The sequence below is a fragment of the Pseudomonas duriflava genome (assembly GCF_007830155.1).
GTDB lineage: Bacteria > Pseudomonadota > Gammaproteobacteria > Pseudomonadales > Pseudomonadaceae > Chryseomonas > Chryseomonas duriflava.
The window spans coordinates 57,672-173,014 of sequence record NZ_VLKY01000010.1; the positions used below are offsets into that span (position 1 = coordinate 57,672).

The window sequence follows — 115,343 nt, forward strand, 5'->3', positions numbered from 1 at the left end:
TGATCCGTCGCTGGCCCACCCGAGCAATGTCCCATCCCAGGTACGGGAAAGAAGCGAACAAACCTATCAGCCTTCCCATGATTGGCTTTTTGCAGCTCTTCATACCAGGCGGCTGTGTCCTCGACAGAAAAGATGGCATCACTGACGCCATGGTAGACCATGACCTTTGCACCACGCTCCTTTAACTCGGAGAGATCGGTGGGGGCAGGCGGTGTCATGAATGACATAGCGGATTGCGTATAAACGCTGTCGGTGCGATTGACCCGTCGCAAAAGATTGTCAATCGACGCATTCAGGGTAAAGGCCGTGCCGTCGAACGTAGCAGGATTCTCGGGCGGTACGCCAAATACGATTCCGACAGCTGCCGAATCCCGCGTCAGCGGCGACTCGAACTCCCAGGAGGCAACGCCTGTTGTACCCAGCCCGCTGTCATAGGGAAAAGGCGCATATACCGGTTTTCCGTTACTGGTAACAGGACCTTTAAAAATCGGCTCTATTGCCTGCTTTTGCGCAAGACTTAGGCAACTGCCATCCCGCGTATCGGTACACGTAGGCACATCTCGTTTAATGCTGAAGGTACGTTGGCAGCGAGGAAAATCCCCAATGATGTCATCTTCGAGTCCATCAAGCTTGTCGCAGCGGTCCAAGACCTTTTGAGATACCAGTGCTCTTTCGGCTGCTGTAAAAGCGGTAGATAGGTCTCCTGGGTCAGTTGCGACTTTGGCGTACTGCTGTGCACCGTAAATGCTGGCAATGGCGGCTAGCGGAAGCCTGTACCCAGGGGCACCTGCCAGGAAGCCGTCATATTCATTAGCCAGGCGATTCATGGCTACAAACGTATGACGTCCTCCGTTCGAGCAGCCTCCAAAGTAGGAATGTGCCGGACGTACACCATAAGCAATCTTCAAAGCACTTTTAGCCATAGATGTGAGGGTAGCGGCCGCTTGATAGCCGTAATCGAGCCGCGCTTGTGGATCGATACCAAACGAGGGATTTTGCGCGCCCGTATGTCCGGCATCCGAGCTGAGCACAGCAAAACCTTGATCCAACGCATTGGTTACTGGCCCTCCACCTAATCCACCAGTGGCTGTCAGTACATTGCCATCCAAACCGCCATTGGCCTGATAATAAAAGCGACCATTCCATTCTTGAGGTAGACGCATCTCAAAACCAATCGCGTAGGTTTCTCCATCAACTCCGGTGCGACGGTTCATACGGCCTGTCACTAAACAGTGCGCTGCAATATCACGCCCTCCAACAGTCAACCCACCCGCCTTGATGTATGTCGCTTGATCAATAAGAGTGTTTGGAAGCGCAGACAACTTGACCTGCAACATATCGCAGCTGCCATGAAGCGAGGTGGCATGTGCAGATGAAGCCGCCATAATGGAAAATCCTAAACAACAGAAACGCCGGGTTAGGATAGATAAGGAGATAATATTCACGTGTGCTTCTCTTTGTTGTGGTTATTGTTGGATCGCTAGGCCTGTATAGCATCGATAAAGAAACTGCCAACCTATACTGGTGCAGATAATTAATAACATTAACTACTTTATGCAAGAGTTGCAGTCATTAATTCCGCACGTGATTACAAAAAACTGAAAAAGCAGTCTTCGATGGACTCAGTAGGCATGAACTCTTTTCGGACACATAAGCTCCAACGCAGGCATGACTATCAATCGGAGAAGACCATGCAAAACTCCCTGGCTTATGTCGTGTTACTAGCGGGCGTACTTGGTTTGGCAGCCTGTGAAAAGACAACCGAGAACAACGAACAAGGCGATAAACCCACCAACGAGCAGGCCCAGGGTGCCGTGACAGCGTCACCGGACCAAAAGGGTGAACAGGAACTAGCCCCTGCTGCGAGAGCTTCGGATCAGAACAAGCCCCAGCAATAACAGACGGTTTATACAGGAGCAGACAGTATGGTCTGCTCCTACACAACCATGCCTGCCTTGTCTGGCTCTCACTTTGCTAATGGGCAAGTGTGATGCGAACTGCCTTGCTCAATCTGTAATGTACTGTGATAAATGGCAAAATCATGTTTGAGGGTTCGCATGGTCTCGTCCATGAAGTGATCCCCTGGGTAGCCTTGAGGTATGACAAGATGTACCGTCAGGGCATTTTCCGTGGTGCTCATTCCCCAGACATGCAAATCATGGAGATCGTCCACGCCGGGCCGATTGCGTAGGTAGGCCTCGATAGCGGTCAGATCAATCTGCTGTGGCACAGCGTTGAGCGACAGCTGAACAGAATCTCGTAGTAATGACCATGTGCTGATCAGAATCACGGCGACGATCACCAAGCTCAGCAGCGGATCGATCCACTGCCAGCCTGTAACCATAATGATCAGGCCCGCCGCCACTACTCCTAACGACACAGCCGCATCGGCGGCCATATGTAGAAACGCACCGCGAATATTAAGATCGCCTTTGCTGCCTCGAATGAACAGAACAGCAGAGACAGTATTGATAACGACCCCTATTGCCGCTACCACCATGACGGGAGCATTGCAATCATAAATGCCTTGCTCTAGGGGTTCACTGCGTCATGAGCGTGATGATCATGAGCGTGCCCTGTCGAATGTGTCATTGCCTGCCCCAACTATTCACCTGCCTATTAGAGTTTGGATTCGTGTGGTAGCTATGGGTTCATAACAGTTCGTTAAAGCACTAGGCCGCCCTTCTAGCGGCAAAGCGATAATGGGATCGATTTTCACCGGGCAACTGTGCATGATTTGCACCTTTTGCAGTCCCGAGCATGCCGTTATGAATTTGCGTTTGTGCCTGATCGTGATGACGGCCTTGGCCGTTATCACCGATAACATGCTGATTCCTTTTTACCCACAATATTTCGCTAACCGGTTTGGAAACCCGAAGCCGGAGCAGGTTGGCGCCTACCTGGCGGCTATTTGTGTGATCGTAATGTTTGCCTTTCCCCTGTGGGCACGTTTGGCCAAACGGATACATCCGATTCGTATTTTGATCTGGACGCAGCTCGCGGCCGGTCTGCTCTGCGTGGCCTGCTATACGATCGACTCGCTTCCCGTATTCTGGGTTGTGTCTCTGATCATGGTGGTTTTCAAGGGTAGCTACTTGCTCATGTATCCCTATGTCATGAGCCTGGAACACAAGGAAAGCCATACCCAGACGATTGGTACGCTTTCCGTTGTGGTCCACTTCGGTGCCATTCTGGGCGCCGCCGTGGGCGGATTGGTTTTGCAAGCGCTTGAGATTGGTGAAGTTTTTCTAATCATGGCGTTAGGCGACTTTGTGCAGATGGCAATCTGTATGCACCTGATGCGCAGCCGTCCACCAGCCTCCGGGGAGGCTGGCTCTGACGAGTCGGCAGCAGGCACTGAAACGGTAACAGCATCACCAGCCCGTACAGCCAATAATCTGATCATATTCAAACTATGCCTGCTCATGCTGCTGTTCTATTTCAGCGCTTATGTCATACGGCCTTTCTTCTCAGTCTTCTGGCAGCAGGTTTCAGCCTTGGAAAGCGAGCTGATTACCGGCTTTGTGTATTCCTTGCCGGGTGCCGTTGCCTTGGTCGCCTTATGGTGGAGCAAACGGGCAGGAAAGCAAGGGAGTGGCCGCCAGAGCATCATGGCAGCCCTACTGCTTGGTGCCTGTGGCATTTTCATGCAGGCGTTCTCCCATGAGGCGCTTATTCTCCTTGGCCGGGTCCTGTTTGGCTGGTCGCTCTACCAGGTTACAGTTCGACTGGACGCCCTAATGTTTGAAATGAGCAGTCCCGAGGCCTACGCCATAGACTTCAGTAAGATCAATTTCTTCCAAAGTCTGGGCGTCATGTGTTCGTCTTACGGAGCCGGTCTGCTGGTCAGCCACTACGACCTTACCGCACCCTTCTGGGTCGGAGCTGCGGGACTGCTGGTAACAGCCATCCTGTTTCCCTGGCTGGTTAGAATGCCCGCCAGGGTTGCTACATCAGTACCCTGAACACTAACTACAACGTTTAGATTCCTAAAATCTCTTTGGAGTGGCGCAACAGCGCTACTCCAGGCATCAAGCTTCGACGTCATTACACCCTGTCATTAGCCGGGTTATCGAAATGATAATTTGATGCATTTGTATTTCGGTGATTAAATTAGACGCAGCTGAGCCTAGCCTCCGAGCCGCCTGCCAGGCAGTTCGTATCTCAGGTTAATTCTTCTCTTCTGGGTCTGACCATGACGATTCAGGTAAAAACCGACCTCATACGCTTGCTGGATCTGACAGCTCTTTCCCTTCCAGGACTTAATGGGCGGATCGGCCATGCAGGACCCAATGACTTAACCTGCGGCGCGGCGGAGAATGAAGCGCGTCTTCAAGCACTACTTGAGCATTGGCAGACCGCCTACCCTGAAGCCGGACCGCACTATTGGTCGGCACGCTGCTGGACATTGACGATCTGGCAGCCTATTTACCTGAGTATTCTTGGTGTTCACCTCGGAGGTTGTGCTCCTTCCCTGGCTAACATGGGCCAATGTGTTACCAATGGGTTCGTCGCCGGCTTCTGTCTACCGGATCATTGTCCTCGCGTGGCCAAACAGGACGACCTGATTTGCTTTGCCGGGGAACAATTACGGGATCTGTGTGAGCGTCAGCTAGAAGAAGTCAGCACCGTACTCAAGATCAGCCCGAAAATGGCCCGGAGGCTACAGGCCGACTATGTTCTGGCTGCCTTGCTGTTCATTCAGAAAAACCAACGGGACCGGGTATCCAACGAGCGTTTGCGTGAACTGGAAGGCCTATGGCTGCATGTGCTGGGGCTGGAAGGCCACAGCGAATTGATCAGCATCACGCTGGACGATGGCTGCGAGCGTCTTGCCTTGGGCCGCAAGGTTTGCTGCCAGCACTTTCGGCGTGCCGATGGTGAGCTGTGCAGCACATGCCCCAAGCTCAAACAGGAAGAACGAATTGCCCGCCTACGCCAGGAGCTGACGCTTGATGCTGCAACTGAATGATATCCGCGTGCATCGCGGCGGCCGACTCATCCTGACGCTGGATAATCTACGCCTGGCCGGCAATGAATTAACCGTTATTCTTGGCCACAACGGCTCGGGCAAATCGACCCTGATGAACCTGCTGGCCAGACAGGCCCAGCCGGACAGCGGCCGTATCGAGCTGGATGGCCAGCCTATCGGCACCTTTAGTCAGCGCGACTTTGCACGGCGTATCGCCTTTCTTCCTCAACGCCTGCCTGAAGTAGCCGGACTGACCGTACGGGAGCTGGTTCGCCTGGGACGCTTTCCCTGGCGTGGCCTGCTGGGCCGTTGGCAGCACGACGATCAGACGCTGATCGAACACGCTATGCAGCAGACCGATGTAGCCCATTATGCCGATCACTTGACCGACACGCTTTCAGGTGGCGAACGCCAGCGGGCCTGGATTGCCATGCTACTGGCTCAGCAATCACCGTTGATCCTGTTAGACGAACCGACGTCGGCTCTGGATCTGTCCCATCAGTACGAGTTGATGGGCCTCCTTCACGAACTCAACAAAAAAACAGGACGCGGTATTGTGGTCATCCTGCACGACATCAACCTGGCCACCCGCTTTGCCGACCGTATCGTCGCGCTCAAGCGAGGCCGGTTATTCTTCGACGGTACGCCGGAAGCCTTGCTCTCCAGCCATGTGCTATCGGAGCTTTACGATATCGACATTCAGTTGCTCGACCAGCCGGACGCCCAGCGCAAGATTGCGGTCGTTGCCTAACCATGCACAACAGCCGTACCCAGGCGGGGTTGCCGTCTATGTCCACCCTCGCCATACCCCGTCGATCGCTACGCTATCCGATTACCTTCCTGCTGCTCGTGCTCCTGGCTATGGGACATGTGCAACTGGGATCCACACTTTCCCTGAGCCAGCAGTGGGCAGCGCTCGTAGGGCCTGCCAGCGATGACTTTTCCATACTGCAGTTTCAGGATGCTGCCCTGCCACGCGTCGTCATGGCCCTGTTGGTGGGTGCCGGCCTAGGCCTGTCCGGAAGCATTCTGCAACAGCTGACTCAGAACAGGCTGGTTTCCCCCATGACCATCGGCTCGGCCTCAGGCGCCTGGCTTGGACTGGTGTGCGCTACTCTGCTGGCACCAACCTTTGCCGCTCACCATGGTGAATGGGCAGCCCTGTTGGGTGCCATGGGGGCTGTGGGGCTTGTTCTGCTGATCGCCGGGCGAGCCGGCATTGCCGGCTTACCCATCGTACTGGCCGGCATGGCCATGAATCTCCTATTGGGAGCGCTGGCGTCGGGGCTGGTAATGCTTAACGACCAGTACGCTCGCAATCTCTTTTTATGGGGAGCAGGTGATCTGGCACAGATGGACTGGCATTGGGTAACGTGGTTACTGCCCAAGCTTGCCATAGGCCTTGCTGTACTCGCCTTCGCCTCCCGCCCACTTACACTGCTACGCCTGGGCAGTGAAGGTGCACAAGCACGCGGCATGAGCCTGTGGCCCGTTATGCTTGGGCTCTTTGTTGCATCCCTGTGGCTGACCTCCATCTCGATCACGGCGGTCGGCCTGATTGGCTTTATCGGCCTGTTAACCCCTAACCTTGCGCGCCTTCTTGGTGCCCGCTCGGCCTTCGATGAGCTGCTCTACAGCACCCTGCTGGGCGCCTTGCTGCTGCTGGGCACTGACGCTCTGGCAGTTCTGGCCAGTCGGTGGACGATCAACCTTGTTCCCAGCGGGGCTGCGGCTGCACTGATCGGCGCACCGGCGTTGCTGTGGCTGTCACGTCGGCAGTTGTCTGGCGAGGATCAACGAGGTCTGGTGCTACCCGGCCATGCGGATCGGCGGATCACCCGCTGGGGATGGGCGCTCATTATTAGCTGTGTTGTTTGCATTACCTGGCTGACGTTGTGTCTGGCGCCTGGGGCGAGCGGTTGGAAACTTGAATGGCCCTCAGCGTTGATATGGTCATTTCGCTGGCCGCGTACCCTAACGGCTGCCTCAGCTGGAATAGGACTGGCCATAGCGGGTGTAATCCTGCAACGGCTATTACGTAACCCACTGGCCAGCCCTGATATCCTGGGCCTGTCTGCCGGCGCTACGCTCGCCTTATTGATCGGCGCATTTCTGACCGGCGGAGCCATTCAGTCCGCCAGTGCTCCCCTGGCAGCCTTCATGGGCAGCATGCTCGTTCTGGTCATCCTGCTGCTGTTCGGGCGTCGTCATCAGTACGCACCGGGCATGCTCGCGCTGGTCGGTATTTCGCTCATGGCACTGCTCGATGCTGCGCTCCAGTTTGCTCTGGCCAAGGGTACGGCCGACTCGTTCGCCATCATGGGCTGGCTGGCTGGCTCGACCTATCGGGTATCCGCCCAGCAAGCCGTCTGGTTGTGCCTGGGCGTGCTTATACTGGGGAGTATCAGCCTGTTCTTCCATCGTGGCCTGACACTCGCATCGATCGGTGACGGCATTGCCCTGGGCCGCGGCCTTCCACTGACCCGTTTGCGTATCGTGCTTCTGTTACTGGTCTCGCTGCTGTGTGCTCTGGTCACGAGCGTTATGGGGCCGGTGGCCTTCCTGGGATTGCTGGCTCCTCACATTGCGGCCATCCTGGGCGCACGCAAGGTACTGCCACAGCTGCTACTGGCGGCAACCCTGGGCAGCGTACTCATGCTGACAGCCGACTGGATCGGGCGAGTCATCATTTATCCGCTGCAAATGCCCGTTGGCGTCGTCGCCTCGATACTGTGCGGTACTTACTTCATCATTTTGCTGGTAAGACAGCGATGCGCCTGATTTTTACGCTGCTCCTCACGGCATGGGCTCTGCTTATTAACGCAGCCCATGCCGACACCCTGCCAAAGCGGATCGTTTCCCTGACGTGGGAATCCACTGAAGATCTTCTAGAGCTGGGCATCACACCCTTGGCCGTGGCAGATGCCGACGATTACAAGACCTGGGTGGTACGCCCTACCTTGCCGGATAGCGTGCGGAGTGCCGGTAGCCGGGTGGAACCCAACCTGGAATTACTGGCTGAGCTGAAGCCCGACCTCATCCTGATCAACCCGTCACTGGAAGGCCTGCGCAGCAAGCTTGAGCGAATCGCCTCTGTGCAATCATTCGATAACTTCCGCCAGGATTACAACAATTACGAAACCGCCCGACGTAACTATCTACAGTTGGCCGAGCAGTTTGATCGTAAAGCCCAGGCTGAGCAGCGTCTGGCGGCCATGGATAAGCGCATCCTGGAATTGCGTCAGCAACTGGACTTGCACTTTCGGGGTCACCCTCCGAAAGTAACGGTGATTCGCTTTGCCTCACCGGCAGTAGCTTACGTTTATGGCGATAACTCCATGCCGCAATATGCCATGGAGTTGTTGCAACTGCCCCCAGCCTATCCTCTACCTGCAACAGCGTGGGGGATTACTCAGAAACCAATCAGTGAACTGGGCCAGATCAATGAGGGTGTCGTCCTGCATATCGAGCCTTTTGCTCAAGGCGAGAAATTGTTTTCGACAAGGCTCTGGCAGGTTATGCCCTTTGTACAAAACCGGCACTTTGCTGCTGTCCGCTCTACCTGGACGTATGGGGGCGTTTTTTCGGTTCAATATCTGGCTGAAGCACTGACCGAGGCGTTGTTGACAATCGAGCCGTAGGCTCGCATTGCTGATCCAGTTAGTTGCTAACCCATTCGCCAGTACAAGCAGCAGCCTGCTCTGTCTTGCTGACTACCCTTGTTGTTAGCGCTGAGGTTGTGTGTGTTATTATCTCCAATATAGGGCTGGTATTATATTGATGACTGCCGTTTGGCTTAACCTTGGTAAGGTTCCGTAGGGAAACCAGGCGGCCAAGCCCTGTTTCTCTACGGAACCTGCTGAGGATCTTGCCAGGCGAAATCAACGCAACGGACAGCTGGTAGCCCCTCTCTTAGAGGCGAGCCTCATCAGAACAACTCGATCTTCATACCCTCCGCTTGCACCTCATGGCCTCGCCCCGTTTCCTCAAGGTGCCCCTTGTGCTGAGAGTGAGTCACATAACTGTTCAGATGAACCTGCATATGGGCCTCCAGATCCGGTAGATCCTTGGGCTGACAGGCGTCCGGCTTGGCCAGACCCGTGCCGTAGGCCTGCATCACATCACCCAGAGTACTGAGCATGTGGCCGCTCTGCTCCAGCCGCTGGCGGAGCGGATCCTGGAATTGAAGAGAGGCCAGCACATCCTGTACGTCCTGGTTGACCTCGGCGCTGAGCCCTTTGACATTGATGACTACGTTCGTCAGGCAGTCCGACGCGGCTACCAGATAACCTGCCATGGAGCGAAGCTCTTCCCCGACCTGATCCAGCCCGCTACGGGACAAGAAATCTTCCTGGCGGTATTGGGCAGCGCGCGACTCGTCCTCGAAACGTGAAGCCAGTGTTTGCACTGTACTGGAGATGGAATTTGCCGCCTCAGCCGTACGGGCGGACAAGTTACGCACCTCGGTCGCTACAACCGCAAAACCACGCCCCGACTCCCCTGCCCTGGCGGCCTCGATAGCGGCATTGAGCGCCAGCAGGTTGGTCTGTTTGGCAATATCACCAATCAGCTCAATCAGGGGCTTTGTGGCTTTTACATCCTCATACAGGCGGTGCATCCGCTCGATGTCGCTGCTGAGACTTTCCTTGCGCTCTTTTTCGAAAGCCGCCAGCGTCGCCAAGGTCGTTTCGTTGCGAGCCTGATGACTACTGGCCTGACTGGACAGGTTCTTGGCAAAGTCACAGCCTTCATGAACCGTCTCGACCAGCTTTTGCCCGGTCGAATGAATATTGTTCAACCGTCCGATGGCTGCCAGAACATGACGCTCTGTCTCAAGGCTTACTTCATTAAGATTGCGCTGCACGATACGGCTTAGGTTGGGTACAGCCTGTGTAGCAGAGGCGGCCTTCTGCAACAGTTCAGCCTGTCTGGCACCCTGCTGCTCCATAAGCTGCGCCTCACTGGGTGAAGTCTGGCCCTGGGTCAGCTTCCAGACCATAAGCAAGAGGGGAATAGAGAAAAACACGGCCAGCCCCATACAGGCCAGTGTTGGCAGCTGCGCCAGCCAAGCCGACCATAAAGGCGAACTGAGGCCCAGTGCAACGATAGCCAGCGGTAATCCGGCCTTCAGGTAGGCTTGGTTGTTCATTTCGATTCCTTAAGCGCCTGGAAGGACTTGCTTGATGACTTTCAGCAGATCAGTTGAGCCGATGGGCTTAACCAGCCAACCGGTAGCGCCATTTTTCTTGGCTTCATCGCGCTTGCTCTGCTGGCTTTCAGTGGTCAGCGCCAGAATTGGCACGAAACGCATGCCTGGTAGTGCGCGGGCTTTGCCAATCAGCTCCAAGCCGCCCATGTTCGGCATGTTGATGTCAGTAATGATCAGATCCGGCTTGTAACCGCCCTGCAGCTTGCTCATTGCCTGCACACCATCATTGGCTGCCTCAACTTTGAAGCCGGACATTTCCAGGCTGCTGCGCAGACTCATCAACATAGTCGCGGAGTCGTCGACAATCATGATGTTCTTGCTCATTTCACGTTCTCCTACGGGTTCATTGCGGCTTCTAGCCACAATTTTGTATCGGTATTTTTCGGCCAAACTGAAACCGTCGGCTTTAACGCCATGAGCACTTGCAGATTAGCGGTATGCAGATGATCAAGATCGCTCAGGTTTACTTTTCCGGAAGGGTTCTTGAGCAGCCACTCCAGCAAGGTTTCAGCCTCTTCAACCGTGACCTGATCGGTCAATACGGCCACGCTTTTCTTGAAGGTAATACTCATTCGAACAGCTCCGTAGGATTGAGGATCATCAGGATGGAACCGTCCCCCATGACAGCCGTACCGGAGTAACCGGACAGCTCGCCAAGAATGCCCACCATGGGTTTTAGGATGATGTCGATCGAGCCGTGGAAGTCGTCAATAATCAGGCCGACCAGTTCGCCACGGCTGCGCAGCACCATCAGGGCGTACTCGTCGTCTTCGTTTAGAATCTGCTCCTGCGATACCGCCAGCATCTGGTTCAGGCTTTTGAGCGGGATCGTACGACCACGCAGTTGTGCCGTAGGCTGATGCTTGATGGTATGGATAGATGCCTTGGGCAGGCGTACGGTTTCCATGACCTGATCCATCGGAATACCAAAGCGCTGGCCACCCGATTCGATCACCATAACCTGAGTAACCGCCATGCTCAGCGGCAGCGTTAAACTGAGCTGAGTTCCCTTGCCAACCTGACTGGAGAGGCGCATCTGCCCTCCCACCTTTTCGATACCCGAGCGCACGACGTCCATGCCGACACCGCGGCCAGACAGATCGGAAATCTGCTCGGCGGTAGAAAAGCCTGGCAGGAACACCAGATTAATAAGCTCCTGATCGTTCATCGCCTCCAGAGCCGCATGCTCAACCAAGCCCTTGCTGGCCACCTTGCCCTTGATCCTTTGCGGATCGATACCACGGCCATCATCTTCAATCGTGATGACGACGTGATCTGCGTTCTGGTTGGCGCGAATGCGCAACGTGCCGGTTTCCGGCTTGCCCGCCTTGACGCGTTCCTCGGGCAGCTCCAGCCCATGGTCCATGGAGTTACGGACAATATGCACAAGCGGATCGGCCAGGGCCTCGATCATGGACTTGTCGGCTTCCGTATCCTCTCCTTCCAGGACAAGGTTGACCTTTTTTCCCAGCTTGCGCGCGATATCACGTACCAAGCGGGGGAAGCGTTGCAACACAAAGGACACCGGCATCATGCGCACCTGCATGATGGCATCCTGCAAGTCCTCTGCGATGCGATTGACTACGGCGTATTGCGCCTTGATCTCACGGGCAAGGTCACGTTGACCGTACTGGTTCTCGGCACGCTCGGCCAAGTATGGCAGCCCGTTCTTGGCTACGACGATTTCGCCGATCAGGTTCATCAAACGATCAATCTTTTCCTGCTCGATCTTGAGTACCTTGGGCGTAACATGGCCTGTATCGTCCTGACGACGGGCCGAAGCGCTTTCCGCTGCAACAGGGACAGCCTCGGATACGCCTTGCATGGCGGCTACAGAGGGTTCGAGCTGAGCCGATGGCCACTCCCCTGCGATATCACGGGCAAGGCTGCACTCTTCATGAACCTCACCTGCCTCTGATGCACTGGCCTCTAACTCCGCCTGGAGCCACGCCATGAGCGGTGTGGAACTCGCCTGGCGGTTGGCTTCATCCAAGGATTGCTGGAAGTATTGAAGAAGCATGTCATGACCAGACAGTGCATTACCCAAGGTCCGAACAATGGCCGCCTGCTGGCCGCTAAGCCAGGGCTGTGCCAGACAGGCTGACAAGGCCACTTGTTGGGTGCGCACAATATCCATGACCAACGGATCGACTGCGCTCAACGCACTCGTTACTACCGGTGAGGACTGTGGCTCCTGAACGATAGCTGCCAGGCTGACGGCCTCCCAGGTCACCTGATCGCTGACGTAGCGAAAATGCTCAGCCAGTTCCTCTTCACGGGTACTCAAGACCAGTTCGATACGCAGGTTGCACTGATAGGCATCCAGCTCGGCAGTAGGCGCCCACGGCTGCAACGGGCTAATACGGCGCCAGAGGATAGCCGGCAACTGCCGGACCAGATGCAACGGATCGGTGCCTTGAAAGAAACAATCGCTTGCAGGCTGGTACTCTACCCGGAAAACACTCAGCCCCTCGCGAAGCATGCCTGCCACGGCCTGACGCACTTCCTCCGGCAAGTCTTCCGTCCAGGCGGGCACTGGGAGAGCCGCAACGCTCGTGCTTATGGCTGGTGGTGTTTCAGTGGTGCGTTCGCCACTTTCCAGCCAGGCGCGCAAGGCTGTAACCAGCTCACGAGGCGGTGTTTGAAAGGCTTCGCCGGGCTCACCGTTCTGCTCGACCTCATCAAGAAATACGCTGACATAGTCGGCCATGTTCAACAGCTGGTCGGCCAGCGTCTGACTAAAGCTCAGCTCGCCATTACGTACGGCATCCATGACGTCTTCGCCGGCATGCAATACCCGGGTTAGCGCTGGAAAGCCGAACAGACCCGAATTGCCTTTGAGCGTATGTACCAGGCGAAACAGCTCGCCCATGGCGGCGGTATCGCCCGGTGCGCGCTCCATCTCCAGCAGGGTACTGCTGATGGCTTCCAGGCCCTCTCGGCTCTCCTGGATGAATTGCTGAAGTAATGCGTTCACTAGGCACCCTTCCCGGTCAGAACATGTACCAGCCGCAGCAGCGCTTCCGGCTTGATCGGTTTGGTTAAGTAATAATTGGCCCCGGACTCCCAGGCCTGCTGACGATCATGTTCTCCCGCCTCGGTCGTGATCATGACCGCCGGCGCCTGAGGAATGGCCTGAGCGCGCAGCTCACGCAAGAAGCTGAAGCCATCCTGCATGGGCATGTTCACATCAACCAGATACAGGTCGTAAGGATTCAACAGGCTCTTTTCCAAGGCCTCGATACCATTGACGGCTTCATCAACGTGATAACCGGCCTTTTCCAAGATTTGCCGGTTGAAGAGCCGGATGGTCGCCGCGTCATCGACGATCAGAATGCGTTTCATCGGGCCTCCAACGGCTTCTGGTAAACAATCGCTTCGGGAAACTTGCGTACGTTGAACAAGGACGAAATCCGGCTCATGGATTCCGAGTGCCCCAGGCAGATCATTCCACCGGGGTTGAGCGCATCGAAAAATGTGTCGGCTGCTTGCCGGCGCGAGAGATCGTCAAAGTAGATCAGCAGGTTGCGGCAAAAAATGATGTCGAACCCTTTGTAGGCTTTTACATCGCTGGCGCTCATCAGGTTTACCCGGCTGAATTCAACGCTCTGGCGTATATCATCGATCAGCTGGTAATCCCCGTTTTTCTGGCGCGTGAAATACTTCTCCAGCAGCGCAAGCGGCAGGTTATGCACCGAGCGCGGGCTATAAAGCCCCCGTTTGGCCCGCTCCAGAATGTTGGTATCGATATCCGATGCGAACAGCTCGACATCCCATTCTTCGATGCCCTTCCAGTACTCCAAGAGATACATGGCAATGGAATAAGGCTCTTCGCCGGAAGAAGACGGCATGGACCAGATCCGAATGGGCTCAGAGTCGGTTTTGCGCCTGGTCACTTCTTCAAGCATGTGCGTAACCAGGCACTTGAGCTGGTACTCCTCGCGAAAGAAGTAGGTTTCGTTCACGGTCATGGCATTGACCAGTGATTGAAGCTCATCACCCGAGGTTTGAAAGCGCAGGTTTACAAAATAGTTGCGAAAGTTACCGGCAGCAGTCATTTCGATACGCTCAACCAGGCGCTTGTCCACGAAATAACGCTTCGAATCATCAAAGTGGATGCCGGTCTTGCGGTAGAAAAATTCGCGAAACTTAACGAAGTCTTCTTGGGTAATAGCAGGTGTCTGGCTCACAGAGACGATTCTCCGCGTAGCCGCTTGATCGCCAGGTCGACGACGAAGCGCAGGTAGTCCTCGTTGGGGAAACGCTCCAGACACAGCTCAAGCGCTGGCACGGCCCGCTCAGTGCCCAATTCACACAGGAGATCTACAGCGCAGGCGCATACGTTGAGGTGAGAATCGTGCTCAAGCAGGTCGATCAGCCACAGCTCCACATCGGGATGCTTGAGTGACTCCAGAATACCGACGGCCAGGATGCGTACATCCGCATCGTAATCCTGCAAGGCGTCCTGGATGAGAGCGGGATGTTGGGAACCCGCTGTTTTCAGGGCCTCGATGGCATCGTTGCGCAGGGCGGCGTCTTCACTGCGCAGGCAATCGATCAGGGCTGTTACCGCCGTGACATCGGCAATCGCTGCCAGGCTGGTAATAAGTGCCTCGCGCACAGAGGATTCGGACTCTTCTTCCAAGCGCTCAACCAGCGCCGTACTCCCCCCGGGCGCGTCTACTAAGCCCCGGGCAGCAAGACGGCGCGCAGCCGCTTCCGGGTTATGTAAGGCATCGAACAGCGCTTGGAATCCGGCTGGCTGATCATCGCCCTGGTGTTCGAGGAGAGTGTTACGAATGAGCGGCATGACGGGGTACTCGTGAAGAAGTAATGGATTTGCCGCTGCCCCATCGAATGAGTGTTGCAGCCATTTCAGTACAAGCCATGATTTCGGTAGCACCGCCTCGGCGGATCAGCTCAGCCGGCATACCAAACACCACAGACGACTCCTTTGACTCAGCCAGGGTGCGACCGCCGCGGCGCTTGAGTTCGGCCATTTCATCCGCACCGTCGTAGCCCATGCCGGTCAGCATTACGCCGATCAACTGACTGGGCAGGAAATGTTGCATGGCGGTTTCCACCATCAGGCTGACAGAGGGATGCCAGAGATAGGCCTTGTTTTCCGGTTTAGGGATCGCATACGGCCTGCCCGCACGGCGGCTGATGCAGATATCGCTACCCCCCATGCCTACATAAGCCCTTCCCGGTTCGAGGGGCATGGGCTTACTGACCTCTACCACGGTAAGCGCGCAGGTGTTGTTCATTCGCTCGGCAAAGGCACGGGTGAAATTGGCTGGCATGTGCTGAGCGATTACGAGTGGCCAGGGATAGCTGGCCGGCAGCTTGGGCAGGATCTCTTCCAGAGTACGAGGGCCGCCGGTAGACGAGCCAATCAGCACCAACCCTTCGCCCTGGTCCGTAGGCATCTCTACAAGTTTTTCCACCGGCTCTGGTTCGCCCCGAGACGGGGTCGGCGCTGCTGGCGTAGCCCGTAGCTTGCCTGCTTTTTTAAGCTGAGCACTGGCCGCTGCACGTACTTTTGCGACCAGACTGTCACGCACCTGATCAATATTGAGCGAGATTGTGCCGCCCGGCTTAGGAAAAAAGTCCACTGCGCCCAGCGCCAACGCTTCAAGCGAAGCGATAGCGCCCTGCTCGGTCAATGATGAAAACATCACGACCGAACGGGGCTGCTCTGCCATGAGCATGGAAAGCGCAGTCAGCCCATCCATTTCCGGCATGTTGATATCCAGGGTGATGACGTCCGGATCGAACTGGCGGGCCAGCTCGATTGCTTCCAGGCCATTGCGGGCCATTTCAAGTTCGAAGTCGCCTTCGGCCTCGAATATCTTCTGCAGATGGCGACGCATCAAAGCGGAGTCATCGACGATAAGCAGACGAATCATGACGGCAGCACCCTTCCCTTACGCGACGCTCGACAGCGCGTCGAGCTCCTGCTCGCCTAGCAGCTGACGCGGCTCAACGAGCTGGATCATGCGCTTCTGCTTGGGCAGATTTGCCACGCGGCCGAACAGGCGCTGCTGCTCGACTGACAGAGCGGGCGCCGGTTCGATCAACGTACGGGCGATCTTCAACACCTCAGCTACCGAGTCCACGATAAAGCCGGTGCGCAAGTCATTGATGACAAACACCATAATGCGCTGGCGATCGTTGTTCTCGATGCTCGGCAGACCGAAGCGGCGACGCTGGTCAATCACCGGCAGTACAACACCGCGCAGGTTCATCACCCCCTCGACAAAGGACGGCGCCTTTGGAACGTGGGTCAAGTTTTCCGGAACGCGAACGATCTCCTGAACGCTATCGATAGGCACGCCGAACTCTTCGTTACCCAAGCGAAACACCACCAGCTGTTCTTCGTCATCGTCATTATCGTTATCGATTTGATCCAGCACTTCATCGTTCACGCTGGTCTCCTTTTCGGTCGTAGTCAAAACGGTTTGTACCGCCTGATGCTGGAACAGGCGCTCGGCGGAAATCACCGACACCAGGCGCTTGCCGTTCTGCAATCGGCACAAACCGGTGAGCTCGCCCATGTTCTGATCACGCGCCAGCATTGGCGGTATGGGTTCGACTTGGCTGGTCGGCACACGCAGCACTTCGTTGACGCTGTCGAGAATAATCCCAACCGAGACGCCAGCCAGGCTTACCACCAGAATCCGGCTGCGCTCGTCGGTTTCCTGGCTTGGCAGATAAAACATCTCCCGCAATGACACCAGCGGCAGCAAACGCTGGCGCAGGGTCATCACACCACGCACATGCGAAGCTGACTTGGGTACGGATACGATGTGCTCAGGAACCTGGACGATTTCCTGTACATCCTCGATGGCCATACCGTACTCCTGGCCGTCTACGGTAAAGCTGACCAGCTGCAGCTCGTCGCTGTCCTCTTCGTCCGTCTCGTCAGGCAGGGCACTCAGGCCGCTGGCTACCGCTGCACGCTGAAGCAGGCTGCTCTCGCTAAAGCTGTCACGGATCAGCGCAGCGAAATCCAGGATCATCACAAGCTCGTGACCACCCACCTGCTTGAGCAAACCAGTCAAAAGCGTGGTGTTGATCGTGGCTTGCACATTACTGACCGGCTCGACCTGCTCTTCTTCCACCATGATCACGCTGGCTACGCGATCGACCACAAACCCCAGGGGTTGCCCCAGGTTGAGCACGATCGCCCGTGTCGAGTCATCCGCCTCACGGGTGTCCATATTGAACAAAGTCCGCAGGCAGATAATGGGCAGTACATTGCCGCGCAGGTTCGCCAGCCCATTAAGGGCGGGCGGCGTCAGCGGTACGCGGATCACCTCGGGTACACGAATGATCTCCTGTACCGGAAGCATCTCAACCGCAAACACTTCCTGCCCTACGGTAAACGTCACGAACTGACGGCCCTGGGCCAGGTCCTCATCGTCGCCCTCGCTGTAAACAGCGGGACTGTTATTTATAGTTGCTTGAGTCATCACAATCCCCTCACTTCAGGGACTTAGGCGCTTTGCAGCTCGTCAGCCAGGGAGGCAATCTCTTCGATGGCAGCCGATAGTTCTTCGGCCCCCTGAGACTGTTGCTTGGCTGCGGCAGCGGCTTCCTGAGCGGCATGCTCGGCTTCCTGGGCAGCTGCGGAAATCTGCTCGATACCGGCCTTTACCTGAGCGATGCTGGCACCGATCTCTTCGGCGGATTTGAGGATATCGGAGGAGCCGACTTCGACACTGGCAATATCACCAGCCATGCTGTCCAGGTTGCGCGTAATAGCGGTGGCCTTCTGGGTCTCGGCCAAGGCAGCGCTGATAATTTCCTCCAGGTCGCGGCCTACTACACCGATCTGATCCTGAACCGCCTTTACCAAGTCCTTAATACGATCAGCGTTTTCAGCTGAGTCATGGGCCAGGTTGCGGATATCAGTAGCAACGACCACAAACCCCTTGCCGAACTCGCCGGCACGAGCCGCTTCAATCGAGCCGTTCACAGCCAGCATGTTGGTCTGTACGGAAACGGTAGTAATTGCGTCGACGATCTTGTCGATTCGACGAGAGATCAGCTCCAGGTCTTTTATCTGGCTCAAGCTGGCACGGGTCGCTTCAACCGAGGACGTCACGCCATTGACCATGGCTTCGATGCTGGTTGAGTTGGCACTCATCAATGTCTTGATGACAGTAGCTTTTTCCAGACTGGCCGTCGCACGGCCTTGGGCCAGCTCCAACCCTTTTTCAATTTGAGTGACCGCTGCGGCAGACTCTTCGGTCGCAGCGGCCTGAGTTTGTGCACCCTGGCGAATCTGGTCGATCACCTGAGAAATCTGGCTAGAGGCACGGTTGATTTCCTGTACGGCAGATGACAGCTCTTCCGCAGCAGAGGCTACTTCCTCAGCGCTCTTGCTGACATCCGTAGAAGTTTTCAGCTCTTCCGCCAATTCAGAGAGGCTTTGAGACGCCTGTTCGCACTCCGCCAGCGCCTGGGCCTGTTCGTCTACGGTTTTGGCAGACTCTTCAGCCGCTGCGGACTGTTGTTCGGCAGCCGAGGCGATAGAATCCGCGCCACGCAAGGCCTGTTGAGCGGCAGCGCCGCTCTGCACAGCACCTGCGGCGATATCTTGGGCACCCTTTACAATCTCAACGCAGTCCAGGCGGATTTGCTCGAGTTGCTGGGTGATGGTGCCGCCCTTTTCAACTTCGCTCTGGATAGTTTCGGCGGAGCGGTTTATACCCTGAGCAATGCTTTCTACGTCGTGCTGGATCTTGCCAACCATGTCGGAGATCTGCTTTGCGCTTTTCTCAGAGGTTTCAGCCAGGGTACGCACTTCATCGGCCACTACGGCAAAGCCCTTGCCATGCTTGCCGGCACGGGCGGCTTCGATGGCGGCGTTTAGCGCCAGCAGGTTGGTCTGATCAGCAATACGGCCAACGGCCTTGACGATCTCACCAATATTGGCGGCTTGCTGCTTGAGCTCGCCTACGCGCTCAACCGATCCGGCCTGGCGCTCGGCAGCAATACCAACATTAGCGATTAACGCCGTCACATCATCGTTAACCGTAGCGGCCAAACGCTGCATGGCCTCTGACTTCTCCTGGGCGAGTGCCGCGCTCTGCTGCTGCAGTTCGATGGAGCGGCCTACGATTTCAAATGCCTTAAGCGATTGCTGAGCGGCACCGGAGGCTTCTTCCGCCCCACTGGCGATCTGGTCGGCTGCCCGCTTGAGCTCTTCCGCTGCAGAAGCAGCTTCGTTCACACCGGTGGACAGCTGATTGGTTGCGGCGGCAATACGTTCGGCGGCCTGCTGCTGCTTGGCCATGGTACGGGCACGCTTGCGCTGTGCTTCGGCATCGCGGGCAACAGTGCGGGAAACGACTTTTTCAGCCGCGGTAGAAGGCGTGGTGGGTTTCTTGACCAGAGCCATGAAGGACTTCCTCAACTACGAACGATGGTTTCAAAATGGATGCGTAACGCAGCTGAGTGGCGTTTGACTCCTCCAAAGCATGCGGCCTGACTGATGCAGGCCGAAACACTCCGGTCGCCTGACATCCACGGCAGGAATATTTAAGCGTCGTTACACAAGAGAAACTATCGGGCGGAGCCTGAGGGAAAACGAGCAGTCTTCTTAGGGAAAAACCTGAGCCACCTAAGGTGAAAAATCGCTAAAGTTTTATCGAGGCATGCAGAGCGCCAGGTTATGCGCTCAAAAGGATAAAAACAGGCCGCTTGGCTATGCGCGGCCTGTTTTTTTGTGTAGCAGAGGTATCTAAGCCTGTTGCTTGAGGTTTATATGCTTGCTAGCAAATACCGCAGCCGATACCGGGGTACTGATCAGGTAGCCCTGAATCTGATCGCATTTAAGCCCCTCCAGCAGACGCTGTTGTTCGACTGTCTCAACGCCTTCGGCCACTACCGTCATGTGCAATGCATGCGCCATGTCGATTACGCTGCGGACGATAGCCTGGTCGGCTTCGTTGGTAATCATCTCGTTCAGAAAGCTTCTATCGATCTTCAATGTATCGGGAACAAACGAGCGCAGACTGCCCAATGTGGCATATCCCGTTCCGAAATCATCCACAGCAATACGAACCCCCAATGCCTTGAGAGCATTGATGATAATGCCCGACTCGCCTTCAGCGTCGTGCATGATCGACTCGGTCAGTTCAAGCTCAAGACATGCGGGCGCAACTTTGTGGTACGCCAGCCGCTTGCGTATTTCCTCGACCAATCCCGGCTGCAGTTGCCTGATAGAGAGATTAACAGCGATGACAAAATGCCCAAGGCCTTGCTTTTGCCACTGCGCTACTTGCGCCAGCGCCTGATCGATACACCAAAGCCCTACGGGCACGATCAACCCGGTTTCCTCCAGCAAAGGAATGAACCGCAGCGGGCTAACCAGACCATAAACCGGGTGCTGCCAGCGAATCAGTGCTTCCGCACTGCAAATCGACTGGCTACCCAGGCAGAGCTTGGGTTGGTAGTAAAGCACGAACTCTTTTTGCTCAATGGCGCGGGTAAGGTCAGCTTCGAGCTTTAGCGCATCAAGATTGTTTTCGAGCAATCCTTTATCAAAAAACTGATAACCGCTGCGCCCTGACTTCTGAACGGCATACACAGCGGCACTGGCACTTCTGATCAGTTGCTCGGCCGTATCGCCATCGGCTGGAAAACGGGCAATACCAATAGCCGCCGTCAGTTTGACCGCCGCCTCACTGGTCTTGAACTGACTATCCAGGGACTTAAGCAAGGCATCGACAACATGCTGGCAGTGATTCGATTCGCTTTCCCGGCTGAGTAGAACGGCAAACTCATCGCCGCCCAGACTCGCCAGATAGCCCTGACCATTCAGCGCGTTCTGGAAGCGTTCAGCCACTTTACCAATTACCTCGTCATAAGCACTCTGCCCCAGGCACTGCTGGATCCACTTATGGCGATCGAGGGTAATCAGCAGAACATGAAAATCCCGTTCGCCTGCCTCTGCGTGAACACACTGCTCTTCCAACCGTTTTTGAAGCATCAATCGGTTGGGCAGCCCGCAGAGATGATCGTAGTGAGCCGCCGCATAGAGCTGGTCCTTATACCGATGCGCCTCGGTCACGTTTTCGGCAATTCCAATGATGCGATAGACCTGCCCTGCCGCATTACGCAGCGGGAACGTACGATTACGAATCCACAACGGGTCTCCGTGCCGGTTGAACGAGCGATACTCGGCCTCGGCCTGCTGATGCAGCTGGGTTACCTCATACTGGAAACGCTGTACGATTGCTCGATCATCCTCATGCACCAACTCCATCCAGACGCTCATGTCCTCGTACAGGCTATCGGCATCTATACCCCAGGTTTTCTCTAGCGCAGGGCTCACATAACTGAGCGTCGCCTGGGCGGTGTCGTATACCCAGAATACATGCGGCAGGAATTCCACCATTTCACGAAACCGTGCCTCACTGGCCTGGAACTGCTCAAGCAAATCCCGCTGCAGGCTGATATCCATCAGCGAGCCGGCAAACCGGGTGAGCGTATCCTCATCCCATTCGGCCTTGCCGCGTAAGCGGAACCAGTGCCAGCCATGCGCAGTATCAAGGCGCAACTCGATATCGAATGGCGCTTTGTGTTGCAGATGATCCTGCAAGGCGGAAGACAATATCTGTCGCTCATCCGGATGGACATGATCGTCCAGCCAGACGGTAAAGTCGTGGTACGTCTCCAGTGTATCGCCGGTCAATGCCGTGAACCGCTCGGAAACATAAAGTGCCTCATTTTCGGGCCTCCATTCCCACAGCCCGTCGTTAGATCCCTCATGAGCCAGCCTGAGACGCTGAGCCTGGACTTCTACAGCTGCCTGCAGTTGTGCCCGTTCTGTAATGTCTTCGTGCACGACCAATAACTGCTTAGGCTCGGTATCCATCAACAGCGCAAACACGTTGAACCAGCGCAGCTCGCCATTGAGTTCGACGTGATATTCAAGATTGAAGGGATCACCAGTACCATTCAGGAGTGCCTGGAGGTTATCGTGAAGCGTCCACGCCTGGATAACCCCCCCCTTGGCAGCCGCCCGGCAGAAATTGAAATAGCTTTCTCCCTCTTCTGGCCAGGCAACAATACTGCCATGCACGCGGATAAACGTGGACCAGGCTTTGTTCATGGTCAGGACGTGCCCTTTCTCATCAAGCACACACAGACGCTGAGGCAAGGCGTCGAGAATGCTGCGCGTGAATACCTCAGCTTCGATCAGGCGACGTTCGCGATCTTTTTGATCCGAAATGTCCTGCATGCACCCCACCAGCAACCCTGCCGGATGGGCCTGCGGACGTAGCAGGACGCCGGCAAACTGGAAGTCGCGCCATTGCCCAGCCTGCTCCGTATCCTGCACCCGCGCCACAACGTTAAGTGTGGCCTTGCCCTCGGTTAGGTCCAGCAGAGCCGCTACAAAGGCCAGGCGATCATCAGGATGCAACTGACGCAAGAAAACATCCTGATGAAGCCTTCCTTTTTCTTCGGACAGACCAAGCAACTGCATCGCCTGGCTCGACACCAGCAATTCGCGATTGGATAACATGAACTGCCAATCGGCGAAGCGTCCGATTCCTTGTGTCAGTCGCAGGCGCGCCTCATCTGTCTGGCGCTTCTGAACAGAGGCGACATCTGAAGTAATGTCGCTGAAAAAGACCGTAATACCGTTTGGCCTCGGGTACGCGCTGATTCGATACCACCGGAAAAAGCAGGCCGAATAAAACTCAAAATGCCGCGGTATGCCCGAGTGCATGACGTCGCCAAAGGCCGTGCCATATTCTTCGGCCATATCTTCAGGAAAGAGTGTTCGAATATCCTGACCCAACAGCTTGTCACGGCGAAGCGCCAATAACTCTTCAGCCTTTTCGTTGACCTGAATGAAACGCCAGTCCTGATCCAGCCGGTAGAACCCATCGTTCAGGTTGCCCAGTAGCGCGTCAAACTCCTGATGTGCCCGCTTCAGGGCAGCTGTACTCTCCTGGGCTTCGGTAACATCCCAGGAGAAGCCCAGAATGGATTCCACTTGCCCTTGACGATTAACTATCGGAACCAGCAGCACATCCCACCATTTAGGTACACCACTGGCCGTGGGGCAGTACCCCATAAAGCGGCCCGGGTGTCCTCGGAGGGCTTGCGCGAACGCCTCATGTGCAGGGGAAGCCCATTCACCTTTCCAGAAGGCCAGCCAGTCGGCGTCACGTACCTGCTCGAAACTACAGATCTCCATCAGCGCCTGCCCGAACCTGTTTATAGCTACGAGGCGGCCTTCGAGACTGATTTCCTTGAGACATATCTCCTTAGAGCCGGTCAGGACATCACTGAACTGCCTGAGCACATGAATATGACCGCTTCTCTGGGCCAGCGCTCGCTTGAGCTGTAACCTCTGCCCGAACAGATAACTGGCCAAGCCTATTAAGGCGTTTATGGCTAGGTGATCCCCTTTAATCTGGAGAGGCGCAGGGTCGATACCATGCCAGAGCAGATAACCTGCTAGCGACAGGGCTGCGCAGAGAATGACAGGCCGCCAGGCCATAAGTCCTGCCGCCGCCGGGAAGAGCATGGCACTCCAGCCAAGCAGGGCCAGCTCTAGTTGTCCGCCACCAAGACACAACAGACTTACTACCGCAGTAGCCAGATTCAGCCGCCAAGCCAATGAAGCGGAAAGCGCATACTGAGACTCGCCTGCCAAACCATGGCGAGCCAGATAATGATCCAGAAACTGATCGGCTTGGGAGGAAGGCAGCGACATAGAAAAGACTTCTGTAGGTCAGTGCCTCAGTGTGGATCATTGATCAAGCCGGAGGTATCGGGTAATCCCCTAGTACAAACCAACCTTTTAGCTCCTTAATCCTCAGGACTGATCAGGCCCTTACGTACGGCATACAGAACCAAGGATGGCACGTCATGAAGATTCAGGCGGTCCATGATCTGGGAGCGATGCGTATCGATAGTCTTGACGCTCAGTCCAAGTCCCTGGGCGATATCGCGGGTCGAGCAGCCCCGCGCAATGAGCCGAAGGATTTCCGTCTGGCGCGGGGTCAGTGTGGGCTCGCTGCTATTCTCTCGAGGTCGGCCCTCAACGATGGCAGACTGAATGACCGTCTGGGCGATACCAGGGCTTAGATACGACTCGTTCCGGGCCAGCGCCTGAAGCGCCAGGTCCAGTTCCTGTGCTGCAGCATCTTTAAGAAGATAGCCACGCGCTCCTAGCCTGAGTGCTGCCAATACATAATCAGGCGTGGCATGCATGGACAGGATCAGAATCTGTACATCGGGATACTGGGCTCGCCATTGTCTCAGCGCATCAAGCCCACTCATTTGCTTCATGCTGATGTCCAGCAGCAAAATATCAGGCTTGGCCTGGCTTAGAATGGACTCGACATCTGTACCGTCACCGCCTTCGGCCACGACCTCATAACCAGGCTGATCTTGAACAAGCGCCCGGAGCCCCGCTCGGATCAAAGCGTGGTCATCGACCAGCGCAACGCGTTTAACCACAGCTCATTCCTCATTTCAAAGGAGCCTGAACGGCCGGTAACCTCACGGAAATCCGTGTTCCCACTCCTTTCAGACTGGATATCTTCACTTCGCCGCCCAACGAGGCCACTCGCTCATGCATGCTGGTCAATCCCAGGCTTTTGGCTCCCTGGATAGCTTCATTTACGTCAAAGCCTCGACCATCATCGAGAATTTCGAGCTTCAATCCTTCCGCGTCTCGTTTCAGCGAAATCCGAACAGTATCGGCCTGCGCATGGCGGGCCACATTGGCAATGGCCTCCTGAACGATCCTGAAGGCGGCAACGGCCTTTTCCGGCGACGTTTCGCTGACCGGCCCGGCAACCTGTAACTCCCATTTCGTCTGGGTAGCCTCCAGGAAATGCGCCAGATGCCAGCGTACCGCTGCCTCAAGGCCAAGATTCTCCAACTGCAATGGATGCAACGAGAGCGATAAACTGCGTACCTTGCTCAAGGCCTCATCAACACTATGCGCTATGGTTTGGGCCATTTCCTTCAAGGAGGGTTCAGGGTCGAGCTTCTTGATCAGACGTTGCAGGTGCAGTTTAAGCCCGGTTAGCTGTTGGCCTACATCATCATGCAGATCACGAGCCAGTTGGCGACGCTCGACTTCCTGCACTTCGATGAGCCGCTGGGAAAGTTGTTGCAAACGGCTATTTGCGTCCTCTAAAGCACGACGCATTTGCTGAGCCTGGCTGACATCACGAACAATCAGCTGAATATCTCGCTGGCCTTTGTCTTCCAGCACAATTTCGGCAACCTCTGCCTCGAACTCGCTGCCATCCAGCCGTAACAGCTTCAAATAGCGAAAGGGTTGCTCATTGATCAGGCCTTTTTTCAAGGCACTGAGGCGGTCGATCTCACGGGCCCGAAATTCCGGATGGATGCACTGGGAAAAATCCGCCTCTTCCAATGATAGCTTTATTGAGCCACCAAACATGTCAAAGGCCGCCGCATTGGCATAATGTATGGCGCCTTTGCGAACGATCAAAACGCCTTCCGGCAAACGGCTGACCATATATTCGTAGCGCTTCTGCTGCTCGGCCAGACGGTGCTCGACCGCCTTCAGCTCGGTGATATCGATGTATGTACCCAGCAAGATTCGAGCGCCACCGCTGGGCTCGCGCGTAATGGTCGCCCGCTCGTAAATGTAGCGAATCTCTCCTTGAGGCCTGACTACTCGATACTCCAAGGTCATATGGCCTGTCCGGGCAATATCCTGATGCGCCATGTTGACCCGCTTTCGGTCATCCGGATGAACCGCTGAAAGAAAACAAGCCATGTCCAGCTGAAGCATCGCTCCATCGATTCCAAGAATCGAATAGATTTCCTGGGACCATGTCATGCGCAACGTTACAGGATCCTGCTCCCAATAACCCATCATGGCTATTTGCTGAGCCAGTTCGATGACACCTAAGCTGTGCGCCAGCTTTCGTTCCATCTCGAAATGCGCACTGACGTCGTGGGCCATGAGCAGTCCGTATGGCTGCCCCTTGAAAAGCCCCTCATTACCCAATACGTCCATGGTCATGACCCGCTGGTCATGACTGACATGCTTACGGATACCGGACAGCGCACTGGAGTTAATTTCTTGAACAGAAGCACCTTGCAGGATGTTTTCCCGCTCAGCCGGCGTGTAAAGGTCCAGAATCGACAAGTTCGCAAAGTCTTTCGAGGTATAGCCATAGGTAGCCACAGCCGCCTCGTTGGCTTTAAGAATCATCAAACTTCTCTTGTCGTAAAGCCACATGGGTGCCGGGTGCACCTCGAAAAGCGCTCGGTAACCACCTTCGGCCTCACTGATAAGACTCTGGGTTCGGATAGCTCCTTCTGCAAGCCGCCGCGTGAAAATCCACATACAAACGACTGTGAACCCGCCGGTAAAAAAGCCACGTGCAGAGTAAGTCCAGCTAGGCAACTCCCAGGTATGAATAACTGCATCCGTACTTAGTATCCATATCACCACGAAGCAGGAATAAGCCAAGGCAAACTTCCAGGGAGCCACCTGCAGCATTCGACGCGAAGCCGTAAGGCTTGAAGCAATATCAGAGGCACGCGGGATCATCAGGGTCCTTCAATCAGCAGGCAAAACGTAATGCTGGTTATAGCGAAGCGCCTATTTATTCTTTTAGCACTATTTTGGAGGGCGACTTGGTGAGTAAAGTTTTCTTAACCTGAAACACTTGAGGCATTAGTACGCTAGAGGCCTATCGCCAAGTTAACGGCCAACCTGCTCCTTGCTTGAGAGAACCCGGGTAAAAATGCCTTCTACACCTATGCTCTGACTTGTCTACTTTATTAAATGTCGGTTCAAGGGGATAAATATGCTTTCTTTCAATAGGGCTGGTATTACTTAATTGCTTGATAGCATTTCACCACTATACCGCCTGCCGCCTCGCCTATCCGATGCACCCTGTTCGAGGAACCTTGCTTGAGTCTTTCAGTCCGTAACTAAGCACGTTGCAATTTTGATGTTGTCCGTGATCCCTATAGCCTAAAGGTGCGATGCCATGATGATTATCGATGTCACCCGGAGCTATGCACGCCGCGTATCGGCTCTGACCGAACTCCAGAAGATAAAAGCCGCTAACGATGCTGATGCCGGTGAGCCCATGACACCGGAAGATCCCAAGCGCTCCTGAGGTCGGGTGCGTATGACAAAAGCCGCCAAAGCGGCTTTTTCATTGAAAGAGGATTACGTTCCTAAGGATTTGGCATGCCCTCCATAGACCGCCTTATTGAGTCACCCTGGTTGGCGACTCTCCTGGCCGCCTGTGTCTCCGTTCTTATCAGCTTGCTGGCCGTCACGGTCATTACCAAAGTACTCAAACGCCTTTCCCGTTCGCTGATTTTCACCAGCACTCTGGTGCGTTATGCCGAACGTCCGGCAAGCCTGCTGATTCCGATGATAGCTCTACAAGGCGTACTGGGATCGGCTCCCGATACACTGCTGCTTATCGATGGCATTCGCCACATTACGGCCTTGATCACCCTGGCCGCTTTCACCTGGTTAGGCTTACGCTGTGTAAAAGCCATTGGCGCGACCATTACCCTACGCCACCCCGTCGATGTTGAAGACAATCTGCGAGCACGCCGTATCCTGACGCAGACACGCGTCATGGTAAGAAGCCTCAGCTTTGTTGTTTTCCTGATCGGGTTGGCGTCCATGCTCATGACATTCCCGTCGGTGCGCCAGATCGGAGCCAGTCTGCTTGCCTCGGCCGGGGTTGCCGGTATCGTGGCGGGTATTGCAGCCCGCCCTGTGCTAGGCAACCTTATCGCCGGTCTGCAAATCGCCGTTACTCAGCCCATTCGCATTGACGATGTCGTGATTGTCGAAAATGAATGGGGCCGCGTAGAAGAGATTACCGGGACCTATGTTGTGGTCAGGATTTGGGATGACCGCCGCCTCGTAGTGCCGTTGCAATACTTCATTGAGAAGCCCTTTCAGAATTGGACACGTACGGCTTCAAGCTTGATCGGTTCGGTATTCGTCTGGGTGGACTATTCCGTCCCTATGGAGCCTTTACGCGCTGAAGTGGAGCATTTGTGCAAGGAAGTGCCCCATTTGTGGGATGGACGCGTATGTGTGCTTCAAGTCACGGATACCTCTGAAAAAGCCATGCAACTACGGGTACTGGCCAGCTCATCAGACTCGTCGAAAAATTGGGACCTGCGTTGCCATATACGTGAGCGGCTCATCGCATTCATCAACCGTGAGTATCCAGAGTGCCTGCCACAACTGCGTGCGGAGATTGGCACTCAAGTTGAGAGGCCTTCCGCACCATCCGACGAAATGCATACTGCCCCAGCCAGACAGCCTGAGATCTGATTTTGCGCTTATAAAGCAGGAACTTGTCGCGTAATTGTCATCATCATCGGCAAAGCTGAACAAGCCAATCCAAGCCGCAACCTATTTTTCGGCACGGATCTAGCACATTTTCATTTTGAGTTCACTTACAGGTGAAACTTCAGCTTGCAGGTACAGGTCATCTTTATACGACTGGACATCTTGGCGTCTCCTAACCGCCTCTTGTCCAGTCCCTTACAGGGGGACGTTGCCAGGGGGCTGTAAGAGCAGCATGGCTGTGAACGTTTTTGATCCTGATCAGGAAGTCATCTTTAAAAGATGCGTTCATGGGGTAGACCTCAGTCATTACTGCTTATTAGGGAGCGCATCATGGCGAATGCCATAGTGGGAAAACTAGAATCGCTAGAACCGGCGAATGTTGAGGTTCAAACTGTTAACCGTTTGCGTACCGTTGCTGATGAGCCTCAACTCAAACTGAGCTCAGTGGTAGAAACCCGCAAGCGCGTGTTGTTCGTTACTCCGGAAATTACCGATTTTGTCAAAGCGGGTGGCCTGGGTGAAGTGTCTGCTGCCCTGCCCCGCGCATTGTCATCCCTGCATGATGTACGTGTCCTGATTCCAGGTTATCGCCAGGTCATGGATGCCATTGTCGACGACATGCAGATTGTTGGTCGCGTGCCTGCACATGCCGCTATGCCAGCTTGTGATATTGCCCGTGTCGACCAAGAAGACGGCCTGGTGATTTATGTATTAGTTTGCCCCGAACTTTACGAACGTCCCGGTACGCCTTACAGCGATACTCACGGTCTTGACTGGGCTGACAACCACATTCGCTTTGGCCGTCTGGCCTCGGCTGCTGCCGAGATGGCTGCGGGTACATCGTCTATTCGGTGGTGTCCTGATTTACTGCACCTGAACGATTGGCAGACTGGCCTCGCTGCAGGTTATCTACGCTGGCGTGGGCTCAAGACACCGTCTGTAATGACTATTCACAATCTGGCCTATCAGGGTGTCTTTCCACGGCGCTGCATGACGGACCTGGGTATTCCAGAATCGGCCTTTTCTATCGACGGGCTTGAGTACTACGGCAAGATTTCGTTCCTTAAAGCCGGTCTCGTCTACTCTAACCACATTACTACGGTCAGCCAGACTTACGCGCGTGAAATCACTACGCCTGAATTTGGTTGCGGTCTTGATGGCTTGCTTCGCCTCAAGGCCGAGCACGCTCAACTGTCCGGCATTCTCAACGGTATCGATGAGGGTTGGGACCCGTGCAACGACCCTCACCTGTACCAGAGCTTCTCGCCGTACGACTGGTCAGGCAAGCAGGCCAATGCTGATCGCGTCCGCGCCGACTTCGGCCTGGCCGCGTCGTCCGGCCCTCTGTTTGCAGTAGTCTCCCGTCTGGTACACCAGAAAGGCATCGATCTAACCATCGAGGCGGCCGACCAGATCATTCACCAAGGCGGTCAGTTGGTCATTATTGGTTGCGGCGAGCCTGCTGTTGAGCGGGCAGTGAGCAACCTTTCGCAGCGTTACCCTGGTCAGGTGGGCGTGCATATCGGTTTTTGCGAAACCGAAGCCCGCCGGATGTTTGCCGGAAGCGATTTTCTATTGATGCCTTCTCGCTTCGAACCCTGCGGACTGAGTCAGATGTATGCACAGCGCTTCGCCTCGCTGCCCATTGCTCGCCGTACAGGTGGCCTGGCGGACAGTATTGAAGATGGCGTAACCGGTTTTCTATTCGATGAGCACACGCTTGAGAGCTACCAACGGTCTATCAAACGCGCCTTCGAAGTTTTTGCTCGCAAGGATCTGCTCCAGGCCATGCGCCGCCGTGCAATGAATGGTCCATTCTACTGGTCTCAAAGCGCTCAGCCCTACGATGAGCTCTACCAGTCGCTGCTTGGCAAAGTTCGTCAAGAACAAGCAGCTATCTGATTCAACTTTAGCGCCTTTCCTCTGGTCATAGAAGGAACCTCCCGTCGTCGTGACGGGAGAGCGCTCGAACTATCGAACCCGCACCCACGTGCCCCACCTGCCCCTCCGGCTGAGGACAGTACGCATGAGTGATTTGTCACGCCCACTCGATAAGCCTAATCGTTATGCCTGGCCCTGCACTGCCGGCGCCACGCTTCTATCTGACAATCGCACCCGGTTCTGCTTCTGGGCGCCCAATGCACAAGACGTGAACATCGTCATGGATGGCGGGATGATCATTCCAATGCAGTCGCTGGAAGGCGGCTGGTTTAGTGCCGAAGCCGCGTGTGGCGTCGGGACACGTTACCGTTATCAAATCGGCGACCTGCTAGTACCGGACCCCGCTTCCCGCGCCCAGGCAGGCGATGTGCATGAAGCCAGTATCGTGATCGACCCACGGGCATACGAATGGCGTCATACCGAGTGGAAGGGTCGTCCCTGGCATGAAAGCGTAATCTACGAAGTGCATGTCGGCACGCTGGGCGGATTCAACGGCGTGGCCGATATCATTCCTAAACTGGCAGGCCTCGGTGTAACTGCCATTGAACTGATGCCGCTCAGTGAGTTTCCGGGCGGGCGCAACTGGGGCTATGACGGCGTGCTGCCTTACGCCGTCGAGGCGTCCTACGGAACGCCTGAAGACCTGAAGGCCATGATCGATGTAGCCCATGAGCACGGGTTGATGGTGTTTCTCGATGTGGTCTATAACCACTTCGGGCCGGATGGCAATTACCTGCATGCCTATGCCGAAAAATTCTTCCGTGAAGACATTCATACCCCTTGGGGCGCTGCCATCGATTTTCGTCAGGAAGCCGTACGCAGCTACTTCAAGGACAATGCACTGATGTGGTTGATGGAGTACCGCTTCGATGGCCTGCGCTTCGATGCGGTACATGCCATTGGCGACAAGGGCTTCCTGATCGAAATGGCGGATGAGATCCGCTCTACAGTCGAGCCAGGTCGTCACGTTCACTTGGTGCTGGAAAACGAAGACAACACCGCTTCCCTACTCGGTGGCGTACATTACGACGGTCAATGGGCCGATGACTGGCATAACGTCATACACCCGATGCTGACCGGTGAGAATGAAGGCTACTATCAGGACTTTACCGAAGATGCAACCAACAAGCTGGTGCGTTGCCTGAGTGAAGGCTTTATCTACCAGGGCGAGGCATCACGGCATGGCAAGGCCCGCGGCGAGCCCAGCGGTCACCTGCAGCCAACAGCCTTCGTAATCTTTTTGCAGAATCACGATCAGGTAGGCAACCGGGCCCTGGGCGAGCGGTTGGCTGTACTGGCTCCCGAACAGGCGCTGCGAGCCGCAACAACTCTGCTCCTGCTTAGTCCCATGATCCCACTGCTTTTCATTGGTGAAGAATGGGCCAGCCGCCAGCCGTTCCTGTTCTTTACCAGTCACAACGAAGAACTGGCCAAACTGGTGCGCGACGGCCGCCGCAATGAATTCAAAGACTTCGAATTCTTCACACATGAAGAAAACCGGGAAAAGATTCCCGATCCCAATGCCCTGAGGACATTCGAAGATTCAAAACCCAACTTCGGTGAGGCCGACCAGCCTGATCATGCGCTGTGGATCGGGCTGTACAAGCATTTGCTTGAACTTCGCCATAAGGAAATCATCCCTCGTTTGCCCGGTGCGAAACCAGCCAAGGCTGAGGCCCTGGGCACACATGCAGTTACAGCGACCTGGTCCCTGGGAGATGGCGCACACCTTACGATCGAGATCAACCTGAGCGAAACCGCCGTCCCGGTAGCCAGCAAGAAGCCCGGCCGCCTGCTGTTTTCCAGCGCTGACAGCAGTGTATCCGTACGCGACCAGGGTCAACTGGCGGCCCATACCGCTATGGTCTGGCTGGAGGAAGCCTAATGAGCGAATCAAACGCGCTACATAAACTGGCTGAAAAGGCAGGCATCTCTATCGACTGGACCTCTTTCGACGGCAAATCTCAGCATGTCTCGGACGAGTCGCTGCAACATCTCCTGTCAGCCTTGGGCCTTCCGGCCAAGACGGAAGACAATATTCGCCAAAGCATGGCAAAGCTCGACGAGCTGGAAGACAGCGAACACTTGCCTCCGCTCATCACAGGCGATTGCAGTGCCCCCATCGGCACGACAGGCCAATTCAAAACCGGTCAGTCCTACACGCTCACCCTGGAAAGCGGCGAAACCGTTTCAGGCAAGGTTGATAGTAACGGTCAGTTGGCCCCGGTCGAATCCATGGGGTATCACACGCTCACACTGGGCGACCAGAGTCTGACCCTGGCCATTGCGCCACAGCACTGCTTTACGGTGGCAGATGCCTTGGCCAAAGCCAAACCACGCGCCTGGGGGCTGGCGGCACAGGTGTACAGCCTGCGGCGCCAGGGTGACGGCGGGATCGGTGATCTAAAGGCACTTGAAGAATTTGTTCGCTCCGCTGCCCGCCACGGTGCTGATGCCGTGGCTATCAGCCCTCTGCATGCCATGTTCAGCGCCGACGGAAACCGCCACAGCCCTTATTCGCCTTCAAGCCGGATGTTCCTGAATATTCTCAACGCAGCTCCTTCGGCACTATTAGGCGAAAAGGCCGTCCAGCATGCCCTCCAGCGGACCGGGCTTGAGCAGGAATGGGCTCGCCTTGAGCAATTGGACCTGATCGATTGGCCAGCACTGGTCAAGACACGCCTGCGCCTTTACCGCGCCCTGCATATGGACTTCCGCTGTAAAGGCGGCAACTTATGGGAAGACTTTCAAGCCTTCCGTAAGAAAGGTGGAGAAGCACTGGAAAACCACTGCCGCTTCGAAGCGCTGCATGCCTCGTTTACTCATGGTGACTCAGCGCCCAGCTGGCAGCATTGGCCTGAAGAGTATCGTGAGCCCTCCAACCCTGCGGTTGCACAATTTGCCGAGAGTCATGCTCAGGATGTGGAATTTTATGCCTTCACTCAGTGGTTAGCAGCTCGTGGCCTGGAGAACGCGCAGAAGGCAGCTAAAGAAGCCGGCATGCATATTGGCTTGATCGCTGATATTGCAGTTGGTGCTGACGGTGGCGGTAGCCAGGCCTGGAGCCGTCAGGAAGAACTCCTGTCATCGGTAAGCGTAGGTGCACCGCCTGATCTGCTCAACCAACGCGGCCAGGGCTGGGGTATTTCGGCTTTCTCTCCTGCCGGGCTCAAGCGCAACGGCTTTCGTGCCTTCATTGAAATGCTGCAGGCTAATTTTGCCTATGCCGGCGGTGTGCGTATCGACCACGTGATGGGTCTGCAACGCCTGTGGTTGGTACCTGAAGGGGCTTCACCAGAGGAAGGTGCTTACCTCTCCTATCCCATCGAAGACATGCTGCGGCTTGTCGCGCTCGAATCCTGGCGCAACGAGTGCATTGTCATGGGCGAAGATCTGGGCACTGTGCCTGAGGGCTTCCGTGAGCGGCTGACCGACAAGGCCATCATGGGAATGCAGGTCCTGATGTTCGAGCGTGACGAAGATCAGAACTTCAAACCTGCCGAAGAATGGCTGTCCACCTCTATGGCCACCACCACCACACATGATCTCCCAACGATGAAAGGCTGGTGGATCGGCCGCGATATCGAATGGCAGGCCCGCCTGGAACAGCTGGCCGAAGACACGACCGAAGAAAAGGAAAAACAGCAACGTGCTCAAGATCGTCAGCGCCTGGCTAAAACCCTAGGGCTGCAAAGCGCTGACCTGGATGCCGTAGAGGATGCTGTAGATGGCTGCATTCGGCATATCGGCAAAAGCCCGGCCACGCTAACCATTCTGCCCGTCGAAGATGCCCTTGGCCTTGAGGAACAGGCCAACCTGCCCGGCACGATTGATAGCCATCCGAACTGGCGCCGTCGCTGGCCGGACACTGCCAGCACCTTACTGGATAACGAAACCCCGACTCGTCGCCTCAAGCTGTTGGTGACGGCCCGTCATGATGCGGAGAGCAACACATGAGTCAATTGCGCGCCACGGTCCGCCTTCAGTTTCATAAGGACTTTACCTTCGACGATGCTCTTCCCCTGGTCGACTATTACGCCGACCTGGGGATCAGCCACTTCTATGCATCACCTGTCACCACTGCCCGCGCCGGTTCTGTGCATGGTTACGATGTGGTCGACCCCACCCGGGTCAACCCGGAATTGGGCGGAGAAGAGGCGCTACGGCGGCTGGTAGCACGCTTGCACGAGCGCGGCATGGGGCTAATTGTGGACTTTGTTCCCAATCACATGAGTGTGGGTGGCTCTGAAAATTTCTGGTGGCTCGACGTACTCAAGTGGGGCCGGCACAGCCCCTATGCACGGTTCTACGACATCAACTGGCATAGCCCTGACCCTGAACTGCAAGGCCAGTTACTGTTACCGTTCCTAGGCAGCGCCTATGGTGACATTCTTCAGGCGGGCGAGCTCAAACTGGTATTCGACGAAAAAGACGGGTTTCGCGTCGAATACTATGCTCACCATTTCCCTATTTCGCCGCCCACGTATGCCGATATCCTGCGCCAGGGTGATCAACCCGAGCTGCGCCTGTTTGCCGATGCCTTCGAGGCTCGTGAAGATGACCGTGAAGGAGCCGAAGAGGCTTTGCGTCAGCTGGCGGACAGCTTGAAGCAAAATCCAGCCACACGCGCTGCGCTGGATAAATGCCTGGAGGCGTTCGACGCCACCGATGCGGCCAATCACGAACGCTTGCATGCCCTACTCGAGCGTCAGCATTACCGTCTGGCGAGCTGGCGTACTGCCTCGGATGACATTAACTGGCGCCGCTTCTTTGATATCACGGAATTAGGCGGGCTTCGCATGGAGCGGCCGGAAGTGTTCGAGGCCATGCACGAGATGACCTTCCGACTGATCCGCGAAGGGCTGGTCGATGGTCTGCGCCTTGATCATATTGACGGACTTGCTAACCCACGCAGTTATTGCCGCAAGCTGCGCCGCCAGATCGACGACATTTGTGCCAGCCGCCCAGGTGGAGCACCGGAAGGCGGATTCCCGATCTATGTCGAGAAGATCCTGGCCGAAGGTGAACACTTGCGCGAAGACTGGGGGATCGATGGCACCACCGGTTACGAATTCATGAATGAAGTCTCCAGCGTCATGCATGATCCTACTGGTGAAAAGCCCCTAACTGAGTTCTGGGCGGAGCGGACAGGTCGACCGGCCGACTTCATGGAAGAAGTTCGCGAGGCGCGGCGTCTGGTGGTTACAACTGCCCTGGCCAGTGAGTTCGAGTCTACTGCGCATACCTTGCACGTTGTGGCCCAACAGGATTGGCGCACGCGCGATACCAGCCTGGGCGCTATTCGTCGCGTCCTGCTCGAACTGATCGTGCACTTCCCGGTTTACCGCACCTATGTCAGTGCCGCTGGCTTTACTGGCGAAGATGAGAAGTTCTTCCAGAAGGCTGTTGAAGGCGCTCGCCCTAACCTGTCCGAAGCGGAGCTCCCCGTGCTCGATCTGCTTCATCAGTGGTTAGGCGGCAAGGCGCCCTGCCGTCAGTCGGCAGGTAGTCTGGCCCGTCGTGAGCAGCGCCGGGCCATCACAAAATTCCAGCAACTGACTTCTCCTGTTGCTGCCAAGGCGGTGGAAGATACCGCCTGCTATCGCTCCGGCGCCCTGCTGTCGCGTAACGACGTAGGCTTCGATCCGCAAAACTTCAGCCAAACGCCAGAGGAGTTTCATGAGACCAGTCAGTGGCGCTCAGAGCATTTTCCTCGCAACATGCTGACCACGGCGACCCACGACCACAAGCGTGGTGAAGACACCCGCGCCCGCCTCGCCGTGCTTTCAGAAATGGCTACAGACTATATCGAAGCCGCCTCCCACTGGATGAAACTGGCAGCCCCTTTGCGTGGCACCTATGCCGATAAGCCAGCACCTACCCCAGGCGATGAGCTGATGCTCTATCAAACGCTACTGGCCAGCTGGCCGCTAAACCTGCGTGCCGATGATGCTGAAGGTCTTAAGGCTTACCTGGAACGGCTATTGCCCTGGCAGGAAAAGGCGCTGCGTGAAGAAAAGCTTGAATCGGATTGGTGGACCCCTAATGCCGATTACGAAACCGCCTGCCGCCGTTTCCTTGAGGGGTTGCTTACCGGCGAGCAAGGCACCGCCTTACGTCACTCCCTGGTCGAGATGGTCGAGCGTATCGCACCGGCCGGTGCGCTTAATGGCTTGGTACAGGCCTTACTGCGCATGACCGCACCTGGCGTCCCTGACTTATATCAGGGCTGTGATTTCTGGGACTTCAGCCTGGTAGAGCCGGACAACCGTCGTGCCGTCAATTATCCGCCCCGCATCGCGGCGTTAAAGGAAAGCAAGGCGCCGGCTGAATTGCTCAAGGAGTGGAAAGACGGGCGCGTCAAACAGCGTGTGATTGCACTTACCCTGGCCGTACGGCAGGCGCATCCAGAGCTTTTCACCCAAGGTAGCTATACCCCTCTTACAGTTGTAGGTGCACAGGCAGAGCATGTGCTTGCCTTTGCTCGCGAGCACCAGGGCAAAGCAGCCATCCTTGTCGTTCCGTTGCGGTCATGGCCTTTCTTGAATAACGCTTCTATACCTTTCTTCGAGGCAACTGCATGGCAGGACACTCGAATTAAAGTGCCTGATTACTTGGCAGGTCGCTCTTTTACGGAAACTTTCAGCCATTCATCTGTCCATGTGAAACAGAGTGAACTTAAAGTAAGCGAGCTTCTAGCAAATTTCCCTCTTGGTTTATTGATTACACAAGACCTGGCCCAAGGAGAGACACAACAATGACCCAACGCACTGAACGCATTCAGCAGCTCGCCTATCAGATATGGGAGTCTGAAGGGCGGCCGTCTCATCAGGAGCATCGCCATTGGGAAATGGCTACCAAACTTTATGAAGCGGAGCAACAGCCGGGTGCTGCGCCAGCCGAAACTCCCGTAGCCGCGCCGAAGAAAACGCGGGCCACCAAGCCGAAGGCCGCTACCCTGGCCGAGCAGGCAGTGGAAAAGGTCAAGGAAGCGGTCAAGCCCAAAAGTGCCAAGTCCAAGGTTGAAAAGCCGCCTGTTGAAAAACTAGCGACCGAAAAGAAGCCTCGTGCCAGCCGGGCTAAGACGCCCAAAGTATAAGGTATCACTGCCTGACTCTACCCCTTCCGTTCAAGCGGAAGGGGTAATCAATACTGCCCCAGTAAAACCAGACGCCTCGTTAATCGAGACAGCCCGTCGTCTCCTGTTCTGGTTAAGCAGAACTCATCTTTGCATCAGATGTTATTACGTGTGCTCAGTAGAGTCCTACTGACCTCAGCCCCCAAAGAGCCATTCGCCTTTTTATAAAAACGCCTAAGCGGGTTTGATTTGGTGCGCTTGATGTTTCTATTGACGAATGAGTGCTGACCACATATCCAGGGCTGGCTTTTGGCAGGGTGCAAAGTGGCTTACAACCCTGCTACGTACTGATGATATTCCCAGCCGTTTCGGCGACTTTCTTTTACTGGTTCAACTGATCGATTTGTGCTTGAGCCCAAGCGCGAGGCCATTGGACATAACGCTGTTTAGCTTCGACCTCTTTCCACAGCTCACGCGCAGCTCTATTCATGTCTTGGCAACCATTGGAACCGCAGGCCTCCATGGCGTTGGTCATGCTGTCATAGCGTTTTTCGCCGTCATTGCTACGCCAGTCTTCAGGCGGACAAGGTGGCATAACGGGCTTAAACCATGCCTGAGGCTCTGCTGGTGCATGCATCATAAAATGGCTAAGAAGAACCTTGTCCAAGGGGGACGAGAAAGGTTGAACATAGGCCTCTTCAGCTAGCTCAGTCATGTCGATGCCGTTCCAAACCAGGCGATCAGGTGCAACGAACTTGCAAGCAAACGCGCCTGGTTTGTCACGGAAGGTAAGGAGATACAGAGCATCAGGCTCCATTTTCATAAGTACCTTTTCGCCATTTGGTTGGTTCACAGACTTCTGATATTCCTGTTCGGACACAGTGGTACTCCTTTAGGTAGTCAAAATTTTTCGCTTGTGTTTTGAGGCTGCTGCCTATTAGCCACCCTCCTCGATAGCCAGAGTATCAGCGCCAGCGATGCCCTGCCTGTGGCTTTACAGTCGGGTACATTTCGGCGTTTGGTTATTCCTTTTTAGCGGCACCGAAAACGGTACGTGTTGTACTGATAGACGTTGAAAGGCCATGCCTATCGAGCCACTGTGAGGGATATTCCCTGTCTCAGTTCTAGACAGAACCGCCTGAGCAAAGCTACAACGCTAATGCGGTCTCGCCACTTGCGAGAAATCTGGCAGGCTGCTTGCCAAGCTCGCCCATGCTTTGGCAAATCACGCTGCCTCTAAAGGTACGCCTGATCATTAAGCCGCCTATGATTTTGCTCAGAGTAAATACGAAAGCGTGAAAGAAATTTTTCAGACAGCGCGTGGGCTTATATTCTACTCACCTACCCGTTTTTGACCTTTCATCTATCTGCTTCAGGGAGACGATGAAAGGCCGGAACTTGCCTTCTTGCCTACTATCAATTTCAGCACTCTGCACATTTGCGCCGAGTGCGTTTTATTCATATGAGAATTGATGCCATGGCCCATCGTCCCGAAGTACCACAACCCGACCCTATCGTGAGCGATAACCCGGCTGACATGCCAGCTGCGCAAGAGTATGAGCCTCGTGACCTGGACGGCTGGTTGACCTCGGAGCCTAATGGTTTTCAACCTACGCCCAATCCTCATACAGCTGATTTCTCATAGGGCTCAAAGCCCTATGTTTACACGGGCTACAGCGCATCTCGCCACTCGTCAGCCATCGAGCCCGCGAGAGCATTTCAGGGGAACCGCAACCCCAGGTGGTTATCCCATACAAGGCAGGTTAACAATTGAATTGGTTAGTCAATTGTTTTGTTTTAAACCAACATGAGGGTTACTGCATGACTGCCAAGAAAAACAATCCAGGTAACTTTGCCAATGACCGCGAAAGAGCGGCTGAAGCCGGTCGTAAAGGTGGTCGAAACAGTGGCGGCAATTTTGCCAATGATCGAGAGCGCGCCGCTGAAGCCGGTCGCAAGGGCGGTTCCAAGTAATAGCGTGTACAGCACCTTCGCGTGATACAGACCTTATTTCAATTCGAAGCGGGAAAAGGCCTAGGCGCTTTTTCCCGCTTTTTATTGGCGCCCTCATTCTCTCCTGAACGCTTCAACCATGAACTATTAGCTGCTTGTTCACAGGTATCAGTGTTCACGCGCTTCGCTGAATACCGCCTGCCGTACCGAATGCACAGGAACTGCCAGGTGGAAAACCTTTCTATATCTCCAGATGTAAGAGTTTGGCATGCGCTCCAGCGACCCTGGTGGGCCGTTCGCGCGATACGAATTAACAGTCTTGGTAAAGGTCACGGCCTTGCTGAGATGAATGACCTCATCACTTAGAGTCGACCACATGAGCTCAGAACAGCCTAGCGAAAACGAAAAGCAAGCGGGTACGGCTTTTGTCAATCGAACCACCTCTCGCTTGAGGGAAGGATTACCCTACCCCTTGGGTGCTACTTGGGATGGCGTGGGCGTTAATTTCGCCTTGTTTTCTGCCCATGCCACCAAGGTCGAACTGTGCCTGTTCGATCAAGAGACGTATGAAGAAATTGAGCGTATCGAGCTTCCTGAATACACTAACGAGATCTGGCACGGTTACCTGCCTGATGCACGTCCCGGTACGCTTTACGGTTATCGTGTCCACGGGCCCTACGAACCGGAAGCCGGCCATCGTTTCAATCCAAACAAGCTTTTGATCGATCCTTACGCCAAGCAGATCGTGGGTGAGCTGCAATGGAATGATGCTCTTTTCGGCTACACCATCGGCCATCCCGATGGCGATCTTTCGTTCGATGAACGTGATAGCGCTCCGTACATGCCGCGCTGCCGTGTGATCGACCCGGCCTTTACCTGGGCCAACGCCGAGAATCCCAAGATTCCATGGGACCGCACGGTTTTCTACGAAACGCATGTTCGCGGTTATACGATGCAGCATCCCGCCGTACCGGAAAATGCGCGCGGTACGTTTTCAGCGTTTCACGAGAGCGAGGTAACGGATTACATTCGATCGCTGGGTGTTACATCGGTCGAGCTTATGCCCATCCACTATTTCCTGGATGACAACCATCTCCTGGAAAAAGGGCTACGCAATTTCTGGGGCTATAACACCCTGGCGTTTTTTGCTCCCCATGCTCGCTATATGGCCAGCCAATCGATTGGTGAGTTCAAGATCATGGTGGCGCGCCTGCATAAAGCAGGACTCGAAGTCATTCTTGATGTGGTTTACAACCATACGGCCGAAGGCAACGAGATGGGCCCAACCCTCTCGCTTAAAGGCATCGACAACGCCAGTTACTATCGCCTGATGCCGGATAACCCACGCTACTACATCAACGACACCGGAACCGGCAACACACTGAACATGAGCCACCCTTGCGTCCTGCAAATGGTGACCGATTCGCTGCGCTATTGGGCGACAGAAATGCGGGTGGACGGCTTCCGCTTCGACCTTGCCACTATCCTTGCTCGTGAGCCCCATGGCTTCGACGAGGGCGGCGGCTTCCTCGATGCATGCCGTCAGGATCCTATTCTTAACCAGCTCAAACTTGTGGCCGAACCCTGGGATTGTGGTCCTGGCGGCTATCAGGTCGGTAATTTCCCCCCAGGCTGGATGGAATGGAACGACAAGTTCCGCGATACCGCGCGTTCTTTCTGGAAAGGTGATGATGACAAGCTGGGCGATTTCGCCAAAATCATTTTGGGCTCCGGCGATCAGTTCAATCATCGTGGTCGCAAGCCTGCATCGTCAGTCAATTTCATTACGGCGCATGACGGCTTCACACTTAACGATGTGGTGTCCTATAACGACAAGCACAACGAAGCCAATGGCGAAGGCAACAGTGACGGTCATTCCAACAACCTGTCCTGGAACTGCGGTGTAGAAGGCGAAACCGACGATCCGGAAATCCTCGACTTGCGCCATCGTCAGATGCGCAACCTGTTGGCTACCCTGTTCTTCTCTCAAGGCACGCCCATGCTCCTGGCTGGCGACGAATTTGCCCGTACTCAAGGCGGCAATAACAATGCCTACTGCCAGGACAGCGAAATCGGCTGGGTCAATTGGAACATTGATGAGCGTGGCGCTGAACTGCAGGACTTCACCCGCCAGTTGATTGAAATACGCCAGCGCTATCCCCTGTTGCGCCGTAGCCGCTTCTTTACCGGGGTCTATAACGAAGAACTGGGTGTGAAGGATGTGACCTGGATAACGCCTAACGGCGAAGAAATGGGCACGGAACAATGGGAGGACGGCACCAATCGCTGCATGGGTATTCTACTCGACGGACGTGCGCAGCCCACCGGCATTCGCCGTGCCGGGTCTGAGACTTCACTGCTCATGATCGTTAATGCCCACTTCGATGTAGTCGACTTTACCCTGCCGGAAGTACCGCAGGGAGAACATTGGGTATTGCAAGTGGATACCAACCAGCCGGATCTCGACAATAACGACACCTTTGCCTTTGGAGATGTTTATCAGGTAACCGGTCGGTCGTTCCTGTTGTTCGAACTGACCAAGCAGACCAAGCGGAGGAAGCGCACAGCATGACAGCAGGCGTACACGGCTTCTCGTTCAAGATCCTGACGATCAATACGCACAAAGGCTTCACGGCGCTTAACCGAAAGTTCATCCTGCCGGAGCTGCGTGATGCAGTACGCACAGTGTCGGCGGATCTTGTGTTTCTTCAGGAAGTCTTGGGTACTCACGAGAAGCATCCGTTGCGCTATGAAAATTGGCCAGCGGCGCCGCAGTATGAGTTTTTGGCCGATTCCATGTGGACCGATTTCGCCTACGGGCGAAATGCGGTCTACCCGGACGGTCATCATGGCAACGCGGTGTTATCAAAATTCCCTATCGTGACCTATCAGAACCTGGATGTATCAATCACCGGGCCGGAAAAGCGTGGTCTGCTGCATTGCGTACTACGCGTTCCGGATCATGATGTCGATATCCATGCTATTTGCGTCCATCTTGGGTTGCGTGAAAATCATCGATTGCAGCAGTTAAAACTGATGTGCAAGTTGATTGAAAGCCTTCCTGACGATGCACCGCTCGTAGTGGCTGGCGATTTCAATGACTGGCGTCAGCGCGCCAGTGACGTACTCAAGAACGGGGCAGGTCTGGAAGAAGCTTTCTTGAATGCGCATGGTCAGCACGCCAAGACCTTTCCGGCGCGTATGCCTATGTTGCGTCTTGATCGGATCTATACCCGTAACGTGACGGTTCGCGAGCCGACTGTCCTCTCCAATCAGCCATGGTCTCACTTATCCGACCATGCACCACTGGCAGTGGAGCTTTGTGTATGAGTATGGAGTGGAGAGACGGCAATCGGATCCAGCTGCTTGAAAACGGTGAAGAATATTTTCCTCGGGTATTCGAAGCCATCTCCCAGGCGAAACGCGAAGTTCTGCTTGAGACCTTTATTCTCTTTGAGGACAAGGTAGGCAATGAGCTTCACCGAGTGCTCATCGAGGCGGCTAAACGAGGTGTCCAGGTTGAGGTCACGGTAGATGGTTACGGCTCGGCCGAACTCACCAAGGAGTTTCTCGATCAACTGGTGCTAGCGGGTGTGCGTTTTCGTTTTTACGATCCTCGCCCTTTATTCATGGGGCGCCGTACCAATCTATTTCGGCGCTTGCACCGAAAGATCGTTGTTATCGATGCACAGATCGCCTTTGTTGGCGGCATCAATTTTTCTGCCGATCACTTGGGCGATTTTGGGCCAACAGCCAAGCAGGATTATGCGGTAGAGGTTGAAGGCCCTATCGTAGCGGACATTCATCGTTTCACCCTCGAAGCGCTGGGGCATAGTGAGGAACCGCGGCGCTGGTGGGGACGGCGGCGTCAAGCACCGGCTCTCAATCGATTCCCTGGAAACGCTCAAGCCCTGTTTGTTTATCGGGACAATGAAGGGCATCGAACAGACATCGAACAGCATTACCTGGAGATGATTCGTACCGCACAACGTGAAATCATCATCGCTAATGCCTACTTCTTTCCGGGTTATCGCCTATTACGTGAACTGCGCGATGCAGCACGTCGCAAGGTGCGAGTCGTGTTGATCGTCCAGGGCGAGCCCGACATGCCGATCGTCAAGGTCGGCGCTCGTATGCTGTACAACTATCTTGTCCCCGAGGGGGTTGAAGTATACGAGTATTGCCGACGCCCTCTACACGGCAAGGTGGCCTTGATGGATGACCACTGGGCTACCGTAGGCTCTAGCAACCTTGATCCTTTAAGCCTTTCGCTCAACCTTGAATCGAACCTAATCATTCATGACCGCGCCTTTAATCAGGTCTTGCGTGAACGGCTCGAACAACTCATGGCGCAGCATTGTCAGCATGTGGACATGAGCAAAGTGCCGCGTAAAACCATGTGGCACTTGGCCAAAACCATGCTGGTCTTTCACTTCCTCAGGCACTTCCCAGCGCTGGCGGGATGGTTACCGGCACATACACCGAGGATTGCCTTGGTAGAACCCCCCGCTCAATCGCATCTGGGAACCCATGATGTAGCGGATTCGGAACGCGTGAGGTCCCACCCATGAGTGCCACGGCTAGACATTCGCAGGAAGCCTCCATGAATTCACACGCCTCCTCGAAGCGAAACGTATGGCCTATCGTCAAAAAAGTATTGACCTACGCCTTTTTCATTGCGGTTACCGTACTCCTGGTGATGTATGCACGCCAAGTAGACTGGGCCCAAGTGTTCCGCTCGATCCGCCAGTATGGATGGCTTACGATGGGCATGGCCATGGGCTTGGTCATTGTCAGCTACATCATGTACGGCTTTTACGACCTGATCGGGCGGGCCTATTGCCAGCATAAACTTGGCAAGCGGCAAGTCATGCTTGTCTCGTTTATCTGTTATGCCTTTACGCTCACCCTCAGCACCTGGGTTGGCGGGATCGGCATGCGGTATCGTCTGTACTCGCGGTTGGGTCTGGAGAACAGCACGATTACCAAAATCTTCAGCCTGAGCCTTGCCACTAACTGGCTGGGCTACATTCTGTTAGCTGGCCTGATTTTCACGGCTGGGTTGGTTCATATTCCTCCGCACTGGTTCATTGGCAACATGACGCTGCGCCTGATCGGTGCCGGTCTGCTGATTTTTATTGCGGTCTATTTGCTGTTCTGCACGTTTTCCAAGCGACGCTCATGGACTGTCAAGGGTCAGAATCTGAACCTGCCCTCCTTGCGTATGGCTTGTATCCAGCTGGCTGTCTCGTCAGTTAACTGGATGGCCATGGGTGCCATTATTTACATCCTGCTAGGCCAGAAGATCGATTATGTCTTTGTCCTTGGGGTTCTGTTAATCAGCAGCTTTGCAGGGATCATCACTCACATCCCGGCCGGTATCGGTGTACTGGAAGCCGTATTTGTCGCGTTTCTTGGGCATGAACTTGATCATTATTTCATTATTGCCGCCTTGCTGGCCTATCGCGCCATCTACTTCATCGCCCCATTGTTACTGGCCATCGTGGTTTATTTCTGGCTGGAAAGCCGAGCCAAGAAACTACGCCATAGCAACCAACGGAAGATGTCTGAGAAGACTGGCTGAAGAAGACCTGAAGTCCCCTTACAGGGGACTTTTTTATGCGCTTATCGATTGTTGGGCTGGTGCATAGTAATCAGGCGGGAGAACGTTACTTTACCCCCCTCCGTAGCGGGCCCCGTTGTATCTTCTACATAAGCGCCTGCCTTGAAGTACAGGTTATGTGTAGCCCATCGAGGATTGAGCTGGACCGACAGCTCGCCATTGCCTCTCGCCGGGGTATACACCCGAGCGCTCAACACTCCCGCACGATTCAGCCTGAGCTCATAACTGAACGTTCCATTCAAAGGAATGTTCCGTAATGTTCCGTAATAAAATCTGTGCGGGTGCTTTTTGAGTATCGGGCTTCGTTCGAATTAAGGCCTCAAGCTGCCCGGTAACAGGCGCGGCGTGGTGTTCTTCTTTGATCACACGGTAGCGCAGCCTGATGACGGCTTTGTCCTGTTGATGTTGACTATCGCCAGCACTGCGGATCTGTCCAATAATTACCTTCCCATTCGAAGGAATCTGGCTGACTTTGAGATCAGCCTGCATCAGGCTAACAGAGTCTCCGTATTTCCAGGTGTACTCACTACCGTCAGGACGGGTCTCTCGTAATTCACTGCCTGGATAGGCTCTTCCCGCGGCAACGCTACCCGTTACCGGCGTCCAGAAGGTAATGCTGCCATCGGCAGAGCGGTAAAAGTAATCGCTGCGATACTGCTGGTTAAGCACACTCGTCTCGATGACGACCGGCTCAGCAGGCGTGGGAATCGTAAGGTTCCATTCCGCCAGATCAACCATACGCATCTCCTTGAACGACAAAACGGCGCCGAAGCGCCGTTTTCTACTGCTATTCGGGACGTGTCCCCGGCTTGAAAATCACCACGCCCAAGGGAGGCAACGTAAGGTTCAATGAGGCCGGCTGACCATGACTGGCAATAACATCCGCCAAGGCCATGCCGCTATTTCCTACACCACTACCACCGTACAAGGTGCTGTCGCTATTAAATAGCTCCAGCCACTCGCCGCCTTCGGGTACACCAACCCGGTAATCATAGCGCGGAACAGGTGTCAGGTTGGCTACAACCAGCATAGGTCGCCGCTTGGAGTCGAAGCGCAACCATGCCAGAACACTGTTTACGTTGTCATCCCCAACCACCCACTGGAACCCCTCCGGTTCACAATCATACTCATGCAGCATAGGTTCAGAGCGGTACAGGTGATTCAGGTCAGCAACCAACTTTTTCACGCCCTGGTGGTTGCCATGCTCAAGCAGGAACCAATCCAGTTCACGGTCATGACTCCACTCACGCCACTGGCCAATCTCACACCCCATGAAGAGAAGCTTCTTGCCGGGGTGAGCCCACATGAACGACAGGTAAGCGCGCAGGTTGGCAAACTTCTGCCAGACATCGCCCGGCATTTTGTTTACCAGCGAGCCCTTGCCATGTACCACTTCGTCGTGAGAGATAGGCAACACGAAACGTTCGGAATAGGCATAGACCATGGCAAACGTCATGTTGTGATGTTCATACTGCCGGTGGATCGGGTCTCGCTCGATATAGTGGAGGGTGTCGTGCATCCACCCCATGTTCCACTTGTAATTAAAGCCTAGCCCGCCTTCGGAGGTCGGCTTGCTCACGCCCGGCCAGGCCGTAGACTCTTCGGCAATCATCAGCGCACCCGGCGCTTCCTCATGCACAACCTCATTCAAGTGCCGCAGGAAGGCAATCGTCTCGAGATTTTCACGCCCCCCAAACTGATTAGGGATCCACTCCCCATGCTTACGCGAATAATCGCGGTAGAGCATGGAAGCCACGGCGTCTACGCGCAAACCGTCTATATGGAAATGGTTCAGCCAATGCATAGCCGAAGCCAACATAAAGCCGTGGACCTCATTACGACCCAGATTATAGATGTAGGTATTCCAGTCCTGGTGGAAGCCTTCGAACGGATGCTCGTATTCATATAAGGCTGTGCCATCAAAACGGGCCAAGCCATGCGGATCCGTTGGGAAGTGCGCGGGTACCCAATCCAGGATCACGCCGATGTTAGCCTGGTGGCAAGCATCGATAAATGCCGCGAAATCGGCAGGCGTACCAAAGCGGGAAGTAGGCGCGAACTGCGACAGGGGCTGGTAGCCCCAGGAGCCGCTGAACGGGTGTTCCATGATGGGAAGCAACTCGATATGAGTAAAACCCATCTCCTGAATATAGGGGATCAACCGATCGGCCAACTCACGCCATGTATATAGGCGACCGTTGTCTCCGCCCTCCCGCATCCAGGAGCCGGCATGCAGCTCATAAACGGAAAGCGGCGCATTATAAGAATGCCGTTCCTTGCGCTGTGCCATCCAATCGTCGTCATGCCACTCGAACGGCGTAGGATCAGCGACAACAGACGCTGTACAGGGCGAAAGCTCAGTTGCCAAGGCAACCGGGTCGGCCTTGAGGGGTAAAAGGCCATGCTGCCCGAGAATTTCGTATTTGTACGACTCACCCGGCTTGAGCCGAGGGATGAACAGCTCCCAAATACCAGCACCGTGGCGCAGGCGCATGGGGTGACGACGGCCATCCCATGAATTGAAATTGCCTACTACAGAGACGCGCCGTGCATTGGGTGCCCAAACAGCGAAGCGGACCCCCTCGATGCCATCAACAGTCATGAACTGCGCACCAAGGCAATGGCCGAGCCGCCGATGCTTACCCTCGTTGAACAGGTAGATATCCATCTCACCGAGAAGCAGGCCAAAGCTGTAAGGGTCTTCCGTTTCCTGCACACCGCTCGGCCAGCGAATGCGGAAAAAATATGGCACCTCATAATCCAGGCGCGCATGGAACAGGCCAGGAATCTGTCCTGCCTCCATGTGAGCCAAGCGCTGACCGCTCTCCCGGTCAATCATTTCCACACCCAAGGCGTTGGGCAGGAAAGCGCGCACAATCATGCCGGTCCCATCCGGATGCGGGCCTAGAATGCCAAAGGGGTTCCCGTGTTCACCACGCGCCAGAGCATCGGCCTCCTGGGCCGATAACTGCAGGGTATCGGGCTTTAGCGATTGAGCTTGAGTCATCCTTTTGCTCCCTTGGTGAGCGAGTCGACAATGGCGGCCACGCCGCGCAGAGGAATATTGATCCACGTGGGTCGGTTGGCGGCTTCATAGCCGATTTCATAAACTGCTTTTTCGAGTAGATAGAGATCGAGCGCTGCCTGTTCCCCGCGCTCACCCCATTCATGTGCAATGCTTCCCGCTGCTTCACGATACCCTTGCAGGAAAGCGGTATAGGAAGCGGTACGGTAGTTATCTGCCGTCTGTTTGCGCAACTGCATCGTTTCATCCGAGGTGTCAGCTCCGCTGCTTCCAGCAAGCGTCTGCATAGCAGACGCATAATCAAAGGAACGCAGCAAGCCAGCCACATCCTTTTGCGGGCCATACTTGCCACGTCGCTCTTCCAGCGAACGGGCCGGTTCGCCCTCGAAGTCGATCAGATAGGCGTCATCCTGGGCTACCAAGACTTGCCCCAGATGGAAATCACCATGAACCCGGATCATCAGCCCGCCGGTTACATCGGCTGCCAGCGCTTCGATGCGTTCACCCAGATCTTTCCGCTGTGCCAAAAGCCTGTCGAGCATTTGTACGCCTTCGGCATCCATTGCGCCACGCTTGCTGTCCAGCGTATCAAGCATGGTATCGACCTGTTTACGCACCCGTTGCGCCAGCTCACGTGCACCGTCCTGGTCAATTTTCACCGGATCAAAATCTGGATTGTCGCTAGGCTCAGCCAACAGCGCATGCATCTCACCCAGCCGCTTACCCAGAATGGCAGCGAAATCCTCCAACTCACTCATCGCCGAGAATTCGTTTTCCACTTCGGAGACACCCGCGGAGACAAGATCACGCGTTACTCGATCAAGCTTGTCGAGCGTCCACGTCCAGGCATCACCCTGGTTGTGAATATGCGGCTGCACCAACATCAGAACAGTTGGCGTCTCGTCTTCGCTATATCGCGTTACCTCACCCAAGACGGGCGCCATATTGGCGAAGCCTTTTTCAGCCAGGAAGCGCCCCATCTCTACTTCAGGATGGATACCGGACGCTACCTTACGGATGAGCTTGAGCATGTATTTGTCACCTACGATGAGCGAGCTGTTGGATTGCTCGACACCCATGTGACGAATTTGCGTCTCGTCCGTCGTGACAAAGTTTTCCTCTTCCATGTATGGCTGAAAACGAACCTCACCCACCGGAGAGGGAATAACTGTCTTCGTCTTGAAGGCATTGAATACGCCATGCACGAAGCTGGACAGCGTAAAGGCATCCGTAACCAGCCCCACTGTCCGAACGTGCCGGATACGGGACATGGCCAACTGAGTCGCCAGCGGACTGCAATGCTGGTCGTCTTCAGCGAGGAACCCGAGTGGCAGTGCATACTGCTCCTCGCCCTTGGCGTTCTGCACGCTGATTTCACAGAGCAGTACCGGAAACTTGGGTGTTTGCAGCTGTGCGGCATAGAGAAGTTTCACACCCTTGATCGCCTCGTTCTTGCTGGCGAACCAGCGCCGCTTCGGCAAATAAACGGGCAGGATGTCTTGTTCCAGGGATTTGCGCGGAGCACCGCTTATAAGCTCCTGCAGGTTCTTTTTGATAACCAAGGTTTGATAGTCAGGCATGGGTGCAGGGGGCTCCGAGTGCCAGGCTGGCATCTGTTCATGGCCAGCCAGGTAGAACCAATAAAATCCATACGGCGGTAGGGTCAGCATGTAAGGCAACTGACCGATCGGGGGGAAAGCACTTCCACCGACCATCTCAACCGGAACCTTGCCGGCCAGTGAGGACAGATCCAGCTCGACGGCCTGAGCGGCACGCGACACGTTGGCCACGCACAGGATGATTTCATGCTCGCCATCCGAATTGGTGTAATCGCGTAGGTACGCCAGAATGCGGCGGTTGCTGGGGGCAAGCATTTTCATCGTGCCCCGGCCGAACGCCTTCTGTTGCTTGCGCACCGCCAGCATGCGCCGGGTCCAGTTCAGCAGCGAATGCGGATCGCGCGATTGCGCTTCAACGTTGATCGATTGATACCCATAGAGCGGGTCCATAATCGCCGGAAGTACCAGGCTGGCCGGGTCAGCGCGGGAGAAACCACCATTGCGATCGACCGACCACTGCATCGGCGTTCGTACGCCGTCACGGTCTCCCAAATGGATGTTGTCTCCCATGCCGATTTCATCACCGTAATACAGCGTTGGTGTGCCGGGCATCGACAACAGTAAACTGTTTAACAGTTCGATCCGACGACGGTCGCGCTCCAACAAAGGTGCCAGGCGGCGACGAATCCCAAGATTGATACGGGCACGGCGGTCCGAGGCATAGTAATTCCACAGGTAATCCCGCTCTTTGTCCGTCACCATTTCCAGCGTTAGCTCGTCGTGGTTACGTAGAAAAATCGACCACTGACAATTGGCTGGAATTTCCGGCGTCTGTCGCAGGATGTCGGTAATCGGGAAGCGGTCTTCTTGGGCAATGGCCATATACATGCGCGGCATCAGCGGGAAGTGGAACGCCATATGACATTCATCGCCCTCGCCAAAGTACTGCTGAGTATCCTCCGGCCATTGATTGGCTTCGGCCAGTAGCATCCGATCCGGGTAGTTGGCATCAATCTCGGCCCGGATCTGCTTAAGCACCGCATGTGTTTCCGGCAGATTCTCGTTATTGGTGCCGTCACGCTCGACCAAGTAAGGAATCGCGTCCAAGCGTAGGCCATCCACCCCCAGATCCAGCCAGTACCGCATGATCGAGATGACTGCCTTCATCACCTGCGGATTATCAAAATTCAGATCCGGCTGGTGCGAATAGAACCGGTGCCAGAAATACTGTTGGGCCACCGGGTCCCAAGTCCAATTCGATTTCTCGGTATCCAGGAAAATGATCCGGGTGCCGTCGTATTTCTTGTCGTCATCCGACCAGACATAAAAGTTGCGTGCCGCCGAGCCCTTCTTGGCCTTGCGGGCGCGCTGGAACCATGGGTGCTGGTCGGAGGTATGGTTGATGACCAGCTCGGTAATCACACGCAGCCCACGCCTGTGTGCTTCGGCAATAAAGCGCTTGGCATCCGCCATGGAGCCATAGTCGGGATGGATGCCCCGGTATTCAGCGATATCGTACCCGTCGTCTTTGCGCGGCGAGGGATAGAACGGCAACAGCCAGATGGTGTTGACTCCCAGACTGGCAATGTAGTCGAGCTTTTCAATCAGGCCGGGAAAGTCACCGATGCCATCATTGTTGGCATCAAAGAATGACTTTACATGGACCTGATAAATGACGGCATCCTTGTACCATAGCGGATCGTCGATAAAGGCGGCCGGTTTGCGCGAACGAGATTTTCTGGGTTTTGCCATTTTTTTCTTCCTAGGCCTTATAAGGCCGGGCGAATACGCCAGATACCAAAGGGCATTGACGGATCGAGACGCATCCACTGAGTCTTGCCGTGCCACGTCCAGCGATGGCCGGTCATGAGATCTTCGCCTTGCGTATCGGCATTGTCATCCAGGCCGAACTCCCAAAGTGGCAGCTCGAAATGAGCCTCCTGAGCATTGAATGGATCAAGACTCACGGCGACCAGAACAAAGTTTTCCAAGTCAGCTGTGTGCTTTCCAAAATAGAGAATGTTGTCATTGAACGCGTGGTAGAACGTGAGCCCCAGGTGCGTCTGCAAGGCAGGGTTCTGCTTGCGGATACGGTTAAGCTGGGCTATTTCAGCCATGATGTTGCCTGGCGCGTACCAGTCACGTGGGCGGATCTCATACTTCTCCGAATCCAGGTACTCCTCCTTGCCGGGCGTCAAGGGTGCGCCCTCACACAATTCGAATCCCGAGTACATGCCCCATAGCCCTGATCCCATGGTAGCCAGCGCCGCCCGAATCAAAAAGCCGGGACGGCCACTGGTTTGCAGGAATGTAGGGTTGATATCCGGCGTGTTGACGAAGAAGTTAGGCCGATAGCAGTCACGCAAGGGTGGTTCGTTGAGCTGGGTGAAGTACTCCGTCAGCTCCGCTTTGGTGTTTCGCCACGTGAAATAGGTATAGCTCTGCGAGTAGCCGATTTTCCCTAGCCGCGCCATCATTGCTGGCTTGGTAAAGGCCTCAGCAAGGAACATCACTTCCGGATCCCGGCCACGAATATCGGCAATCAACCACTCCCAGAACGGCAGGGGCTTAGTGTGCGGGTTGTCGACCCGGAAGATCTTTACGCCCTGCTCGACCCAAAGCCACACCACATCACGCAAGGCCAACCACAGGTCCGGGACGGCGTCCTTGGCATAGAAATCAACATTGACGATGTCCTGATATTTCTTTGGCGGGTTTTCTGCGTAACGCATCGAGCCGTCCGGGCGCCATGAGAACCAGCCTGGATGCTCTTTTAACCAAGGATGATCAGGCGAACATTGGATAGCAAAGTCCAGGGCAATTTCGAGGCCATGCTCAGCGGCTGCAGCAACCAAGGCACGAAAATCTTCGAAACTGCCGAGTTGAGGATGGATGGCGTCGTGTCCGCCGTCTGGGCTGCCGATGGCATACGGGCTGCCCGGCTGGTCAGGGCCAGCGCCCAAGGTGTTATTTTTGCCTTTGCGGTGCGCCAGACCGATCGGATGGATCGGCGGGAAATAAAGCACGTCAAAGCCCATGTCGCGCACTCGCGGCAACTGATCAATGACGTCGCGGAAAGTGCCATGCCGCTCGGGACTGTCTGTCTGCGAACGCGGAAAGAGTTCATACCAACTGGCGAACTGGGCTTTGACCCGCTCGATATCCAGCGGATATTCGATACTGTGGGTCAGGTGTGGATAGGCATCGGCATCACGCATCGTGCGCTCGGCTTCCGAGCCCAACAGCAAGGCCACCTTCTCGCCTTCGCTGCCGCACTGGTCAAACCGGCTTAGCAACGACTCAAGGCCGGGGCGCACGTTCTCATCGGCACGTTCTAAAGCTTTTTCCAGGTGGATCCGCCCTTCCCATAGCTCTAGACCGATCGGAACGCCTGCACCATATTTCTTTTCGAGCTCATAGCGGTAGCTGCCATATACATCCCACCATGCCTGCACGACAAACTCATGGCGAGCCACTTGAACCGGTGTGAACTCGCCTTGCCAGAGATCGTTACCCAGGAGCTCAAGAGGAGCCATTTGCCACTCTTCGTCGCCCTCTACACGCCAGAGCACACAGGCGGCCAGCTTGTCGTGACCATCAGCAAAGATAGTTGCCTTGACAGTAATAGGCTGCCCTGCAATGCCCTTGGCCGCGAACATGCCATTATCGACAGCCGGACTGACTGACTCGATCGCGATACGGGGCGCCTGGGCAGCAGTGGATGGATCGTAGGGAAGCAACGCGAGCGAACCGGGAAGATCGGAATTCGACATCGAGCCTGACTCCTTAGTCTAGTGTTGACTGGCGCAATCCTGGCCAAAACCGGGCGGCTGAAAAGCGCCGGGCTATCAGGTACGGCCTGTATGGATAAATCAGGCTGCGACCAGCCTGATAACTATGGAAATCTGAGCCGAACGCCGAGGGAAAAGTTCAGGAAAATGATGCAGGCAGAAGCGATTCGCCCCAGAGGTGCGAATCGTTAAGAGAAAGAAGGCAAGGGTAGGCTTTTACGAAAGACGGAAACTGGCTGGCCAGGCAACGGCCAGCCCTTGAGCGCTATTCGACAACCAACACAACACGCCCAGACAACGGGCCACTTTCCACCAGTCGATGGGCCTCGATGAAGTCCTCGAAGGGTAACGTGTAGGCAATAAGCGGTTTGAGCAGACCGTCACGGGTCAGTTGGTTGATATCGGCCAGTGCGCGCTGGATGGACTCGGTCTGCGGCTCGATGCCCAGCTCCGGATGGCCGGTGAAATCCAGAATACTATGCCGATGGATCTGCAAGTGCTTCTTGAACGCCGCGCAGGCCGGAAACGAACTTTCGTTGCCACCGCCCATACCGTACAAGATCAGCTTGCCTCGGGTTGCAGCCAGATCACCCAAACGGCACATCTGCGGCCCGCACAAGGCGTCCAACACAACTTCGACGCCTCGCCCTTCGGTGAAGCGCTCTACCTCAAGAACCAGATCCTGTTCATCCGTGGCCACTACTTTCGCCGCGCCGCGGGCCTTGAGCATAGCCCGATTTTCCGCCTCGCTCGTGGCCGCAATAACACGTCCGCCCAACGCTGTGGCCAACTGCACAACGGCCGGGCCCATACAGTTGTTTGCCTCGGTGATCAATACGCTCTGCTCGGGCTTGAGCTGAGCAACATCGACCAGGGCAAAGTAGGCGAGCAACAGGCCGGTATAGTGCACGGCCGCCTCAGCCGGACTCAAGTTATCCGGATACTCCGTAAGGGAGCTATGCGGCATCAAGACCACATCACCGCTGGCCGGATAATCATTTAGCGAATGTCCAGGGAAACTGGCTACCCGCATGCCAGGCTTGAAAGTATGGACACCCTCGCCCACATCAAGCACTTCACCTGCCAGTTCGTATCCGAATCCTGCTGGCAACGTGGCAGACTCATCGGCTAAATTTTGGCGCCAGAGCACATCGCTCCAACTTACTCCCAGAGCCTGTACAGACACCAGTACCTCTCCCGGCCCCGGTTTAGGCGTGGGTTGGGACTCGCACTGCAGGACATCGGCTACGCCGAACTGGTGAAATCGAATCACACGAGACATCACGGACCTCGTTAGTAGGCTTCGTATTAGCACTGACTCTATCCAAGCTGGCGATTCAATGCCACCTGCCCGTATCGATAATGTCCATGCCTGACGATGATAGGACGGCTTGACGTAAACGATTACGAGGCTCAGCCTCTGCTCGATTGCACAAGGACAAGCCATGAATCGCAACGACCTTCGCCGGGTAGACCTCAATCTTTTGATTGTATTCGAAACGCTTATGCGCGAACGCAGCGTGACACGTGCCGCCGAAAAATTATTTCTCGGCCAGCCGGCCATTAGCGCTGCCCTCGCCCGACTTCGCGCCCTGTTCGACGACCCGCTGCTCGTACGCACCGGGCGTACCATGGAGCCAACGCCCCGGGCGCAGGAAATCTTCTCGCTGCTATCTCCTGCCCTGGACTCAATCTCCTCGGCCATGAGTCGGGCTCAGACCTTCGAGCCGGCCAAGGCCGAGCGCGTGTTTCGTATTGGCCTTTCGGATGATGTTGAGTTTGCCCTGCTACCGCCGCTGCTGCGCCGACTTCGGGCCGAAGCGCCCGGGGTAATACTAGTGATTCGGCGGACTAATTACATGACGATGTCCAGCCAGTTATCTTCAGGTGAGATCACCGTTGGGGTCGCCTATACCAACGAGCTGCCGGCCAATGCCAAACGCAAGGTGGTGCGCCTGACGCGCCCCAAGCTCCTGAGAGCAGATACGATTCCCGGCACGCTGAGTCTTGAGGATTTTTGTGGACGCCCTCATGCCCTGGTCTCATATGCCGGCGACCTGAGCGGCTACATTGATGAGTCTCTCACCGCCTTGGGTAAGCAACGCCGCGTGGTACTGGCCGTCCCGCAATTCAATGGGCTTGGGACGCTGCTTGCCAATACCGACCTTATCGCCACTGTGCCCGACTATACCGCTCAGGTCCTGGCTGCTAATGGCGGCTTGCGCGTCGAAGATCCACCGCTTGACTTACCTAAGTTCGAGCTATCCATGGCCTGGAGCGGCGTACATGATAATGACCCCGCCGAACGCTGGTTACGCTCGCGTATACAAATGTTTGTGGGTGACCCTGATACTTTTTAATTAAGGGCTGGTATTACCACCTAATTAAAAACTAGCATTTCTTGTACTGATGAAGTTTTCTCTACTTATCATTTCCATTGATAGTAGTTTTCAGATCATTCGATTCGTATCCATCTAGCACTCGCTGCACACTCCGCCCACTCTCTTACTCCTTTCGACCGGCGGATACGAACATGGAACAGTCATCGACTCTCTGGCGATCCTCTTTAGTTCTTACAAGCCTTCTCCTCCTCAGCGCTTGCGGCCGAGAACCCGAGACGGCAACCTCTGCTCCTCCTAAACCCAAGGTCAGCGCCGCCCACGTTCTTGAGCAACCTGTCACTGAATGGGACGAAGTTACTGGCCGCCTGGAAGCTCCTGAATCGGTCGTTATCCGTCCCCGGGTGTCCGGGTATATCGACCGGGTTGCCTTTCACGAGGGTGCCCAAGTCAAGAAAGGCGATTTGCTTTTCCAGATCGATCCCCGCCCCTTCCAGGCAGAGGTAAAGCGGCTTGAAGCTCAAGTGCAACAGGCCCGGGCACACTTCCAGCGCGCCCAGAGCGAAGCACAACGTGGCGAGCGCCTGCGTGCCAGCAATGCTATTTCGGCCGAAGTGGCCGATGCCCGGACCAGCGAGGCGCTTGAGGCAAAGGCTACCCTTGGCGCGATTCAGGCCCAACTGGAAGCGGCACGCCTTGATCTGGGCTTTACGCAGATCAAGGCCCCAATCAGTGGGCGCGTAGGTAGAGCCGAGGTCACGGCGGGGAACCTTGTCAATGCTGGTAACAGTACCCTGACGACACTAGTTTCCACGGACAAGGTTTATGCCTATTTCGATGCCGATGAGCGTGTATTCCTGAAATACGCCGACCTGGCGCGTCAAGGTGCTCGCGGCGAAGCCAGTCCTGTATTCATGGGGCTCTCCAACGAGAGCGGTTATCCTCACCTGGGTAAGATGAACTTTGTTGATAACCAGGTTGACCCACGCACCGGTACAATTCGGGGCCGCGCTGTCTTCGATAATGCAGACGGCCAATTCACCCCTGGTCTTTATGCCCGGCTCAAGCTTGTTGGCAGTAGCACTTATAATGCCATGCTGATCAAGGACGAAGCCGTGGGAACCGACCTAAGTAAGAAATACGTCATGGTTATCAAAGATGACGGCACCATAGATTACCGCACGGTGGAGCTAGGGCCGAAAATCGAAGGGCTGCGTATCGTACGCACCGGTCTCGCACAAAACGAGAAGATTATTGTTAATGGCTTACAGCGCGTCCGTCCCGGTATCCAGGCCGATGCAGACATTGTACCGATGGCCGATACAAAAACCCTGGCGGCCTTGAAGCGGCAACGCGACCTGGTAGCCGAAAGCCTACCTGGTCAACGCGAGTCGCTTCAGCTCACCGCCAACGACGCACGCCGTTAAGCCCAACCCTATCTCGCACCAGCCTGGCATCACCTCCCCTATGGAGGTGATGGCGGTCTGTTGCCTGCGTTTTTTAAAGGAATGCACCGATGAATTTCTCTCAGTTCTTCATCAAGCGCCCCATCTTCGCCGCTGTGCTGTCATTGATCACTCTGATCGCTGGCGCTATCTCGCTGTTTCAATTGCCGATCAGCGAATATCCTGAAGTGGTGCCCCCTACCGTCGTGGTACGCGCCACCTTTCCTGGCGCCAACCCTAAAGTAATCGGCGAAACTGTTGCCGCACCGCTTGAGCAGGCCATGAACGGCGTCGAGAAGATGCTGTACATGTCTTCTCAAGCAACTGCCGACGGCAAGATGACGCTGACCATTACGTTTGCCCTGGGAACTGATTTGGACACTGCTCAGGTCCAGGTACAGAACCGGGTAACCCGCACCCTTCCCAAACTTCCTGAAGAAGTGCAGCGCTTGGGTGTAACTGCAGACAAAGCTTCCCCTGACCTTGCCATGGTGGTTCACCTTACCTCCCCGGATGAGCGCTACGACATGCTGTACCTGTCGAACTATGCGCTGATCAACATCAAGGACGAACTGTCCCGACTCGATGGCGTAGGCGACGTGCAGCTGTTTGGCCAGGGAGAGTATTCGCTTCGTGTCTGGCTGGACCCTAACAAAGTCGCCTCCCGAGGCTTGACTGCAACGGACGTAGTCACCGCGATTCGCGAACAGAACCGTCAGGTTGCTGCTGGCTCTCTCGGCGCACCGCCTTCGGCTACGGATAATAGCTTTCAACTAGCGATCAATACCCAAGGTCGTCTGGTGACCGAAGAGGAATTCGAGAACATTATCGTGCGAGCCGGGCCGCAGGGTGAGATTACACGTCTGCGTGACATTGCACGAATCGAGCTGGGCTCCAACCAGTACGCTTTGCGCTCGCTGCTAAACAACAAGCCGGCTGTGGCCATTCCGATCTTCCAGCGCCCTGGCTCCAATGCCATCGACTTGTCGAACCAGGTACGTGCCAAGATGGCTGAGCTCAAGCAGAGCTTTCCCCAGGGCGTCGACTATTCCATTGTTTACGACCCGACCATTTTCGTTCGTGGCTCTATCGAGGCTGTTGTACATACCCTGTTCGAAGCGATCGTGCTGGTTGTACTGGTTGTCGTCCTGTTTCTACAGACGTGGCGCGCCTCAATCATTCCCCTGGCTGCCGTACCGGTTTCCTTGGTTGGCACCTTTGCCTTGATGCATATGTTCGGCTTTTCCCTTAATGCCCTCTCGCTTTTTGGGCTGGTATTAGCAATCGGCATTGTGGTGGACGATGCCATTGTGGTCGTCGAAAACGTAGAGCGAAATATTGGGTTGGGTCTGTCGCCTGTTGCAGCGACTCAACGAGCCATGCGCGAAGTGACCGGGCCGATCATTGCCACTGCTCTGGTACTTTGCGCGGTATTCGTTCCTACAGCCTTCATTTCAGGGCTTACAGGGCAGTTCTATCAGCAATTTGCCCTGACCATTGCTATTTCTACCGTAATCTCGGCGTTCAATTCATTAACCTTGTCGCCAGCCCTTGCTGCCGTCCTGCTTAAAAGCCATGACGCGCCCAAAGACGGTTTCTCCCGTCTGCTGGACAAACTGTTCGGTCGTTGGCTGTTTGCACCCTTTAATCGAATGTTCGAACGCGCAAGCCATGGCTACGTTGGTATCGTTACCCGTGTGCTTCGCCGTGGCTCGATTGCCTTGGTCGTCTATGCCGGTTTGCTGGCGTTGACCGTGTTTGGCATGGCTAACACGCCGACCGGCTTCGTGCCACAACAAGACAAGCAGTACCTCGTGGCCTTTGCTCAGCTGCCAGATGCCGCCACGCTGGACCGTAGCGAAAATGTGATTAAGCGGATGTCGGAGCTGGCACTCAAGCACGAAGGAGTCGAGGCGACCGTCGCGTTCCCGGGCTTGTCCATCAATGGGTTCACCAACAGCCCGAACAGCGGCATTGTGTTCGTAACACTCAAACCCTTTGAGGATCGTAAAGACCCGAGCCTATCGGCCAGCGCTATCGCAGCGCAGCTGAATGGTGAGTTCGCCAGTATCCAGGAATCCATTATTGCTATCTTCCCACCGCCCCCCGTGCAAGGCCTGGGGAGCATTGGCGGTTTCCGTCTGCAGGTAGAGGACCGCGGCAACCTGGGCTACGAAGCACTCTTCGCCCAGACCCAGAATGTTTTGGCTAAGGCTCGCCAGTTACCAGAGCTCGCTCCGCAATCCTTGTTCACCAGCTATCAGGTCAACGTGCCGCAGATCGATGCCAATATCGACCGAGAAAAAGCCAAGACCCATGGCGTGGCAATCAGCGATATCTTCGATACCTTGCAGGTTTACCTGGGCTCGCTGTACGCAAACGACTTCAATCGATTCGGCCGTACCTTTCAAGTTAACGTTCAGGGCGACCAGCAGTTCCGCCTGGAGCCCGAACATATCGGTCAGTTGAAAGTACGCAACAACATGGGCGACATGGTGCCGCTTTCGACCTTTGTGAAGATTAGCGACACAGCCGGGCCTGACCGTGTCATGCACTACAACGGCTTTATCACAGCCGAAATCAACGGTGCGCCAGCTCCAGGCTACAGCTCTGGACAGGCCGAGGCGGCGCTAGAAAAATTGCTGAAAGAGGAATTGCCCAACGGCATGACCTACGAATGGACCGAGCTGACCTATCAGCAGATCCTGGCGGGCAATACTGCGCTTCTAGTCTTCCCGCTGTGTGTGCTGCTCGCCTTCCTCGTGCTAGCGGCACAGTACGAAAGCTGGAGCCTGCCGTTGGCTGTCATTCTGATTGTACCCATGACGCTGCTATCAGCTATTACTGGTGTAATTCTGTCTGGGGGCGATAACAACATCTTTACGCAGATCGGCTTGATCGTACTGGTGGGCTTGGCCTGTAAGAACGCGATCCTGATTGTAGAGTTTGCCAAGGACAAGCAGGAAGAAGGCATGAATCGCGTAGCAGCCGTACTGGAAGCTTGCCGCCTGCGGTTACGGCCGATCCTCATGACCTCGTTTGCGTTCATCATGGGCGTAGTTCCGCTGGTTCTATCGACCGGTGCAGGTGCCGAGATGCGACATGCCATGGGTGTGGCCGTGTTCTCGGGCATGCTGGGTGTAACCTTCTTCGGGTTGCTGTTGACCCCGCTGTTCTATGTCCTGATTCGTGCATTCGTCGAGCGCCGCGCTGAGCGTCGCGCCGCTGCACAGGAGGCGCTGGTATGAAAATACTGTTACCCACCCTCTTGGCCTTGGCCGTTAGCGCCTGTGCCGTAGGGCCCACTTATCACGCTCCCCAGAATGCCCCCGTCTCACTAAGCGCAGTGAGTGCGCCAGGTTACGATGCGTCACGCTTCGAAGCGCGCTGGTGGCGACAGTTCGAAGATCCGACGCTTGACCAACTTGTCCAGCGCTCGCTCAATGGCAACCGCGAAATCCAGGTCGCCTATGCTCGTCTACGCTCGGCACGGGCCTTGCGGGACGACACGGCCAACGACCGCTTCCCAACCGTGACCAGCCGCGCCAGCAGTGAAGTTGGCAAGGCACAACAGCCTGGCTTTACTGAAGATCGGGTCAATGCCGACCGGTATGATTTGGGCCTGGACATGCTCTGGGAGGTAGACCTCTTCGGTCGCATCCAGCATCAGCTAGAAGCCAGTGAGGCCCAGGCCGGTGTGGCTGAGGCCGAACTGCATCAGCTTCAGGTCAGCCTGATTGCCGAGCTAGTAGATGCTTATGGTAAGTTGCGAGGCGCTCAGCTGCGCGAGCGCATCGCCCGGGAGAATCTCAAGAACCAGGAGGCCTCCCGCCGGTTGACGCAGACACTGAACGAGGCAGGCATCGGTACCGAGCTGGATGTGCTTCGTGCGGATGCACGTCTGGCCTCGACTCAGGCCAGCCTGCCGCAACTCCAGGCCGAGGAAACACGTGCACGGAATCGGATTGCCACGCTTCTGGGCGAGCGCCCGAATGCCCTGAGTGTGGATCTTTTGCCCAGGCCGCTTCCCGCTATTGCAAAGACATTACCCATAGGTGATCCCAGTGAACTGCTTCGTCGCCGTCCGGACATTCAGGCGGCTGAACGCCAGCTTGCCGCTGCTACAGCTAACGTAGGAGTAGCGACGGCTGATCTGTTTCCTCGCGTCAGTCTCAGTGGCTTTCTAGGCTTTACTGCCGGACGCGGCTCACAAATCGGCTCCTCCGCTGCACGCGCCTGGGGATTGGGTCCGACCTTGACCTGGCCTGCCCTGGACCTCGGTAGCGTTCGGGCGCGCTTGCGCAGTGCCCAGGCAAACGCTGATGGTGCCCTGGCTACGTATGAACAGCAGGTGCTGGTTGCACTAGAGGAAACCGCCAATGCCTTCAGCGATTACAGCAAGCGCCAGGAGCGATTGCAGTCGTTGATTCGGCAGTCAGAGGCCAGCCGTGCCGCTGCCGAGCAGGCGTCGATCCGTTACCGGGAAGGTAATGTGGACTTCCTCGTTCTGCTGGATGCCGAACGAGAGCGGCTATCCGCAGAGGATGCCCAGGCACAGGCTGAAGTCGATCTCTACCGCGGCATCGTCGCCATCTACAAGGCCCTCGGAGGCGGCTGGGATATTCCCGACGCCTAACTATAGCTATTAACAGTTAAAGGCGACTCTATCGCCTTGGCCCGCGATCTTTGCTCCTTGGGTCGCGGGCTTTTTCTTTTGGGCTTTGGCGTTTATTGCAAGGCTCGATCAATCTGCCAAAGACGCTACCGGATCGCGCTGCAGATCGCTCGCATCCCAACCGCCGCCCAAAGCCGTAATCAATTGCACGCTAGCAGTCAGACGGCTACCCAGCAGAGTCAGGTTAGTCCTCTCGTTGGTCAGCGCCGTCGTCTGCAGGGTCACCACATCAAGGTAATCGATCAGGCCGGCCTGATACTGATTTTCCGCCAACCGCAAGGACTCGCGAGCCGACTCCAGCGCCTCCTGGCGAACGCCTGACTCTTCATCCAGTACGGTTAGCTGGACAAGGTAATCCTCTACCTCTCTAAAGCCATCCAGCACCGTCTGGCGATATTGCGCTACCGTTTGGTCATAGGTCGCTTCAGCCTGCTCGAGCTGGGCCCTACGGGCACCAAAGTCAAACAAGGTAAGGTCAAATGCCGGACCGATCGACCAGAACCGGTTAGGTGTACTGACCAGACCGCCCCATTTGTCTCCGCTATAGCCACCAGAGGCGGTTAGCGACAGGCTTGGAAAGTAAGCGGCCTTGGCGACACCGATTTCTGCATTGGCCGACATCACTTGCCGCTCCGCCTGGGCAATATCCGGACGACGCTGCAACAGTTGAGAAGGCACGGTTACCGGAATCGCTGGCAATGCCGGAATACTGTCTACAGCTGCCAGGCTGAACTCCGCCGGCGGTACGCCAACCAAAACGGCAATGGCATTTTCCAGTTGTGCACGCTGGTATTTCAGATCGATCAGATCGGCCTGAGTGCTCTTGAGCTGAGTTGTAGCCTGGGCTACGTCAGCGCGTGCTGTCATCCCCGCACGATACTGGTTTTCGGTCACGCGCAGCGAACGCTCATACGCCTGCAAGGTAGCCTGGAGCAGCCGCTGCTGGGCATCCAGTACCCGCAACTGAAAATAATTCTGAGCCAGCTCCGACTGCAGGCTGAGTTTGGTTGCGGCCAGTTCGGCAACGCTGGCCTGAGCACTGCCTGTCTGTGACTCCACACTCCGCCGCACTTCGCCCCAGAGATCAATAACCCAGCTTACGCCTAGGCTTGCATCAAAGCTGTTGCTAGTCTGCGAGCTGCTGGAGGTCGTGATTTCCGTACCGTCCTGAGTGACGTAGCGCGACGTACTGCTTCCACCGCCTTGCCCCGAACGGCTCATGCTCGTTCCGCCGGTAATCGTTGGAAAAAACGACGAACGTGCACTGCGAACTAGCGCACGGGCCTGCCGGTACTGTGCCTCATACTGTGCTAGGGTCTGGTTGGACGCTTGCAGGCGCTGCATCAGATCACTCAGCGTAGCGTCGCCATATACTTCCCACCAGGCGCCCCGGTGTGCGGCATCGCTCGGCTGAGCCACTTGCCACCCCTCGGCATGTTTGAACGCGACAGGTGTGCTCACCTGAGGACGCTGATAGTCAGGCCCTACGGTACAACCGCCTAAAGCCAGTGCGATAGTCAGGCCCAGGTAATGGCGACGGGCAAAAAACGTCATGTCGATTTCTCCATGGGCGCGTGCCCCTGCCAACCAGCCCAGCGGCGATTGAACCAGTGACGCAAACGATCCAGATACAGATAAATAACCGGGGTGGTATATAACGTCAGCAGTTGGCTACCAACCAGGCCACCGATGATGGTAATCCCGAGCGGACGACGCAACGGCGCATCGCCACCAGTTCCCAGTAGCAGTGGTAAAGCACCGAGAACAGCTGCCAGCGTGGTCATCATGATGGGCCGAAAGCGTTTTACGCAGCCATCCAGAATCGCCTCGCGCGGCGCCAGCCCCAGGCGGCGCTCCGCATCCAGCGCAGAGTCCACGATCATGATGGCATTCTTCTTCACAATACCAATCAGCAGGATGATGCCGATCAGCGCAATCAGCGTGAATTGCGTATTGAACAGTTGCAGTGCCACGAGCGCCCCCACCCCGGCGGACGGCAATGTCGACAGAATGGTCAAGGGATGAATGTAGCTTTCGTACAGGATGCCCAAGACAATATAGACCGCTACCAGGGCCGCGATAATAATCAGAGGCATGGCGCTCTGGCTCTGCTGGGCCAGGCTGGCATTTCCCGCAAAAACAGTCTGCAGGTCGATAGGTAGCTTCAACGGTAATACCGCCTCGCGAATCGCCGTACGGGCCTGTTCGATACTGACATCCTGAGCCAGCTCGAAAGAGAACGTACTCGCCGCAAATTGGCCGTCATGCGCAACCCTAAGCGGCGCATTATCGAAGCGGTAACGCGTGAAGCTCGACAACGGCACGCGATTCCCTTCACCAGTAATTACATATACCTGGCTTAAGATATCTACACTCTGCTTGTACGGGTCGGCTACTCCAAGCACCACATGGTACTGGTTACGGTCCTCATAAATAGTCGAAACCTGTCGCTGGGCGAAGGAGTTGTTCAGCACGGCGCTGATCATTTCCATATCCACTCCAAGCCGACTGGCCGTATCACGGTCGATGTCCAGATGCAGCTCTACGCCTTTATTCTGGTAATCGCTGTTTACATCGACAATTTGCGGCACCTTACGCAGCACACCTTCGATCTTGGGTATCCAGGTCTTCAATAGTTCGAGATCATCGCTTCGGACGGTGTACTGATACGAGCCATTTCCCTCGCGCCCACCGGCCCTGAAGTCCTGTGAAGGCACGAGAAACAGCGAGGAGCCTGCTACCTGGCCCGCCGCCTTGCGTAACCGTGCCGCCACGGCCGTAATGGGTTCTCGTTCGCTCACGTCTTTAAGGGTGATAAAGAACGAACCACTGTTTGTCGACGAACCACCCGGCCCACGGCCACCCGTAAAACCAAGAACGTTCTGCACTGCCGGATCGGCCATGAGGATCTGCCGGTACGCTTCCATCTTGGCCTGCATGCCGCTAAAGGAAATCCCCTGGTCCGCCATGGCGAAGCCGCGCAGGCGGCCGGTATCCTGATCAGGCAAAAACCCCTTGGGTATGATGGCGTACAGGTAGACGTTGAGGCCGATCGTCAAGGCCAGAATTACCATCATCAAGAGCGAATGATCGAGCGCCCAAGCCAAACTGTTGCGGTAACGCTGCACCATGCTGGCGATGAAACGACTCGCCCGTCGGTTGGCCGGCGTGTCCTTGCTGGGCTTGCGTGCGCGCAGCAAGCGTGCGCACAGCATGGGAGTCAGGGTCAGCGACACGAGCATCGAGACCAGCACCGCAACGGATAAGGTCACCGCAAACTCGCGGAACAGGCGGCCAATGACGCCGGTGAGCAAGAGGATGGGCAAGAACACCGCCACCAGCGACAGGCTCATGGAAAGTACAGTGAACCCTACCTCACGTGCGCCAAGCAATGCAGCCTGGAAGGGCTTCTCACCCTCCTCGATCCGCCGAGCGATGTACTCCACAACAACGATAGCATCGTCCACTACAAACCCGGTGCATACGATCAGAGCCATCAGCGACAGGTTGTTGAGCGAGAAATTGCACAGGTACATCACGGCAAAGGTCCCGACCAGCGAAATGGGCACCACAATGCTGGGAATAAGCGTGGCGCGTAGATCTTGCAAGAATAGGAAGACCACTAGGATAACCAACGCGACGGACACCATCAGCGTGAACTCTGCTTCGTGCAGGGACGAGCGGATACCTGGGCTGCGATCATCCATGATCTTTAGGCTGACCTTATCACCCAAACTTTCCTGCAGAGCCGGTAGATCGGCACGAATACCGTCAATGGTTTCGATGATATTAGCGCCAGCCTGACGGGAGATCAGAATGAGAATGGCAGGCGAATTATTCGAAAAACCCAGGTTGCGAGTGTCTTCTACCGAGTCGGTGATGGTGGCAACATCACTGAGCCGTGCAACATGGCCGTCGCGGGTGCGAATAATCAAAGGTCGATAGTCGCTGGCACGGTTCAAGCGGGAATTTGCATCGATTTCCCAATGCAAGTCGCCCCGCTCAAATGCCCCTTTAGGTGTATTCGAGTTGGCGGCAGCAATAACGGTACGGACATCATCCAGTGACAATCCGTAGTGGTTGAGTGCGTCAGGGTTGAGATCGATCCGTACAGCAGGTGCCGAGCTGCCACCTACGCTTACCTGTCCCACCCCTTTGGCAGAAGCCAACTTGAGCGCAACGGTGTTAGAGGCCAAGTCATACAACGTCCCTTTATCCAGTACATCGGACGTAAGCGCTAATACCATGATCGGCATATCGGCCGGGTTGATCTTGCGGTATGTCGGGTTGCTTGGCATTCCTGTCGGTAACGACGGTACGGCCGCATTAATAGCTGCCTGCACTTCCCTTGCGGCGCCATTGATGTCCTTGTTCAGATCGAACTGGAGGATCACCATGGCACTGCCTTGCGAACTTGTCGACGTCATCTCGGTGATACCTGAGATACGTCCCAGGGACCGCTCTAGCGGTGTGGCCACGGACGAAGCCATGGTTTCCGGACTGGCACCCGATAATGTGCCCGTCACCACGATCGTAGGAAAGTCAACCTGGGGTAAAGGCGCAACCGGAAGCAGGCCAAACGCCAGCCAACCCGATAAGACAATGGCCAGGGTCAAAAGCAGCGTTGCGACCGGCCGACAGATAAAGAGCGCCGAGAAATTCATCGAATTTCCCCAGAAAAGTCCAGGTCATGCCGATAGCGCCAGCGATTGAAGCGTGCGGCGAGCCGGCTGAATGCCAGGTAAATGACGGGCGTAGTGAACAAGGTCAACACTTGGCTCACCAGAAGACCACCCACCATGGAAATCCCTAGCGGTTGGCGAAGCTCTGCTCCCGAGCCACTCGCCAACATCAATGGTAGAGCGCCCAGTAGAGCAGCCATGGTAGTCATCAAAATAGGCCGGAACCGCAACAGACATGCCTGATAAATCGCTTCCTGAGGCGTCTTGCCTTCCCTGCGCTCGGCGTCCAGGGCAAAGTCGATCATCATGATGGCATTTTTCTTGACGATGCCAATCAACAGAATGATGCCAATGATGGCCACCATGCCGATATCCTGTCCGCCGACCCATAGTGCCAGAAGCGCTCCTACACCTGCAGAGGGTAAGGTCGAGAGGATCGTAATCGGGTGAATAAAGCTTTCGTAAAGAATACCCAGCACGATATACATCGTGACGATTGCCGCCAGGATCAACAGCAGCGTGCTCGATAGTGAAGACTGGAAAGCCAATGCCGCACCCTGGAAATCTGTGTCGATAGTGCCTGGCAATTGCAAATCTTGCTCGGCTTGCTGAATCGCTTCGACTGCTTCGCCCAGGGAGACCTTGTCAGCCAGGTTGAAAGACACCGTAGCCGCCGGAAACTGACCGGCATGGTTAATAGCCAATAAGGTATTGCGCTCTTCAACATGCGCGATGGCTGACAGCGGGACCTGCCCCGTCGTAGTACTGGTCGTGCCGTCTGAAGCTGTGGTAGTCGTCGAACTAGGCACATAGATCTGGCTCAACGCCTGTGGCTCTAACTGGAACTGCGGGCCGACTTCCAGTACGACGCGGTACTGATTCGCCTGGGTGAAGATAGTCGATATCAGCCGTTGCCCAAAGGCATTGTACAAGGCACTGTCTACGTCGCTCAGGCTAACGCCTAAGCGCGAGGCATTGTCTCGGTCTACAGCAATGTAGGCTTGAAGACCGCGCGGCTGTAAGTCGCTGGCGACATCCTTGAGTTGCGGCAGGGTCTGCAATCGCTCGACCAGACGGGGAACCCACGTTTTCAAGACTTCCAGCGAGGCATCAGTCATGCGGAACTGGTATTGCGTCCGGCTGACCTGATCTTCCACGGTCAGATCCTGCACCGGTTGCAGGTAGAGCTTTGTATCGGTCTGCTCAACCAAGGCGCTTTGCAAGCGCGCAATAATTTCGGCAGCGCTTGCGTCACGCGCTTCGTGAGGCTTCAGATTGATCAACATGCGCCCGGTATTGAGCGTCATATTGTCTCCATCTACACCAATGAATGATGACAGGCTCTGGACATCCGGATCATTCAGTACGATCTGCGCCAGTTCCTGTTGCCGTCGGGCCATTCCTGCAAAAGAAACGCTCTGGGGGCCCTCTGAAATGGCTTGGATCAGGCCTGTATCCTGCTGCGGGAAAAAGCCTTTGGGCATGAAAAGGTACAGTACCGCCGTTAGTACCAGCGTACCCACTGCCACCAGCAAGGTTAGCGGCTGATGACGCAGCACCCAGCGTAGTCCCGCGGCATAGCGGGCAATCAGCCCATCGATAAAGGCTCCCACCTTGCGCGAAAAGCCGCTCTGCTTCTCTTCCGGCACATGACGCAGCAATTTGGCGCTGAGCATCGGTGTAAGCGTGAGCGAAACCATGCCGGAGATCAGAATCGATACCGCCAGGGTAATCGCGAACTCACGGAATAACCGGCCGGCGATATCACTCATGAACAGGAGTGGAATCAGCACGGCAATCAGGGAAAACGTAAGCGAAATAATGGTAAAGGCGACTTGCTTGGAGCCTTTGAGTGCGGCTTCCAAAGGTGATTCGCCTTCGTCTAGGTGGCGGGCAATATTTTCCACCATGACAATGGCATCATCGATAACGAACCCGGTGGCAATAGTCAGTGCCATCAGCGACAGGTTATTGATAGAAAAGCCTGCCAGATACATCACGCCAAATGTGCCTACGAGCGAAAGCGGTACGGCAATACTGGGAATAAGTGTGGCAGACAGGTTACGCAGGAACAGGAAGGTCACCATAACAACAAGCGCGATGGCCAACATCAGTTCGAACTGCACATCACGCACCGATGCCCGGATAGTAGTGGTCCGGTCGGTCAGTACCATCACATCCAGGTTTTCCGGCAGGGTTTCCTGCAAGGCAGGGAGCAGTGCCTTGATGTTATCGACGACCTGGATCACATTGGCGCCCGGTTGACGCTGCACATTCAAGATCACAGCAGGCGTATCGTTAGCCCAGGCCGCCAGTTTGTCGTTTTCTGCTCCATCAAGCGCCTGAGCCACATCGCGCAGGCGCACCGGCGCATCGTTACGGTAGGCGACGATCAGGCTCTTGTATTCTTCGGCTGACTGCAGTTGGTCGTTGGCGTCCAGCGTCGAGGAGCGAGTCGGACCGTCAAAGCTGCCCTTCGGGCCATTCTGGTTGTTACTGGCAATGGTTGTGCGTAGGTCTTCAAGACTCAAGCCATAAGCCGCCAGTGCTGTCGGATTAGCCTGGATACGTACAGCCGGTCGCTGCCCTCCGGACAAGCTGACCATACCCACACCATTGACCTGAGCGATTTTCTGCGCAAGCCGCGTCTCAACAAGATCCTGGATCTTGGGCAACGGCAGACTGCTACTGGTAATTGCCAGAGACAATACAGGCGTATCCGCCGGGTTTATCTTGCTGAAGGTAGGAGGCTGTGGCAGGTCGCTGGGCAACAGGCTGTCGGCCGTGTTGATAGCGGCCTGAACCTCCTGTTCAGCTACGTCCAGGTTACTGTCAAGACTAAAGCGCAGCGTAATAACCGATGCGCCTCCGGAGCTGGTTGACGACATCTCTTCCAAGCCCGGAATCTGGCCTAAATCTGATTCCAGCGGTGCCGTCACAGCCGAATTCATGATTTCCGGACTAGCTCCTGGATACAGCGTTTTGACCTGAATCGTTGGGTAATCGACCTCAGGCAGTGATGCTACAGGCAGCAGGCGATAGGCAATGATTCCCGACAGCAAGATCGCGACCATCAGCAGCGTAGTCGCTACAGGCCGAAGGATAAAGATCCGGGACGGGTTCATTCACCGGCTCCGCCATCCAAAGTGGCTTCATTACGGCTCGGGTCAGCTCTTCTGCTACTGGCCGCCTGTGCTACCCGTACCATTTGACCTTCGCGCAGGCGATCAAGCCCTTCGGTTACCACAGTCTCGCCATCGCTCAAACCCGAACGGACTTCCACTTGTTCGCCCTGTATCTCACCAAGCGTCACCTGGCGGGCCAATACCTTGTTTTCTTCACCCAACACAAATACATAAGGGCCTTGGTCGTTGCGCTGAATAGCAGCCATCGGGACTACGATGACATCGTTTAACTCAAGTGCATGCAGGCGCACATTGACGAACTGATTGGGAAAGAGTGCCTCATCGGCATTATCAAAACGCGCCTTGAACTTGACCGTTCCGGTAGTGGTATCGATTTGATTGTCAACAGTAATCAGCGTACCTGTAGCCAAAACACGATTCTTGCCACGGTCCCAGGCTTCTACCTCAAGCGGCTTACCCGTTGCCATTTGACGACGCACCGTATTCAGCTGGTCCTCAGGCAAGCTGAACGTCAAGGCGATGGGCTTGGTCTGGGTAATGACCACCAGCGGAGTATCGTCACCGCTGGTAACAAGGTTGCCAACATCGACCTGCCTTAAGCCAAGCCGGCCGTCGATAGGTGCCCGTACCTCGGTAAAGGTCAAGTTAAGTTTGGCATCAGCCACCTGAGCCTGATTATTCTTGATTGTGCCTTGATACTGCGCAACCAGTGCCTGTTGAGTATCCAGGGTCTGTTTGGCTACTGAATCTTCTTTGTAAAGCTGCCGATAACGCTCTAGATCCAGCTGGGCATTACGAAGCTGTGCCTGATTTTCCAGTAAGGTGCCCTCCGCCTGGTCTAGCGCCGCCTGATAAGGTCTTGGGTCTATCACAGCTAGAAGATCACCTTTCTTGACCTCTTGGCCTTCTGTAAACAGTACCTTGGCGAGCTGACCATCTACACGCGCATGAACCTCCACCGTGTTATAGGCCACGACCGTGCCTAAAGCATTCAGATAGATGGATAAGCTGGTTTTCTGCGCTTTCTCTGTGCTCACAACCGAGGCCATGCCTTGCCCAGGAGGCATACCCCCCCTGCTACTCTGCGCGGGCCTTCTGCCTGACGGCGGTGCGTCCTCCTCTGCTACAGCGGGCCCGGACGTGCCGGATGGTCCCCAGAAATGCCACGCAACGGCTGCACCAAGCAGGATGACGAGAAGCATAATCAGAAGCGGAAATTTGGAGCGAGAGGGTTTACGGTCGAGGGAATCGCTCATGGAACGCCATACTGAAAATAGAAGATTGAGGTACGGTAAAGAGGTCTAACTGATTGGCCAAGAGCATTTACGCACTGCTTACATACCTCAGATGATCATCTGCCGCACCGCTGGAAGAGCAGGCGTCCATTAAGCGACCAACTCGTGCTCGTTTAATGGACGCCTGGCGCCTATATCACGCGGATACAAACTTGGACAGGTTACTTCAAGGCAGCGATGGCTGCGGTGTAATCCGGCTCCTGGCCGATTTCAGGTACCAGCTCGCTGTGTAGAACCTTGTTTTGCTCGTCAAGTACTACTACCGCACGGGCAGCCAGACCGCTTAGAGGTCCAGAGGCAATGGCGACACCGTAGTCCTTAAGGAACTCACGGCCACGCAGTGTCGATAGATTGACAACATTCTCGATACCTTCAGCGCCGCAGAAACGCTTCTGAGCAAATGGCAGGTCCGCCGAAATGCACAGAACAACAGTGTTCTCCAGTGTAGCCGCCTCGGTATTGAACTTGCGCACCGACATGGCACAGGTTGGAGTGTCGACGCTAGGGAAAATGTTCAAAACCTTGCGCTTGCCAGTAAAGCTTTCCAGCGTGACATCCGCCAGGTCGCCGTTGACAAGACTAAACGCCGGAGCCGCTTGACCTGCTTGGGGCAGCGTACCCTCGATCTGAACAGGATTACCGCGAAGAGTGACTTCTGTCATGACTTACTCCTTGGACCAAAAAAGGGGGACGTGAAGTAAACACGCTTCCTATGACGCTTTAAAGCCCAGCTTCATGTTTATTGAAGCGTTAAGCGTTTATACATAAATCAGGCGCCAAAAGTTGCCCCGCCCCGCGTTCGAGCCAAGTACGGTTTTATAATGATGTAGGTTGTAAACAATTCTGCCACTGGGGTTTGGCCAGTAGCTCTACCAACCAGTCGATGAATACCCGCACCCGATGCGGCATATACCGCTGCGCCGGACAAACGATAGATAAAGGCAAGGCCGGCGGCCGCCAAGCAGAAAGCACTTCGATCAATAGACCGCTATCGAGCTTTTTAGTCAGATGGTACCGAGGAGCCTGGATCACTCCTAGTCCTGCCTCACACGCTGCCACATACGCATCGGCATTATTTACAGTCACTCGACTAGGCAAGGCTATTTGGCGTACATGCCCATCGACTTTGAACTCTAGATTAAAGGTGCGTCCCGTTGTTGCAGATTGATAATTCACAGCCTGATATGACATCAGGTCCTCGAGAGATTCGGGAATACCATGCCGCTCAAGATAATCCCGGCTGGCACAAGTAACCTGTCTAAGCAGGGCCACTGGGCGGGCCACGAGTCCTAGATCGGTTACATCACCCGCACGCAAGGCGCAATCCACTCCTTCTCGTAACAGATGGACCTGACGGTCACCCAAGCCAATTTCCAGGCTCAGCTCAGGGTAGCGCTCACAAAATTCAGGTAGCGCCGGAATAATCACCAACCGCCCTAGCGAGGCCGGCACGTTAACACGTAGCGTCCCTTTCGGGCTCGTACGAGCGCTGGCAAACGAAGCCTCTATTTCATCCAGCTCAGCCAACCATTGGCGACAGCGCCGGTAGTACGCCTCGCCATCAGGCGTCACGCTGACTTGCCGTGTCGTCCGCTGTAGCAACTGGACACCCAGATAAGCCTCAAGCTGCTGGATCGCTTGAGTCACGCTGGCTTTGGGAATATCCAAGTCATCCGCAGCGCGACCAAAACCGCCTAATTCAACGATCCGGGTAAATACGCGCATTGCTTGTAAACGGTCCATCGCTCTCTTCATTCCACTTATTGTTTGTGAAAGCCGAATAGTCAAATCCGTTTATTCGTCTTTATTTGAAAACTATAGGCACCCAGACTGCTCTCTCCTTCAAACCTTTCAAGGAGTCGCTTATGAAAATGCGCCGTTTAGGTCAGGATGGTCCACAGGTTTCTGCCCTAGGGCTTGGGTGTATGGGCATGTCTGACTTTTACACGACCGGTGCCGACGAGCGAGAGTCCATTGCTACATTACATCGTGCGCTTGAGCTGGGCGTTACACTATTGGATACCGCTGACATGTATGGCCCCTATACAAACGAAGAACTGCTGGGTCGCTCTTTGAAAGGTAAACGCGCCCAAGTTTTCCTGGCCAGCAAATTTGGCATTGTTCGTAGCGAAGATCCTCATAAGCGTGGTGTAAACGGGCATCCAGATTATATCCGAACCGCTATTGACGGCAGTCTTCAACGTCTTAGCACCGACTACCTGGATTTATATTATCAGCACCGGATAGATCCTGATGTTCCCATAGAAGAAACGATAGGCGCCTTGGCTGACTTGGTGAGAGCCGGCAAAATCAAACATATCGGCCTGTCCGAAGCGTCCGCCGCAACCATCGAGCGAGCGCAAGCAGTTCATCCGATTACCGCAGTCCAAAGCGAGTACTCCTTGTGGACACGCGACCCTGAGCAAAATGGCGTACTTGAGGTTTGCCGCCGTCTCGGCATTGGATTTGTGGCTTATAGTCCGCTCGGTCGTGGTTTCCTCACTGGAGCCATTCGCCGACCAAATGACTTTGCAGAAGATGATTATCGTCGTTTCAGCCCACGCTTCCAGGGCGATAACTTCCAGAAGAATTTGGAACTCGTCGATAAGGTCAAGCAAATCGCTGATAGCAAAGGCGTAGCGCCTTCACAGCTAGCCCTGGCCTGGGTGCTTGCGCAAGGCGAAGAAATCGTTCCGATTCCAGGAACCAAACAGCGTCATTACCTTGAAAAAAATCTAGATGCTCTGGAAATAACCCTGACGACGGAAGAACTGCCTGTAATAGAGTCGATTTTTCCTTATGGCATTGCAGCCGGACAACGTTACAACGAAGATTCCATGCGGCATCTGAACCATTGACGGCCTAACAAAGGAGCGTATAGCCCAGGCTTTCCCTCGCCTGGGCTAGCCAGTCAAAAGTCGCGCTTGTAGAAGAAGTCCAGCGAATTGGCAATGCCGCTGGCCACTTCAATATAGAGTCGACGTGTAAGCTGATAGCGCAAGGTAACCGTATTGCCAGACTCGAACACCCCAACGCCATAGCGTATAGACAACCGGTCGGTTAGGTTGCCGGAGGCCACTACGCTCGTTTCGTCACCGCTACCCTCGGTATCCAGCTGGAAATTCTGCACACCCAGCCGCTGTGCCAGCTCACCGGCCGTAGAGGAGCCACCGGCCAAACCGAGCGCCAAAGCCGCCTGCCCCAGCATATTGCTTTCGCCTTGGTCATTGGCATTAAGCGAACGTCCTAAGACAAGATAGGCCAAGGCCTGCTCCTGCCCCATGGCCGGGTCGGAGAACACTTCGGCTCGTGGCTGGTCCGCCATTCCAGACAGCCGTAGCCCTGCTGTTATTTCATCGTCATCTTCTTTGACGACCCGCACTGCCTCGATATCAAGGTAGGGCTGAGCAATCGGGCCTTGGAAGAAAATTCGCGCACGGCGGATTGTCAACCGCTGACCATAAGCCCGATAACGGCCATCGTTAAGGCGCAATTCACCCCGTGTATCAAGGTTGTTGCCGATATGAACCTGGCCTTCCAGATTAGCAGTCAGGCCAAAACCGGAAAAAGACAGCTTGTCCTGGCCTACGATGACATTCACATCCATGGAAATGCCCATCGCTTTCTGAGGCTCCGGTGTTTCCTGACCTACAATAACCGCATCGTTGGATACTTTAACGGTAGAAGGCGGCAGGTCACGCACGGTAATCGACCCGCTGGGAATACGTACTTCACCCTTCAAGGCCAAATTGCCGCCCTGCATCAGGATGTGCAGATCCGGTGCCATGATGAGATCGGCATAAGGTTCCACCGTGACAGGAAGGCGCGTGCCTTTTATAGAGATGTCCATATCTAGGGCTTGGGCCCAAGAAACCGTTCCGGAAAGTTGCCCCTGGCCTTGTTCACCACTGCGCCAGCCGCCGTTGAGCAAGACCTGATCACCAGCGATTTGGGCCGTGAGGGACAGGTCTTCTAGCCGCGTGGGAACCGTTCCGCCTCCGATCTGCCCGTCAGACAATACAATGCGTCCATTAACCTGAGGCTGGGTCAGCGTGCCGCCGAGTGTACCGCTGCCATCAATGTGGCCTGCGAGCTGCTCGATTCCCGAAACGAAGCCTTTGGCTACGGCCAGATTAAGACCGCTCAGGTTAAAGCTCCCAGTAAGCGGCTTGTTTTGTGGACGCGGGTCGATTCGTGCGTCGAGCAGTAGATTGCCCAGCTGCGGTCCGTTAAAAGTGAAGCGGGCCTGAACGTCATTCGGGCGCAGCGTGCTGTCGAGCTTCAACGCTGTATAGGAGAAGTCCACCCATTGCCCGTCGGCATTACGTACTCTAAGCAGACCAGTACCAGCATCAACATCTACAGAACCATTCGGCCCGCTAGCCGGCAGGTCCAGATGTATCGTTGCATCAAGCTGGCCTTGCATGGCGAAGTCTTCCGGTAGGTAAGGTCGCAGGCTGGCCAAGGCGAAATTGCGCAGGCGATACCGGATTTTGGGTTCCGGCATGAGACGTTGATCCTCACCACATATACTGGCAGAGCCGGACACCCAGCAGTGCTGGCCCAGGGTCAATTCACCACTGGCCAGCCGCTGCACCGCGGCCGGGTCCTGCAAGCGCCAACGTTGAGGGCCGCTCCGCACTTGGCCCCGCAAGAGCCGCCCTCGCCAGTTCATGGCCTCGTCAAGCGTGCCGTCCAAGGCTAACGACAGGTTTGCCAGTCCGCCGCTTACATCCAGCGTTACCGCTTGCTGGCGACGGTTTCCCTGCCCGTCCAAAGCAACTGTTCCGATATCACTAGTGCCCGCCTGTACACCTGTAGCCTTGAAGGTAACCCGCCCTTGCTGACGTGCATCGAGCGTGCCGTCAAGGCTTAAGGTTGCTAACCGGTTGGTCTCATACGCTATACCACGACCGCTCAGGCTCAGATTGCCTTGTGGCGCCTGCTGAGTTCCGGCCAAACTTGCACTGCCTGTAATCGCACCGGACAGGCCAGGCCACAATTGCCCCAGGCGAGGTAGCTCCAAGGTCAGGCGCCCGGTCCACTGCTGTGCCAGTTGCCCAGCCCCCTGGATGCGATTACTGCCCAATCTGATGTCCAGGCTATCAATATCCCACTGGTTGCCCTGCCCACGCGCCTGTGCAGCAAGCTGAGCCGGCTGCCCTCTGAGTTGCCCTCTCAGCCCCAGCTCCGCCGAAAGACGCAGTTGCTCGCCCTTGAGTTCGCCCTCAGTTCGTAGCGGACCGGCCAGCATACCGGGCAGTTGCGCCACCCAATAGGAAGGATCGAACTGACTGAGCGAAAGATCGGCTTTCCAAGTAATGGCATCCGCAAACCCTACATTGACCTGCCCTTGCGCACGTCCCTGTCCTGCCCGCAAATCCAGGTCAGGTAGATTGATCTGTGCAAGATCGCCGGAAAAGGGTGTAACCAGCGTAAAGTCGCCTGCCGGACCGCTCATCGCGGCATCTACGTTGCCTAGATAGCGGTCATTATCGTAGTGCACCTCGCCCTTGAGTCGGCGTAACGCAACAGGCGGCTCACTTTCTAACGGATACAGACGCTGCCAGGGAAACTCGTTGAAATCGATCGAGGCTTGAGCCGTAAGTTCCTCAGTCCACGTTGCCTGCCCTGTCAGTAACACATGGCGGTTTTCTCCTGCCTCCAGCCTGAGCCCGGCCAAGGTCGCTCCCTTGTCAGTAACGGTCCCGTTTAGTTGCATGCTCACGTTACCGCCTTTGCCCGGCAGAACGGTGGAGCCTGCCAGAACGTAACCCTGAGTGAGGTTTCCACTGGCTGTCAGGTCGAGCTTGTTTAACGTTAGCGTATCGGGCAAGTCCTCCGTGGGCTTGAAACCATCGGCTGTAAGATGCAGTGTGGCAGGAATCCCTTCTACCAGCGGTTGAACCTGGCCCGTCAAGCGACCAGGAAAGTAACCGCTGCTATCGGCTGTAAGCGACAAGCTGTCCTTTACCTTACCCTCGACATGCAAGGTTAATGGCCAAGGCTGTTCGTTCGGTGCCGGCAACTGCGCTTGAGCGTCAACCGTTACAGGCCAGTTGTCTGAAGGAAGTACCTTGCCGGTCAGGCTTACCGACATGTCCTTTCGGTTCACATCGAGCTTTTCAATAACGAGTCCATCCTCTTCCCAACGCGTCTTCAGCTGGGCACTGGCAAACTGCTCGGTCCCGTTAAGGCTGAAATGGCCGACACGTACATCCTTCACTTGAATAGCCAGTGGCAATTTGAGGTCCGGCAATTGAATGGGCCCGCTTTCTTCAGGCTGGGTCTCCGGACTGGGTGGCAGATCAAGATTGATATCTGCTACCACTAACGTATCGATGCACAGGGTCAGCTTGAAGAGGCACGAAGGCGACCAATCGAATTCGGGAGCGTTAAGCGTTGCCTGAGTACCGCCCTGAGACCAGACCAGCTGTTCGGCCGTCCAGTGCCCACCAAGACGACCGTTGAATGTTTGTACGGTCAGACCCGGCACGTGCCCGAGTAGCCAGCGACTTCCGGTTTCGGTACCTAGTAGCCACGACACGGCCATTACGAGAATCAGAGCGAGCCATAACACTGTAGCGCCAGTCCATATGAGCGCACGCTTCATAGTTCGGAGCCCATCGAAAAATGCAAACGAATACCACCCTCTTCATCCAGCCCGTGAGCTAGGTCGACCCGAATCGGACCTACCGGCGAGACCCAGCGAACTCCCAGGCCAACGCTGGTCTTGATATCGGGCGTAGTTAATGAATTGAAAGCGCCGCCTTGGTCTACAAACGTTGCCAAGCGCCATTTGTCCTTGAGGGGATATTGATATTCGACACTGCCCGCTATCATGTAGCGTCCACCGATCTTGTCGCCATCGGAATTTTCCGGCGATAACGTCTGATAGTCGTAGCCTCGCACGCTCTGGTCGCCCCCTGCGAAGAAACGCAGAGACGGAGGAATCTTTTTGTAGCCGTTCGTGGCGTTGCCTCCCACCTGAAGGCGGCCTAACAATCGGTGTCCTTCACCAAACGTCGTTAGGCCCCGTACTAGAGCAGTGGCATGCACCATGTTGGCATCTGAAAGAATGCCCTCCTTTGCCGCTGACAGACCGAACTGTAACCGGTAGCCCCTGCTGGGATCGATCCGATTATCACTACGCAGATAACTGTATTGCACACCGGGCATAAGCAGCGTGGATAGCCCTTCATCATCCCCGAGCCGGTATTCCTCTCGCTGCCACTTGATTGAAAAGACACGCTCCCACCCGCTGGGTAGCTTCCGATGCCATTCAGGCCCCACGGTCAATAATTTACTCAACGTATCGTCGTCGGCGATTTCTTCGTATTGATATCCACCGGCCAGACGGAACTTGTCATTGATCGGATCCTGCCCGGGAATGTCATACCAGAGACCAACATTCTGACGCGGCGCCGAGAGCTCCACTTCTGCGCCAAGACTATGTCCCTGCGGATTGAGCCAATGCCGGTCCCACGTAGCACGCAACCGTGGCCCGACATCCGTGGAATAGCCCGGCCCTAACCCCAACGTTCGAGGCTTACGTGTCGTAAGATCCACATTAATCGGAATGACGTGATTTTGGGCATCGGCTGGCGCAGCATTTACCCGTACACCTTCGAAAAAATCACTTTTGAGCAGATTTTGCTGAAGTTCAGCCAAGGCTTCAGAATCGTATGGCGTACCCGCTTCGAAAGGCACCATTCGCTCCAGTAAATCGGGATCGAACGGTGCATTGCCGGAAAACTCCACTTTACCTAGCCGATAACGTGGACCGCTGTCATATACCAATTGGATATCGGCCGTTCCGCCTTCGGGATCGATGAGCAAACGCTGCTGCGTGAAATGCCCACTGAAAAAGCCATAACGTGCCGCCTGGTTTTGAATCAGCGTCTTGGCATCTTCGTAATTGCCATGATTGAGTTGAGCTCCTGGCTTCAAGACATCGGCCGAAGGTCGCTGGAAAACCTTAAGCTGACTGGCTTCGCCTTCGATACGAATCTCTACGTTGCGCAGCCGTACCGGCTCCCCCGGCTTTACATCAAGGATCAGGCGTGGCGGAGGCCCCGGCTCGACACGGCTGTCGAACTGAGCCTGGTAATAGCCCAGTGCGTGCGCTGCCTCCTCTGCCTGACCGATTGCTGTACGCCGCAATCGGTGAAGGCCACGTACATCACGCTCGCCAAGGCTGCCGATGTAATTGGAGATATTGTCCTGCAAGGCCTTGTTACCAGGGCTGACCTGTACGACAAGTTGGGTCGGTTCGGCCATGATGGTACTGCTATAAACAAGCAGAACGAATAGACAGGGTTGTAATCTGTAACGAAGATTCATGGCATGATGCTACCGATCGAGTAGCTTTCAGACAAACCCAGCGTAGCGGCGTTCGTCGCACTTCTGAAGAATAATGGGCTCGTCAGCCAGGACAACCATGCGCTAGGATCGCAGTTTTACCATGAGTCCGACCCATCCATGAAGATCGTTTCCTTCAACATCAATGGATTACGTGCGCGCCCTCATCAATTGGCCGCACTCATCGAGTGCCATCAACCTGATGTGATCGGCCTGCAGGAAACCAAGGTCGCCGATGATCAATTCCCCATTGCCGAGGTCGAAGCCCTGGGCTATCACGTGCATTACCATGGCCAGAAAGGCCATTACGGCGTAGCTCTTTTATCCAGGCAAGCCCCGCTCGAACTGCATAAAGGTTTTCCAGAAGATGGAGAAGATTCTCAGAAGCGGTTTATCTACGGCGTGTATGCCAACGCTAGCGGGCAACCTGTTGTAGTCATGAATGGTTATTTCCCACAGGGCGAAAGCCGTGATCATCCAGTAAAGTTTCCGGCTAAAACCAAATTCTACGCAGACCTGCAAACCCTACTCGAACAGCGTTTCGATGCGGCGACCCCGTTGATCCTTATGGGCGATTTTAATATCTCGCCTGAAGATAACGATATCGGGATCGGCAGCGACAATGCCAAACGCTGGCTACGAACTGGTAAGTGCAGCTTTTTGCCGGAAGAGCGCGAGTGGATGGCTCGCCTAAAACAATGGGGGCTGGTAGACAGCTATAGACAAATCTATCCTGATTCGGCTGACCGCTTTAGCTGGTTCGACTACCGAAGCCGCGGGTTTGAGGCCGAACCCAAGCGAGGCTTGCGCATCGATTTGATTCTGGCATCACGCGGCGCGCAGCCGTTGATTGCAGGTGCCGGAATAGACTATGAGATCCGAGGCATGGAAAAACCTTCCGATCATGCTCCGGTCTGGGTAGAGCTGTCCTGATGAAAAGGCTCGGCTGGCCTATGCCAGCCTGAGCCTTTCGATACAGGCCAATCGCTTCTTACCTAGCACTCGCCCAAAATGCCTTTATAAGGCGCTTCAGTCTCGGCAGATCACAGAAAACGCGTGCAGAACCCATACGTGAAAACCCGGTCTACCCACAAGATGGTGCGAACTGCTTCGTTACCTTGCAACCCTACCTCAGCGGAGGTGTGACGCCGGGCCCCTCTGACGATCACCCGATCGCCATGTCGGAGTCACGTTGACGACGACAGGACTATCATGCCCGACGTTATCGATATTCTCACAACACCTTTCATGGGCGCTGCCGCTTGGTTATGGGTTAGTTTTCTCGGCATTGTCATTACCTTATTAGTAATTGACTTGGGAGTTCTTCAACGCGAACACCATGAAATAGGCATCAAGGAAAGCCTGATGATGTCGGCCGGCTATATAACGTTCGGTCTTATGTTCGGCGGCTGGATCTGGTACGAATTCGGCGCGACGCGGGCTATGGAATATTACACGGGGTATTTGATTGAACAGTCATTGTCTATGGACAACGTATTCGTCATGGCCTTGATCTTTGGCTACTTCCAGATTCCCCGAAAATATCAACATGAAGTGCTATTTTGGGGAGTACTCGGCGCTATTGTCATGCGCGGCATTATGATTGGCATTGGTGCAGCTCTAGTACAGCGTTTCGACTGGATACTTTATGTGTTCGGGGCGTTCCTGCTGATCTCTGGCTTCAAAATGCTGTTCAGCCACCATGACCAGCAACCAGACCTCGCTCAAAACACGTTTTTGCAGTTCCTGCGTAAACATATACGAGTAACGGATCAACTGCATGGCGACCGCTTCATCATACGCAAGCCACACCCTGGCCATGACAAGCCGATCATCTACGCCACCCCTCTTCTGCTGGCTTTGATCTTGATCGAAATGGCTGACCTTGTATTTGCGATCGATAGCGTCCCGGCCATTTTTTCGATTACACAGGAGCCCTTCATCGTCTATACGTCCAATATCTGCGCCATCCTGGGTCTACGTGCGTTGTATTTCGCCCTGGCAGCCATGATCAGCCGCTTTGCCTATTTGAAATACGCGCTTGCCCTGGTGTTGGTATTCATTGGAGGCAAAATCTTTATGCATGCCTTTATCGCACCTGTTCCTGCACCAGTGTCGCTGGGTGTTACTTTTGGCCTGCTTGTAAGCGGTGTAATGGCATCGCTGATCAAGACACGACAGCCACCAAAACCCAGTGCTACCAAACAGGAAAACACAACGTCATCACAGGCAGAGCGAAACTACAGGTAACGCGTCCAGACGACAGTAACAGTGGGCTCGGGTCGGCCACCATGGTCAAACTCCCCTGTAAAATCCCCGCCTTCAGAGGAGGACGCATCCGAATAACCGGGCGCCTGTTCGGGCGTATAAGTGTCTGGCCAACCTGTCGTGTCAATAGTGGTTGAGCCTGTCATAGACTGCGTACCACCGCCTTGAGACGCGCTTCCTAACGTGCCGTACACTCGGGTATTGCCGGAAGTCACCAGACGGTCACCGGCCATCACACTGCCATACGTATCGTTCGATGACCCTAAAGTAATGGTCCCTCCTGAAAAGGTTGAGCCTACATAACCACCAGCCAGGAATGCTAAATTTCCAGCTGCCGAAGGGACATAAACACTCTGGGTCACGTCACATAGATTCTTAGGATACAGCCCGTTCAAATCGGAGCTGGCTATTAAGCGGTCTTCAGTACGAGGTGTATTGGTACAGATCGGACGATAACCCGCATAATTGACTGCTACCGTTTTGTTGCTGCCTATGGTTGTGATGTTGCCAGTGGCAATCATGCTGTTGTAATACGTACCGTTGCCTGCCTGCAGGTTCCCTTTGAACCAGAGCACGCCTGGAGCGAAACCTTGTCCAGACAAAAGCCACGTGCCTCCAGAATAATTGAGACACGTGTTATACGTTGTAGCCCCATAACAAATCGTACGGCCCGGCTTTACAGGTTCGGTACAAACACCATTGGCATCAACAGCCGTACAGAGAAACGCTCGATACCCACGTGTTGCGTCGCTAGGGTAGTTACCAATCAAGTACACCCCGTTAGCTATACCCTGGACATTCTGCACCGTCACCTGACGCCGCCCCTGAGCGTCAAGCTCAAAGATATAATTGGCAGCGCTACGAAGCGTATAAGCGTCAACCTTACCCGACTGCACAACCGTTTGAGTAACCGGCGTGACCTTGACCGGATCGATAGCTACCTTGTAACCCGCTACTTGCTGCACATTGCGAATACCGTTTGGTACGGGAGACGGTAACGCACCGCCTATCGTACCGCTGGCCACAGTACCTGGATTAGCAGCCAGAGAGCCTTGGCCATCGAGCCGCCCCTGAATAGTGCCTTGAGTCAGGGCTGTATTACCTTGAGTTCTCACAGTCTGAACAGTCCCCCCACTCAGACTCACGTTACCAATGGACACGATCGTCGTCGTGTTATTACTTCCCCCGTAGGCAACGCTTCCATTGGCATTGATGGTTCGGGCCGCATCTGCACTGGTCCAACTCACATTGCCCTGCGTGTTAATCGTCGTAATCGTGCCTCCCGTAACGGAAACATTGCCGATGGCATTGGCTGTACCGATCTGTCGCCCGGCCATGGAAACCGAACCATTTGCCGTCACGGTACCTGCATTGGCGTTACCGCTAAGCACTACATCTTTCATTGATGCAACAGTAATTGCCGAGGCCGAGCCGGCCAGGGTTACAGTGCCATTGCTAGTCAATGAGCCAATCGACGCATTACTCTCCAGAGTAATATCACCCGTTGCCTTGATGCTATCCAGCCCGGTGACATTGCCTGAAAGATTCACTTTACCGTTTACACTAACTGCCGCCTCGCCGGCTCCTTCGAAACTGACCGAGCCGCCCAGGTTGAGATCACCATTAATTTTGACAAGGTCCGGCATGCCAGTTGGACCACTGCTACTGCCCGTACTGCCTGAGCTTGTTCCAGCAGCCGTATCGGCAGGAGACGTCGTCACGTAATCGAGCGGCCTGGCATCGTAGACCGCCTGCACGATAGCTGTTGAGTCCGCTGCGCTACCAGCCAGGTTTACAACGAAGCGGTAGCGCTCCGTGTCCGGACGCGTTTTCGACAATACTTGAACCGTAAGGCCTAATGCCCCCTCAACTTTGAGTTCTCCAGCCGTTAAAGCTTCGAGATCCTGAGTTGTACGGTTGGTCAGGTACTGCCGGACCAATTCGACACCACTCCAAGCCTTGAGCTGAGCCGGCGTCATGGCATGCACCGCCAACTGCCGCTCCTGGGTGCCCTGTACCATGTACATCATGCCCAACGCCGCCACGGTCAATGACAGCCCCGTCAACAAGATGACCATGAGGGAGGCCACACCCCGCTGGTGCAAAGGAATCGTTTTCATGGCGTGAAGTTGGCCAAACAAGTAGTGAAACTGATCGTTGAAGGCTTTGGCTCGCCCGTTGCGTCGGCCTTTACGGGAAAAAGTACCTGCCATGCCGAGACACCCTCATTGGTGCTAAACGGCCAGCAGGTAGCAGGCCTTACCTGAATGAAGGCTCCTTGCTCAGTGGCATCGACCGGATTGATGAGATCGATTGATGTCCAATTGAGCGACTTCCACTGCTCGGCACGGGTACATTTCATTGGCCGCAGCAGAACCAGGGCCGTGCCAGTGAACACCAGACCGCCACAACGGTAATCGTCTGTTAAAGGTTCTGTGGTTGCGGCGCTGGGGTTGTACCCCCAGACAATAGCATTTACCAGCGCGCCCTGAATCGGATCAGCCGTAGCCATATCTACAGGCGTACCCGCTGTTAAACGACGCGTCTCACCGTCACTTGTCGATGGCTCGGATAATACGGCCCCACTTATAACCATGAGGTCCTTACCTACTTGAGACTTAGTAGCTCCCGTCAAAGGCAACCCAAATCCTGCTTGTTGCAGGGCAATCTGTGCAGTTGATAAGCCGGAGGCCTTTTGGCCTTCGCTCGTGGCCAACTCAGCAGATTCCAGCGTTACACTCATCAGCGTACGGTACAACGACAGCATGGCCAGAACCGTAATCAAGGAGATGGTCATGCCAATCAACAAGCTGATGAGATTGAAACCGTGCTGTCTATTTCGTCTCAAGACTACCTACCTCAATCGGCAGGCCAAATACAGCCTCATCCATGGGACGCGTCTGCAGTTTGACGGACTGGGGAATAGGAGTAATTTCGCGCCCGCCCAGTTTGATTCCGGTGCTCATAAGGTCGCTGCACTCTACATTGAGCGGGTATACCGTATCGTCTATAGGCGAACTTATAGATGCCTTACTGTTATTGCTATTTCCCGGACATAACGTAGTCCCGTAGATATGCAATAGATTACGCATTTGCACCACAGCAAAGTTCTGGATGTGCATATCCGTCTGCCCCTGCTGAACCCGGGTAGCAATGTGAATCATGCCGACGCCGATCACCGACATGATCAGGACTCCCACCAGCGCCTCGATCAGCGTATCTCCCCGCTGCGCGCGCCTGGAGCTATATAACATTGATCGGCAGATCATCTTCCCGACCTATCTTCACGACAGGGTTTGCCGTCGAGCATTCCGTATGGGCTTGATCACTTTTTACAGGCAACGCCTGATTATCCAGCGCAAGGCACAGGAAACGCTTGTTGTTGGCAACAATATCAACCTGCTTGGGCAATGTGCCGCTCCAAAGTACCTGGGCATCAGCCGACTGCGCACAATCCAAGGCTTTCTGGCTGTTCTCTGGACGTACCAAAACCAGCGTGGCATCGCTACGACACAGTAATACAGCAGCTTTATCGGTTCCTGCCACTCCAGCCGGGTTACGCAGCGCAACGGCCTTTGCACGTGCAATGCCTTGCTGCATCACACTAGCGGCGTCACGCTGATGAGCGCTATTGACCCACCCCTGCGTCAGGGGTATCCCCGCCATCATTAGAATGCTGAGTACAGCAATCGTGACCATTAACTCGATCAGGGTGAAACCCTTTGCGCGTCTTACCATGACGTAACCCCCGGACATCCTGAAATAGTGCGCTGGTTCTTTTGGGTAAGACTAAGCGTACAGGTACGTAGTTTCGCACTCTTACCTTGCGCTGTAAGAACATAGCCAGTATCGGATGCTTGAGTGATCAGGTAATCAAAGTCAGCCGCCTGCGCTGGCTGCCATTTACCATTGAACAGGTTTTGAGTCGCTTCGGTAGTCGTAGTGGTGGTGGTTGGGTATTTAAGGGTGCGCTGTCGGGCATTTTCCATATTCAGGCCCAATGCAACTAGGTCACCTTGAGCCGTCTTGATCTGGCTACGGCTGACATACGAACTATAAGAAGGAATGGCAATAGCAGCCAGAATTCCAATGATGGCTACTACGATCAGAATTTCGATCAAGGTAAAGCCAGCGGCGTGTCGCGTCTTGATAAAGCGTGTATGCATGTGTCTAGGCCTGAGCGTTAAATGATCAGCCTCCCTGCCTGGACTCCTCTGCTACCCATGTCCTTACAGGCTTTGCTCGTACTACTTTTCTGTCTTCCTTCTCATACAAATGCTATGCCAGCTGCTAAAAAAGTCTCGCTTTTTCTACTCAACCTACCTTCATATCAGCCAAAAATAGCCTATGAAGCAGTATGGCTCGCTTTTGTAATAAAGCTTTATGTATGGAAGAAGAGTTATCAAGAAGGCATAAATTTGACGGGAAGACCACTTCCCGTAGAACAAGCGTCAGAATAACGTCTCAAACGGCCACAAGAAAAACTCGTTAAAATAATTTATTATCCAACATTAATTTAAAGATATAACTATTTGATTTTATTTATAAAAAATTAGTTAATGTAGATTCTAGCTAAGATTTTATTGCGCAGGCATTCTTCTATAGCTTCTCCCCAAGCTACGTGATTCATAAACAAGAGGTGTAGCAGCGCTTTAGAAAGTCACTTGGCTCTCTGGAAAATTGCAACGACTCCAAGCCAAACATGCTTGTTTAACAGATAACCTTCTTACTTCCAGGCGTTATCTGATGTCATATGTATGTCTAGAATAAGTAGCTGATCGATTTGTCACGATATGAACTCTCGACGGCAAGGCCGACCTTATAGATTTCAACCATCCTCAAGGATATTTCATCGTTTCCATGTCTACTGCCATAGACCCGCCACAGCGCCCATTAGCCGTCACTCTTCTGATCGTCTCCATCGTACTGTTCACCTTCCTGGCCTACCTGACTATTGGTATTCCACTGGCAGTATTGCCTACCTATGTTCATGAGCAATTGGGCTTTAGCTCTATCGTGGCGGGACTTGTCATTAGTAGCCAATACCTTGCTACGCTGCTGTCTCGCTCGCATGCAGGCAAGGTCGTTGACACCATTGGTGCCAAACAGGCCGTTCTGTACGGCTTAACTGGCTGCGGAATCAGCGGTGTGTTGATGCTGCTTTCTGTATTGCTACAAAACTGGCCTCAGGCCGGACTCATATGCTTGCTTCTTGGGCGGATTATCCTGGGTTGCTCAGAAAGCCTGGTCGGTACGGGCGCTATCAGCTGGGCAATCGGCCGCGCTGGCGTAATGAATACTGCCAAGGTGATTTCCTGGAACGGTATAGCGAGCTATGGCGCTCTGGCTGTAGGCGCACCTTTGGGGGTCGTCCTGGCGAATACCCTAGGCTTATGGAGCATGGGAGCCAGCGTCATCCTGCTGGCTGCAGTGGGCCTCTACCTCGCCCGTCCCAAACCTGCCACACCTCTAGTGTCCGGTAAACGCATACCCTTCCGTCATGTTCTGGGCCAAGTCATGCCTTATGGCCTTGGGCTGGCCCTTGGCGGCATCGGCTTTGGCACCATCGCTACGTTTATTACCTTGTTTTATGCCAGCCGAGGCTGGAGCAACGCAGCACTTTGCCTGAGTCTTTTTGGCATATTTTTCATTTGTGCACGCTTGTTGTTTGCCCAAACGATCAACCGGTACGGCGGGTTTCGCGTAGCCATAGTCTGCTTTAGCGTGGAGTCGGTCGGCCTGTTGCTCTTGTGGCAAGCTGACTCTACGACCCTGGCCCTGGCTGGTGCTGCCTTGACCGGATTTGGCTTTTCACTTGTTTTTCCGGCTCTGGGTGTCGAGGCCGTTAGACAAGTACCGGATGCCAATCGAGGCGCAGCTCTGGCGGCGTACTCGGTCTTTATCGATCTATCGCTTGGCATCACCGGCCCTTTGATCGGAGCGATTGCGACACGCTTCGGTTACCCTTCAATGTTTTTAAGCGCAACGGCTGCGTCTATAGCAGGTCTCATCCTTAGCATCGCATTACTCAAGCGGAACCCCCTTACTTGAACAGGGAGGCTTGTCATATCCATGAAGGCATCTGAGTCTTTCACTGTCACGCTTCGCATCGCCTCTATCGTGGTGTTCAGCTTTCTTACCTTTCTGGCAATTGGCATTCCGCTGGCCATCTTGCCAGGCTATGTCCACGATACGCTGGGCTTCGGTTCGGTAATGGCCGGTCTTGCCATCAGCATTCAATACATCGCCACGCTGCTAACACGGCCACTGGCCGGCAAGATTGCCGACAGTATTGGTCCTAAGAAAGGTGTAATTGCCGGCCTGTTCGGGTGTGCTGTCTGCGGTCTTCTGACTCTTCTGTCTACACTTGTTCAAGACTATCCAAACCTCAGCTTGACGCTACTACTTGTTGGACGCGTTCTACTGGGTTGCGCACAGGCGCTAATCGGTACTGGCTCGCTCAGCTGGGGCATGGGCAGCGTTGGCATGCAGCATGTCAGTAAAGTCATTTCATGGAATGGCATCGCCGCTTATGGCGCTTTGGCAATCGGCGCTCCACTTGGTGTTGCCTTAGTAAGCACCCTCGGATTATGGAGCATGGGTGTTAGCATCGTTCTGCTCGCGGGGATCGGTTTAGCCCTAGCCTGGAACAAGGAACCCGCACCAGTCATTTCCGGTGAGCGTCTGCCATTCCACCGGGTTTTCTGGCGAATCAGCCCCTACGGGCTGGGGCTCTTACTAAGCTCCGTAGGTTTTGGCGCCATCGCTACCTTTATTACACTCTATTATGCAAGCAACGGATGGAGCGATGCGGCTTACAGCCTGACCGCTTTTGGTGCCGCCTTTATCTGCGCACGCCTCCTGTTTGCCGGCATGATCAATCGCCTTGGCGGCTTTACCGTCGCCATCGCCTGCTTTATTGTCGAAACATTCGGACTTGTCCTGCTATGGCTGGCCGTATCGCCTGGCATGGCGCTGGCTGGTGCCGCTCTGGCTGGCTTCGGTTTATCACTGGTTTACCCTGCGCTGGGTGTTGAAGCCATTACCAAGGTACCTGCCACCAATCGCAGCGCGGCCTTGGGCGCTTATTCACTATGCCTGGACTTATCCCTGGGCATCACCGGCCCGGCGGCCGGTTTAATAGCCAACCTTTACGGTTTTAGTGAAATATTCCTTTGCGCCGCGTTAATGTCTCTACTCGGCCTGTTGCTGTGTATCGGGCTATATAAGAAGGCTAGACAAACTGAGGCAGCCTCAGCCAGGCAAAGCCCAGAAGGTTAACCTTCTGGGCTGCCCCGTTTATTACTTATATAGATAATGACGAGACCATGGCAGATCGTTTTCGCCATTGTCATATGGCTTGACCGACAGGATTTGGTGCAGGTTTACCCAGTTCTGCCGGAAGGCATAAGCGCATCCAGGCAGATATAACCGCCAAATCCGCAACGCCTGCTCGGATACCAGCCCAGCTGCCTTGTCCAGATTGCCTTCCAGCCGCTCACTCCAAAGATCCAACGTTCGCGCATAGTGCATACGCAGGCTTTCTACATCCACTATTTCCAGCCCCGCCTCACTCATTTCGGCAATCGCCAACGATACATGAGGAAGCTCACCGTGAGGAAACACATACCGCTCAATGAACTCACCACCGCCATGCCCTACGGCACGGCCATCAACATGCCGTGCTGTGATGCCATGATTCAGCACGACCCCGCCCGGCCGCACGGCCGCAAACAACGTCTGGAAATACAGCGGAAGGTTGGCATATCCCACATGCTCGAACATACCAACACTAACAACTTTGTCGAAGCGGCCATCCCTGGGAAGATCACGGTAATCCATAAGCTCCATGTGGATTTTGTCGGTTAGGCCTTCCGCTGCATTACGCGCCTGAGCCCACTCAAGCTGGGCACGTGATAGCGTAATTCCAAATACATCTGCTCCAAATTCCCGGGCAGCTACGCGCGCGAGCCCTCCCCAACCGCAGCCTACATCCAGCAACTTGTCGCCTGGCTGTAAGCGCAGTTTGCGGCACAGATGCCTCAGCTTGGCTAACTGGGCCGTGGCGAGGTCCTCTTGGCCTGTTTCGAAATATGCACAGGAGTACACCATCTCAGGGTCTAGCCAGAGCTGATAGAACTCATTGGAAAGATCGTAGTGATAAGAAATTGCAGCTGCGTCTGTGGCCTTGTCATGCGCCTTAAGAGTACTGTTCAAGCCTGACTGCATTTCGTTGAGAGCATCGCTTAATGCCGTTCCGATCCGGATAACATCAGGCATCAGGCCATCGATGTCCATTCGTTGCTCAACATAGGCCTGCCCTAATCTATCCAGCGTTGCACTAGGTAGCTCATTAAACAGTGAAGGGTCTTTGATAGTAAGAGTTACAGCAGGGTTGGGGCTTAAATCAAACACAGCCCCATTGGTAACTTGAATCCTCAACGGGATTGAAAGACTTTTCAAGCGAGCAGGTAATTGCGGCAACATAGCGAAACGCCTCCAGATCAAGTTTTTATAACGTCCAGACTGCTTTCGTTAGTAAGCTAGTAATAGCTCTAGAACTTATTTGTCACAAGTTGTTACTGAAAATAAACCTCTTTTGTAGCCTGCTGCTAGCTAAACATCCGAACTAGATCTCACTAGAAGATGTAACGCAGCTACAGCGTCAGCCAAGCGATAAAAGAGAGACTGCTCTCTAACGTCCATTAAAAGTTTACTATCGTAACGATAAAGCAGAGCGCAAGTCGCTAATGAGACTGGAATAGATTAGTCGTGACGACCTTCCAGGAATGAGCCTATGGCCGGATAAAAAACTTGAGAACAACTCAACGTTGTCGCGTATTGCACATCAGGCATTTGCTATAGAACCCTTCGTCATCGTCATGATGACTTAATAGCCCATTGCAATAAAAGCAGCCATCCTTGAGACGTCCGGCGCGCCAGAGATGCAGCTTATATAGACGAGACAGGAGCCAGCCGCCTCCAATGATCAAGCTCATCATAACGAGCAGGATTCCAACTAGCCTGGTGGCGATTGCCAAATCCAGCAACACAGTCTTCTCGGCCTTGGATGCCCACCCTAAGAGAAACCATGCGCTTCCCTGACCAACAATGAACAAAACCAAGGGCATGGCAAATAAGCGGAACAACATGGCTTTACTACACCAATACGAAAAGCACGTTCAGAGAAGAAATCGAACAATTATGCTCAGGAGACGGGCAGTTAAAACTCGATAGCCCTCTCGCTAAAACAGTAAATACGTCACAAAACAGTGTATCACTACTGCTCGACTCGGAAATAGTAAAGACCAGTCCCAACGCCAGGATCAGCTCTAAAAATCTTATCGCCTTTCCACGATGGCCCACTTACTAACCTATCGGCAACTAGTCGGCAAACATGAGCAGTAAAAACTGCCAAGGCCAGAAAAACTAAAAAAATAACAATATTTACAATAGGTTATGTTACCTATCTAATGCAAAATATAGGATCTTTAAAGACATAAGCCATGAAGCCTTAATGAATGCCTTTAGTAAAATTGCTCTAAGTCTTAAGTACTGTGCTATAGCTTTTTATAAGGGCAAACTCGACCCGAGTAGAGAATGTTTTTGCTAAAAATTACTCAGACGAACGGCAGACAGGGAGTTGAACTTGACTAGGCGAAGCCTGGTCTATGCGCCACTCTCTACACGGAAGGTAGACTTAATGGCGCTTCATCGTCATAGCAGGGCCAAAGTGCTTATTAGTCAAGGACTAGCTCCTCTCGAATGCACTTTTACTTCACGTACACTGGATGGCTCCATTCGTTTCGTGGTATTCGACAAGCGCGGTCGAAAGGTTTATGAATCAGATGCCATTCAACCTGCTGTCTACGGTAACAACCGCGCTTTGCATCACTTCGTCTCAGAAACTCGTGAATCTATAAAGGCGCTGGGGTATGAACTGGGAGCTTGGAAAAATCAGCTTTCACTTGAGCTTATCGGTAGCTGGACGTCGACCGACCGTCACTTTTGAAGGAATTGGCAAGAACGATACGTTACAGCGTTTATCCTACTCCGGCTTGAAGTTAGTCAATCTAGAGTTTAGTTCTGGCTCTTGAAGGAAAAGTTTTTAACCGTGTCGTCAGGAGCCAATATCACAGTTAATACTTTGGCCTGCTCTTTTTTACCTAAAAGACCTGAATTGAAATAAGACCACGTAAGCACTTCATAACCACTGGACTTATGCGTTTTCGATTGCGGCTTGCCCAGCATTGAGATCAACTCGGTTTTGGTGGTATTCCCTTTATCGATCTGATCGATCTGTTCTTGCGTAATGTTACGCCCCCCCATCACACATCCCGATAAGGTTAAGACAACCAAAATAGCCGGTAGAAAAGTACGCATGGTTCCGTCCCGCCAACAATGAATCTAATTATTAGTATGCATATCGATTAGATCGTGACCGTCCAGGTAACGATCTCAACTATTTACCATACAAATTAGCAGCTAGCTAATACAGTCCTTTACAGCTGTACGAATATCACGCGGCCTGAGCGGATTATTTGCCATACGCTCGTGCAGGACGATATTGCTACCTCGAGAGGTTTCCTTAACATAAATAATGGCTGCTGCTGCCGTGGACACTTTTTGCGGCACGATAATACGTTGATACTCAGCGCTACCTTCAACCCTAGAAGGCCGCCTCGTTTCAGAAAGAAGAGGCAGAAGGCATGCTGTATAATCCTTGACCGATTTTCCTGAGGTTACATCCATCGAGGCAGGTCGTGACTCGATAGTTGAAACATCAGCACACCCTGCTAACAAAAGCCCTGCTCCCCACGCAACCCACTTCATACCTGTCTCCTATTAAATATGGCCGCGGAGGCTATCAGCCGGAGCAAAGCGGATCAAACCAAAATGGGCAGCTCCACGTTTATCAACGGACCTTACATACAACTGCTTCCATCATATTTTTCAGTTCTCCCTGCTCAGACTAAGTTAAGATCAAGTATCGCCTGCCATACCCCTGTCGCTGTTCCTATGCAACAATAGGCTTCATGTCGGGAATGAACCCCGCTTTATCACCGGTCAGCTCGGGCATAGCATTAAAATGCTGCTATCGACCTACGCATGCCGGACCTCTTCACAATCAGACTGGTACACATTGGCTCACATTTGGCCCCGCTTCTTTTCCAGCCAGCCTGAACACCGCTACAGGTAAGACCCTTGATCTCCACCGCAAATATCACTATGCAATTTGGGGCCAAGCCCCTATTCGAGAATGTTTCCGTCAAATTTGGTAATGGCAACCGGTACGGCCTTATTGGTGCTAACGGTTGCGGCAAATCTACCTTCATGAAAATTTTAGGTGGAGATCTTGAGCCTTCTGCCGGGCAGGTCATGCTCGAGCCTAATACACGCCTCGGCAAGTTGCGCCAAGATCAGTTCGCCTACGAGGATCATACTGTCATCGATACGGTAATCATGGGACATACCGAACTCTGGCAGGTCAAGGCAGAACGCGACCGGATTTATTCACTACCCGAGATGAGTGAAGAAGACGGCATGGCTGTGGCCGAGCTGGAAGTACAGTTTGCCGAAATGGATGGCTATACCGCTGAGTCTCGCGCCGGCGAGCTATTGTTGGGTCTAGGAATCCCACTGGAACAGCATTTTGGTCTCATGAGCGCGGTTTCTCCAGGCTGGAAACTGCGTGTTCTACTAGCGCAAGCCCTCTTCTCGGATCCAGAGGTACTGCTGCTAGACGAACCAACTAACCACCTGGATATCAATACGATTCGCTGGTTGGAAGGGGTCCTGACTGCGCGTAACAGTACGATGATTATCATCTCGCATGATCGTCATTTCCTGAACAGTGTATGTACTCATATGGCGGACCTGGATTATGGCGAACTACGCTTGTTCCCAGGCAATTACGATGAATACATGACGGCGGCAACGCAGGCCCGCGAACGCCTATTGTCGGATAATGCTAAGAAGAAGGCTCAGATTGCCGAACTCCAATCATTCGTCAGCCGCTTCTCGGCCAATGCCTCAAAAGCGAAGCAGGCAACCAGCCGCGCACGGCAGATCGATAAGATCCAGCTGGAGGAAGTCAAGCCATCCAGTCGTGTCAGTCCTTTCATCCGTTTCGAACAAACTAAAAAACTGCATCGCCAGGCCGTCACGGTAGATAACCTTACCAAGGGCTACGATGGCAAGCCGCTATTCAATCGTTTGAGCATGCAGGTCGAAGCTGGTGAGCGCGTCGCGATCATCGGACCGAACGGCATCGGTAAAACTACGCTCTTGCGTTGTCTGGTAGGCGACATAGGAATAGATTCGGGTGAAGTGAAATGGACCGATAGCGCAGACGTTGGTTATTTTGCCCAGGATCATGCAGAAGATTTTGCCGATGACATGAATCTTTTTGACTGGATGAGTCAATGGACGCAAGGTGGTGAGCAACTGGTACGAGGCACTCTGGGCCGAATGCTGTTCTCTAATGACGATATTCAGAAATCCGTCAAAGTAATATCCGGTGGCGAGCAAGGCCGAATGCTGTTCGGCAAGCTGATCCTTAAAAAGCCCAATGTGCTGATTATGGACGAGCCAACTAACCACTTGGACATGGAATCGATCGAGGCACTTAACCTAGCGTTGGAAAACTATCCTGGTACGCTGATTTTCGTCAGCCACGATCGGGAATTTGTTTCATCGTTGGCAACTCGCATTATCGAGTTGACCGAAAATGGTGTAACCGATTTCAGTGGCACCTACGACGATTATCTGCGTAGCCAAGGTGTTTTGATCTAACAAAAATGTAGTCCTCCATTACAAGCACTACAAAGGCGGTGTGTTTAATAAAAAACACACCGCTTCTGGGTTTTATCCTGGGCTTACCGCTTGTATCATCCGCCATGCTTTTCCTATTCGCTCATGGAGCGGATTAACCCAAGCATGTTTGGCCATTCCGGCGCTGAAAAGAAAAATGCCTCTGCCCTTATCGCTTAATCGCTCGCATGGCTCAGCATGCGATACATTTGCCAGGTAGCCATGATGACGATGGCCACTAGTTGCAGCGATTTTTCCCGTTTTGGCGTGAACCATCGTCTTTTGTTTTCAATCGAAGCTGCCAGATGGATAATTAGCAGGCTCATTATCCTGCTGAATGCACGAGTTCTCCTGCCAATTGCCAGGGCCTCGCTACCGGTTAAGCCTGCCTCGCCTTGCCCTTTCGAGACTAGGCAATCGCCTACCTCAATCAGCCAGGACAACGGGCTCCATGATTCGAGCACAAGCCACAATAGGCTTGGCTTTTACACTTCAAGAATGACATTGTGCTTCAGGAGTACCATCGATGACCCAACGTGGTAGCGGAGAGTCGGATCTCGTTTTTGTGGGAGCCGGCATCATGAGTGCAACGCTTGCCGTTATGCTCAAGGAACTCGACCCCACGCTCGACGTGGAAGTGCTTGAGTTGCTTGGCACTGGCGCCGCCGAGAGCTCGAATCCTTGGAACAATGCCGGCACAGGTCACGCAGCTCTTTGCGAACTCAACTACACCCCTGAGGCCAAAGACGGTACGGTCAATATTGCCAAAGCCATCGATATCAATATGATGTTCGAGACGTCCAAGCAATTTTGGACTTATCTTGTCGAACAGGGCCATTTCGATTCGCCCAGAAGCTTTATCAATCCTATTCCGCATCTCAGCTTTGTCCGTGGTGACAAGGACATTGCCTTCCTGCGCAAGCGTTTCGAAGCCTTGACGACCAGTCCGCTTTTTGAAGGCATGGAATACACCGAAGACCGCGCCAAGCTCGAAGAGTGGATGCCGCTCATGATGAAGGACCGGCCCGCTAACGAAAAAATCGCGGCAACTCGTACTGAAAGCGGTACGGACGTTAACTTCGGCGCGCTGACAGTTAACCTTCTCCACCACTTGACCCAGCAACCAGGCACCCGGATCGTCTACAACCAAAAGGTTACAGATTTGCATCGTGAGCCGGACAAGCGTTGGAGACTCACCATAGAGAACACGCAAACCGGTGAGACACGTACCCTCCGCGCCCGCTTCGTGTTTCTTGGCGCAGGCGGCGGCGCACTGCCTCTTTTACAGAAATCCGATATCCCAGAAAGTCATGGCTATGGCGGTTTTCCGGTTAGCGGCCAATGGCTGCGCTGCGATAACCCTGAGATCGTTAGTCAGCATCAGGCCAAGGTCTATGGCAAGGCCAGCGTAGGGTCACCGCCTATGTCGGTTCCTCACTTGGACACAAGAGTCGTCGACGGTAAGAAATCACTACTGTTTGGTCCATTTGCGGGTTTCACGACCAAGTTCCTAAAGCAAGGCTCTTTCCTTGATCTACCCAAATCGATAAAAGGTAACAACATTGGGCCTATGCTGGCCGTTGCCCGAGATAATATGCCACTGACGAAGTACTTGATCGGCCAGGTCATACAGTCGTTTGATCAGCGTCTCGATGAACTACGCGGTTTTTATCCTGGTGCTCGCAAAGAAGATTGGCGCCTGGAGATAGCTGGGCAACGCGTTCAGATCATCAAAAAAGATCCGAAAACAGGCGGCACCCTACAATTCGGTACCGAAATCGTCTCAGCAGCTGACGGCTCGATTGCAGCCCTGCTCGGCGCCTCTCCTGGTGCATCGACATCGGTGTCGATCATGCTCACGCTGATCCAGCGCTGTTTCCCTGAGCAGTATCAGTCTGAAGCATGGCAGGCTCACTTGAGGAAAATGTTCCCAGCCCTGGGTGGCTCGCTGGACAAGGATACGGAGCTTCTGCACCGTGTCCGTTCCCATAACAATGAAGTTCTTCAACTGAAGTAAAAGAGAAATAATGAAAAAGGGGAGCGGCTAACCGCTCCCCTTTTTATGTGCCGTTAGAAGGCCACACCTACCGCTATTAAACCTGTATTGCTGACTCAAGCAACTACAGAGGTCCAATCCACCCAACCAAACCACCAGGTTGCCAGGATCAAGAGGCCAAAGACGATCCGGTACCAGGCAAATACAGCATAGCTATGGTTGCCAATGAACTTGAGCAATCCCCGCACCGCAATCATGGCGAAAATAAACGACGTTACGAAGCCAATGGCAAATACCGGAAGATCACTGGGTTGGAATAGCTCGCGGTACTTATAGCCGGAATAAAATGCCGCCCCTACCATCGTAGGCATAGCCAGGAAAAAAGAGAACTCCGTGGCTGCCTTACGCGATAGGCCAAATAGCAATCCACCAATAATCGTCGAACCCGAACGGGAGGTTCCTGGAATCATGGCCAAGCACTGGACACAACCGATTTTGAGGGCGTCTACCCAACTCATGTTATCGACCTGCTCTACACGGATCGAATGCTGACGGCGCTCAGCCCATAACATGATGACACCGCCGATAACCAGAGCGGCCGCAACGGTAATCGGGTTGAACAGGTACTCATGGATGAGATCCGCAAATGCAACGCCCAGAATTACTGCAGGAAAGAACGCCACGAGTAAGTTAATTGTGAAGCGCTGCGCCGGACGCTGCGTCGGCAAGCCCACTATGACATCGATAATTTTACGGCGAAACTCCCAAACCACCGCCAGAATGGCACCAAGTTGAATAATAATATTGAAAGCCATGGCCCGGTCGCCACCAAACCCCAATAAATCCGCCACGATGATCTGGTGACCGGTACTCGATATTGGCAGAAATTCAGTCAGCCCTTCGACAATACCCAAGATCAACGCCTGAATGGCGCTCCATACATCCATCCGTTCCTCCATAAGCTGCCTCAAGGCAGCGATTACATACCAGCTCAGGTACAAACACGGCTGACTAAAAAAGGCACAACAAAGCGTGCGAACCTTACCAGAGGCTTTACTGCATAAGGTGCTAAGCCCAATAAATAAACGAGGTATTACACTCAACAGCGTAAGATAAAGTTCCTATGCAATATTTTTCCAGGGTGCTTAGGGTGTCTTCTTTTGAAATAGTTGCAGCCTTATTAGGCGTAATCGCGGTCTGGCTCACGGTTCGGCAAAATGTATGGTGCTGGCCTATCGGGCTGATCATGGTAGTGATGTATAGCTGGGTGTTCTATGAAGCCAAGCTCTATTCGGACATGCTACTGCAAGGGGTATATGCGGTACTGCAAGGATATGGTTGGTGGCAATGGATTCGAGGAGGAGCGGATCATCGGGGACGCTCTGTAAGCACCTTGCAACCGATACCTCTGCTAACAGGTCTACTGGCTGGGGTCGCAGGTAGTCTATTGCTCGGTTATGTCATGGCAACCTATACCGATGCGAGCCAACCCTGGCTAGATGCCTCGCTAACTGCCTTCAGCCTAGTAGCGCAGCTCTGGATGGCACAAAAGCGAGTCGAGTGCTGGCCTTTGTGGCTGGTAGTTGATGTCTTGTATGTTGGACTGTTCGTCTATAAATCACTATTTCTCACCGCCCTGCTGTATGCACTTTTCGTCGGACTTGCCGCACGCGGCTGGTACGCTTGGCGCCGTGAGGTAGTATCGTCATGAAAGTTATCGTATTGACCGGCCCTGAATCCACAGGCAAGACATGGCTAGCGCAAACACTTGGGCGAAGACTCGGCGGGTTGGTTGTGAGCGAATACGTGCGCGAATATGTTGCTGCGATTGGCCGCGATACGACTTATTCCGACGTCGAGCCAATAGCACGATGCCAACTTGAGCGGGAAGACCATGCTCGTGCACTGCTGCCTGAACTGCTAGTTCTTGATACTCACCTGCTCAGCAATCGTATCTGGAGTCAGATACTATTCCAGCATAGCCCCGACTGGCTGGAGGAGGCCTTGCTAAGCCGACAATATGACCTGCATTTATTGCTTGATCCGCGCGAAGTACCCTGGGCGGCAGATGGGCAACGCTGTCAGCCAGGCCTACGTGACCGGCTTAATTTTTATCAAGCCTGTCAGGAATGGTTAGAACGCCACGACCAGCCCTTCGTCAGTATTGGAGGAAGCTGGGTCAATCGCGAGCGGCTAGTGCTTCAGCACGCTAACGCACTACTTGAAGACCGGGACGCCTCAACGCTCATCCAGTAAACTACCGAGGTGCTACGGGAGGCCTCATGTCGGAAGACGATTTTTCATCCTTTGCCAACGAAATGCGCGGTGTACAACGACTGGTGCATGACCGTGCTGATACTGGCAAACCACGTACGGACCGCCGTCAGATCGCCGAACGGCGTGCAGCCGCGCAAGTTTCGAACCAGACTACCACGGTAGATGGTTTGTCCGATCAGTTCATCATTGATGTCGGTGCTGAAGATGAACTCTACTGGGCTCGTAATGGCGTCCAGGATACACAGATACGTAAGCTCAAGGCGGGCCAGGTTCCCTTTGACGGTAGCCTGGACCTCCACGGCATGACAGTTGAAAAAGCCCGGATAACCTTGTGGGACTTTCTGGCTGAAGCTACACGCTTCGAAATCCGCTGTGTACGTATTACGCATGGCAAAGCGGCTCGCCTGGATGGTCGGCGCCCTTTGATCAAAAGTCACGTCAACACCTGGCTGCGTCAACACCCGCAAGTGCTTGGTTTTGTTTCATGCCAGCCTCGTCATGGCGGCACAGGTGCTGTGTATGTATTACTCAAGCGCACCATGTTGGAAGGGCGGGACGAATAACCTACCTTTTCGCTCAAAATTGATTTTAATCGCCGCAGCCCCTACTCTGCTTACCCCGCATTGCTGCGGTGCCGCACACCCATAGGAAAGACCATGTCACTGGAACAACACTATTCCGCCATCCTGTCACAACTGGGCGAGGATGTTTCCCGCGAAGGCTTGCTAGATACCCCCAAGCGCGCAGCCAAGGCCATGCAGTACCTTTGTCGGGGATATAACCAGACGCTGGAAGAAGTCGTCGGGGATGCCCTGTTTACGTCGGATAACAGCGAGATGGTGCTGGTCAAGAACATTGAACTCTATTCGTTATGCGAGCATCACATGCTGCCTTTCATTGGCAAGGCACACGTAGCGTATATGCCTAGCGGAAAGGTCCTGGGCTTGTCCAAGGTAGCGCGCATCGTAGATATGTATGCTCGTCGCTTACAGATCCAGGAAAACATGACACGTGAAATCGCCGAGGCCATTCAAAAGGTGACTCAGGCAGCTGGAGTAGCGGTCGTGATTGAGGCTCAGCATATGTGCATGATGATGCGCGGCGTGGAAAAACAGAACTCGTCTATGGTTACTTCCGTCATGCTTGGCCAGTTCCGCAGCAACGATGCAACCCGAGCTGAGTTTATGGGCCTGATTAATCGCTAAACTTACCTGCCCTAACGGGACCGCTATTCAGTTGGTCCCGTCACCCCACATTACGCTGAGGCAGTGTTTCATTCTCTTCAAGCGCTGTAGCCTGAATATTCCACAGCGACTCGAAAAGACCGCCACTGCGACGCAATGCTGCGGGCGGGCCATCTTCTACGATACGGCCCTTGTCCATCACGATAACTCGGTCAAAGTTAGCTACGGTCGAGAGACGGTGCGCAACGGCCAATACGGTTCGGCCACGAACCAGCTCTGTCAGGGCTAACTGAATCTCCTTTTCGGAATGTGTATCCAAAGCCGAAGTTGCCTCATCCAGAATGAGGATAGGCGAACCCTTTAGAAAGGCACGGGCAATGCCCAAGCGTTGCCGCTGCCCACCGGAAAGACAAGCGCCCCGCTCTCCAACCATCGTGTTGTAGCCTTCGGGGAGATGCTGGATAAAATGGTCACAGTAAGCGTGACAGGCCGCCTGATAGACTTCCTCATCCGTGGCGCCAGGCTTACCGTAACGGATATTTTCCCGAATAGTACGGTTGAACAGCGCTATTTCTTGCGGAACTACGGCTATAGCTGCTCTTAAACTATCCTGACTCACTTCATTGATAGGCTGTCCATCAATAAGAATTCGACCACCATCAACGTCATCCAGACGTTGCAAGAGATTGATCAGAGTCGATTTGCCAGCACCTGACGTACCAACAATGCCGACTTTTTGCCCTGCCGGAATATGCAAGGTCAGCTGGTCAATTACCTTTTGCCCGTTTGGATAGCTGAAAGTGATATTTTCAAAATCGATAGCGCCAGCCTGAGCCTTTAGCGTGCCAGCTCCTTCCAAATCCTTGATTTCATGCGGCTTGGCAATGATTTTGAGCGTATCAGCCACAATACCAAACTGCTGGGCAGTATCCACCAAAGCCAAGGCCAGGTCGCGCGAGCCATGAAGAATGCGGAAGGTCAAGGCACTTACTACCACTACATCTCCAGGGGTTACGCTGCCTTGGCGCCAGAGCAGGATAGCCCAGATCAACATGGAGCCGGCCATCAGGGTCAGACAGGCGTCATGAAGAATTCTAGCCTTTTCCACATACATCCAGCTGCGACGCTGAGCCCTAGCCTCTACACCTAACTCACGGGCCAGACGATCACGCTCTCTTTCACGGGCTGAAAAGGCCTTGATTGTCCAAACGTTGGAAACCATATCAACCACTTCGCCGCCCACTCGGGATGCCTGCTCGGCAAAGGCCTGATGGCGGTAACGACCACGAATGCCAAACCCTGTGATTACGAGCGCCACAAGGAGAACAAATGCCACTAGTACCAATGCCATTCGCCATTGAATAGTTAGCAACACGACAACAGCACCAAGAAAATCCGTACAAGGCGGGATGATACGCCACGTCAGAGCAGTAAAAATATTGGCCACTGCCGTGCCGGTTTGGTTAATGCGATTACCAAGCGCTCCCGAAAAATGCTCTTTGAAATACCGCATGGGGTGACCGGTCAGGTGTTCGAACAGATCAATACGCAGATCGACACCGGTCTTGACGATAGTGCGGCACCCCAGCCAGCCCCCGGTACGCCATAGCACATTTTCCATAGCAATGAGGCCGATGAAAAAACCGAACGGCACCCATACATTTGCAGCCAAGCGGTCCTGACTTGCCATCGCATCAACCAGCAGCTTCATAGCATATTGGACTGCTACGGCACAGGCGGCCCCGCCTATCATCAAGGTAAACAAACCGCCAAAAGCAATACGTCTTCGACAGACGTATTGCCAGAGGAATGCGCTGGGTCGCGATGAAATAGAGGTAGACCGGGAATGCTCGGACTGACTACTCACAGTGATTGTCCTGCTGCCATCTCGGCAAAATTTGCCTGTTGACGTAAGAGCTCATCCGCCAAGTCTGTATGAAGAGTCCTATGGCCGTGCTCATCCGCATAGCTATATAAACCGACTTCACAGCAGCGCTCATCGTTCCATCCTGGATAATCTAAGATGGGATAAAGACACATACCTTCAATCGGAATATTGTTGAGCATGGCAGCTCGGACCTCATGGCTGACATATGTTAGCCATGGTGCCCGCGCCGCTCCTTCGGCACCGGTTTCAGCAATCAATAAGGGTCGCTGATAACGGGTATAGACTTCAGCAAGCATTCCTTGTAGCGGTCTGTATAAGGGATCACCCTGATAAATGGTCTGCCCCCCATTGAACCACTGGTTATCCGAGTAGTAATTCAACCCGACGATATCCAAATATTCAGGTTTACCTCCCAAACCCGGCCACTCCTTGCCACAGAGCATATCCCACGCCTCGAACTGGCTCTGCCGATACTCTTCTGCCGCATTTCGATCAGAGGCTCGCCCAGAGGCCGGGACAACATTGATAAGCGGATCGGCCTGGACGAAGCGCGCCTTGGGCGCAACCGAGCGAATTGCTTCTATTGCAGCGATCGAGGCACGCACTAGTTGCACCTTAAGTTCAACGCCACGCCGCTTTGCCATAGGATTGAAATGACCAGCATCACCTCCGGCCCATGCCCAATAGGAAATTTCGTTGACTGGGCAATAGAACGGTACCTCGATACCTTCATTGCGCATGAATGCTGCGACAGCACTCGTAAAGCGGGCGAAACGGTCTACAAAGGCAGGAGACCAGATATCGATATCGTCTGGCCACCCGTAATGGCAAAGATCCCAAATGATCTGAACCCCCTCCTCCCGCGCAGCCTGCACCTGCGGGAGGAGGCTTGACCAGTCATAGATACCCGGTCGGGTTTCAATCAGATGCCAGCGAACACCGTCCCGCGCAGCCTGGATCCCACTACTGCGCAAGCGAGCATAATCCGTCTTGGCGAACCGATCATGACGCGTGGCCGCAATGAGATCCAAACGGCGTCCATCGAAACGGCGATGGGTCGAGCACTCGAAACCGCCCAGAAAGAAACTGTTAAACGTTCCGGGGACATGCATAAGCTCGCTTTCCTCGCTTCAAGCCGTTGTTGTTTCAGCGGCCTCTTCGATGATGCCTTCTGCTTCAGCGATGCGTTTGTAGGCTGCCAATGCCTGACCAACGACCTGATCCATGTTGTAGTACTTGTAAGTACCAAGACGTCCCAGGAAGGTTACGTTAGGAGTGGAATTGGCTAGTTCCTGGTAACGCTTATAAAGCTCAGCGTTCTCTGGACGTGGAATAGGATAATAGGGATCGCCCTCTGCCGAGGGATATTCATAGGTAACGCTAGTCTTGAGATGCTCCTGTCCGGTCAGGTGCTTGTACTCACTGATACGGGTATACGGGACATCTTCAGAGGGATAATTAACTACGGCGACGGGCTGGAACTGAGCTGAATTAACCATCTCATGACGGAACTTGAGTGAGCGATACGGTAATTTTCCGTAGCAATAATCGAAATACTCGTCGACCGGGCCGGAGTAGATCAGATGATCAAACTGAATCTCATCGCGGATCTCACGGAAATCCGTGTTAAGCATCACCTTGATATTAGGATGATCCAGCATTTTTTCGAACATTCGCGTAAAACCATGCAACGGCATGATTTGGAAGGTATCGCTAAAATAGCGGTCATCTGTATTGGTACGGGTCGGTACGCGTGAGGTTACTGACTTATCCAGTTGCGACGGGTCTAGCCCCCACTGCTTACGGGTATAGCCTCTAAAAAACTTTTCGTACAGCTCATGCCCTACCTGATTGATAACTACGTCTTCAGAGGTCTGGATATGCTCTACCGGCTCAGCGCGGCCTGCCAAATATTCAGCGGCCTCCTCATCGTTTTGAAGATCAAGCCCGTATAGCTTGTTCAACGTCGTCCGGTTGATAGGAATTGGTACCAGTTGGTCATCAACGTTGGCCAACACACGATGCTCATAGGAACGCCATTCCGTAAATCGGGAAAGATAATCTACGATACGCTGTGAGTTGGTATGGAAGATATGCGGCCCATAGCGATGAATCAACACGCCAGCCTCATCATAATGATCATAGGCATTCCCACCGATATGCGGGCGACGATCAACAATGAGTACACGCTTGCCAAGCCCAGCAGCCAAACGCTCAGCAAGAACGCTGCCGGCAAAACCAGCCCCTACGATTAGATAATCGAACCCCTGACGCTTCGACTCATTGGATATAGCTACACCTGCTGACATGGATTCCCCCTCGTTCATCGTGCGCATTTCATCTGCTCCGTCATGCCTTGCCAGGTAGTGTCCCACGACATTTCTCCCAGAATCGCATCGGCTGCCTTGAGCAAACCCTCCCGATCCTGAGCATCAACTAACGACGCCTCTACTGCACTAATAAAAGCCTCGGCACTATCAGCGATTCGAACAACGCCCGATTGCCCGTACGTTCTAACAACATCGGTAATTGGCGTAGATACAACAGGTTTTCCACCAGCCAAGTACTCCGGCGTTTTGGTAGGACTGATAAAACGAGTCGACTCATTTAATGCGAATGGCATGATCGCTACATCCCAGCCTGCCAAGTAATGAGGCAGCTCGTCATAAACCTTGCCGCCCAGCAAATGAATGTTGTCGCGTTTGGGAAGACTTTCAGGAGCGATCTTAACCACAGGCCCGATCAAGACGATGTGCCAGTCAGGTCGCTGTTGAGCGATGGTATCGAGCAAATCGATGTCCAGACGCTCGTCGATTACACCGTAAAAACCCAAGCGAGGATGCGGGATTGCTGCCTGGTCAGCGGGATCGGCCTGCTCTTCGCGCGCTTGGGCGAAGTGAGCGATATCAACACTGCTGGGAAAAGGATGCGCATTTTTATGCCGCTCGCGTTTCGCTTCATAGAGGCTATAGCCCCCTGTAAAAACGACATTGGCCTTTTCCAGCAATTGCCGCTCACGCTCGAGCATGGCGGGCGGTGCGCCTCGAAAGGCGGACAGCTCATCCATACAGTCATAAACGGTTATAGAAGCTTTTATATGCTGACTGAACGGCAGACTCATAGGCGTGTAATACCAGAGTACCGCTTCTTGAATATCAGCTTCTTCCAGGCGTCGATCTAGTAAACGCTTGAGTACCGCCTCGGCAGCCTCGCCCTCAAGTCCGACAGGAAAACGGGGCACAAGCCGGGTAATGCCTAAATCAGCATCGATTTCTTCAAGCCAGGGATTAGGATCGTCAGTAGGTAACGGCTCTTCGAAAAAAAGAACATTGTAATCCCGGGCGAAACGGGACATCAGGTGCTGGGGCCGTTGGTAAACGAAGTTCCACCGTAGATGGGACAGGCAAAGCAGTGTAGGAAAATGCTCCCTAGCCGCTGCGTCGAACCCTGTAGATGACAGGTGAGCCTGTCGTGATTTGCCAATCTCGTATTGAAAGGGTCCAGCCCAGCTCATCAATCTCTCCTCGACTTGTACGCATGCAAGTAAAGGAACCCGTACGGCCTATTCGAGTTCATTGCTTGATTCCTGTCCGAATGAGCTACAGCGCCCCAAGGCACAATGGGAGCCACCGGCCATTGGCGGGAGCCACCGGCCATTGGCGGTTCGACTAGCAGTCAGCCGAGTGGGTTCCCCTCCTTTCGTCGATACAGCCCTTTCTCTATTTGAATCAATCCTCGAGGAACTAGTGGCCATCTCCCAAGGTCTGGCCATATACGTGCAAATTTTTCGCACATACTCACTTCCTCATTGTATTGCCGCTTCGTAAACCGCAGCCGATCTTTCCGAACGACCAGGCTGTGTCGGCGTGGTTTGTTTGAAGACTTGACCAGTGGAGCGTGACGATGATTCTAGTGACGGGGGGCGCAGGCTATATCGGGTCTCATGCAGTACTCGAGCTCTTGCTGGCAGGACATGATGTCCTTGTACTGGATAACCTATGTAATAGCTCGCGTATAGCGCTACAGCGTGTAGAGCAACTGGCAGGACGTACCTTGCATTTTGTCAAAGGCGATATTCGCCGCCGGGCTCAACTTGATGCTTTGTTTGCACAATATCCGATCGAAGCGGTACTGCACTTTGCTGGACTTAAAGCTGTAGGCGAAAGCGTACGCCATCCACTGAACTACTATGACAACAATGTAGGTGGCAGCCTGACCCTTTGCCAAGCCATGGCGGATGCTGGCGTGTTCCGCCTGGTGTTCAGCTCATCGGCAACAGTCTACGGTACGCCCGCAACCGTGCCCATCAACGAACAGGCAGCAACAGGCCTACCGACCAATCCGTACGGCCAGTCCAAACTGATGGTGGAAAATCTCCTGCGTGATTTGGCGAATGCCGATCCGCGCTGGTCGATAGCGTTATTGCGCTATTTCAACCCTATTGGTGCACATGAGTCAGGCCTCATTGGTGAGGATCCTTGCGGTATCCCAAATAACCTGTTGCCTTACATTACTCAAGTGGCCATTGGCCGGCTGGAACAGTTGAATGTATATGGCGCGGATTATCCAACACCAGACGGCACCGGAATTCGCGATTACATCCACGTAGTCGATCTAGCCAAAGGCCATTTGCTAGCGTTGGAAAAACTGCGTCAGGTGAAAGGCGCTCACATCTGGAACCTAGGAACGGGACAGGGGCACTCAGTACTGGAGCTGATAAGGGTTTTTGAGGAGATCACTCAAACACGTCTCCCCTATCGTTTGGCACCTCGACGGGAGGGTGATATTGCTGCGTGCTGGGCAGACCCAACCAAAGCCGAGCGTGAACTAGGCTGGAAAGCCGAACGAGGCCTAACTGCCATGATCGCTGATGCTTGGCGTTGGCAAGTACAAAACCCGAGTGGATATCGCGTAACGGATCGAGTTAAAGAATCTATCAAACGAATCCCGGCTTCCCCTATCAGTGGCAACATACAGCGGGAAGCGGTAATGACACGTACAGGCACTTCTTCAGCCAACGCCTTGCTCTAAAACCTAAAGCGCCACAACTGTTTTTGATTCAAGTTGTGGCGCTTTAGGTTTAGTGTTGTCAGTCATGCATCCCTACATGACGTGGATGACAAGCAATACGGGCCATCCATGCCGTGATGGCTGGATAGCCAACAAGGTCGAACCCGCCCTCATCTGCTACATGGGTATAGGCATACAGTGCAATATCAGCAATTGAATAATTATCGCCGACCAGATAAGGCGTACGCGATAGTTGCTGTTCCATTACGTTGAGCGCCCTATAACCCTCACACAACATTTTCTTATGCTCGGCTCGGCGCTCTTCCGGCATGTTCAAATACAATTGAATAAAGCGCGCTACAGCCACATAAGGCTCGTGACTATATTGCTCGAAAAATTGCCATTGCAGCACTTGGGTACGTAAGCGAGGCTCCTTGGGCAAAAAGACACTGTCTTCGGCTAGATAGTTGAGAATGGCATTTGATTCCCATAAACAGGTGCCATCCGGCAATTCGAGTACCGGGATTTTGCCGTTAGGGTTCTTGGCCAAAAACGCTGCAGAACGCGTCTCGCCTTTCAAGATGTCGACGTGCTGCCACTCATAGGCAAAACCACGCAAGGCCATTATGAGCTTGACCTTATAGCAATTTCCAGAGCGTTGATCTCCATAGATCCGGTACATAACAACCTCCTTGCGCGGCCAGATTTTCTTGATGAACAGCCTGTGTCTAGAAAGACTCCGCTATCGTCCTACCTTGCGCCAGATCCGGCGTGAAAACCGATTCATGCTAGGTGCGACCGCTCCAGCTCGAGCTAAAGATTTGGAAAAGCCTTGGACGTACCTGTAGTCGACAGCGCTCTGATAAGACAAACTATTTGACCGAAACTACGACGAATGGAATAGAAACGTCAATATGTTTGACCTTAAAAACACAACAACCCAGCGTCAGGCCATGCAAGCCTTCTTCTTTGGTTACCAGGCTTTTACGGCCAAAGCGGATGAAATGCTGTCACGACGAGGGTTGAGCCGAGTTCATCAGCGCATCCTGTTCTTTATCGCTGGCTCACCCGGTCTATGCCACAAGGACCTGCTGCAACGCCTGGGTGTTACCAAGCAAGCGCTTAATATGCCGCTACGCCAGCTGGTAGAAATGGACATGGTCATAATCGGGTCCGCTATCGAAGACAAGCGCAAGCGCAGCCTGAATCTGACACGGACCGGCGCAGAGTATGAGCAGCTGTTGCGTCGTGAGCAGGTAAAGCTGCTCGAGCGGGCCTTCAGCGAAGCAGGCGAAGTAGCAGTTAATGGGTGGTTCGCCATCAACAGAGCCTTGGCTGGCAAGTCAGAGCCCTTATCGGAACCATCTTCTTGAAGCATGGACTGCAGCCACTGTATGGCTACTTCTGAAAATGGGTGTATCGGTACGCTGAGTTCCTAGGTGTTTATGCTAAATGGAAAAGGAATATGCCCATGACGCCTGAACTACTCGCGGCCTTTATAATGTTTGCCTTCGTGTCCTCCGTCACGCCAGGCCCGAACAACATGATGTTGCTCGCGTCCGGCGTCAACTACGGGTTTCGCCGCACCCTTCCGCATATGCTCGGCATCAGCCTAGGGCATATGCTCATGGTTATCCTCATGGGACTGGGATTGGGACAACTTTTCACTCTGTATCCTGTCCTGCACACCGGCCTAAAACTACTTGCCGCTCTTTACCTGTCCTATTTGGCTTGGAAAATCGCTACAGCAGTACCTCCAACACCCACCGAACCAGCCTGCAGCAAGCCCTTCGGCTTCTTTCAAGCCGCTGCCTTCCAGTGGGTAAACCCAAAGGCCTGGGTCATGGCGATTGGGGCTATCACCACTTACCTGCCCACCCAGGATTTCTACAGCAACTTGATATTAATCGCCCTGCTGTTTGCCTTGATCAACATTCCCAGCGTAAGTGCTTGGACTCTGTTCGGCATGGCCTTGCGCAGCCTACTCGGCACACCTACCCGTCTTCGTATCTTCAACTGGACAATGGCTGCCTTGTTAATGTGCTCGCTCTACCCCCTAGTGCTATCCACTCACTGAAGACTGCTCCATGTCTGCAATCAATGTCTTACGCCCGTTATCTGACTCCTCTCCTTCTTCCATCGTGGCGGGATTCGTCGCCATGCTGGTCGGTTACACCAGCTCGCTCGTCTTGATGTTTCAGGCGGGCCAGAATGCTGGCCTGTCTGACGGGCAGATCTCATCTTGGATCTGGGCGTTATCCATTGGTATGGCCGTCACTACGATGAGCCTATCCTGGCATTTCCGTGCGCCCATAGTGATTGCCTGGTCTACTCCCGGCGCTGCTCTTCTTATGACCAGCCTACCCCAAGTGCCTTATGGCGAGGCAATTGGTGCATTCATACTCTGTGCGCTTCTATTGGCTCTATGTGGTCTTACAGGCAGCTTTGACAAGCTTATGCGCAAGGTACCTGCCTCGCTGGCAGCAGCCTTGCTGGCAGGAATTCTGTTCCGCATCGGCGTGGAAATCTGTTCAGCCGCAGAGAAACAGCCATTACTCGTCCTTGTCATGTTCTTCACGTATCTGTTCGTAAAGCGCCAATCCCCTCGCTATGCTGTTCTGGCTGCATTAGGAACTGGAATAGCCTTGGCGGCCATCCTAGGCCTGCTTCACTTCGAGCAACTCCATCTCGAAATGGCTATTCCCGTCTGGACACCTCCGGCATTTTCTTTATCTGCAGCTATCAGCATCGGTATCCCTTTGTTCATTGTCGCCATGGCATCCCAGAACATGCCGGGCATAGCAGTCCTACGTACTGATGGTTATCACACACCGGCCTCACCGCTCATTTCCGTTACAGGACTGGCCTCAGTAATACTTGCCCCATTCGGATCCCACGGTATTAACCTTGCGGCTATCAGCGCAGCGATTTGTACTGGCCCTGACGCCCATGAGGATCCACAAAAGCGTTACACGGCGGCCTTGTGGTGCGGTCTGTTTTACGGGATTGCAGGAACATTTGGCGCAACGTTGGCGGCCTTGTTTGCGGCGCTGCCTAAAGAGTTAATTCTATCGATTGCAGCCCTGGCCCTATTAGGCTCGATCATGAATGGCCTGAGTAGCGCTATGAATGATCCTAAGGAGCGTGAGGCAGCCCTGATAACCTTTTTAGTTACCGCCTCGGGCATGACGTTACTAGGTATCGGCTCAGCTTTCTGGGGGTTGATTGCCGGCCTTCTGACTCAGATCATTCTGAACCGGAGATTCAAAGCGCGATAAAGGCCCTTTCGGCCCTAAAACAAACAAGGCCCGACGAAGCGAGCCTTGTACCTACTAGCAGGTTTATGAAACCTATCGCTTACCACGCCCGCTACCCGAGCCGGGACGCTGCCCGTCACGGGACGGCGCGTTACGTCGTGAAGCAGGAGCAGTACGCTCACGAGACTGCTCGCCTTCGGAGGGCTGGCGCTCTGGGCGAGAGTGGCTCGGACGCTTGCGACCGCTTTCTGCTGGACGCTCGGCCAATGGCGTGCCGCTGCTGCGTTCGCCGCGCCGACCTTCAGCGTGTGGCTTGCCGTGACGCCTATCGGTACGGCTTCCACGCCCCGCCTCTACAGGCTTGTTGGACTTACGCTGTAAGCGTTCCAGCTTTTCACGTGCTTTAGCCGTTACTGGTGGCAATTCGATCGGGGCAAGCCCTACCTCTGCACTAAGAACATTGATCTCATATTGGGTCATTTCTCGCCAGCGCCCCATAGACAGCTCAGCCGTTAGGAATACCGGCCCGAAGCGGACACGCTTGAGGCGACTCACCAAAACGCCCTGTGATTCCCACAGGCGCCGAACCTCACGATTCCGACCTTCCATCACTACGCAATGGAACCAGTGGTTAAAGCCATCACCATTAGGAGCTTGTTGTATATCAGTAAAGCGGGCAGGCCCGTCTTCCAGCATGACACCGGTCTTAAGACGCTCGATCATGGCCTCATCGACTTCACCGCGTACCCGGACGGCATACTCACGATCCATTTGATACGATGGATGCATCAAACGGTTCGCCAACTCGCCATCTGTGGTGAACAGCAACAAACCTGTCGTGTTAATGTCGAGACGTCCAATATTGATCCAGCGCCCACCACGCAGGCGCGGCAGGCGATCAAACACTGTAGGCCGTCCTTCAGGGTCATCCCGGGTGCAAACTTCACCTTCAGGCTTGTTGTAGATCAATACGCGACGAACAGTCTCGGCAGTATCTTCTCGGCGCAACAGGCGTCCGTCTACGGCAATAGCATCCTGAGGCGTCACGCGTTGACCCAGGGTAGCTGTCACGCCATTGACTTGAATACGGCCTTCGCTGATCCAGGCTTCAACGTCGCGGCGCGAACCGACACCAACGCGAGACAGGACTTTCTGAAGTTTTTCCCCGATAGGGGTATGAGGGTTGTCGTTCATCTGGCACCTCCCGGTGTAAGCGGCAACACTAAAGAGCGCGCATAATAGCGCTATGACTATCAAGAGCCTAGCGGCTTAATGACGCGACGCCATCGAAGTCTTGAAAAGCGGACCGATGGCGTCGTGAGAAGAGCTGTATCTACCGAGGCAGCAGCTCGAATGGCTTAATCGAGTGCAGCCAGCGCTTCACGGCATAGCTGTTCAATTCGCGTCCAGTCACGCGCCTTGATAACATCGGACGGCAACATCCAACTACCGCCTACACACATGACATTACTCTGCTGAAAGTACGCTTTAATATTGCCCGGATTGACCCCGCCAGTAGGGCAGAAACGCAATTCACCAAACGGGCCAGCAAAAGCTTTCAGCGCATCGACGCCACCATACACATTAGCCGGGAATAACTTGAAACGGCGATAGCCCAAGGCATAAGCACGCATGATATCCGACGGGGTAGCAATACCAGGCAACAACGGTATGTCACTATCTACCCCAGCCTGAAGCAGTTCATCGGTGCAGCCAGGCGTTACGATAAACTGAGCACCAGCATCGACCGCCGCTGCAAACATGTCGGTATCCAGCACTGTGCCGACCCCAACGGTCAGCTCAGGGCGCTCCTTGCGCAATACACGCACCGCCTCTAGCCCATGAGCCGAACGCAAGGTGATTTCTAGTACCTTAAGGCCCCCGGCAGCCATAGCGTCGGCAAAAGGCAGCACATCGTCGGGACTGTTAATCACGATGACGGGCAGGATACGGGCTTTCTGGCTCAACGCGTCGATGGCAGCGATCTTGTTTTGCATGTCAGTCATCTCAGGAACACCAATAAATCTTTAGCGGCTTGCGCAAGAAGGCACGAATGGGCGTTGCCAGCTCGTCACCTACCGTCGCAGCGGTCTGCAGTGCCGCCAGCTTACTTTCGCCCTGGATAGCCAGAAATTGATAGTGTGCACCTGACAGCAACGCCCGCGTCATAGTTAGACGCTGGCGTGGAACCGAGGGCGCCCACATGGGTAGGCACAATTGTTCGCTAGCGGGATCCAGTGCATCTTCAAGTCCTGGGCTTCCTGGGAACAAAGAGGCTGTGTGCGCATCGTCACCCATTCCCAGCACCAAGACGTCTATAGGCTTGGGCAGATTCTGCTGTAGCACCTCATTGGCTTGGCGAGCAGCAGCCTCAACGCTTTCACTCGATGTATATAAATCGACCAGCGTGGCGGCTTTCGCAGCGTTACAGAGCAGGTGCTTGCGAATGAGTCCACCATTGCTATCCGGATGCTCCAAAGGCACCCACCGTTCGTCCGCCAAGCTAATGGTTACTTTCGACCAATCCAGCTCTTGTACAGATAACCGCTCAAAAAACGGTATCGGGCTTCGACCGCCGGACACCACTAGCGTCGCCTCGCCCTTCTGTTCAATGGCGTGACATAGCGCCTCAACCACCGCTGCCGTCAAGGCTTCAGCATGGGCTTCACGATTATCTACACAGATGAATTCAACACCTTGCGGCAAATTAGATATCGCCATACCAAGACCTCCCGTCACGTGCGATCAACGCAATAGATGTCAGCGGGCCCCATGTGCCGGCTGCATAAGATTTAGGCGTATCGCCCATTTTCGACCACCCCTCGAGCAGCTGGTCGCACCAGCGCCAAGCCGCTTCGATCTCATCCTTGCGAACGAACAGAGATTGATTACCCTGCATCACTTCCAAGAGCAAACGCTCGTACGCATCAGGCACACGTGCCGATTTAAACGCTTCGGAGAAATTGAGCTGTAGCGGACCGCTGCGCAACTGCATTCCCTTGCTCAAGCCCTGATCTTTGGTCATGACCTGTAGAGAAATCCCTTCGTCCGGCTGAATCCGAATAATGAGCCGGTTGTTGATCAGGCTCCGCTGTTCAGGCGCGAAAATGTAGTGTGGCGGTTCTTTGAAGTGAATGACGATTTGCGATAGCTTTTGCGGCATCCGCTTGCCAGTACGCAGATAGAAAGGCACGCCTGACCAGCGCCAGTTACGAATATCGGCCCGAATAGCTACAAAGGTTTCGGTACGACTTGTTTCGTTGGAGTTTTCTTCTTCCAGATAGCCCGGGACCGGCTTGCCATCGCTATAACCACTGGTGTATTGCCCAAGCACTACGCGACTGGCCAGCTGATCGGCCGTGATTGGCTCAAGCGCCTTAAGCACTTTAACTTTTTCATCACGAATACTATCGGCTGACAAGTCGGCGGGCGGGTCCATCGCAGTTAGGCAGAGAAGTTGTAACAGGTGGTTCTGCACCATATCACGTAGCTGGCCAGCCTGATCGAAATAGCCCCAGCGACCTTCGATACCTACCTTTTCAGCCACGGTGATTTCAACGTGGGAAATGTAGTTCTGATTCCACTGCGTCTCGAACAGGCTATTGGCGAAGCGTAAGGCAATCAGGTTCTGAACCGTTTCCTTGCCCAGGTAATGGTCGATGCGATAGACCTGGCTTTCCGGGAAGAAACGGGCCACCGAATCGTTTACAACGCGGGACGACTCGAGATCATGACCAATAGGCTTTTCCATCACGACACGAGTACGGTCGCTTAACCCTACGGAGTGGAGGTTTTCACAAATTGCACTGTACACTGATGCAGGCGTAGCGAAATAAGCGATCAAGGTCTCGGCATCGCTAACATCTTCAGCCAAACCTTGATAGTCCTCTTCGCGACGGAAATCCATGGCACGATAACTGAGGCGAGCGGAAAACCGCTCCCATACGGCCTGATCCCAATCAGCGCTCGGTACATAATGCCGCAAGCGCTCTTCGATATGCGCAAGCTGCTTGGCATCCTCTCCCTGTTGCCGGGCCAATGCGATGATCCGGGTATCGTCGTGAAGGAGCCCTTCTCGGTCGAGCTGATACAGTGCCGGATACAACTTGCGCAGGGCAAGATCACCCAACGCGCCGAACAGGGCCAAAGTGCAAGGTAGTACGCGAACTGCTGGCATATATTCGTTCTTTTACGAAAAGTTGATGAATGAAAGCTCAAGTTTAAGTGAGCTTTGCCCGATTACGTAGTAGAAAAAGCAAAAATTTAATAAAACCTTTAGTACTGTCTTATTTCTCTATAGCTGTACGATAAAGGGAAGACAACTTTCAGGAGCATTTGATGGATCGTGCCAGCACATTGCTGCAATTGATTCAGGCCCGCCTGCCAGAACTCAACCGTGCAGAGCGCAAGGTAGCCGAGGTCATTCTAAATAATCCTCGGCAGGCTACTCGCCTTACCATTGCCGCGCTGGCTCAAGCTGCCAAGGTCAGTGAGCCTACCGTTAATCGATTCTGCCGCTCCCTGGGCATCGGCGGCTACCCGGAGATGAAGATCCAGCTGGCGCAAAGCATTGCCAGCGGAGCGGTCTATGTCAGCCAGGCGGTTGAAGCAGACGATGAGCCCGAGGCCTACTCCGAAAAGATATTTAGCAGCACGATCGCCTCTCTCGACAATGCGCGTCAGCGACTAGATGTGCAAGTACTCAACCGCGCCGTAAATCTGCTAATCCAGGCTCGGCAAATTCATTTCTTTGGTTTGGGTGCCTCGGCTCCCGTAGCACTGGACGCTCAACACAAATTTTTCCGCTTCGGCCTGGCCGTGTCGGCCCATTCCGATATTCTCATGCAGCGTATGCTGGCTTCGGTAGCACAGACCGGTGAGATCTTTGTGATTATTTCCTATACCGGCCGTACGCGAGAGTTGGTAGACGTGGCAAAGCTGGCACGCGACAACGGTGCGTCAGTAATTGGCATGACAGCAGCCAACTCGCCGCTTGCCAAGGTATCGACATTGAGCCTGGACATTCCCGTTCCGGAAGATACAGACATCTACATGCCGATGTCGTCGCGAATCGTACAGCTTACTGTACTGGATATTTTGGCTACCGGAGTCACGCTGCGGCGCGGTGTTGATTTTCAGCCTCACCTACGCAAGGTTAAAGAAAGCCTAGTCGCGACCCGTTATCCGATGGAGGA

The 115,343-nt window shown here is 54.4% G+C and carries 88 protein-coding genes and 2 pseudogenes (2 of these 90 cut by a window edge); 40 read left to right on the plus strand and 50 right to left on the minus strand.

Annotated elements, in window-relative coordinates:
* A protein-coding gene (locus IQ22_RS15060; protein ID WP_145143432.1) for a tannase/feruloyl esterase family alpha/beta hydrolase crosses the window boundary here: on the minus strand, positions 1–1,385 show its 5' portion. It extends 235 nt beyond the left edge of the window; 1,385 of the gene's 1,620 nt are visible here — the first part of the coding sequence; the start codon lies at positions 1,383–1,385; its stop codon lies beyond the left edge, outside the window.
* Positions 1,386–1,691: 306 nt separating this feature from the next.
* On the opposite strand from IQ22_RS15060, the gene IQ22_RS15065 reads away from it, so the two are divergent.
* On the plus strand, positions 1,692–1,898 hold the full coding sequence (locus IQ22_RS15065) for a hypothetical protein (protein ID WP_145143433.1): 207 nt from the start codon (positions 1,692–1,694) through the stop codon (positions 1,896–1,898).
* Between the two features lie 68 nt (positions 1,899–1,966).
* Here IQ22_RS15065 and IQ22_RS15070 read toward each other — a convergent pair whose 3' ends face one another.
* Positions 1,967–2,500, minus strand: a complete 534-nt coding sequence (locus IQ22_RS15070; protein ID WP_145143435.1) for a cation diffusion facilitator family transporter — start codon at positions 2,498–2,500, stop codon at positions 1,967–1,969.
* 268 nt (positions 2,501–2,768) lie between these two features.
* Between IQ22_RS15070 and IQ22_RS15075 the strand changes: the two genes are divergently transcribed.
* The 5 genes from IQ22_RS15075 (at position 2,769) to IQ22_RS15095 (ending at position 8,613) form a co-directional block, all read left to right on the plus strand.
* Positions 2,769–3,965: an MFS transporter gene (locus IQ22_RS15075; RefSeq protein WP_145143437.1), complete on the plus strand. Its 1,197-nt coding sequence runs from the start codon at positions 2,769–2,771 to the stop codon at positions 3,963–3,965.
* Positions 3,966–4,195: 230 nt separating this feature from the next.
* Positions 4,196–4,972 carry a siderophore ferric iron reductase gene (locus IQ22_RS15080; RefSeq protein WP_145143439.1) on the plus strand — a complete coding sequence of 259 codons (777 nt, stop codon included), beginning with the start codon at positions 4,196–4,198 and terminating at the stop codon, positions 4,970–4,972.
* Positions 4,956–5,723 (plus strand): ABC transporter ATP-binding protein, encoded by a 768-nt coding sequence (locus IQ22_RS15085; protein WP_145143441.1) that lies wholly within the window; start codon positions 4,956–4,958, stop codon positions 5,721–5,723. The genes IQ22_RS15080 and IQ22_RS15085 overlap by 17 nt, the downstream gene beginning before the upstream one ends.
* A 2-nt stretch (positions 5,724–5,725) precedes the next feature.
* Positions 5,726–7,753, plus strand: coding sequence for a Fe(3+)-hydroxamate ABC transporter permease FhuB (gene fhuB / locus IQ22_RS15090; protein WP_244309176.1), 2,028 nt, complete (start codon positions 5,726–5,728; stop codon positions 7,751–7,753).
* Positions 7,744–8,613, plus strand: a complete 870-nt coding sequence (locus IQ22_RS15095) for an ABC transporter substrate-binding protein (protein ID WP_145143443.1) — start codon at positions 7,744–7,746, stop codon at positions 8,611–8,613. Before fhuB ends, IQ22_RS15095 begins: the two co-directional genes overlap by 10 nt.
* Positions 8,614–8,900: 287 nt before the next feature.
* Here the strand turns inward: IQ22_RS15095 and IQ22_RS23845 are convergent, their stop codons facing one another.
* The 14 genes and pseudogenes from IQ22_RS23845 to IQ22_RS15160 all read right to left on the minus strand — a co-directional run bounded on the left by IQ22_RS23845 (position 8,901) and on the right by IQ22_RS15160 (position 26,757).
* Positions 8,901–10,121, minus strand: a complete 1,221-nt coding sequence (locus tag IQ22_RS23845) for a methyl-accepting chemotaxis protein (protein WP_145143445.1) — start codon at positions 10,119–10,121, stop codon at positions 8,901–8,903.
* A 9-nt stretch (positions 10,122–10,130) separates the two neighbouring features.
* Positions 10,131–10,505, minus strand: a complete 375-nt coding sequence (locus IQ22_RS15105; RefSeq protein ID WP_145143447.1) for a response regulator — start codon at positions 10,503–10,505, stop codon at positions 10,131–10,133.
* Positions 10,506–10,516: 11 nt separating this feature from the next.
* Entirely contained in the window at positions 10,517–10,753 is a 237-nt protein-coding gene (locus IQ22_RS15110; RefSeq protein WP_145143449.1) for a hypothetical protein, read from the minus strand.
* Complete coding sequence (locus IQ22_RS15115) at positions 10,750–13,158, minus strand: chemotaxis protein CheA (RefSeq protein ID WP_145143451.1); 2,409 nt, start codon at positions 13,156–13,158, stop codon at positions 10,750–10,752. The genes IQ22_RS15110 and IQ22_RS15115 overlap by 4 nt, the downstream gene beginning before the upstream one ends.
* Positions 13,158–13,526, minus strand: a complete 369-nt coding sequence (locus tag IQ22_RS15120; protein ID WP_145143453.1) for a response regulator — start codon at positions 13,524–13,526, stop codon at positions 13,158–13,160. The genes IQ22_RS15115 and IQ22_RS15120 overlap by 1 nt, the downstream gene beginning before the upstream one ends.
* Complete coding sequence (locus IQ22_RS15125; RefSeq protein WP_145143455.1) at positions 13,523–14,371, minus strand: CheR family methyltransferase; 849 nt, start codon at positions 14,369–14,371, stop codon at positions 13,523–13,525. The genes IQ22_RS15120 and IQ22_RS15125 overlap by 4 nt, the downstream gene beginning before the upstream one ends.
* Positions 14,368–14,991, minus strand: a complete 624-nt coding sequence (locus IQ22_RS15130; protein WP_145143457.1) for a HEAT repeat domain-containing protein — start codon at positions 14,989–14,991, stop codon at positions 14,368–14,370. Before IQ22_RS15130 ends, IQ22_RS15125 begins: the two co-directional genes overlap by 4 nt.
* Entirely contained in the window at positions 14,975–16,090 is a 1,116-nt protein-coding gene (gene cheB / locus IQ22_RS15135; protein ID WP_145143458.1) for a chemotaxis-specific protein-glutamate methyltransferase CheB, read from the minus strand. Before cheB ends, IQ22_RS15130 begins: the two co-directional genes overlap by 17 nt.
* An 18-nt stretch (positions 16,091–16,108) precedes the next feature.
* A complete protein-coding gene (locus IQ22_RS15140) occupies positions 16,109–17,656 on the minus strand; it encodes a chemotaxis protein CheW (protein WP_145143460.1) in 1,548 nt (515 codons plus the stop codon).
* A 23-nt stretch (positions 17,657–17,679) separates the two neighbouring features.
* Positions 17,680–18,333, minus strand: coding sequence for a methyl-accepting chemotaxis protein (locus IQ22_RS24105; protein ID WP_425298869.1), 654 nt, complete (start codon positions 18,331–18,333; stop codon positions 17,680–17,682).
* Positions 18,334–18,780: 447 nt separating this feature from the next.
* Positions 18,781–19,590 (minus strand): annotated as a pseudogene (locus IQ22_RS24110) (methyl-accepting chemotaxis protein); the annotation flags it as partial.
* 342 nt (positions 19,591–19,932) lie between these two features.
* Entirely contained in the window at positions 19,933–23,925 is a 3,993-nt protein-coding gene (locus IQ22_RS15150; RefSeq protein ID WP_145143464.1) for an EAL domain-containing protein, read from the minus strand.
* Between the two features lie 95 nt (positions 23,926–24,020).
* Positions 24,021–24,674, minus strand: a complete 654-nt coding sequence (locus tag IQ22_RS15155) for a response regulator (protein ID WP_145143466.1) — start codon at positions 24,672–24,674, stop codon at positions 24,021–24,023.
* A gap of 10 nt (positions 24,675–24,684) precedes the next feature.
* A complete protein-coding gene (locus IQ22_RS15160) occupies positions 24,685–26,757 on the minus strand; it encodes a sensor histidine kinase (RefSeq protein ID WP_145143468.1) in 2,073 nt (690 codons plus the stop codon).
* Positions 26,758–27,202: 445 nt separating this feature from the next.
* On the opposite strand from IQ22_RS15160, the gene IQ22_RS23850 reads away from it, so the two are divergent.
* The 7 genes from IQ22_RS23850 (at position 27,203) to IQ22_RS15190 (ending at position 37,582) form a co-directional block, all read left to right on the plus strand.
* On the plus strand, positions 27,203–27,334 hold the full coding sequence (locus IQ22_RS23850) for a hypothetical protein (protein WP_280177094.1): 132 nt from the start codon (positions 27,203–27,205) through the stop codon (positions 27,332–27,334).
* Between the two features lie 74 nt (positions 27,335–27,408).
* Complete coding sequence (locus tag IQ22_RS15165; RefSeq protein ID WP_145143470.1) at positions 27,409–28,524, plus strand: mechanosensitive ion channel family protein; 1,116 nt, start codon at positions 27,409–27,411, stop codon at positions 28,522–28,524.
* Positions 28,525–28,872: 348 nt separating this feature from the next.
* Positions 28,873–30,444: a glycogen synthase GlgA gene (gene glgA, locus IQ22_RS15170; protein WP_145143472.1), complete on the plus strand. Its 1,572-nt coding sequence runs from the start codon at positions 28,873–28,875 to the stop codon at positions 30,442–30,444.
* A 124-nt stretch (positions 30,445–30,568) separates the two neighbouring features.
* Positions 30,569–32,368, plus strand: a complete 1,800-nt coding sequence (gene treZ, locus IQ22_RS15175; RefSeq protein ID WP_145143474.1) for a malto-oligosyltrehalose trehalohydrolase — start codon at positions 30,569–30,571, stop codon at positions 32,366–32,368.
* Positions 32,368–34,440: a 4-alpha-glucanotransferase gene (gene malQ / locus IQ22_RS15180; protein ID WP_145143476.1), complete on the plus strand. Its 2,073-nt coding sequence runs from the start codon at positions 32,368–32,370 to the stop codon at positions 34,438–34,440. The genes treZ and malQ overlap by 1 nt, the downstream gene beginning before the upstream one ends.
* Positions 34,437–37,244, plus strand: a complete 2,808-nt coding sequence (gene treY, locus IQ22_RS15185) for a malto-oligosyltrehalose synthase (protein ID WP_145143478.1) — start codon at positions 34,437–34,439, stop codon at positions 37,242–37,244. The genes malQ and treY overlap by 4 nt, the downstream gene beginning before the upstream one ends.
* Positions 37,241–37,582 (plus strand): DUF2934 domain-containing protein, encoded by a 342-nt coding sequence (locus tag IQ22_RS15190; RefSeq protein ID WP_145143480.1) that lies wholly within the window; start codon positions 37,241–37,243, stop codon positions 37,580–37,582. The genes treY and IQ22_RS15190 overlap by 4 nt, the downstream gene beginning before the upstream one ends.
* Positions 37,583–37,943: 361 nt before the next feature.
* Here the strand turns inward: IQ22_RS15190 and IQ22_RS15195 are convergent, their stop codons facing one another.
* Positions 37,944–38,441: a hypothetical protein gene (locus tag IQ22_RS15195; protein ID WP_145143482.1), complete on the minus strand. Its 498-nt coding sequence runs from the start codon at positions 38,439–38,441 to the stop codon at positions 37,944–37,946.
* 597 nt (positions 38,442–39,038) lie between these two features.
* Here IQ22_RS15195 and IQ22_RS23195 point away from each other — a divergent pair.
* The 6 genes and pseudogenes from IQ22_RS23195 to IQ22_RS15220 all read left to right on the plus strand — a co-directional run bounded on the left by IQ22_RS23195 (position 39,039) and on the right by IQ22_RS15220 (position 45,098).
* Positions 39,039–39,206 (plus strand): hypothetical protein, encoded by a 168-nt coding sequence (locus IQ22_RS23195; RefSeq protein ID WP_158635437.1) that lies wholly within the window; start codon positions 39,039–39,041, stop codon positions 39,204–39,206.
* Between the two features lie 200 nt (positions 39,207–39,406).
* Positions 39,407–39,535, plus strand: a pseudogene (locus tag IQ22_RS15200) (con-10 family general stress protein); the annotation flags it as partial.
* 355 nt (positions 39,536–39,890) lie between these two features.
* Complete coding sequence (gene glgX, locus IQ22_RS15205) at positions 39,891–42,086, plus strand: glycogen debranching protein GlgX (protein WP_244309178.1); 2,196 nt, start codon at positions 39,891–39,893, stop codon at positions 42,084–42,086.
* A complete protein-coding gene (locus IQ22_RS15210) occupies positions 42,083–42,844 on the plus strand; it encodes an endonuclease/exonuclease/phosphatase family protein (protein ID WP_145143486.1) in 762 nt (253 codons plus the stop codon). The genes glgX and IQ22_RS15210 overlap by 4 nt, the downstream gene beginning before the upstream one ends.
* Complete coding sequence (clsB, locus tag IQ22_RS15215) at positions 42,841–44,085, plus strand: cardiolipin synthase ClsB (RefSeq protein ID WP_145143488.1); 1,245 nt, start codon at positions 42,841–42,843, stop codon at positions 44,083–44,085. The genes IQ22_RS15210 and clsB overlap by 4 nt, the downstream gene beginning before the upstream one ends.
* A 32-nt stretch (positions 44,086–44,117) precedes the next feature.
* Positions 44,118–45,098, plus strand: coding sequence for a lysylphosphatidylglycerol synthase transmembrane domain-containing protein (locus IQ22_RS15220; protein ID WP_145143490.1), 981 nt, complete (start codon positions 44,118–44,120; stop codon positions 45,096–45,098).
* Between the two features lie 41 nt (positions 45,099–45,139).
* Here the strand turns inward: IQ22_RS15220 and IQ22_RS24115 are convergent, their stop codons facing one another.
* The 6 genes from IQ22_RS24115 to IQ22_RS15250 all read right to left on the minus strand — a co-directional run bounded on the left by IQ22_RS24115 (position 45,140) and on the right by IQ22_RS15250 (position 54,794).
* On the minus strand, positions 45,140–45,379 hold the full coding sequence (locus IQ22_RS24115) for a polysaccharide lyase family 7 protein (protein WP_158635438.1): 240 nt from the start codon (positions 45,377–45,379) through the stop codon (positions 45,140–45,142).
* Positions 45,357–45,875, minus strand: a complete 519-nt coding sequence (locus IQ22_RS15230) for a polysaccharide lyase family 7 protein (RefSeq protein ID WP_158635439.1) — start codon at positions 45,873–45,875, stop codon at positions 45,357–45,359. Before IQ22_RS15230 ends, IQ22_RS24115 begins: the two co-directional genes overlap by 23 nt.
* A 49-nt stretch (positions 45,876–45,924) precedes the next feature.
* On the minus strand, positions 45,925–48,144 hold the full coding sequence (glgB, locus tag IQ22_RS15235) for a 1,4-alpha-glucan branching protein GlgB (RefSeq protein WP_145143496.1): 2,220 nt from the start codon (positions 48,142–48,144) through the stop codon (positions 45,925–45,927).
* Positions 48,141–51,473 (minus strand): maltose alpha-D-glucosyltransferase, encoded by a 3,333-nt coding sequence (gene treS / locus IQ22_RS15240; RefSeq protein ID WP_145143498.1) that lies wholly within the window; start codon positions 51,471–51,473, stop codon positions 48,141–48,143. Before treS ends, glgB begins: the two co-directional genes overlap by 4 nt.
* 17 nt (positions 51,474–51,490) lie before the next feature.
* A complete protein-coding gene (locus tag IQ22_RS15245) occupies positions 51,491–53,494 on the minus strand; it encodes an alpha-1,4-glucan--maltose-1-phosphate maltosyltransferase (RefSeq protein ID WP_145143500.1) in 2,004 nt (667 codons plus the stop codon).
* A gap of 283 nt (positions 53,495–53,777) precedes the next feature.
* A complete protein-coding gene (locus IQ22_RS15250) occupies positions 53,778–54,794 on the minus strand; it encodes a zinc-dependent alcohol dehydrogenase family protein (protein WP_145143502.1) in 1,017 nt (338 codons plus the stop codon).
* Between the two features lie 163 nt (positions 54,795–54,957).
* Between IQ22_RS15250 and IQ22_RS15255 the strand changes: the two genes are divergently transcribed.
* From IQ22_RS15255 to IQ22_RS15270, 4 genes are all read left to right on the plus strand, one after another.
* The gene (locus tag IQ22_RS15255; protein ID WP_145143504.1) at positions 54,958–55,872 is read left to right on the plus strand and encodes a LysR family transcriptional regulator; all 915 of its coding nucleotides are present in this window, start codon (positions 54,958–54,960) and stop codon (positions 55,870–55,872) included.
* A gap of 173 nt (positions 55,873–56,045) precedes the next feature.
* Positions 56,046–57,278: a multidrug efflux RND transporter periplasmic adaptor subunit MexE gene (gene mexE, locus IQ22_RS15260; protein WP_145143506.1), complete on the plus strand. Its 1,233-nt coding sequence runs from the start codon at positions 56,046–56,048 to the stop codon at positions 57,276–57,278.
* A gap of 89 nt (positions 57,279–57,367) precedes the next feature.
* Entirely contained in the window at positions 57,368–60,544 is a 3,177-nt protein-coding gene (locus IQ22_RS15265) for an efflux RND transporter permease subunit (RefSeq protein WP_145143508.1), read from the plus strand.
* Positions 60,541–61,932 (plus strand): efflux transporter outer membrane subunit, encoded by a 1,392-nt coding sequence (locus IQ22_RS15270; protein ID WP_145143509.1) that lies wholly within the window; start codon positions 60,541–60,543, stop codon positions 61,930–61,932. Before IQ22_RS15265 ends, IQ22_RS15270 begins: the two co-directional genes overlap by 4 nt.
* A gap of 108 nt (positions 61,933–62,040) precedes the next feature.
* Here the strand turns inward: IQ22_RS15270 and IQ22_RS15275 are convergent, their stop codons facing one another.
* From IQ22_RS15275 to IQ22_RS15300, 6 genes are all read right to left on the minus strand, one after another.
* Positions 62,041–63,525 (minus strand): efflux transporter outer membrane subunit, encoded by a 1,485-nt coding sequence (locus IQ22_RS15275; RefSeq protein ID WP_145143511.1) that lies wholly within the window; start codon positions 63,523–63,525, stop codon positions 62,041–62,043.
* Positions 63,522–66,635, minus strand: coding sequence for a multidrug efflux RND transporter permease subunit (locus tag IQ22_RS15280; protein WP_145143513.1), 3,114 nt, complete (start codon positions 66,633–66,635; stop codon positions 63,522–63,524). Before IQ22_RS15280 ends, IQ22_RS15275 begins: the two co-directional genes overlap by 4 nt.
* Positions 66,632–69,778 carry an MdtB/MuxB family multidrug efflux RND transporter permease subunit gene (locus IQ22_RS15285; protein WP_145143515.1) on the minus strand — a complete coding sequence of 1,049 codons (3,147 nt, stop codon included), beginning with the start codon at positions 69,776–69,778 and terminating at the stop codon, positions 66,632–66,634. Before IQ22_RS15285 ends, IQ22_RS15280 begins: the two co-directional genes overlap by 4 nt.
* Positions 69,775–71,055: an MdtA/MuxA family multidrug efflux RND transporter periplasmic adaptor subunit gene (locus IQ22_RS15290; RefSeq protein ID WP_145143517.1), complete on the minus strand. Its 1,281-nt coding sequence runs from the start codon at positions 71,053–71,055 to the stop codon at positions 69,775–69,777. Before IQ22_RS15290 ends, IQ22_RS15285 begins: the two co-directional genes overlap by 4 nt.
* Before the next feature lie 200 nt (positions 71,056–71,255).
* On the minus strand, positions 71,256–71,756 hold the full coding sequence (gene tpx / locus IQ22_RS15295) for a thiol peroxidase (RefSeq protein ID WP_145143519.1): 501 nt from the start codon (positions 71,754–71,756) through the stop codon (positions 71,256–71,258).
* Between the two features lie 154 nt (positions 71,757–71,910).
* Entirely contained in the window at positions 71,911–72,837 is a 927-nt protein-coding gene (locus IQ22_RS15300; protein ID WP_145143521.1) for a LysR family transcriptional regulator, read from the minus strand.
* Between the two features lie 122 nt (positions 72,838–72,959).
* On the opposite strand from IQ22_RS15300, the gene IQ22_RS15305 reads away from it, so the two are divergent.
* A complete protein-coding gene (locus IQ22_RS15305; RefSeq protein ID WP_145143523.1) occupies positions 72,960–73,952 on the plus strand; it encodes an aldo/keto reductase in 993 nt (330 codons plus the stop codon).
* 53 nt (positions 73,953–74,005) lie between these two features.
* Here the strand turns inward: IQ22_RS15305 and IQ22_RS15310 are convergent, their stop codons facing one another.
* Together IQ22_RS15310 and IQ22_RS15315 are read right to left on the minus strand one after the other, a co-directional pair.
* Positions 74,006–77,707 (minus strand): translocation/assembly module TamB domain-containing protein, encoded by a 3,702-nt coding sequence (locus IQ22_RS15310; protein WP_145143525.1) that lies wholly within the window; start codon positions 77,705–77,707, stop codon positions 74,006–74,008.
* The gene (locus tag IQ22_RS15315; RefSeq protein WP_145143527.1) at positions 77,704–79,437 is read right to left on the minus strand and encodes an autotransporter assembly complex protein TamA; all 1,734 of its coding nucleotides are present in this window, start codon (positions 79,435–79,437) and stop codon (positions 77,704–77,706) included. The genes IQ22_RS15310 and IQ22_RS15315 overlap by 4 nt, the downstream gene beginning before the upstream one ends.
* Positions 79,438–79,575: 138 nt before the next feature.
* Here IQ22_RS15315 and xthA point away from each other — a divergent pair, with 138 nt between their 5' ends.
* Both xthA and IQ22_RS15325 read left to right on the plus strand, forming a co-directional pair.
* Positions 79,576–80,388, plus strand: a complete 813-nt coding sequence (xthA, locus tag IQ22_RS15320) for an exodeoxyribonuclease III (RefSeq protein WP_145143529.1) — start codon at positions 79,576–79,578, stop codon at positions 80,386–80,388.
* A 279-nt stretch (positions 80,389–80,667) separates the two neighbouring features.
* On the plus strand, positions 80,668–81,705 hold the full coding sequence (locus tag IQ22_RS15325; protein WP_145143531.1) for a TerC family protein: 1,038 nt from the start codon (positions 80,668–80,670) through the stop codon (positions 81,703–81,705).
* On the opposite strand, the gene IQ22_RS15330 is transcribed toward IQ22_RS15325, so the two are convergent.
* The 5 genes from IQ22_RS15330 to IQ22_RS15350 are packed head-to-tail and all read right to left on the minus strand — an operon-like array spanning position 81,696 to position 85,889.
* Positions 81,696–83,936, minus strand: a complete 2,241-nt coding sequence (locus tag IQ22_RS15330; RefSeq protein WP_158635440.1) for a hypothetical protein — start codon at positions 83,934–83,936, stop codon at positions 81,696–81,698. The two genes, IQ22_RS15325 and IQ22_RS15330, sit on opposite strands and share 10 nt — an antisense overlap.
* The gene (locus tag IQ22_RS15335) at positions 83,840–84,571 is read right to left on the minus strand and encodes a PilW family protein (protein WP_145143535.1); all 732 of its coding nucleotides are present in this window, start codon (positions 84,569–84,571) and stop codon (positions 83,840–83,842) included. The genes IQ22_RS15330 and IQ22_RS15335 overlap by 97 nt, the downstream gene beginning before the upstream one ends.
* Positions 84,558–84,908, minus strand: coding sequence for a hypothetical protein (locus IQ22_RS15340; protein ID WP_145143537.1), 351 nt, complete (start codon positions 84,906–84,908; stop codon positions 84,558–84,560). The genes IQ22_RS15335 and IQ22_RS15340 overlap by 14 nt, the downstream gene beginning before the upstream one ends.
* A gap of 58 nt (positions 84,909–84,966) precedes the next feature.
* Positions 84,967–85,461, minus strand: coding sequence for a pilus assembly FimT family protein (locus IQ22_RS15345; protein WP_158635441.1), 495 nt, complete (start codon positions 85,459–85,461; stop codon positions 84,967–84,969).
* Positions 85,455–85,889 carry a type IV pilin protein gene (locus IQ22_RS15350; RefSeq protein ID WP_145143541.1) on the minus strand — a complete coding sequence of 145 codons (435 nt, stop codon included), beginning with the start codon at positions 85,887–85,889 and terminating at the stop codon, positions 85,455–85,457. Before IQ22_RS15350 ends, IQ22_RS15345 begins: the two co-directional genes overlap by 7 nt.
* A 694-nt stretch (positions 85,890–86,583) precedes the next feature.
* On the opposite strand from IQ22_RS15350, the gene IQ22_RS15355 reads away from it, so the two are divergent.
* Positions 86,584–87,774 carry an MFS transporter gene (locus IQ22_RS15355; protein WP_145143543.1) on the plus strand — a complete coding sequence of 397 codons (1,191 nt, stop codon included), beginning with the start codon at positions 86,584–86,586 and terminating at the stop codon, positions 87,772–87,774.
* 21 nt (positions 87,775–87,795) lie between these two features.
* Positions 87,796–89,004 (plus strand): MFS transporter, encoded by a 1,209-nt coding sequence (locus IQ22_RS15360; protein ID WP_145143545.1) that lies wholly within the window; start codon positions 87,796–87,798, stop codon positions 89,002–89,004.
* Positions 89,005–89,025: 21 nt separating this feature from the next.
* Here the strand turns inward: IQ22_RS15360 and cfaB are convergent, their stop codons facing one another.
* A complete protein-coding gene (gene cfaB / locus IQ22_RS15365; RefSeq protein WP_145143547.1) occupies positions 89,026–90,210 on the minus strand; it encodes a C17 cyclopropane fatty acid synthase CfaB in 1,185 nt (394 codons plus the stop codon).
* 338 nt (positions 90,211–90,548) lie between these two features.
* Complete coding sequence (locus tag IQ22_RS15370; protein WP_145143550.1) at positions 90,549–90,875, minus strand: hypothetical protein; 327 nt, start codon at positions 90,873–90,875, stop codon at positions 90,549–90,551.
* A 497-nt stretch (positions 90,876–91,372) separates the two neighbouring features.
* Here IQ22_RS15370 and IQ22_RS15375 point away from each other — a divergent pair, with 497 nt between their 5' ends.
* Complete coding sequence (locus IQ22_RS15375; RefSeq protein WP_145143552.1) at positions 91,373–91,735, plus strand: hypothetical protein; 363 nt, start codon at positions 91,373–91,375, stop codon at positions 91,733–91,735.
* 68 nt (positions 91,736–91,803) lie between these two features.
* Here the strand turns inward: IQ22_RS15375 and IQ22_RS15380 are convergent, their stop codons facing one another.
* Positions 91,804–92,106 (minus strand): outer membrane protein assembly factor BamE, encoded by a 303-nt coding sequence (locus IQ22_RS15380; protein WP_145143554.1) that lies wholly within the window; start codon positions 92,104–92,106, stop codon positions 91,804–91,806.
* Between the two features lie 102 nt (positions 92,107–92,208).
* Complete coding sequence (locus IQ22_RS15385) at positions 92,209–92,556, minus strand: hypothetical protein (RefSeq protein WP_145143556.1); 348 nt, start codon at positions 92,554–92,556, stop codon at positions 92,209–92,211.
* Between the two features lie 372 nt (positions 92,557–92,928).
* On the opposite strand from IQ22_RS15385, the gene IQ22_RS15390 reads away from it, so the two are divergent.
* Complete coding sequence (locus IQ22_RS15390) at positions 92,929–94,518, plus strand: ABC-F family ATPase (protein WP_145143558.1); 1,590 nt, start codon at positions 92,929–92,931, stop codon at positions 94,516–94,518.
* A gap of 544 nt (positions 94,519–95,062) precedes the next feature.
* A complete protein-coding gene (gene mqo / locus IQ22_RS15395; RefSeq protein ID WP_145143560.1) occupies positions 95,063–96,553 on the plus strand; it encodes a malate dehydrogenase (quinone) in 1,491 nt (496 codons plus the stop codon).
* Positions 96,554–96,648: 95 nt separating this feature from the next.
* On the opposite strand, the gene IQ22_RS15400 is transcribed toward mqo, so the two are convergent.
* Positions 96,649–97,479 carry an undecaprenyl-diphosphate phosphatase gene (locus IQ22_RS15400; RefSeq protein WP_145143562.1) on the minus strand — a complete coding sequence of 277 codons (831 nt, stop codon included), beginning with the start codon at positions 97,477–97,479 and terminating at the stop codon, positions 96,649–96,651.
* Positions 97,480–97,682: 203 nt separating this feature from the next.
* Between IQ22_RS15400 and pnuC the strand changes: the two genes are divergently transcribed.
* From pnuC to folE, 4 genes are all read left to right on the plus strand, one after another.
* On the plus strand, positions 97,683–98,243 hold the full coding sequence (pnuC, locus tag IQ22_RS15405) for a nicotinamide riboside transporter PnuC (RefSeq protein WP_145143564.1): 561 nt from the start codon (positions 97,683–97,685) through the stop codon (positions 98,241–98,243).
* On the plus strand, positions 98,240–98,788 hold the full coding sequence (locus IQ22_RS15410; RefSeq protein ID WP_145143566.1) for an AAA family ATPase: 549 nt from the start codon (positions 98,240–98,242) through the stop codon (positions 98,786–98,788). Before pnuC ends, IQ22_RS15410 begins: the two co-directional genes overlap by 4 nt.
* A gap of 26 nt (positions 98,789–98,814) precedes the next feature.
* Complete coding sequence (locus IQ22_RS15415; RefSeq protein ID WP_145143569.1) at positions 98,815–99,372, plus strand: Smr/MutS family protein; 558 nt, start codon at positions 98,815–98,817, stop codon at positions 99,370–99,372.
* A gap of 93 nt (positions 99,373–99,465) precedes the next feature.
* Positions 99,466–100,014 (plus strand): GTP cyclohydrolase I FolE, encoded by a 549-nt coding sequence (gene folE, locus IQ22_RS15420; RefSeq protein ID WP_145143571.1) that lies wholly within the window; start codon positions 99,466–99,468, stop codon positions 100,012–100,014.
* A gap of 40 nt (positions 100,015–100,054) precedes the next feature.
* On the opposite strand, the gene IQ22_RS15425 is transcribed toward folE, so the two are convergent.
* From IQ22_RS15425 to IQ22_RS15440, 4 genes are all read right to left on the minus strand, one after another.
* Positions 100,055–101,704 carry an ABC transporter ATP-binding protein gene (locus tag IQ22_RS15425; protein ID WP_244309181.1) on the minus strand — a complete coding sequence of 550 codons (1,650 nt, stop codon included), beginning with the start codon at positions 101,702–101,704 and terminating at the stop codon, positions 100,055–100,057.
* Positions 101,705–101,856: 152 nt separating this feature from the next.
* Positions 101,857–102,993 carry a glycoside hydrolase family 1 protein gene (locus IQ22_RS15430; protein ID WP_145143575.1) on the minus strand — a complete coding sequence of 379 codons (1,137 nt, stop codon included), beginning with the start codon at positions 102,991–102,993 and terminating at the stop codon, positions 101,857–101,859.
* 18 nt (positions 102,994–103,011) lie between these two features.
* Positions 103,012–104,190 (minus strand): UDP-galactopyranose mutase, encoded by a 1,179-nt coding sequence (gene glf / locus IQ22_RS15435; protein WP_208733646.1) that lies wholly within the window; start codon positions 104,188–104,190, stop codon positions 103,012–103,014.
* A 14-nt stretch (positions 104,191–104,204) separates the two neighbouring features.
* A complete protein-coding gene (locus IQ22_RS15440; RefSeq protein ID WP_145143580.1) occupies positions 104,205–105,395 on the minus strand; it encodes a glycosyltransferase family 1 protein in 1,191 nt (396 codons plus the stop codon).
* Positions 105,396–105,784: 389 nt separating this feature from the next.
* On the opposite strand from IQ22_RS15440, the gene galE reads away from it, so the two are divergent.
* Positions 105,785–106,912 (plus strand): UDP-glucose 4-epimerase GalE, encoded by a 1,128-nt coding sequence (gene galE, locus IQ22_RS15445; RefSeq protein ID WP_145143582.1) that lies wholly within the window; start codon positions 105,785–105,787, stop codon positions 106,910–106,912.
* A gap of 58 nt (positions 106,913–106,970) precedes the next feature.
* Here the strand turns inward: galE and IQ22_RS15450 are convergent, their stop codons facing one another.
* On the minus strand, positions 106,971–107,573 hold the full coding sequence (locus tag IQ22_RS15450; protein ID WP_145143584.1) for a glutathione S-transferase family protein: 603 nt from the start codon (positions 107,571–107,573) through the stop codon (positions 106,971–106,973).
* 232 nt (positions 107,574–107,805) lie between these two features.
* On the opposite strand from IQ22_RS15450, the gene IQ22_RS15455 reads away from it, so the two are divergent.
* From IQ22_RS15455 to IQ22_RS15465, 3 genes are all read left to right on the plus strand, one after another.
* Positions 107,806–108,264 carry a MarR family winged helix-turn-helix transcriptional regulator gene (locus tag IQ22_RS15455; protein ID WP_145143586.1) on the plus strand — a complete coding sequence of 153 codons (459 nt, stop codon included), beginning with the start codon at positions 107,806–107,808 and terminating at the stop codon, positions 108,262–108,264.
* 98 nt (positions 108,265–108,362) lie between these two features.
* Positions 108,363–108,968 (plus strand): LysE family translocator, encoded by a 606-nt coding sequence (locus tag IQ22_RS15460; protein WP_145143687.1) that lies wholly within the window; start codon positions 108,363–108,365, stop codon positions 108,966–108,968.
* Positions 108,969–108,978: 10 nt separating this feature from the next.
* Entirely contained in the window at positions 108,979–110,169 is a 1,191-nt protein-coding gene (locus IQ22_RS15465) for a benzoate/H(+) symporter BenE family transporter (protein WP_145143588.1), read from the plus strand.
* Positions 110,170–110,241: 72 nt separating this feature from the next.
* On the opposite strand, the gene rluB is transcribed toward IQ22_RS15465, so the two are convergent.
* The 4 genes from rluB to zwf form a co-directional block, all read right to left on the minus strand.
* Entirely contained in the window at positions 110,242–111,342 is a 1,101-nt protein-coding gene (gene rluB / locus IQ22_RS15470; protein ID WP_145143590.1) for a 23S rRNA pseudouridine(2605) synthase RluB, read from the minus strand.
* A 164-nt stretch (positions 111,343–111,506) separates the two neighbouring features.
* Positions 111,507–112,154: a bifunctional 4-hydroxy-2-oxoglutarate aldolase/2-dehydro-3-deoxy-phosphogluconate aldolase gene (locus IQ22_RS15475; protein WP_145143592.1), complete on the minus strand. Its 648-nt coding sequence runs from the start codon at positions 112,152–112,154 to the stop codon at positions 111,507–111,509.
* Between the two features lies 1 nt (position 112,155).
* On the minus strand, positions 112,156–112,869 hold the full coding sequence (gene pgl, locus IQ22_RS15480; protein ID WP_145143594.1) for a 6-phosphogluconolactonase: 714 nt from the start codon (positions 112,867–112,869) through the stop codon (positions 112,156–112,158).
* Positions 112,856–114,325 (minus strand): glucose-6-phosphate dehydrogenase, encoded by a 1,470-nt coding sequence (gene zwf / locus IQ22_RS15485; RefSeq protein ID WP_145143596.1) that lies wholly within the window; start codon positions 114,323–114,325, stop codon positions 112,856–112,858. Before zwf ends, pgl begins: the two co-directional genes overlap by 14 nt.
* A gap of 161 nt (positions 114,326–114,486) precedes the next feature.
* On the opposite strand from zwf, the gene IQ22_RS15490 reads away from it, so the two are divergent.
* Positions 114,487–115,343 carry the 5' portion of a MurR/RpiR family transcriptional regulator gene (locus IQ22_RS15490; protein ID WP_145143598.1) on the plus strand. The gene runs 19 nt beyond the window's last position, so only the first 857 of its 876 coding nucleotides appear in the window; it begins with the start codon at positions 114,487–114,489; its stop codon lies beyond the right edge, outside the window.

Coding starts and splice junctions, on each gene's coding strand:
- IQ22_RS15440 (WP_145143580.1), bottom strand. CDS start 105,395: ATGAGCTGGGCTGGACCCTTTCAATACGAGATTGGCAAATCACGACAG.
- IQ22_RS15310 (WP_145143525.1), bottom strand. CDS start 77,707: ATGAAGCGTGCGCTCATATGGACTGGCGCTACAGTGTTATGGCTCGCT.
- IQ22_RS15315 (WP_145143527.1), bottom strand. CDS start 79,437: ATGAATCTTCGTTACAGATTACAACCCTGTCTATTCGTTCTGCTTGTT.
- mexE (WP_145143506.1), top strand. CDS start 56,046: ATGGAACAGTCATCGACTCTCTGGCGATCCTCTTTAGTTCTTACAAGC.
- tpx (WP_145143519.1), bottom strand. CDS start 71,756: ATGACAGAAGTCACTCTTCGCGGTAATCCTGTTCAGATCGAGGGTACG.
- IQ22_RS15425 (WP_244309181.1), bottom strand. CDS start 101,704: ATGAAGCTGCTGGTTGATGCGATGGCAAGTCAGGACCGCTTGGCTGCA.
- IQ22_RS15160 (WP_145143468.1), bottom strand. CDS start 26,757: ATGATCCCGCGTGCCTCTGATATTGCTTCAAGCCTTACGGCTTCGCGT.
- IQ22_RS15410 (WP_145143566.1), top strand. CDS start 98,240: ATGAAAGTTATCGTATTGACCGGCCCTGAATCCACAGGCAAGACATGG.
- mqo (WP_145143560.1), top strand. CDS start 95,063: ATGACCCAACGTGGTAGCGGAGAGTCGGATCTCGTTTTTGTGGGAGCC.
- IQ22_RS15070 (WP_145143435.1), bottom strand. CDS start 2,500: ATGGTGGTAGCGGCAATAGGGGTCGTTATCAATACTGTCTCTGCTGTT.
- IQ22_RS15465 (WP_145143588.1), top strand. CDS start 108,979: ATGTCTGCAATCAATGTCTTACGCCCGTTATCTGACTCCTCTCCTTCT.
- IQ22_RS15475 (WP_145143592.1), bottom strand. CDS start 112,154: ATGACTGACATGCAAAACAAGATCGCTGCCATCGACGCGTTGAGCCAG.
- IQ22_RS15325 (WP_145143531.1), top strand. CDS start 80,668: ATGCCCGACGTTATCGATATTCTCACAACACCTTTCATGGGCGCTGCC.
- IQ22_RS15140 (WP_145143460.1), bottom strand. CDS start 17,656: ATGACTCAAGCAACTATAAATAACAGTCCCGCTGTTTACAGCGAGGGC.
- IQ22_RS15270 (WP_145143509.1), top strand. CDS start 60,541: ATGAAAATACTGTTACCCACCCTCTTGGCCTTGGCCGTTAGCGCCTGT.
- fhuB (WP_244309176.1), top strand. CDS start 5,726: ATGCACAACAGCCGTACCCAGGCGGGGTTGCCGTCTATGTCCACCCTC.
- glgB (WP_145143496.1), bottom strand. CDS start 48,144: ATGACTCAAGCTCAATCGCTAAAGCCCGATACCCTGCAGTTATCGGCC.
- IQ22_RS15165 (WP_145143470.1), top strand. CDS start 27,409: ATGCCCTCCATAGACCGCCTTATTGAGTCACCCTGGTTGGCGACTCTC.
- galE (WP_145143582.1), top strand. CDS start 105,785: ATGATTCTAGTGACGGGGGGCGCAGGCTATATCGGGTCTCATGCAGTA.
- clsB (WP_145143488.1), top strand. CDS start 42,841: ATGAGTATGGAGTGGAGAGACGGCAATCGGATCCAGCTGCTTGAAAAC.
- folE (WP_145143571.1), top strand. CDS start 99,466: ATGTCACTGGAACAACACTATTCCGCCATCCTGTCACAACTGGGCGAG.
- IQ22_RS15080 (WP_145143439.1), top strand. CDS start 4,196: ATGACGATTCAGGTAAAAACCGACCTCATACGCTTGCTGGATCTGACA.
- IQ22_RS15110 (WP_145143449.1), bottom strand. CDS start 10,753: ATGAGTATTACCTTCAAGAAAAGCGTGGCCGTATTGACCGATCAGGTC.
- glgA (WP_145143472.1), top strand. CDS start 28,873: ATGGCGAATGCCATAGTGGGAAAACTAGAATCGCTAGAACCGGCGAAT.
- IQ22_RS15130 (WP_145143457.1), bottom strand. CDS start 14,991: ATGCCGCTCATTCGTAACACTCTCCTCGAACACCAGGGCGATGATCAG.
- IQ22_RS15105 (WP_145143447.1), bottom strand. CDS start 10,505: ATGAGCAAGAACATCATGATTGTCGACGACTCCGCGACTATGTTGATG.
- IQ22_RS23195 (WP_158635437.1), top strand. CDS start 39,039: ATGGCCCATCGTCCCGAAGTACCACAACCCGACCCTATCGTGAGCGAT.
- treY (WP_145143478.1), top strand. CDS start 34,437: ATGAGTCAATTGCGCGCCACGGTCCGCCTTCAGTTTCATAAGGACTTT.
- glgX (WP_244309178.1), top strand. CDS start 39,891: ATGAGCTCAGAACAGCCTAGCGAAAACGAAAAGCAAGCGGGTACGGCT.
- treZ (WP_145143474.1), top strand. CDS start 30,569: ATGAGTGATTTGTCACGCCCACTCGATAAGCCTAATCGTTATGCCTGG.
- IQ22_RS15370 (WP_145143550.1), bottom strand. CDS start 90,875: ATGTTGTTCCGCTTATTTGCCATGCCCTTGGTTTTGTTCATTGTTGGT.
- IQ22_RS15455 (WP_145143586.1), top strand. CDS start 107,806: ATGTTTGACCTTAAAAACACAACAACCCAGCGTCAGGCCATGCAAGCC.
- IQ22_RS15360 (WP_145143545.1), top strand. CDS start 87,796: ATGAAGGCATCTGAGTCTTTCACTGTCACGCTTCGCATCGCCTCTATC.
- IQ22_RS15340 (WP_145143537.1), bottom strand. CDS start 84,908: ATGTCGGTGATCGGCGTCGGCATGATTCACATTGCTACCCGGGTTCAG.
- IQ22_RS15385 (WP_145143556.1), bottom strand. CDS start 92,556: ATGAAGTGGGTTGCGTGGGGAGCAGGGCTTTTGTTAGCAGGGTGTGCT.
- IQ22_RS15355 (WP_145143543.1), top strand. CDS start 86,584: ATGTCTACTGCCATAGACCCGCCACAGCGCCCATTAGCCGTCACTCTT.
- IQ22_RS15085 (WP_145143441.1), top strand. CDS start 4,956: ATGCTGCAACTGAATGATATCCGCGTGCATCGCGGCGGCCGACTCATC.
- IQ22_RS24105 (WP_425298869.1), bottom strand. CDS start 18,333: ATGAGTGCCAACTCAACCAGCATCGAAGCCATGGTCAATGGCGTGACG.
- IQ22_RS15210 (WP_145143486.1), top strand. CDS start 42,083: ATGACAGCAGGCGTACACGGCTTCTCGTTCAAGATCCTGACGATCAAT.
- xthA (WP_145143529.1), top strand. CDS start 79,576: ATGAAGATCGTTTCCTTCAACATCAATGGATTACGTGCGCGCCCTCAT.
- IQ22_RS15150 (WP_145143464.1), bottom strand. CDS start 23,925: ATGTCGCTGCCTTCCTCCCAAGCCGATCAGTTTCTGGATCATTATCTG.
- IQ22_RS15460 (WP_145143687.1), top strand. CDS start 108,363: ATGACGCCTGAACTACTCGCGGCCTTTATAATGTTTGCCTTCGTGTCC.
- IQ22_RS15065 (WP_145143433.1), top strand. CDS start 1,692: ATGCAAAACTCCCTGGCTTATGTCGTGTTACTAGCGGGCGTACTTGGT.
- IQ22_RS15265 (WP_145143508.1), top strand. CDS start 57,368: ATGAATTTCTCTCAGTTCTTCATCAAGCGCCCCATCTTCGCCGCTGTG.
- IQ22_RS15350 (WP_145143541.1), bottom strand. CDS start 85,889: ATGCATACACGCTTTATCAAGACGCGACACGCCGCTGGCTTTACCTTG.
- IQ22_RS15230 (WP_158635439.1), bottom strand. CDS start 45,875: ATGGTTGATCTGGCGGAATGGAACCTTACGATTCCCACGCCTGCTGAG.
- rluB (WP_145143590.1), bottom strand. CDS start 111,342: ATGAACGACAACCCTCATACCCCTATCGGGGAAAAACTTCAGAAAGTC.
- cfaB (WP_145143547.1), bottom strand. CDS start 90,210: ATGTTGCCGCAATTACCTGCTCGCTTGAAAAGTCTTTCAATCCCGTTG.
- IQ22_RS15450 (WP_145143584.1), bottom strand. CDS start 107,573: ATGTACCGGATCTATGGAGATCAACGCTCTGGAAATTGCTATAAGGTC.
- glf (WP_208733646.1), bottom strand. CDS start 104,190: ATGTCAGCAGGTGTAGCTATATCCAATGAGTCGAAGCGTCAGGGGTTC.
- IQ22_RS15220 (WP_145143490.1), top strand. CDS start 44,118: ATGAATTCACACGCCTCCTCGAAGCGAAACGTATGGCCTATCGTCAAA.
- IQ22_RS15300 (WP_145143521.1), bottom strand. CDS start 72,837: ATGGACCGTTTACAAGCAATGCGCGTATTTACCCGGATCGTTGAATTA.
- IQ22_RS15330 (WP_158635440.1), bottom strand. CDS start 83,936: ATGGCAGGTACTTTTTCCCGTAAAGGCCGACGCAACGGGCGAGCCAAA.
- IQ22_RS15250 (WP_145143502.1), bottom strand. CDS start 54,794: ATGTCTCGTGTGATTCGATTTCACCAGTTCGGCGTAGCCGATGTCCTG.
- IQ22_RS15285 (WP_145143515.1), bottom strand. CDS start 69,778: ATGAACCCGTCCCGGATCTTTATCCTTCGGCCTGTAGCGACTACGCTG.
- IQ22_RS15245 (WP_145143500.1), bottom strand. CDS start 53,494: ATGTCGAATTCCGATCTTCCCGGTTCGCTCGCGTTGCTTCCCTACGAT.
- IQ22_RS15255 (WP_145143504.1), top strand. CDS start 54,958: ATGAATCGCAACGACCTTCGCCGGGTAGACCTCAATCTTTTGATTGTA.
- cheB (WP_145143458.1), bottom strand. CDS start 16,090: ATGATTCGTCTGCTTATCGTCGATGACTCCGCTTTGATGCGTCGCCAT.
- IQ22_RS15075 (WP_145143437.1), top strand. CDS start 2,769: ATGAATTTGCGTTTGTGCCTGATCGTGATGACGGCCTTGGCCGTTATC.
- IQ22_RS15095 (WP_145143443.1), top strand. CDS start 7,744: ATGCGCCTGATTTTTACGCTGCTCCTCACGGCATGGGCTCTGCTTATT.
- IQ22_RS23845 (WP_145143445.1), bottom strand. CDS start 10,121: ATGAACAACCAAGCCTACCTGAAGGCCGGATTACCGCTGGCTATCGTT.
- IQ22_RS15280 (WP_145143513.1), bottom strand. CDS start 66,635: ATGAATTTCTCGGCGCTCTTTATCTGTCGGCCGGTCGCAACGCTGCTT.
- malQ (WP_145143476.1), top strand. CDS start 32,368: ATGAGCGAATCAAACGCGCTACATAAACTGGCTGAAAAGGCAGGCATC.
- IQ22_RS15430 (WP_145143575.1), bottom strand. CDS start 102,993: ATGCATGTCCCCGGAACGTTTAACAGTTTCTTTCTGGGCGGTTTCGAG.
- IQ22_RS15345 (WP_158635441.1), bottom strand. CDS start 85,461: ATGGTAAGACGCGCAAAGGGTTTCACCCTGATCGAGTTAATGGTCACG.
- zwf (WP_145143596.1), bottom strand. CDS start 114,325: ATGCCAGCAGTTCGCGTACTACCTTGCACTTTGGCCCTGTTCGGCGCG.
- IQ22_RS15380 (WP_145143554.1), bottom strand. CDS start 92,106: ATGCGTACTTTTCTACCGGCTATTTTGGTTGTCTTAACCTTATCGGGA.
- IQ22_RS15415 (WP_145143569.1), top strand. CDS start 98,815: ATGTCGGAAGACGATTTTTCATCCTTTGCCAACGAAATGCGCGGTGTA.
- IQ22_RS15275 (WP_145143511.1), bottom strand. CDS start 63,525: ATGACGTTTTTTGCCCGTCGCCATTACCTGGGCCTGACTATCGCACTG.
- IQ22_RS15305 (WP_145143523.1), top strand. CDS start 72,960: ATGAAAATGCGCCGTTTAGGTCAGGATGGTCCACAGGTTTCTGCCCTA.
- IQ22_RS15290 (WP_145143517.1), bottom strand. CDS start 71,055: ATGAGCGATTCCCTCGACCGTAAACCCTCTCGCTCCAAATTTCCGCTT.
- IQ22_RS15400 (WP_145143562.1), bottom strand. CDS start 97,479: ATGGATGTATGGAGCGCCATTCAGGCGTTGATCTTGGGTATTGTCGAA.
- pgl (WP_145143594.1), bottom strand. CDS start 112,869: ATGGCGATATCTAATTTGCCGCAAGGTGTTGAATTCATCTGTGTAGAT.
- IQ22_RS23850 (WP_280177094.1), top strand. CDS start 27,203: ATGATGATTATCGATGTCACCCGGAGCTATGCACGCCGCGTATCGGCT.
- IQ22_RS15120 (WP_145143453.1), bottom strand. CDS start 13,526: ATGAAACGCATTCTGATCGTCGATGACGCGGCGACCATCCGGCTCTTC.
- IQ22_RS15190 (WP_145143480.1), top strand. CDS start 37,241: ATGACCCAACGCACTGAACGCATTCAGCAGCTCGCCTATCAGATATGG.
- treS (WP_145143498.1), bottom strand. CDS start 51,473: ATGGCAAAACCCAGAAAATCTCGTTCGCGCAAACCGGCCGCCTTTATC.